Annotated in this window: 104 protein-coding genes and 4 tRNA genes (1 of these 108 running past the window's edge); 64 read left to right on the top strand and 44 right to left on the bottom strand. The window is 60.6% G+C overall.

Going from position 1 to position 113,471, the window contains the following annotated elements:
- The 6 genes from coaE to CQ015_RS05030 form a co-directional block, all read left to right on the top strand.
- On the top strand, positions 1–513 hold the 3' portion of the coding sequence (coaE, locus tag CQ015_RS05055; protein ID WP_105649596.1) for a dephospho-CoA kinase. 78 nt of this gene lie to the left of the window's left edge; the window shows 513 of its 591 coding nt (coding positions 79–591); the start codon falls outside the window, past its left edge; it ends in the stop codon at positions 511–513.
- Positions 513–770: a hypothetical protein gene (locus CQ015_RS05050; RefSeq protein ID WP_105552329.1), complete on the top strand. Its 258-nt coding sequence runs from the start codon at positions 513–515 to the stop codon at positions 768–770. Before coaE ends, CQ015_RS05050 begins: the two co-directional genes overlap by 1 nt.
- Before the next feature lie 62 nt (positions 771–832).
- Positions 833–2,914, top strand: coding sequence for an excinuclease ABC subunit UvrB (gene uvrB / locus CQ015_RS05045; protein WP_096285200.1), 2,082 nt, complete (start codon positions 833–835; stop codon positions 2,912–2,914).
- Between the two features lie 292 nt (positions 2,915–3,206).
- Positions 3,207–4,262 (top strand): TerC family protein, encoded by a 1,056-nt coding sequence (locus CQ015_RS05040; protein WP_258133463.1) that lies wholly within the window; start codon positions 3,207–3,209, stop codon positions 4,260–4,262.
- A gap of 135 nt (positions 4,263–4,397) precedes the next feature.
- Positions 4,398–4,850: a MarR family winged helix-turn-helix transcriptional regulator gene (locus CQ015_RS05035; protein ID WP_105649532.1), complete on the top strand. Its 453-nt coding sequence runs from the start codon at positions 4,398–4,400 to the stop codon at positions 4,848–4,850.
- Positions 4,851–4,900: 50 nt separating this feature from the next.
- Positions 4,901–6,178: an MFS transporter gene (locus CQ015_RS05030; protein ID WP_105649531.1), complete on the top strand. Its 1,278-nt coding sequence runs from the start codon at positions 4,901–4,903 to the stop codon at positions 6,176–6,178.
- Between the two features lie 74 nt (positions 6,179–6,252).
- Here the strand turns inward: CQ015_RS05030 and CQ015_RS05025 are convergent, their stop codons facing one another.
- From CQ015_RS05025 to CQ015_RS05015, 3 genes are all read right to left on the bottom strand, one after another.
- The gene (locus tag CQ015_RS05025; RefSeq protein ID WP_105649530.1) at positions 6,253–6,924 is read right to left on the bottom strand and encodes a hypothetical protein; all 672 of its coding nucleotides are present in this window, start codon (positions 6,922–6,924) and stop codon (positions 6,253–6,255) included.
- Between the two features lie 194 nt (positions 6,925–7,118).
- The gene (locus tag CQ015_RS05020; protein WP_105649529.1) at positions 7,119–8,405 is read right to left on the bottom strand and encodes an alpha/beta fold hydrolase; all 1,287 of its coding nucleotides are present in this window, start codon (positions 8,403–8,405) and stop codon (positions 7,119–7,121) included.
- Positions 8,402–8,878, bottom strand: coding sequence for a GNAT family N-acetyltransferase (locus CQ015_RS05015; protein WP_105649528.1), 477 nt, complete (start codon positions 8,876–8,878; stop codon positions 8,402–8,404). Before CQ015_RS05015 ends, CQ015_RS05020 begins: the two co-directional genes overlap by 4 nt.
- A 62-nt stretch (positions 8,879–8,940) precedes the next feature.
- Between CQ015_RS05015 and CQ015_RS05010 the strand changes: the two genes are divergently transcribed.
- Complete coding sequence (locus CQ015_RS05010) at positions 8,941–9,693, top strand: metal-dependent hydrolase (protein ID WP_105649527.1); 753 nt, start codon at positions 8,941–8,943, stop codon at positions 9,691–9,693.
- Here CQ015_RS05010 and CQ015_RS05005 read toward each other — a convergent pair.
- Positions 9,690–10,262, bottom strand: coding sequence for a dihydrofolate reductase family protein (locus CQ015_RS05005; protein WP_105568926.1), 573 nt, complete (start codon positions 10,260–10,262; stop codon positions 9,690–9,692). The two genes, CQ015_RS05010 and CQ015_RS05005, sit on opposite strands and share 4 nt — an antisense overlap.
- Positions 10,263–10,412: 150 nt before the next feature.
- Between CQ015_RS05005 and CQ015_RS05000 the strand changes: the two genes are divergently transcribed.
- Positions 10,413–11,417 (top strand): NAD-dependent epimerase/dehydratase family protein, encoded by a 1,005-nt coding sequence (locus tag CQ015_RS05000; RefSeq protein WP_181150357.1) that lies wholly within the window; start codon positions 10,413–10,415, stop codon positions 11,415–11,417.
- A 60-nt stretch (positions 11,418–11,477) separates the two neighbouring features.
- Here CQ015_RS05000 and CQ015_RS04995 read toward each other — a convergent pair whose 3' ends face one another.
- Together CQ015_RS04995 and CQ015_RS04990 are read right to left on the bottom strand one after the other, a co-directional pair.
- Complete coding sequence (locus tag CQ015_RS04995; RefSeq protein ID WP_105552320.1) at positions 11,478–11,681, bottom strand: hypothetical protein; 204 nt, start codon at positions 11,679–11,681, stop codon at positions 11,478–11,480.
- Positions 11,682–11,926: 245 nt separating this feature from the next.
- Positions 11,927–14,455 (bottom strand): RNA helicase, encoded by a 2,529-nt coding sequence (locus CQ015_RS04990; RefSeq protein ID WP_105568928.1) that lies wholly within the window; start codon positions 14,453–14,455, stop codon positions 11,927–11,929.
- 77 nt (positions 14,456–14,532) lie between these two features.
- On the opposite strand from CQ015_RS04990, the gene CQ015_RS04985 reads away from it, so the two are divergent.
- Both CQ015_RS04985 and CQ015_RS04980 read left to right on the top strand, forming a co-directional pair.
- Positions 14,533–15,324, top strand: coding sequence for a methyltransferase domain-containing protein (locus CQ015_RS04985; RefSeq protein WP_105568929.1), 792 nt, complete (start codon positions 14,533–14,535; stop codon positions 15,322–15,324).
- Positions 15,325–15,364: 40 nt separating this feature from the next.
- A complete protein-coding gene (locus tag CQ015_RS04980; protein WP_105569258.1) occupies positions 15,365–15,844 on the top strand; it encodes a GNAT family N-acetyltransferase in 480 nt (159 codons plus the stop codon).
- A 28-nt stretch (positions 15,845–15,872) separates the two neighbouring features.
- Here CQ015_RS04980 and CQ015_RS04975 read toward each other — a convergent pair whose 3' ends face one another.
- Positions 15,873–16,526 (bottom strand): MBL fold metallo-hydrolase, encoded by a 654-nt coding sequence (locus CQ015_RS04975; RefSeq protein WP_105568930.1) that lies wholly within the window; start codon positions 16,524–16,526, stop codon positions 15,873–15,875.
- An 82-nt stretch (positions 16,527–16,608) separates the two neighbouring features.
- Here CQ015_RS04975 and CQ015_RS04970 point away from each other — a divergent pair, with 82 nt between their 5' ends.
- Complete coding sequence (locus CQ015_RS04970) at positions 16,609–16,986, top strand: GntR family transcriptional regulator (protein WP_105568931.1); 378 nt, start codon at positions 16,609–16,611, stop codon at positions 16,984–16,986.
- A gap of 166 nt (positions 16,987–17,152) precedes the next feature.
- On the opposite strand, the gene CQ015_RS04965 is transcribed toward CQ015_RS04970, so the two are convergent.
- Entirely contained in the window at positions 17,153–17,983 is an 831-nt protein-coding gene (locus tag CQ015_RS04965) for an SDR family NAD(P)-dependent oxidoreductase (RefSeq protein WP_105568932.1), read from the bottom strand.
- 397 nt (positions 17,984–18,380) lie between these two features.
- On the opposite strand from CQ015_RS04965, the gene uvrA reads away from it, so the two are divergent.
- The 12 genes from uvrA to secG all read left to right on the top strand — a co-directional run bounded on the left by uvrA (position 18,381) and on the right by secG (position 31,837).
- A complete protein-coding gene (gene uvrA / locus CQ015_RS04960) occupies positions 18,381–21,251 on the top strand; it encodes an excinuclease ABC subunit UvrA (protein WP_105552314.1) in 2,871 nt (956 codons plus the stop codon).
- A 97-nt stretch (positions 21,252–21,348) separates the two neighbouring features.
- A complete protein-coding gene (locus tag CQ015_RS04955; protein ID WP_258137845.1) occupies positions 21,349–22,047 on the top strand; it encodes an HAD hydrolase-like protein in 699 nt (232 codons plus the stop codon).
- Positions 22,047–22,718: a 1-acyl-sn-glycerol-3-phosphate acyltransferase gene (locus CQ015_RS04950; protein WP_105552313.1), complete on the top strand. Its 672-nt coding sequence runs from the start codon at positions 22,047–22,049 to the stop codon at positions 22,716–22,718. The genes CQ015_RS04955 and CQ015_RS04950 overlap by 1 nt, the downstream gene beginning before the upstream one ends.
- Positions 22,719–22,720: 2 nt before the next feature.
- Positions 22,721–24,658 (top strand): excinuclease ABC subunit UvrC, encoded by a 1,938-nt coding sequence (gene uvrC, locus CQ015_RS04945; RefSeq protein WP_105649526.1) that lies wholly within the window; start codon positions 22,721–22,723, stop codon positions 24,656–24,658.
- 9 nt (positions 24,659–24,667) lie between these two features.
- Entirely contained in the window at positions 24,668–25,561 is an 894-nt protein-coding gene (gene rapZ, locus CQ015_RS04940) for an RNase adapter RapZ (RefSeq protein WP_096285160.1), read from the top strand.
- Positions 25,562–25,567: 6 nt separating this feature from the next.
- Entirely contained in the window at positions 25,568–26,593 is a 1,026-nt protein-coding gene (gene yvcK / locus CQ015_RS04935) for a uridine diphosphate-N-acetylglucosamine-binding protein YvcK (protein WP_105552311.1), read from the top strand.
- Positions 26,594–26,620: 27 nt separating this feature from the next.
- Positions 26,621–27,601, top strand: a complete 981-nt coding sequence (gene whiA, locus CQ015_RS04930) for a DNA-binding protein WhiA (protein ID WP_105552310.1) — start codon at positions 26,621–26,623, stop codon at positions 27,599–27,601.
- A gap of 62 nt (positions 27,602–27,663) precedes the next feature.
- Entirely contained in the window at positions 27,664–28,293 is a 630-nt protein-coding gene (locus tag CQ015_RS04925) for a superoxide dismutase (RefSeq protein ID WP_105552309.1), read from the top strand.
- A gap of 199 nt (positions 28,294–28,492) precedes the next feature.
- Complete coding sequence (gene gap / locus CQ015_RS04920; protein ID WP_096285152.1) at positions 28,493–29,500, top strand: type I glyceraldehyde-3-phosphate dehydrogenase; 1,008 nt, start codon at positions 28,493–28,495, stop codon at positions 29,498–29,500.
- A 16-nt stretch (positions 29,501–29,516) separates the two neighbouring features.
- Positions 29,517–30,743: a phosphoglycerate kinase gene (locus tag CQ015_RS04915; RefSeq protein WP_105649525.1), complete on the top strand. Its 1,227-nt coding sequence runs from the start codon at positions 29,517–29,519 to the stop codon at positions 30,741–30,743.
- Between the two features lie 4 nt (positions 30,744–30,747).
- A complete protein-coding gene (gene tpiA / locus CQ015_RS04910) occupies positions 30,748–31,563 on the top strand; it encodes a triose-phosphate isomerase (protein ID WP_105552307.1) in 816 nt (271 codons plus the stop codon).
- Between the two features lie 22 nt (positions 31,564–31,585).
- Positions 31,586–31,837, top strand: a complete 252-nt coding sequence (gene secG, locus CQ015_RS04905; RefSeq protein ID WP_096285146.1) for a preprotein translocase subunit SecG — start codon at positions 31,586–31,588, stop codon at positions 31,835–31,837.
- Between the two features lie 72 nt (positions 31,838–31,909).
- Here secG and CQ015_RS04900 read toward each other — a convergent pair whose 3' ends face one another.
- The 9 genes from CQ015_RS04900 to tkt all read right to left on the bottom strand — a co-directional run bounded on the left by CQ015_RS04900 (position 31,910) and on the right by tkt (position 43,228).
- Positions 31,910–32,605 carry a TrkA family potassium uptake protein gene (locus tag CQ015_RS04900; protein WP_219843897.1) on the bottom strand — a complete coding sequence of 232 codons (696 nt, stop codon included), beginning with the start codon at positions 32,603–32,605 and terminating at the stop codon, positions 31,910–31,912.
- Complete coding sequence (locus CQ015_RS04895) at positions 32,598–33,965, bottom strand: TrkH family potassium uptake protein (RefSeq protein WP_105552306.1); 1,368 nt, start codon at positions 33,963–33,965, stop codon at positions 32,598–32,600. Before CQ015_RS04895 ends, CQ015_RS04900 begins: the two co-directional genes overlap by 8 nt.
- Positions 33,966–34,177: 212 nt before the next feature.
- A complete protein-coding gene (locus tag CQ015_RS04890; RefSeq protein ID WP_105649524.1) occupies positions 34,178–35,158 on the bottom strand; it encodes an FAD-dependent oxidoreductase in 981 nt (326 codons plus the stop codon).
- Positions 35,159–35,231: 73 nt separating this feature from the next.
- Positions 35,232–35,972 carry a 6-phosphogluconolactonase gene (gene pgl / locus CQ015_RS04885; protein WP_105649523.1) on the bottom strand — a complete coding sequence of 247 codons (741 nt, stop codon included), beginning with the start codon at positions 35,970–35,972 and terminating at the stop codon, positions 35,232–35,234.
- Positions 35,962–36,903, bottom strand: coding sequence for a glucose-6-phosphate dehydrogenase assembly protein OpcA (locus tag CQ015_RS04880; RefSeq protein ID WP_105552303.1), 942 nt, complete (start codon positions 36,901–36,903; stop codon positions 35,962–35,964). Before CQ015_RS04880 ends, pgl begins: the two co-directional genes overlap by 11 nt.
- Positions 36,900–38,420, bottom strand: a complete 1,521-nt coding sequence (zwf, locus tag CQ015_RS04875) for a glucose-6-phosphate dehydrogenase (protein ID WP_105552302.1) — start codon at positions 38,418–38,420, stop codon at positions 36,900–36,902. Before zwf ends, CQ015_RS04880 begins: the two co-directional genes overlap by 4 nt.
- A gap of 9 nt (positions 38,421–38,429) precedes the next feature.
- Positions 38,430–40,004, bottom strand: a complete 1,575-nt coding sequence (locus CQ015_RS04870) for a glucose-6-phosphate isomerase (protein ID WP_105649522.1) — start codon at positions 40,002–40,004, stop codon at positions 38,430–38,432.
- Entirely contained in the window at positions 40,005–41,108 is a 1,104-nt protein-coding gene (gene tal / locus CQ015_RS04865) for a transaldolase (RefSeq protein ID WP_105568936.1), read from the bottom strand. It abuts the gene before it with no gap.
- Positions 41,109–41,125: 17 nt separating this feature from the next.
- Positions 41,126–43,228 carry a transketolase gene (gene tkt, locus CQ015_RS04860; protein ID WP_105649521.1) on the bottom strand — a complete coding sequence of 701 codons (2,103 nt, stop codon included), beginning with the start codon at positions 43,226–43,228 and terminating at the stop codon, positions 41,126–41,128.
- A gap of 700 nt (positions 43,229–43,928) precedes the next feature.
- On the opposite strand from tkt, the gene CQ015_RS04855 reads away from it, so the two are divergent.
- Positions 43,929–44,906, top strand: coding sequence for a heme o synthase (locus CQ015_RS04855; protein ID WP_105649520.1), 978 nt, complete (start codon positions 43,929–43,931; stop codon positions 44,904–44,906).
- Positions 44,907–45,291: 385 nt separating this feature from the next.
- On the opposite strand, the gene CQ015_RS04850 is transcribed toward CQ015_RS04855, so the two are convergent.
- From CQ015_RS04850 to CQ015_RS04840, 3 genes are read right to left on the bottom strand one after another with little or no spacing between them, the layout of a single operon-like run.
- Entirely contained in the window at positions 45,292–46,299 is a 1,008-nt protein-coding gene (locus tag CQ015_RS04850; protein WP_105649519.1) for a heme A synthase, read from the bottom strand.
- Between the two features lie 27 nt (positions 46,300–46,326).
- Entirely contained in the window at positions 46,327–47,088 is a 762-nt protein-coding gene (locus CQ015_RS04845) for an ABC transporter permease (RefSeq protein ID WP_105568939.1), read from the bottom strand.
- A complete protein-coding gene (locus CQ015_RS04840) occupies positions 47,085–48,041 on the bottom strand; it encodes an ABC transporter ATP-binding protein (RefSeq protein WP_105568940.1) in 957 nt (318 codons plus the stop codon). The genes CQ015_RS04845 and CQ015_RS04840 overlap by 4 nt, the downstream gene beginning before the upstream one ends.
- Positions 48,042–48,229: 188 nt before the next feature.
- On the opposite strand from CQ015_RS04840, the gene CQ015_RS04835 reads away from it, so the two are divergent.
- From CQ015_RS04835 to CQ015_RS04815, 5 genes are read left to right on the top strand one after another with little or no spacing between them, the layout of a single operon-like run.
- A complete protein-coding gene (locus CQ015_RS04835) occupies positions 48,230–49,015 on the top strand; it encodes a metalloregulator ArsR/SmtB family transcription factor (protein WP_105552295.1) in 786 nt (261 codons plus the stop codon).
- Positions 49,012–50,472, top strand: coding sequence for a Fe-S cluster assembly protein SufB (gene sufB, locus CQ015_RS04830; protein ID WP_105552294.1), 1,461 nt, complete (start codon positions 49,012–49,014; stop codon positions 50,470–50,472). The genes CQ015_RS04835 and sufB overlap by 4 nt, the downstream gene beginning before the upstream one ends.
- 2 nt (positions 50,473–50,474) lie before the next feature.
- Entirely contained in the window at positions 50,475–51,755 is a 1,281-nt protein-coding gene (sufD, locus tag CQ015_RS04825; protein WP_105649518.1) for a Fe-S cluster assembly protein SufD, read from the top strand.
- Between the two features lie 47 nt (positions 51,756–51,802).
- Positions 51,803–52,561, top strand: a complete 759-nt coding sequence (gene sufC / locus CQ015_RS04820; RefSeq protein WP_096285114.1) for a Fe-S cluster assembly ATPase SufC — start codon at positions 51,803–51,805, stop codon at positions 52,559–52,561.
- Positions 52,562–52,574: 13 nt separating this feature from the next.
- Complete coding sequence (locus CQ015_RS04815) at positions 52,575–52,919, top strand: metal-sulfur cluster assembly factor (RefSeq protein ID WP_096285112.1); 345 nt, start codon at positions 52,575–52,577, stop codon at positions 52,917–52,919.
- A 111-nt stretch (positions 52,920–53,030) separates the two neighbouring features.
- Here CQ015_RS04815 and CQ015_RS04810 read toward each other — a convergent pair whose 3' ends face one another.
- From CQ015_RS04810 to CQ015_RS04785, 6 genes are all read right to left on the bottom strand, one after another.
- Entirely contained in the window at positions 53,031–54,203 is a 1,173-nt protein-coding gene (locus CQ015_RS04810) for a thiolase family protein (RefSeq protein ID WP_219844290.1), read from the bottom strand.
- On the bottom strand, positions 54,200–55,669 hold the full coding sequence (locus tag CQ015_RS04805; RefSeq protein WP_105649516.1) for a class I adenylate-forming enzyme family protein: 1,470 nt from the start codon (positions 55,667–55,669) through the stop codon (positions 54,200–54,202). The genes CQ015_RS04810 and CQ015_RS04805 overlap by 4 nt, the downstream gene beginning before the upstream one ends.
- Before the next feature lie 4 nt (positions 55,670–55,673).
- Complete coding sequence (locus tag CQ015_RS04800; RefSeq protein WP_096285106.1) at positions 55,674–56,249, bottom strand: biotin transporter BioY; 576 nt, start codon at positions 56,247–56,249, stop codon at positions 55,674–55,676.
- A gap of 43 nt (positions 56,250–56,292) precedes the next feature.
- Positions 56,293–56,898, bottom strand: coding sequence for an energy-coupling factor transporter transmembrane protein EcfT (locus CQ015_RS04795; RefSeq protein ID WP_096285104.1), 606 nt, complete (start codon positions 56,896–56,898; stop codon positions 56,293–56,295).
- Complete coding sequence (locus tag CQ015_RS04790) at positions 56,895–57,584, bottom strand: energy-coupling factor ABC transporter ATP-binding protein (protein WP_105552290.1); 690 nt, start codon at positions 57,582–57,584, stop codon at positions 56,895–56,897. The genes CQ015_RS04795 and CQ015_RS04790 overlap by 4 nt, the downstream gene beginning before the upstream one ends.
- A 148-nt stretch (positions 57,585–57,732) precedes the next feature.
- On the bottom strand, positions 57,733–58,461 hold the full coding sequence (locus CQ015_RS04785) for a LysE family translocator (RefSeq protein WP_105649515.1): 729 nt from the start codon (positions 58,459–58,461) through the stop codon (positions 57,733–57,735).
- A gap of 154 nt (positions 58,462–58,615) precedes the next feature.
- Here CQ015_RS04785 and CQ015_RS04780 point away from each other — a divergent pair, with 154 nt between their 5' ends.
- Positions 58,616–59,062 carry an Lrp/AsnC family transcriptional regulator gene (locus tag CQ015_RS04780; RefSeq protein WP_105552288.1) on the top strand — a complete coding sequence of 149 codons (447 nt, stop codon included), beginning with the start codon at positions 58,616–58,618 and terminating at the stop codon, positions 59,060–59,062.
- On the opposite strand, the gene CQ015_RS04775 is transcribed toward CQ015_RS04780, so the two are convergent.
- On the bottom strand, positions 59,059–60,102 hold the full coding sequence (locus CQ015_RS04775) for an MFS transporter (protein WP_181148237.1): 1,044 nt from the start codon (positions 60,100–60,102) through the stop codon (positions 59,059–59,061). The two genes, CQ015_RS04780 and CQ015_RS04775, sit on opposite strands and share 4 nt — an antisense overlap.
- 46 nt (positions 60,103–60,148) lie before the next feature.
- Between CQ015_RS04775 and CQ015_RS18900 the strand changes: the two genes are divergently transcribed.
- Complete coding sequence (locus CQ015_RS18900) at positions 60,149–60,307, top strand: hypothetical protein (protein ID WP_181148238.1); 159 nt, start codon at positions 60,149–60,151, stop codon at positions 60,305–60,307.
- Positions 60,308–60,848: 541 nt separating this feature from the next.
- Here the strand turns inward: CQ015_RS18900 and CQ015_RS04770 are convergent.
- A tRNA-Arg gene (locus CQ015_RS04770) sits at positions 60,849–60,925 on the bottom strand.
- Positions 60,926–61,164: 239 nt separating this feature from the next.
- Here CQ015_RS04770 and CQ015_RS04765 point away from each other — a divergent pair.
- The 3 genes from CQ015_RS04765 to ettA all read left to right on the top strand — a co-directional run bounded on the left by CQ015_RS04765 (position 61,165) and on the right by ettA (position 64,286).
- Entirely contained in the window at positions 61,165–61,971 is an 807-nt protein-coding gene (locus CQ015_RS04765) for a CPBP family intramembrane glutamic endopeptidase (protein ID WP_219844289.1), read from the top strand.
- Positions 61,972–62,016: 45 nt separating this feature from the next.
- Positions 62,017–62,490, top strand: coding sequence for a single-stranded DNA-binding protein (locus CQ015_RS04760; protein ID WP_105552285.1), 474 nt, complete (start codon positions 62,017–62,019; stop codon positions 62,488–62,490).
- Positions 62,491–62,603: 113 nt separating this feature from the next.
- On the top strand, positions 62,604–64,286 hold the full coding sequence (ettA, locus tag CQ015_RS04755; protein WP_096285090.1) for an energy-dependent translational throttle protein EttA: 1,683 nt from the start codon (positions 62,604–62,606) through the stop codon (positions 64,284–64,286).
- Positions 64,287–64,372: 86 nt separating this feature from the next.
- Here the strand turns inward: ettA and CQ015_RS04750 are convergent, their stop codons facing one another.
- A complete protein-coding gene (locus tag CQ015_RS04750) occupies positions 64,373–64,879 on the bottom strand; it encodes a flavin reductase family protein (RefSeq protein ID WP_258133839.1) in 507 nt (168 codons plus the stop codon).
- Positions 64,880–65,034: 155 nt separating this feature from the next.
- On the opposite strand from CQ015_RS04750, the gene soxR reads away from it, so the two are divergent.
- Complete coding sequence (gene soxR, locus CQ015_RS04745; protein ID WP_105552284.1) at positions 65,035–65,511, top strand: redox-sensitive transcriptional activator SoxR; 477 nt, start codon at positions 65,035–65,037, stop codon at positions 65,509–65,511.
- Between the two features lie 175 nt (positions 65,512–65,686).
- On the opposite strand, the gene CQ015_RS04740 is transcribed toward soxR, so the two are convergent.
- The gene (locus tag CQ015_RS04740; RefSeq protein WP_258133461.1) at positions 65,687–66,583 is read right to left on the bottom strand and encodes an acyl-CoA thioesterase II; all 897 of its coding nucleotides are present in this window, start codon (positions 66,581–66,583) and stop codon (positions 65,687–65,689) included.
- A 155-nt stretch (positions 66,584–66,738) separates the two neighbouring features.
- Here CQ015_RS04740 and CQ015_RS04735 point away from each other — a divergent pair, with 155 nt between their 5' ends.
- Positions 66,739–67,398 (top strand): hypothetical protein, encoded by a 660-nt coding sequence (locus tag CQ015_RS04735; RefSeq protein WP_105552282.1) that lies wholly within the window; start codon positions 66,739–66,741, stop codon positions 67,396–67,398.
- A gap of 48 nt (positions 67,399–67,446) precedes the next feature.
- On the opposite strand, the gene CQ015_RS04730 is transcribed toward CQ015_RS04735, so the two are convergent.
- From CQ015_RS04730 to pepN, 3 genes are all read right to left on the bottom strand, one after another.
- On the bottom strand, positions 67,447–67,947 hold the full coding sequence (locus CQ015_RS04730; RefSeq protein WP_105552281.1) for a globin: 501 nt from the start codon (positions 67,945–67,947) through the stop codon (positions 67,447–67,449).
- Between the two features lie 16 nt (positions 67,948–67,963).
- Positions 67,964–68,431 (bottom strand): OsmC family protein, encoded by a 468-nt coding sequence (locus CQ015_RS04725; protein ID WP_105552280.1) that lies wholly within the window; start codon positions 68,429–68,431, stop codon positions 67,964–67,966.
- 125 nt (positions 68,432–68,556) lie between these two features.
- A complete protein-coding gene (gene pepN / locus CQ015_RS04720) occupies positions 68,557–71,103 on the bottom strand; it encodes an aminopeptidase N (RefSeq protein ID WP_105552279.1) in 2,547 nt (848 codons plus the stop codon).
- Between the two features lie 266 nt (positions 71,104–71,369).
- Here pepN and CQ015_RS04715 point away from each other — a divergent pair, with 266 nt between their 5' ends.
- The 3 genes from CQ015_RS04715 to CQ015_RS04705 all read left to right on the top strand — a co-directional run bounded on the left by CQ015_RS04715 (position 71,370) and on the right by CQ015_RS04705 (position 73,076).
- A complete protein-coding gene (locus CQ015_RS04715; RefSeq protein ID WP_105552278.1) occupies positions 71,370–71,843 on the top strand; it encodes a ribose-5-phosphate isomerase in 474 nt (157 codons plus the stop codon).
- Positions 71,844–71,845: 2 nt separating this feature from the next.
- A complete protein-coding gene (locus CQ015_RS04710) occupies positions 71,846–72,814 on the top strand; it encodes an Fpg/Nei family DNA glycosylase (RefSeq protein ID WP_105552277.1) in 969 nt (322 codons plus the stop codon).
- Between the two features lie 188 nt (positions 72,815–73,002).
- Positions 73,003–73,076, top strand: a tRNA-Gly gene (locus CQ015_RS04705).
- 54 nt (positions 73,077–73,130) lie between these two features.
- Here CQ015_RS04705 and CQ015_RS04700 read toward each other — a convergent pair.
- The gene (locus tag CQ015_RS04700) at positions 73,131–73,568 is read right to left on the bottom strand and encodes a VOC family protein (protein ID WP_105552276.1); all 438 of its coding nucleotides are present in this window, start codon (positions 73,566–73,568) and stop codon (positions 73,131–73,133) included.
- Positions 73,569–73,940: 372 nt separating this feature from the next.
- On the opposite strand from CQ015_RS04700, the gene CQ015_RS04695 reads away from it, so the two are divergent.
- From CQ015_RS04695 to CQ015_RS04660, 8 genes are all read left to right on the top strand, one after another.
- A tRNA-Pro gene (locus tag CQ015_RS04695) sits at positions 73,941–74,015 on the top strand.
- A gap of 157 nt (positions 74,016–74,172) precedes the next feature.
- Positions 74,173–74,247, top strand: a tRNA-Pro gene (locus CQ015_RS04690).
- Between the two features lie 87 nt (positions 74,248–74,334).
- Entirely contained in the window at positions 74,335–75,669 is a 1,335-nt protein-coding gene (tig, locus tag CQ015_RS04685; protein WP_105552275.1) for a trigger factor, read from the top strand.
- A 246-nt stretch (positions 75,670–75,915) separates the two neighbouring features.
- The gene (locus tag CQ015_RS04680) at positions 75,916–76,515 is read left to right on the top strand and encodes an ATP-dependent Clp protease proteolytic subunit (RefSeq protein ID WP_096285303.1); all 600 of its coding nucleotides are present in this window, start codon (positions 75,916–75,918) and stop codon (positions 76,513–76,515) included.
- A gap of 51 nt (positions 76,516–76,566) precedes the next feature.
- Positions 76,567–77,226, top strand: a complete 660-nt coding sequence (locus CQ015_RS04675; protein WP_096285072.1) for an ATP-dependent Clp protease proteolytic subunit — start codon at positions 76,567–76,569, stop codon at positions 77,224–77,226.
- Positions 77,227–77,393: 167 nt separating this feature from the next.
- Positions 77,394–78,686, top strand: a complete 1,293-nt coding sequence (gene clpX, locus CQ015_RS04670; protein ID WP_105552274.1) for an ATP-dependent Clp protease ATP-binding subunit ClpX — start codon at positions 77,394–77,396, stop codon at positions 78,684–78,686.
- A 41-nt stretch (positions 78,687–78,727) separates the two neighbouring features.
- Positions 78,728–79,336 (top strand): DsbA family protein, encoded by a 609-nt coding sequence (locus CQ015_RS04665; RefSeq protein ID WP_105552273.1) that lies wholly within the window; start codon positions 78,728–78,730, stop codon positions 79,334–79,336.
- Between the two features lie 589 nt (positions 79,337–79,925).
- Positions 79,926–80,918: a serine protease gene (locus tag CQ015_RS04660; protein ID WP_105552272.1), complete on the top strand. Its 993-nt coding sequence runs from the start codon at positions 79,926–79,928 to the stop codon at positions 80,916–80,918.
- Between the two features lie 342 nt (positions 80,919–81,260).
- Here CQ015_RS04660 and CQ015_RS04650 read toward each other — a convergent pair whose 3' ends face one another.
- The gene (locus tag CQ015_RS04650; RefSeq protein ID WP_105552270.1) at positions 81,261–81,749 is read right to left on the bottom strand and encodes a DUF4870 domain-containing protein; all 489 of its coding nucleotides are present in this window, start codon (positions 81,747–81,749) and stop codon (positions 81,261–81,263) included.
- Between the two features lie 202 nt (positions 81,750–81,951).
- Positions 81,952–84,570 (bottom strand): valine--tRNA ligase, encoded by a 2,619-nt coding sequence (gene valS, locus CQ015_RS04645; RefSeq protein ID WP_105552501.1) that lies wholly within the window; start codon positions 84,568–84,570, stop codon positions 81,952–81,954.
- Between the two features lie 248 nt (positions 84,571–84,818).
- Here valS and CQ015_RS04640 point away from each other — a divergent pair, with 248 nt between their 5' ends.
- From CQ015_RS04640 to CQ015_RS04590, 11 genes are all read left to right on the top strand, one after another.
- Positions 84,819–85,583 (top strand): SDR family oxidoreductase, encoded by a 765-nt coding sequence (locus CQ015_RS04640; protein WP_105552269.1) that lies wholly within the window; start codon positions 84,819–84,821, stop codon positions 85,581–85,583.
- 10 nt (positions 85,584–85,593) lie between these two features.
- Positions 85,594–86,286 (top strand): sirohydrochlorin chelatase, encoded by a 693-nt coding sequence (locus CQ015_RS04635; RefSeq protein WP_105552268.1) that lies wholly within the window; start codon positions 85,594–85,596, stop codon positions 86,284–86,286.
- A gap of 100 nt (positions 86,287–86,386) precedes the next feature.
- On the top strand, positions 86,387–88,087 hold the full coding sequence (locus tag CQ015_RS04630; RefSeq protein ID WP_105649594.1) for a nitrite/sulfite reductase: 1,701 nt from the start codon (positions 86,387–86,389) through the stop codon (positions 88,085–88,087).
- Positions 88,084–88,794 carry a phosphoadenylyl-sulfate reductase gene (locus CQ015_RS04625; protein WP_105649514.1) on the top strand — a complete coding sequence of 237 codons (711 nt, stop codon included), beginning with the start codon at positions 88,084–88,086 and terminating at the stop codon, positions 88,792–88,794. The genes CQ015_RS04630 and CQ015_RS04625 overlap by 4 nt, the downstream gene beginning before the upstream one ends.
- Positions 88,795–88,810: 16 nt before the next feature.
- A complete protein-coding gene (gene cysD / locus CQ015_RS04620; RefSeq protein WP_105552266.1) occupies positions 88,811–89,734 on the top strand; it encodes a sulfate adenylyltransferase subunit CysD in 924 nt (307 codons plus the stop codon).
- Between the two features lies 1 nt (position 89,735).
- Complete coding sequence (locus CQ015_RS04615) at positions 89,736–91,031, top strand: sulfate adenylyltransferase subunit 1 (protein WP_105552265.1); 1,296 nt, start codon at positions 89,736–89,738, stop codon at positions 91,029–91,031.
- The gene (locus tag CQ015_RS04610) at positions 91,018–92,097 is read left to right on the top strand and encodes an ABC transporter substrate-binding protein (protein ID WP_105649513.1); all 1,080 of its coding nucleotides are present in this window, start codon (positions 91,018–91,020) and stop codon (positions 92,095–92,097) included. Before CQ015_RS04615 ends, CQ015_RS04610 begins: the two co-directional genes overlap by 14 nt.
- Positions 92,097–92,837 (top strand): ABC transporter ATP-binding protein, encoded by a 741-nt coding sequence (locus CQ015_RS04605; RefSeq protein WP_105568956.1) that lies wholly within the window; start codon positions 92,097–92,099, stop codon positions 92,835–92,837. Before CQ015_RS04610 ends, CQ015_RS04605 begins: the two co-directional genes overlap by 1 nt.
- Positions 92,812–93,669: an ABC transporter permease gene (locus CQ015_RS04600; RefSeq protein WP_105649512.1), complete on the top strand. Its 858-nt coding sequence runs from the start codon at positions 92,812–92,814 to the stop codon at positions 93,667–93,669. The genes CQ015_RS04605 and CQ015_RS04600 overlap by 26 nt, the downstream gene beginning before the upstream one ends.
- Positions 93,662–94,441 carry a uroporphyrinogen-III C-methyltransferase gene (gene cobA, locus CQ015_RS04595; RefSeq protein ID WP_105649511.1) on the top strand — a complete coding sequence of 260 codons (780 nt, stop codon included), beginning with the start codon at positions 93,662–93,664 and terminating at the stop codon, positions 94,439–94,441. Before CQ015_RS04600 ends, cobA begins: the two co-directional genes overlap by 8 nt.
- Before the next feature lie 18 nt (positions 94,442–94,459).
- Complete coding sequence (locus CQ015_RS04590) at positions 94,460–95,914, top strand: FAD-dependent oxidoreductase (protein WP_105649510.1); 1,455 nt, start codon at positions 94,460–94,462, stop codon at positions 95,912–95,914.
- Between the two features lie 214 nt (positions 95,915–96,128).
- Here CQ015_RS04590 and CQ015_RS04585 read toward each other — a convergent pair whose 3' ends face one another.
- From CQ015_RS04585 to CQ015_RS04570, 4 genes are all read right to left on the bottom strand, one after another.
- Positions 96,129–96,575, bottom strand: coding sequence for a DUF2871 domain-containing protein (locus CQ015_RS04585; protein ID WP_105649509.1), 447 nt, complete (start codon positions 96,573–96,575; stop codon positions 96,129–96,131).
- Positions 96,568–98,673, bottom strand: coding sequence for an MMPL family transporter (locus tag CQ015_RS04580; protein WP_181150355.1), 2,106 nt, complete (start codon positions 98,671–98,673; stop codon positions 96,568–96,570). The genes CQ015_RS04585 and CQ015_RS04580 overlap by 8 nt, the downstream gene beginning before the upstream one ends.
- A gap of 96 nt (positions 98,674–98,769) precedes the next feature.
- Entirely contained in the window at positions 98,770–99,387 is a 618-nt protein-coding gene (locus tag CQ015_RS04575) for a response regulator transcription factor (RefSeq protein WP_219844288.1), read from the bottom strand.
- On the bottom strand, positions 99,384–100,664 hold the full coding sequence (locus tag CQ015_RS04570; RefSeq protein ID WP_105649506.1) for a sensor histidine kinase: 1,281 nt from the start codon (positions 100,662–100,664) through the stop codon (positions 99,384–99,386). Before CQ015_RS04570 ends, CQ015_RS04575 begins: the two co-directional genes overlap by 4 nt.
- A gap of 231 nt (positions 100,665–100,895) precedes the next feature.
- Between CQ015_RS04570 and CQ015_RS04565 the strand changes: the two genes are divergently transcribed.
- Positions 100,896–102,098, top strand: a complete 1,203-nt coding sequence (locus CQ015_RS04565) for a glycerophosphodiester phosphodiesterase family protein (RefSeq protein WP_105649505.1) — start codon at positions 100,896–100,898, stop codon at positions 102,096–102,098.
- A 63-nt stretch (positions 102,099–102,161) separates the two neighbouring features.
- Here the strand turns inward: CQ015_RS04565 and CQ015_RS04560 are convergent, their stop codons facing one another.
- Both CQ015_RS04560 and helR read right to left on the bottom strand, forming a co-directional pair.
- Positions 102,162–103,406: an exonuclease domain-containing protein gene (locus tag CQ015_RS04560; protein ID WP_105649504.1), complete on the bottom strand. Its 1,245-nt coding sequence runs from the start codon at positions 103,404–103,406 to the stop codon at positions 102,162–102,164.
- A 92-nt stretch (positions 103,407–103,498) separates the two neighbouring features.
- A complete protein-coding gene (gene helR / locus CQ015_RS04555; protein ID WP_181150354.1) occupies positions 103,499–105,658 on the bottom strand; it encodes an RNA polymerase recycling motor ATPase HelR in 2,160 nt (719 codons plus the stop codon).
- 336 nt (positions 105,659–105,994) lie between these two features.
- Here helR and CQ015_RS04545 point away from each other — a divergent pair, with 336 nt between their 5' ends.
- The 5 genes from CQ015_RS04545 (at position 105,995) to ndk (ending at position 112,132) form a co-directional block, all read left to right on the top strand.
- Entirely contained in the window at positions 105,995–106,381 is a 387-nt protein-coding gene (locus CQ015_RS04545) for a hypothetical protein (RefSeq protein ID WP_105649501.1), read from the top strand.
- Positions 106,382–106,652: 271 nt separating this feature from the next.
- Positions 106,653–109,892, top strand: a complete 3,240-nt coding sequence (gene ileS, locus CQ015_RS04540; RefSeq protein ID WP_105649500.1) for an isoleucine--tRNA ligase — start codon at positions 106,653–106,655, stop codon at positions 109,890–109,892.
- Positions 109,889–111,244, top strand: coding sequence for a folylpolyglutamate synthase/dihydrofolate synthase family protein (locus tag CQ015_RS04535; RefSeq protein ID WP_105552250.1), 1,356 nt, complete (start codon positions 109,889–109,891; stop codon positions 111,242–111,244). Before ileS ends, CQ015_RS04535 begins: the two co-directional genes overlap by 4 nt.
- Positions 111,244–111,678: a DUF4233 domain-containing protein gene (locus CQ015_RS04530; protein ID WP_105649499.1), complete on the top strand. Its 435-nt coding sequence runs from the start codon at positions 111,244–111,246 to the stop codon at positions 111,676–111,678. Before CQ015_RS04535 ends, CQ015_RS04530 begins: the two co-directional genes overlap by 1 nt.
- Before the next feature lie 37 nt (positions 111,679–111,715).
- Positions 111,716–112,132, top strand: coding sequence for a nucleoside-diphosphate kinase (gene ndk / locus CQ015_RS04525; RefSeq protein ID WP_105552248.1), 417 nt, complete (start codon positions 111,716–111,718; stop codon positions 112,130–112,132).
- Positions 112,133–112,384: 252 nt separating this feature from the next.
- Here the strand turns inward: ndk and CQ015_RS04520 are convergent, their stop codons facing one another.
- Both CQ015_RS04520 and CQ015_RS04515 read right to left on the bottom strand, forming a co-directional pair.
- A complete protein-coding gene (locus tag CQ015_RS04520; protein WP_105649498.1) occupies positions 112,385–112,636 on the bottom strand; it encodes a type II toxin-antitoxin system Phd/YefM family antitoxin in 252 nt (83 codons plus the stop codon).
- A 406-nt stretch (positions 112,637–113,042) separates the two neighbouring features.
- The coding region (locus CQ015_RS04515; RefSeq protein WP_181150353.1) for a transposase at positions 113,043–113,471 on the bottom strand (429 nt) is incomplete at its 5' end.

Here is a 113,471-nt window from a genome sequence, read left to right as displayed (position 1 = left end):
GTGCTGATCGACGCGGACAAGCTCGCCCGGGAGGTTGTTGCGCCCGGAACGCCGGGCCTGGAGGCGATCCGGGCGGCCTTCGGGGAGGGCGTTTTCGCCGCCGACGGGTCGCTGGACCGTGCGGCGCTCGGTGCGCTGGTCTTCGGCGACGAGGCCCAGCGGCGCAAGCTCAACGCGATCGTGCACCCGCTGGTGCGCGCCCGGGCGCAGGAGCTGCGCGCGGCCGCGGGGCAGCAGGCGATCGTGGTGGAGGACATTCCGCTGCTCGCCGAATCCGGGCAGGCGCAGGATTTTGACACCGTCATCGTCGTGCAGGCCCCCCGCGCGGAGCGGATCCGCCGGATGATCGAGGACCGCGGGTGGACCCGGGCGGATGCCGAATCCCGGATGGCCGCCCAGGCCAGCGACGCGCAGCGTGCGCAGATCGCCGATCATCTGCTGCATAATGAGGGGACACTCGAAGAGCTCCGCGCCCGGGTGACCGAACTATTTGAGAAGGAACTGCGCCGCTGATGCTGAAAATTTCGAAGTGGACGATGCTGGCGAGCTTCGCGCTCGCGCTGGTGCTCTGGCTGGGCTTCGGGGGCCGGGCGGAATATGTTGCCTCCAATGGCCCCTACTCGCCGGTGGTGTATCTCTCCGGCTGGATCGCCCTGCTCGGGCTGATCGCCGCCACGGCGCTGACCGTCGGGTTCTTCGGCGCGCAGATCCGCCGGACCGCGGCGCGCAATGCGGTGCGCACCGGCACCCGGCTGGGCCGCGGCAGGTAATTTCGCGATCGGCATGCCCCCAAGCGTAGGCGAGTGTCGGTGCGCCTCGTTATGCTGGAGGCATGAGCCTTGCACAGCCGATCAAGCGCGTCGTCGCCCCCTTCGAAGTCGTCAGCGAATACACCCCCGCCGGAGATCAGCCCACCGCCATCGCGGAGCTGACCCAAAGGCTCAACGGCGGCGAGAAGGACATCGTGCTGCTCGGCGCCACCGGTACCGGCAAGTCGGCGACCACCGCCTGGCTGGTGGAGCAGGTGCAGCGCCCCACACTGGTGCTGGTGCAGAACAAGACGCTCGCCGCGCAGCTGGCCAACGAATTCCGCGAGCTGATGCCGAATAACGCGATCGAGTACTTCGTCTCCTACTACGACTACTACCAGCCCGAAGCCTATGTCGCGCAGACCGATACCTTCATCGAAAAGGATTCCTCGGTCAACGAGGAGGTCGAGCGGCTGCGCCACTCGGCGACCAACTCGCTGCTCACCCGCCGGGACGTGATCGTCGTCGCCACGGTGTCCTGCATCTACGGCTTGGGCACCCCAGAGGAGTACGTGGAGGGCATGGTCACGGTGCGCCGGGGCGAGGAGCTGAACCGCGACGCGATGCTGCGCCAGTTCGTGGCCATGCAGTACACCCGAAATGACATGGACTTCCACCGCGGCACCTTCCGGGTGCGCGGGGACACCGTGGAGATCATCCCGATGTACGAGGAGCAGGCGCTGCGCATCGAGTTCTTCGGCGACGAGGTGGAGGCGATCTACACGCTGCACCCGGTGACCGGGGAGGTCATCCGCGAGGAAACCGAAATGTATATCTTCCCGGCCAGCCACTATGTCGCCGGCGCCGAGCGCATGCACAAGGCGATCAAGACCATCGAGGACGAGCTGGCGGCGCGGCTGAAGGAGCTGGAGTCGCAGAATAAGCTCGTCGAGGCCCAGCGCTTGCGCATGCGCACCACCTATGACCTGGAAATGATGGAGCAGATGGGCTTCTGCAACGGCATCGAGAATTATTCGCGGCATATCGACGGCCGCGAGTCGGGCAGCGCCCCGCACTGCTTGATCGACTATTTCCCCGATGACTTCCTGCTGGTGATCGACGAGTCGCATGTGACGGTGCCGCAGATCGGCGCCATGTACGAGGGCGATATGTCGCGCAAGCGCAACCTGGTGGAGCATGGTTTCCGGCTCCCCTCGGCCATGGACAACCGGCCGCTGAAGTGGGATGAGTTCCTGGAGCGCGTCGGGCAGACCGTGTACCTTTCGGCGACCCCGGGCAAATACGAGCTGGGCAAGGCCGATGGCTTCGTGGAGCAGATCATTCGCCCCACCGGGCTGATCGACCCGGAGATCATCGTCAAGCCCACCAAGGGGCAGATCGATGACCTGCTCGACGAGATCCGCGTGCGCGTGGCGCGCAACGAGCGCGTGCTGGTGACCACGCTGACCAAGCGGATGGCCGAGGATCTGACCGACTACCTGACCGAGCACCAGATCCGCGTGCAGTACCTGCACTCGGATGTGGACACGATCCGCCGCGTGGAGCTGCTGCGCGAATTGCGCATGGGCTCCTTCGACGTGCTGGTGGGCATCAACCTGCTGCGTGAGGGGCTCGACCTTCCCGAGGTGTCGCTGGTGACGATCCTGGATGCGGACAAGCAGGGCTTTTTGCGTTCGGCGACCAGCCTGATCCAGACGATCGGCCGTGCCGCGCGCAACGTGTCCGGCCAGGTGATCATGTACGCGGACAAGGTCACCGACGCGATGGAGAAGGCCATCGAAGAAACCAACCGCCGCCGGGAGATCCAGCGGGCGCACAACGAGAAGCATGGGATCGATCCGACCCCGTTGCGCAAGAAGATCGCCGATATCACCGATCAGCTGGCCCGCGAGGATGCCGACACCCAGGAGCTGCTGAGCAACAACCGCTTGGCCAAGGACGCCAAGCGCAAGGCCGCGCCGATCCGCAAGGACGGGTTGGCCGCCGCGCCGGCGGAAGACCTGCTCGGGCAGATCGAGCAGATGACCGAGCAGATGCATGCGGCGGCCGCCGAGCTGCAGTTCGAGCTGGCCGCGCGCATCCGCGACGAGGTGGGGGAGCTGAAGAAGGAGCTACGCCAGATGAAGGACGCCGGCCACGCTTAACACAATGTTAATCGGCGCCGTCCGACGGCCCGCTGACTAGCGCGGATGCGGGCGCTGGGGGCGCCGGAAGGGCGGTCTGCCGGGGGTGGGGCGTGCCACTTGAGGCGCGCGCGAGACCGCCTGTAGGCTACAATTAAATCTCGTACGTAGGGGAGTATCCCAAATGCTGTGAACGTCAACACGCGGACCATTGAAGTTTCGCCGGGCGCAGCAGCCGAACACGAATTGATTTGTGACGGCGGAGAGACTTGCGAATCTTTGTCCTACCCTTACGACGAAAGGCTGCTCTTCTGTGGGCACTACAGGGTTAACTATCCAATTTGAAATCATTGCCTTGGTGGCGCTGTGCGTCATCCTGCTGCTTGATTTGTTGTACGTTGTGCGTCGACCGCACGAACCATCGATGAAGGAAGCCGGGCTCTTTGTCGGTTTCTACATCACCTTGGCGCTGATCTTCGGCGGCATTGTCTGGTGGCAGGCCGGCTCCCAGATCGGCCAGGAGTTCTACGCCGGCTGGATTACCGAGTACTCGTTGTCGATCGACAACCTGTTCGTCTTCATCATCATCATGACCCGCTTCGCGGTGCCGCGTAAGTACCAGCAAGAGGTGCTGATGTTCGGCATCATCATCGCGCTGGTACTGCGTGCGATCTTCATTATCGCCGGTGCTGCCATGATCGAACACTTCTCGTGGGTCTTCTACATCTTCGGCGCCTTCCTGCTCTGGACCGCTTGGCACCAGCTCAAGGACGACGATGAGGATGAGGGCAGCGAAAACGGCCTGGTCAAGAAGCTGACCAGCAAGATGCCATTCGCCAAGGAGTATGACGGCAACAAGCTGCGCACCGTGGTGGATGGCAAGAAGCTGTTCACCCCGATGGTCATGGTTTTCATTACCATCGGCATGACCGACCTGCTGTTCGCGGTCGATTCCATTCCGGCGATCTTCGGGCTGACCGATTCGGCGTTCATCGTGTTCACCGCGAACATCTTCGCGCTGATGGGCCTGCGCCAGCTGTACTTCCTGCTCGGTGGTTTGATGAACCGCTTGGTCTTCCTGAAGCACGCTTTGAGCTTCATTCTGGCCTTCATTGGCGTCAAGCTCGTACTGCACGCGCTGCACACCAATGAACTGCCGTTCGTCAACGGCGGCGAAGGATTTGCTTGGGCGCCGGAGATTCCGACTAGCATTTCGCTGATCGTCATCCTGGCCACCATCGTTATTGCCACGGTGATGTCGCTTTGGACCCCATTCGGTCGCAACGCGGCCGCCAAGGCCGAGGCTGCGGAGGCCGAAAAGGCTGAATCCCATGCTTCGATCGAACGCGATCAGGATTCGGGCAAGTAGTCCGCACCCGAACCGGTAAATTACCCGCCGTATTCCATCCTTTCGGATGGAATACGGCGGGTTTTTTCTGTTCCCTGGGTAACATAAATCAGCAAGTTACATAGGTAGCCTATGTAATTCTGCTATGTTGTAACTATGACAAGCGAAGAAGATCCCCTGGCTGGCCTCGCGGGAGGCCTGACGCTCTTTTCCGGCGCGATGTCCCGACTGCTCGGCCAGGCCGCTGGCGACGGTCGGTCGGTCACCGCATGGCGCGTGCTGTCCGTGCTCCACCGGCAGGGACCGCAACGCGTAGGGGACCTGGCCGTGCAGCAGCGCATCGCCCAACCGAGCATGACCGGGTTGGTGATGCGCCTGGAAAAGGACGGACTGGTGCAGCGTGCCGCCGATCCGCAAGACGGCCGCGCCTCGCTTGTCTCGGTGACCGAGCTCGGGGTACACGAGCTCACGGCGTATAAGCAACGGGCGATCAACGCGTTGACCGGCAGCATCGAAGCGATGACCGAGCCGGAGCGGGAAACGCTCAACCAGGCGCTGCCGCTGCTCGAGCGCATGGTGGCGGAGCTGACCGAAAACCTGGATCGCTAGCTCTGCGCCGCACCTGCCACAACAACTAGGAATACGCAGAAGCTGGCCTTATGACGAAAAATACTCAACCAAGCAACTCGCTGTTGCACCAACCAAAATCCGTGTGGGCGATCGCCTTCGCCTGCATGGTCTCGTTCATGGGAATCGGGCTGGTCGATCCGATTCTTCCGGCCATTAGCCGGGATCTGGAAGCCACTGCCTCGCAAACCATGCTGCTGTTCACCAGCTACCTGTTCATCACCGGGTTGGCGATGTTCTTCACCAGCTGGGTCTCCACGCTGATCGGCGTGAAGCAGACCCTGCTCGGGGGACTGGTGCTGATCGTGGCGTTCGCCGCGCTGGCCGGCGCCAGCGGCTCGATCAACCAGATCCTCGCCTACCGCGCCGGCTGGGGACTGGGCAACGCGCTGTTCATCTCCACGGCTTTGGCCGCCATCGTCGGCGCCGCCAGCGGCGGCAGCCGGCAGGCGATCGTGCTTTACGAAGCGGCGCTGGGCGTGGGCATGGCGGTCGGGCCGCTGCTGGGCGGGGTGCTCGGCAGCCTGTCCTGGCGCGGTCCGTTCTTCGGCACCGCAACGCTGATGGCGATCGGACTCATCGCGATCCTCGCGTTCCTCAGCCTGCCGGACAAGCCCGCGGGCCAGCTGAAGATCTCCCCGTGGGCAAGCTTTGCGGCCCTGCGGAACCCCGCCCTGCGCACCATGGCGATCACCGCGGTGCTGTACAACTTCGGGTTCTTCGTGCTGCTGGCCTATTCGCCCTACCCGCTGGAGGCCGCCGCCAAGACGCAGGGAATCGAATTTGGCGCCGCGGAACTTGGTTGGGTGTTCTTCGGCTGGGGACTGTCGCTGGCGATCACCTCGGTGCTTGTCGCCCCGTTGCTGACCCGGCGTTTCGGCCTGCGCCCCATCATGTTTGTCGCGCTGAGCCTGCTGGGACTGCTGCTCGCCTCGATGGCGGTGTTCCACACGCAGCTGCGCGCGCTCATCGCGCTGATCGTCGTCGCCGGGCTGGTGCTGGGCATCCTCAACACCGCGCTGACCGAGGCGGTGATGGAAGCCACCGAGCTGCCGCGCAACGTGGCAAGCTCCACCTACTCGGGAGTGCGTTTCCTGGGAGGGGCGATCGCCCCTGCGGTGGCCGGGCCGATCGCCGCGGCCATGGGGGCCGGCGCGCCCTACTGGCTCGGTGCCGCGGCCGTGTTCGCCTCGATCCTGGTGCTGGGACTGCTCGGTGGGCATCTGTCCCACCTCGGTGCCGGCGCGCACACGGGGCCCGAGGACATAGCCGCCGCCGATACGGTGGCTCCCACCGGTTCGACCCGCTAGCCGGGCTTAAAACGATGCTGGGGCCTGACTTACCACTTAAGGTAACTCAGGCCCCAGCCGTGTTAAGTTGATGCTTAGTTCGTCGGAGTGAGGATGATGCGCAGTGGCGCGAGCAGCGCCTCTTCCTCGGCCGGCAGTCCGAAGGTTTCCGCCAACATCACGATGAACGCTCCGCCCATGGTGGGGTGCAGCATGTGGTGGTTGGTGTAGATCAACGGGATTTCATCTTCGTCCTCTTCGGGGTCAACCTCGTAGGCCTCGGTATCGATGGGACGTGCCAGAACCAAATGGTCGCCGTTCTCCACGAACAACAGCTCGTAGCGGTAGCCATCCTCGTAGAGCAGCACGCTGTTCGGCTTGTCCGAGGGACCGAAGTACTCGGGGTGCTCGGCTACGAAGGGCAGTTCGGAAACTTCCTGCCAATTCTGCGCCAGGGTCACGAAGTCGGTGAGCCGTTCGGCGAAGTCCTCGGCGGTGAGCGGGAACTCCGGGTCGAAGGTATATACCGGCTCGAAATCCGCGTCCGAATCATCCAATGCGGAGGTCGTGGCGAAAATTGCTTCACCGTGCAGAACCAGGGCGAAGTCAATCTCGGACTCGACGAACTTGTAGACCAACGCGTCCTCTTCGGCGCGATCGATCGTCATGTTGTATGGCAGGTGTGCGGCTGCGATGATGCCGTCAAATTCTTCGACCTTCGAGACCAGATCGTCTGGAACATCGACACCATTAGTACTGTTTCCCATAGTGTTCCTTTCGACCTTTACATCGGGCTAGTTGCCCTTGAGCGAAAACCTAGCACGCGCGGTGTGCGCGAACTGCATCCGCCACACCAATTGCGCCAAGGCCCGCCAAAGCAACGGCGCCAAGCAACTTCGAGGTTGGTTGGCGCCTTTGCTTGTGTGCCAGTCTAGCCACCGCGGAGCACCGGCGATAGTGCTCAGTCGCTGGCCGCGGCGGCTTCCGGATCTTCGCCGTTGGTCATCGCCAGCAGCCGACGGAAGATGGCCGGACCGTCATCGCCGATTCCGTCGTGGTGGAAGTCCTCGGTTACCCAGGGTTGCAGCCCCTTGACTTGGGAAGCGGTGCGCAACGACAGCTCGCGGTCAACATAGACGTCATCGTGGTAGACGGCGGCAGCGACCGGGACGGTGTTGCGCGCCAGCACATCGAGGTCGTAGAGCGGGCCGAAATGTTCGTGCTCGGCTAAAATCCGCGCCACCTCTTCGAGCGGGCGCAGCGCGGGATCTTCGGTGAAATGCCAGCGGTAGACCATCTCACCGGTGAGCAGCGGGGTGTCCGCCTGCTCGGCGAAGTCCGGATACTCCTCCAGCACCTGTTCCGCGGCCCAATGGGTCGCCGAGCCTTGGGCGTAGATGGTTTCGTGCATCAGCGCGTAGAGCGGATTGGTGGCGAAGGAGGCCTGGGCGTACAGGGCCGACAGGAAGGCATCCGAGAGCCGGGGTCCTCCCGGAGTCGGTGCGAAGGCCTCCTCGAAGACGTGGTGCAGCAGGTGTACGCGGGTGTTGCCGCCTAGGAACATGCCGAGCATTTGCACTAGCTGCACGGTGACCTTGCGCCCGTCGGGCAGCAGCTCGTCGTCATTGTGCCGCAGGTGCTCGTAGATCTTGTGCAGGGTCTCGAAGTCTTGCGGGTACCAGGAGAAGTATTCGCGGTTGCGTTCGGCCATGCGCTGGTAGGTGGCCCGGTACACGGTCTGCGCATCGGCATCCAGGGAGGCGAGCCCGCCGGTGACCAGGCTGCGTTCGAGGGATTCGGGGAACATCGACAGGTAGGTCAGCGTGCAGAACCCGCCGTAGCTCTGCCCGAAGGTGCTCCACTTCTCGATGCCCAGCTGCTCACGCAGCGCCTCGGCGTCGCGCACGATCGAGTCGGCGCGGAAGTGCGTGAGGTAGCGCGCTTGGGCGGCCGCGTCGCCCCGCAAGCCCAGCGTCTGGTGGGTCGCCGGGGTGGACAGGCCGGTGCCGCGCTGATCGAGCAGCAGCACCCGGAAGTGCTTGGTCGCTTCGGACAGCCAGCCGGACAGGGAGCCGGGGCGCGGGGCCTTCCCGCCCGGGCCGCCCTGCAGGAACAGCAACCATGGCTTGCCCGCATCGGTGCTGATTTCGCGGGCGAAGACGGTGATCTTCTCGCCGCCTGCGGTCCCATGCACCAGCGGGACTTCGACGCGGTGCTCGGTGACGTCCATGCCGCGGTAGTGAATCATCGGGCCATCTCCTCTAGTGCGGGGCCGTCCAGGCGGCGAGTGCTCCAACCGTCCATGGTGGAGGAATGAATCGAATCGTAGAAGGCGATCGCCGGGGCATTCCAGTCAAGGACCGCCCACTCCAACCGGCGGTAGCCGCGCGCCACGCAGATCTGCGCCAAGGTTCTGAGCAGCGCAGTGCCGGTGCCTTTGCCGCGCTCGCTTTCCTGCACGTACAGATCCTCCAGGTGGATGCCGTGGCGCCCTTCCCAGGTGGAGTAGGTCGGGAACCACATCGCGATTCCGACAAGCAGCCCGGACTCGTCCTCGGCGACGTGGGTGAAGACCTTCGGATCCTCGCCGAAGAGGTGTTCTTCCAAGTCCGCGACCGTGTTCTTCACGGCGTCTGGTTCTTTTTCATACACCGCCAGCTCGTGGATCAAGTCGAGGATTCGCGGGCAGTCCGCAAGGCGCGCTTCTCTGATTCGTGACATGTGCTTAAGCTTACCGCCGTCGTGCGGCTATAACGTCGGTGACCAGTCCTAAGGTGGAATCCATGATGGGTGGACACCACGCCATGAGCGGCGCAGCCGCATGGCTAGCAATAACAACTCCGGTGACCGTTGGATCCGTGAACCTGGGATTCGGCGCATTGCACATGGAGCGGTGGGAAACCCTCGCCGGGGCGATCGTCTGCGCAGGGGCGGCCCTGCTGCCCGACGCCGACCATCACAACGCCACGATCGCCCGTTCCCTGCCGCCGATTTCCAATATCCTCGCGCGGATCATCGGGAAGGTCGCCGGCGGCCACCGCAACGGGACGCACTCGATCCTGGGCATCTTGTTCTTCATTTTTGTGGCCTGGCTGGCCGACTCGTGGTCGATGGAAGTGTCCCAGCTCGGGGTGGTGTATCCCGGCGCAGCGCTCTTTGCGATCCTGCTGATTTCCTTCGCGGTGAAAAGCGTGAAATTCATGCCGCCCTTGCTGTGCTGGGTGATTGCCCTGGCCGCCGGGGCGTTTGTCGGCATGAACGCTCCGCTCGAACGGGCCTGGTTCCCGCTGGCGGTCACCGCCGGGGTGATCGTGCACATTCTGGGGGATATGCTCACCATCGGCGGGTGCAACTTGCTGTGGCCGATCAAGATCGGTGCCCCGCGGTGGTTCCGCAGAATACCGGTCATCGGGGACTGCTGGAAAGCTAACGGGCGGGTCGCCTTGCCGGTCCTCGCCGAAACCGGTTCGAAGGCCGAATGGATCCTTGCCAGCCTGATGACATCCTATGTGGCCATTGCGATCATCTTGGCTTAGCGCGTGCGCTCGTACTCGATGATGCTCACTCCGGAATCAAAGGTCCGAGTGCGCACCGGGACAAAGGGCAACGCGGCGTAGCCGGCGGCGCCGAACAGCGCGATTCCCGAGCCGAAGACCAGCGGGTGGCGTTTGAGGATGAGCGTGTCGATTTCCTCGCTGAGCGCTCCGGCCAATTGCCCGCCGCCGCAAAGGTAGATATCCAGCCCGGCATCCTGTTTCAATTCGCGTACCTTGCCCACCGGGTCGCCGGTGAGTTCAATGTGCTCCGGGACCGTGCGCGCGGAACGCGAGACCACAATCTGCCGAAGATGGGTGTAGGGGCTGTCGAGGCCGCCGTAGATTTCGGGATTGTAGGTATTCCAGCCCATCAGCACGGTGTCGAATTTTGTACCCGGAGCGCTGGTTCCAAGGGCCTGGTGAATATGTGCGGGTACCGCGTCGGCGTATTCGCCAAGGATCGGTTGCATGTGGTCTCCCTCGGTGGGAAACGCCGCAAAACCGCCATCGGGCGCCGCGATATAACCGTCCAGGCTCACCGCCACATAGTAAACAAGCTTTCGACCCATCGCGCACACCCTTCTGCGAACCGGTTCTCGGCCCGGTAATTTTCACATGCTAACACGCACGGAATACGGCCGCTAGGGAACCGGGCCTGGGCGGTGTGCCCAGAGTGAAAGCCCTTTGTTGCGGCCTCTGCCACTGCTGTACTTGGGAGCATGAAACTTCTTGTGCTTGGCGGAACGATGTTCCTATCGCAGTACGTTGCCCAATTCGCGTCGGATGCCGGGCACCGGGTCACTTGCGCGGCCCGCGGGGAAAGCGGGGTGGCTCCGCAGGGCTGCGAGTTCATTTATTGGGACCGGAACGAGCCGGCGCCAGTCGAACTCACCGCCGAGCAATTCGACTCAGTTATTGATGTCTCGCGAACCCCGGCGCACGTACGCCGGGCAACGCAAGAGCTCCGCGCCGATCATTGGGTCTTCGTGTCCACCATCTCCGTGTATGCCGATCTGTCGCACCCCGGCGGAACACCAGCCGACACCAAACTATTCGAACCGCTGGAAAGCGACGGCGGGCGATCAACGGCCGAATCCTATGGGGCGATGAAGGTTGCCTGCGAGCAACTCATTGTTGAACTTCACGCGCCGGCCGCGATCATCCGGCCGGGACTGCTCATCGGGCCCAAAGATCCCACCGGCAGGTTCAGTTATTGGCCGGAGCATGCGGCGCGCAGCCTAGCGGACGGCTTGGAACTATTGGTGCCGCTTGCCGCCGAAGACCCGGTGCAGGTGCTGGACGCGCGCGATCTGGCAACCTGGCTCATCGAGCTCGCCGAGAATAAATCCACCGGAACCTTTGACGCGGTGGGCCCGGCAACTTCGCGCCGCGAATTCATCGCGCAGATCTTCGAGGCGCTGGAAGGCGAGCCAAGGGTGCACTGGGCCGATGCTGCGTCGCTGCACGAGCAGGGCGTGGTGCCATGGAGCGGGGAACGCTCGCTTCCGCTGTGGCTTCCGGATCCGGCGGTGGCCGGCATGCTTGATCGCGATCATCGTCCGGCTCGGCAAGCGGGGCTGCGCACCCGGTCCTTAGCGCGGACTAGTCTTGACACGCTTCAATGGCTCAACGGAACAGACCGCGCACGGACCGGTCTGAGCCGTGAAGAGGAGGTAGGCGTCCTGGAAAATTTGGCCGCCGCCGCGCGCGGAACCAGCCGCTAGGCCACGCGCCGTAGCGAACCGCGTATTTTAATTATTCCCCGGACGGGGCGGTTCGCCGGTTTAGGGCTGAGGCAACCCTTGCGCCTGGGACCGTGGTTTCCAGCTCTGGTACAGCAACCACGTACCCGCAACGGTCAATGCCACCTGCAGCAGCGTGGCCAGCAGACCTTCGGCGGTGAACAGCACCGCGTGATTGCTAATGAGACTCAGCCATGCGAGGAACATGACGAAACTGCCGATCTTGCGCAGCCTGATTGGATTCATGGGACAAACAATACCGTCGAATCCACGCAAAAGGTTAGCCGTGACAGGTTAATTTCCGCCGAATTTTTTTCGGCTGCGTTTGACCGTGGGCAAGTACCCGCTAGAGCTATCTGATAGCCGGCCGGACTAGGAGATATGGAAAAACCTTGCTGCTATAAAAGTGGCGGTTCTCATGCACCTGCATCAGGTACATGACAACCGCCACTAGGTGAGCGAAAGGCAAGGCAATCGACTGCCGCGAAGAACTAGTCCATCCGACCGACCGCGGTGACCGTGACTACCGGGGCGCCGAGTTCATCGGAGTCGTCCAAGGAGATGGTGGCGTTGATTCCCCAGTCATGGTGCTCTTCCGGATCGGCGAAGATCTGGCGGACCTCCCAGATCCGGTTCGGCTTCTCGGTGACCACAAATAGGTTCGAGCCGCGGCCGTTCGGGCCGTCATCGATGTCCTCGTGTTCCTCGAAGTAGTCATCCATGGCCTCGGCCCATGCATCGGCAGCAAAACCGCTATGCCCATCGAGTTCGCCCAAGGCCTGATCTTGTTCATCGGCGAAGAGCTTGACCCGGCGGAACATCTCGTTGCGAACCATCACGCGGAAGGCACGCATATTCGTGGTGAGCCTCTCCGGGGCGGGGGGAGTGATCTCGGTTTCTTCATGCAGCTCGCCGCGCGAGAGCTCCTCCCATTCGTCGAGCAGCGAAGAGTCAATCTGGCGGATCAATTCGCCCAGCCATTCGATGAGGTCTTCGAGGTCTTCGCGCAGCGAATCCTGCGGGACGGTCTGGCGCAGGGCCTTGTACGCGTCGGTGAGGTAGCGCAGCAGCACACCTTCGGAGCGAGCCAGCTGGTAGTACTGGACGAAGTCCGAGAAGCCCATGGCGCGTTCGTACATGTCGCGCACGACGGACTTGGGCTGAAGCTCGAAGTCCGCCAACCAGGGGGCACCGGAACGGTACTGCTCGAAGGCCGCCTCGAGCTTCTCCGCCAGCGGCTGCGGGTAGGTGACCTCATCCAGGGCCGCCATGCGCGCGTCGTAGTCCAGGCCTTCGGCCTTCATCGCGGCAATTGCCTCGCCGCGGGCCTTCTTCTCCTGGCCCGAAAGCACCTGGCGCGGCTTCTCCAAGGTCGCCTCGATCACCGAGACGACATCCAACGCGTAGCTGGGGGATTCTGGTTCGAAGAGTTCCAGGGCCGCCAGGGCAAATGGCGACAGCGGCTGGTTCAGCGCGAAGTTCTGCTGCAGGTGCACGGTCAGCTCGTAGTAGTTGCCGTATTCATCGGGTTCCGCGCGCCGCACCACCACGCCGGTGGCGATCAGCTCGCGCAGAATGCCCAGGGCGCGCAGCTTCAGCTTGCGCTGTGAGGCGGGGGTCTCATGGTTCTCGGTGAGCAGGCGCATGGCCGCCTCGAAGGCATTGTCCTCGCGTTCGAGCAGGTTCAGCAGCATCGAGTGGGAGACCTGGAAGGAGGACTTCAGCGTCTCCGGATCGGCATGCACGATCTTGTCGTAGGTCTTCTCGCCCCAGGTGACGAAGTTCTGCGGCGGCTTCTTCTTCGGGATCTGCTTGAGCTTTGAGGAGCCCTCACCGTGCTTCTTCAGGGCCTTTTCCATGGCCTTGTGGTTCTCGATCGCATGCTCGGGAGCCTGGACCAGCACGGTGCCGGCGGTGTCGAAGCCGGCGCGCCCGGCGCGGCCGGCAATCTGATGGAACTCGCGGGCGTTGAGGGTGCGGGTACGGGTGCCGTCGAACTTGGACAGCGCGGTGATCAGCACCGTGCGGATGGGCACGTTGATGCCCACGCCCAGGGTGTCGGTACCGCAGATGACCTTCAGCAGCCCGGCCTGGGCCAGCTGCTCGACCAGCCGGCGGTACTTGGGCAGCATGCCGGCGTGGTGCACGCCGATGCCGTGGCGCACCAGCCGGTTCAGCGTCTTGCCGAACCCTGCCGCGAAGCGGAATCCGGCCACCAGCTCGGCGATGCGGTCCTTTTCCTCGCGGGTGCACACGTTGACGCTCATCAAGCCGGTGGCGCGATCGATCGCGTCCAGCTGGGAGAAGTGCACGATGTAGATCGGGACCTGCTGGGTTTTGATCAGTTCCTCGACGGCTTCCTGAACCGGTTCCATCGAGTAGTAGAAGTGCAGCGGGATGGGACGCTCGGAGTGCGCCACCGTCACGGTGGTTTTTCCGGTGCGGTCTTCAAGTTCCTTCTCGAAACGGCTCACGTCGCCCAGGGTGGCGCTCATCAGCAGGAACTGCGACTGCGGCAGCTCGATGAGCGGCAATTGCCAGGCCCAGCCGCGCTGTGGATCTGCATAGAAGTGGAACTCGTCCATGATGACCACCCCGGCATCCGCGCGCGAGCCTTCGCGCAGGGCGATGTTTGCCAATATCTCGGCGGTGCAGCAGATGATCGGCGCGTCGGCATTCACCGAGGAGTCGCCGGTGACCATGCCGACGTTTTCGGCCCCGAAGATCTTGCACAGGTCGAAGAACTTCTCCGAGACCAGGGCCTTGATCGGGGCGGTATAGAAGCTGATCTGGTCGCGGGACATCGCGTAGAAGTGCGCGGCAATGGCGACCAGCGACTTGCCCGAGCCGGTGGGCGTCGCCAAAATGACGTTGCTTCCGGCGGCCAAGGCCATCGAAGCCTCGTCCTGGGCGGGGTATAGGTCGATGCCGCGGGTGGTTACCCAGCGGCCAAAGGACTCGTAAATCTCGTCGTCGGAAACGTTCTTCGCATCTGCAGGCAGGTAATCGGTGAGCAACATGATGCTCTAAGCCTATCCGTTGAGAACTGTGACCGGAGGCTAGCTGAACGCTGAGCCGTGGTACTAGGCTCGGAAATATGAAGTGGAACCCGAATAAATACGCTGAATTCGCGAATTACCGCGGACGACCCTACGAAGACCTGCTGGGTCAGCTAGGCGAAATCACCCCTAGGCAGATCGTTGACCTGGGCTGCGGGCCGGGAGACAAGACGAGCCTGCTGGCCGAAACCTGGCCGCAGGCGCAGGTGACCGGATTGGATTCCTCGCCGGAGATGATCGCCCAAGCCAACGGCGCGGTGCGGCTGCCGAATCTGGGCTTCGACCTGCTCGATGCACGCCACTGGCACCCGGGACCCGAGATCGACCTGCTCTTTTCCAACGCCATGCTGCAGTGGCTCCCCGAACACCGCGAACTGCTCAAAAACTGGTTGGGTGATTTGAAGGCCGGCGCCTACGTCGCAATCCAGATGCCGGGAAACTTCGGCGCTGCCTCCCATGCGGTGATGCGTCAGGTGGCCGACGGGGCGAAGTGGGCGGGCAGGCTCGGTGGCGTCCTGCGGCACGAAGACGTGGTGGGTGAACCACAAGAGTACCAGCGGCTATTGCTCGAGGCAGGGTTCCAGGCAAATGTGTGGGAGACGACGTACCACCAGGTGATGGTGGGGGAGAGCCCGATCCTTGACTGGGTGCGAGGCACCGCTTTGCTGCCCATCAAGGCCACATTGCCCGAGGACGAATACCTGGATTTCGAAGCGGACTATTCCGCTGCCGTCGCCGAGCATTACCCGTCGTTCACGGCACCGGACGGTGCCAAGCTGACGAACTTTCCCTTCCGGCGCATCTTTATGGTGGCACGCAAGCAGGGCTGAATCACTGGTGCCGGCGCTGGACATGGAGGACAATGGCCACATGGAAAAGCGGCGCACCTACGTAGCCAAGGCGGAACACTGCGCGCAGCTGGCAAAGCTGCAGGCTGACTTCAATGCGGAGTTCGGTTCTCCCTGCCCCACGGAGCAGATACTAGCCAGGCGGTTGCGGGGTATGCTCGCTGGCCCACACTGTTATGCGGTGCTCGCCGGTCCTGCATCTGAGCCGTCGGGCCACGCCATCGTGACCCTGCGGCCAACCATCTATTCGGACGGGCCGCTCGCGGTGCTTGATGAGCTGTATGTGCGCCCTCCACTGCGAGGCCAAGGCGTCGGCGGCGCCATCCTTGATCATGTCCTGCGCCAGCTGGCCGAGCGCGGGGGCAGCGAAATGCACATCAACGTGGATGAAGACGATGCGCAGGCTCGTCGCTTTTACGAGGACCGCGGGTTTGTGAACCACGAACCGGGCAGTGAATGGCGGATGCTGCTCTACCTGCAAGAATTGCCCACCGGGCCGTAACCTGATGGGCAATGCTGCAAATGATGGATTACCAGCCGCGCTGTCGCCATGCACCGAGGTGCGGGCGCTCGGTGCCCACGGTGGTGGAGCCACCGTGACCAGGCAGGACGACGGTATCATCCGGGAACTTTTCGAAGATACGTTCGGATACGTCGTTGAGCAACGACTCGAAGCGCTCCGGGTCCTCCCAGGTATTGCCTACACCCCCGGGGAAAAGGCTGTCTCCGCTGAAGATGACCTGCTGTCCCGAGGAGTCCTGCAATGCATATGCGATCGAGCCCGCGGTGTGCCCGCGAAGGTGGATGGCCTCAAGTTCCACCTTGCCAACGGAAACTCGATCACCATGGGTCAGCCCGTGGCTGATCTTCACGCCCGACTCCTTGGCGATACCGTTGATATCTTCGGCGCCTGCATACGTGGGAACGGCGAAGCGTTCGACGACCTCGGCCAGGGCCCGCACGTGGTCCCAATGCTCATGGGTCGTGGCGATGCCAACGACCTCTGGTTCGGGGCCATCCTTGGCGGCGCTTGCCACGAGTTCTAGAATCGCGGGAGTTTCGTCGGCCGCATCGATCAGTAGCTGTTTGCCACTGGCCCTTTCGGTGACCAAGTAAACGTTGTTGTTCATTTCCGAGACGCTCACCGAACGAATCGTGACGTCGGCTAATAGAAGTTCACTCATGGTTATTACCTTACGATGGCGATTGGACTGAACACGATAGGCTCAGTGAATCAACCGAAGTATTGCACCGAATGGAGCGCCAATGGCCAACCTGGATTTCATCCGTATCGACTCGAAATCGGCTGTAGCACCGTATCAGCAGGTACGTGAGCAAATCCTTGCAAGTATTGCCGGTGGTGATTTGGCACCCGGAACCAAGCTTCCCTCGGTGCGGGCGCTCGCCGGTGACCTGGATCTTGCGGTGAACACGGTGGCGAAGGTCTATAAGGAGCTGGAAGCCCAAGGCGCGGTCGTGACCCGCGGGCGACACGGAACCATCGTGCAAGCAGCCGAGGATCGTGCCCAGCAAGAAGTCGGCGACGCCGCAGCCGATCTGGCACGCGTAGCCCAGACCTGGTCGGTAGATGAAGAAACCGCGGTTAAGTATTTGCGCGCCGCGTTCAGCTCGCTGCCGCGTTAATCAGTGGCCTTCGGGCCGTGGGGCACCGGGCTGTGCGAGGCGAGCTAACCCGAAACGCGATTTGAGTGTCCCTAAAGGTCGGTTCATGCAGCTTGGGCCCAAACCGCACTGCACCAGAACCAGCGGCAGATTCTGCGGCACGCTCAGGTAACTCGGGGAAATCCTGTCAGTTAGCGGTTCGGAGCAGTGAAGCCGATTTCTTCCAGAGCTGTTCTGCGAACTTCGGGTTGTGCATTTCGGCACTTACCCTTGTCGCTATCCTGCGGGATTCATAGTAGGAACCCGGCAGGAAAGACGTTCCAGGAGTCCCTTCCGCGAGCCAAACAAGCTGATCTGACCCTTTTTCGGGAGTGACGGTAAAAAGACGTTTGAGCGGGCCGTGGTAAATGCGCCGCATGAAATGTGTGGTTTCGCTGGCGAAGCTGCTGGCGACGATACCCGGATGGAAAGCAACGGCGGTGATGCCTCGTGGTCCGAACCGGTGCTGCAATTCCTGAGTGAAGAGGATATTAGCGAGTTTCGCGTTGCCATAGGCTTTCTGCGGGGCGTAGCCCTCGGTATTCTGCAGGTCTTCGATATCCAGCCGCCCGAAGATCCGGGCGGCCTTGCTGGCTGTCTGGATAATCGTTGCCTTGCCGGCAAGCAGCGCTGGCATGAGCAAGCTGGTGAGCAGGAACGGAGCAAGGTGGTTGACCTGGAAAGTAATTTCATGCCCATCAACGGTCTGGGTTCGCTCACCCATGATGCCGCCTGCATTATTCGCGAGCACGTTGATTACGGGGTACGCCTCCAGCAGATCATCTGCCAGCTTTCTAACTTGGGTCAGCTCAGCGAAGTCCGCAACATAATAAGGAACAGACAGCTCTGTCGCGATGCTTTTGGTTTTGCTCTCCGAGCGCCCCACGATGACGACGCGATGGCCACGGCCAACCAGCGTGCGCGCGGCGGCCGCACCGATGCCGTCGCTGCCGCCGGTGATGATAATGGTTTTGCTCATGGTGAATTCATTTCCTCAATGCCGGCGCGGGAGCTCAGCCTCCCATTCTCGGAGCGAACTGGTAAGTCATCCTAGCGGACGCCGGTGGCAGTATTTAGTTGAAGGCCAAGGGTTCCGGGGCCGGGTTGGAGTACCACGCCGGGAGGCGCCGGCCACATGGCTCGTCGGGAAACTTTTGTGGGGAACATGCGAAGAAAATGCGCCCTGCCGGCGCTGTCGCCTACTTGTCGGCTAGTCATCGTGTTCTGCCTGTGCGATCCGATTGAGCCTCGAAACGGCCGCCGACCAGCAAATCTTCAGGGCTGGAAATGCCCGGGATATCGCCCTGCGCGAAAGTAACGCGCATTTGTGCCAAGCACCACGTTTATTCGAAGTAGTTTTCGATTAGTATTACTTCGTGGCTATTACTGCAGAAAGCAAAAAACTGGATTTGTCCCGTCTGATCGTCAAGGGTGCGCGCGAGCACAACCTGAAGAACGTAGACGTGGATCTTCCGCGCGACGCGATGATCGTCTTTACCGGCTTGTCCGGATCGGGCAAGTCATCGCTGGCCTTCGACACGATTTTCGCCGAGGGGCAGCGCCGCTATGTCGAATCCCTGTCCGCCTATGCGCGCATGTTCCTGGGCCAGGTCGACAAGCCGGATGTGGACTTCATCGAAGGGCTTTCCCCGGCCGTGTCGATCGACCAGAAGTCCACGAGCCGCAACCCGCGGTCCACCGTGGGCACCATCACCGAGGTGTATGACTACATGCGCCTGCTCTGGGCCCGCGTAGGACGCCCGCACTGCCCCGAATGCGGGGAACCCATTTCGAAGCAGTCGCCGCAGCAGATCGTCGACCAGCTGCTGGAGATGCCGGAGAAGACCCGCTTCCAGGTGCTTGCCCCGGTGGTGCGCGCCCGTAAGGGCGAGTTCGTGGACCTGTTCGCCGAACTCTCCTCCAAGGGATTCTCCCGTGCCCGGGTCGACGGCAAGACCATTCAGCTGACCGAGCCGCCCAAGCTGGCCAAGCAGGTCAAGCACACCATCGAGGTGGTCGTTGACCGCCTCGCCATTAACGACACGGTGCACCAGCGGCTGACCGACTCGGTGGAAACCGCACTGAACCTGGCCGAGGGCCGCGTGCTGGTGGACTTCGTGGATCTGGAAGAGGACGACCCGAAGCGCGTCCGCGCGTTCTCCGAGAACCTCGCCTGCCCGAACGAGCACCCGCTGGCCATCGATGAGATCGAACCCCGAACCTTCTCCTTCAATAACCCCTTCGGCGCCTGTTCGGCCTGCAGCGGCATCGGCACCAAGCTCGAAGTCGATGAGCACCTGATCGTCCCGGATGCCGAGGTCAAACTGGCCGACGGGGCCATCGCGCCGTGGTCCTTGGGCAAGGCGACCACCGAATACTGGAACCGGTTGATCGAGGGGCTCGGCAAGGAGCTGGGCTTCAGCATGGACACCGCCTGGAAGGACCTGCCGGCACCGGCGCGCCAGGCGATCCTGAACGGCAAGGACCACAAGGTCGTGGTGCAGTACAAGAACCGTTTCGGCCGGGAGCGCAAGTACTCCACCGGGTTCGAAGGCGTCATCTCCTACGTGCACCGCAAGCATGAGGAAACCGAATCGGATCACGCGCGCGATCGCTACGAGCAGTACATGCGCCAGATTCCGTGCCCTACCTGCGGCGGCGCCCGGCTGAACCCGGCCTCGCTGTCGGTGCTGATCGGCGGCAAGTCGATCGCGGCGGTGGCGGCCATGGATTTGCGCGCGGCGGCCGAATTCCTCACCACCTTGGAGCTGAGCGACCGCGAGGCGCAGATCGCCACCCAGGTGCTGAAGGAAATTGGCGCGCGCATGAAGTTCCTGCTGGACGTGGGCCTGGAATACCTGACCCTGGAACGCGCCGCGGGCACCCTGTCCGGTGGCGAGGCGCAGCGCATCCGCCTGGCCACGCAGATCGGTTCCGGCCTGGTCGGCGTGCTCTACGTGCTGGACGAGCCCTCCATCGGCCTGCATCAGCGCGACAACCGCCGGCTGATCGAAACCCTGCTGCATCTGCGTTCGCTGGGCAATACGCTGATCGTCGTCGAACACGATGAGGACACCATCGCCGAGGCGGATTGGATCGTGGATATCGGTCCGGGTGCCGGGGAGCACGGCGGCGAGGTAGTCCATTCCGGCTCGCTGGAGGGGCTGAAGGAGAACACCCGCTCGCTGACCGGCGACTACCTCTCCGGACGCAAGCAGATCGAGCTGCCGAAAAAGCGCCGCAAGGCCGACAAGAAGCGCATGCTCAAGCTGGTGGGCGCGAAGGAAAACAACCTGCGGGACGTCACCGTGGAGTTCCCGCTGGGCGTGCTGACCGCGATTACCGGTGTCTCGGGTTCGGGCAAGTCGACGCTGGTCAACGACATCCTGTACAAGGTGCTGGCCAATAAGCTCAACGGCGCCAAGCAGGTTCCCGGACGCCACACCCGGGTGCTGGGCCTGGAGCACCTGGACAAGGTCGTGCACGTGGACCAGTCGCCCATCGGGCGCACCCCGCGGTCGAACCCTGCCACCTACACCGGGGTCTTCGACAACATCCGCAAGCTCTTTGCAGAGACCAATGAGGCGAAGCTGCGCGGCTACCAGCCGGGCCGATTCTCCTTCAACGTCAAGGGCGGGCGCTGCGAGTCCTGCTCGGGTGACGGCACGCTGAAGATCGAAATGAACTTCCTGCCGGATGTCTACGTGCCGTGCGAGGTCTGCCAGGGCCAGCGCTACAACCGCGAAACCCTGCAGGTGCTCTACAAGGGCAAGAACATCTCGGACGTGCTGAATATGCCGATCTCCGAGGGCGCCGAGTTCTTCGCCGCGTTCACCCCGATCGCCCGCCACCTGAAGACCCTGGTCGATGTGGGACTGGGCTATGTGCGCCTGGGGCAGCCGGCCACCACGCTTTCCGGCGGCGAGGCGCAGCGTGTGAAGCTCGCCGCGGAATTGCAGAAGCGTTCAAACGGCCGCTCCATCTACGTGCTCGACGAACCGACCACCGGTCTGCACTTCGAAGACATCCGTAAGCTGCTGCTGGTTCTGCAAGGACTGGTGGACAAGGGAAACACCGTGTTGACCATCGAGCACAACTTGGACGTCATCAAGTCGGCCGACTGGGTGATCGATCTGGGGCCGGAAGGCGGCTCGGGCGGCGGAACGATTTTGGCCACCGGAAGCCCGGAATCCGTGGCGAAGGTCGACGAATCGCACACCGGAAAGTACCTGGCCGAAATTCTCTAAAACCTCAAATCCCGAGCGAGGCGGACCCGCTGAATATGCGTTTTCAGTTATGGATTCCTAACGTGAGTCCGCTTCATGGGATGATGTCTAAGTGAATATGTCGGTAACAAGCGTGCTCTTTGATCTGGACGGGACTCTCGTGGACCCCGCAGGTTCCATTACTTCCGGAATTCGTCATGCCCTCGTGGCGCATGATGTCGCCGATCCCGGAGAGGAAGCCGTCGAGGCGTTGGTGGGTCCACCGCTGCAAATCGGTCTGCGCACCCTGGACGGTGTCACCGACGAGAATATCGATCAGATCATCGCCGCATACCGTGCCAGGTACGCGGCGGTGGGCATGGCCGCCTCGCGGGTTTACCCGGGACTGCGCGAACTGTTGGCTGCGCTCCGCGCGGCCGGAATCTACGTGGCAGTGACGACGGCCAAGCCGGAGCCCATTGCACGGGACCTGATCGCCAAGCAGGGGCTGGATTCCTCGCTGGACGCCATCTTCGGCAACGCCTCGGAGCACGGATCCTTGGGTTCGAGCAAGACGCATATCGTCCGGGCCGCGCTCCAGGCGGGCGAGCTGGATCCGGCACGCACCGTGGTCGTCGGCGATCGCTACTACGACCTGGATGCGGCGCGTGAAAACTCGGTGGCATCGATTGGTGTCAGCTGGGGTTTTGCGCTTCCCAACGAGTTGGACGCGGCAGACCACCTGGCCGATAGCGTGCCTGAGCTCGCCGTCCTATTGCTGGGTGAAGAACGTGCTGCGGCGCTCAACGGACAGCCGATGCAGGAGGGCCTGAACTAATGAGCCTCTACACCATGACCCGCTCCTCGATCCGCGGCATGCTGCACACCCTGTGCCGTCCGGAGATTACCGGGGTCCACAACGTTCCCAAGGAAGGCGGCTTCATCGTCGCCTCCAACCACTTGTCGTTCCTCGACTCGATTATCGTGCAGGCGTTGACCCCACGCGATGTCGCGTTCTTCGCCAAGGCCGAATACTTCACCACCCCCGGCCTCAAAGGCAAAGCCATGAAGACCTTTTTCGAATCCGTAGGGTCCATCCCGGTGCAGCGCGGTGAGCAGGCGGCCTCCGTGGCGGCCCTGGACTCGCTGGTGGAGATCATCGAAAACGGAAGCGGCATCGGAATCTACCCGGAGGGCACCCGGTCACGCGACGGCAAGCTCTACCGTGGCCGGACCGGAGTGGGCTGGCTGGCCCTGACCACGGGTGTCCCGGTGATCCCGGTGGGACTGATCGGCACCGAGAAGCTGCAGCCGGCCGACACCAAGGGCATTCGCCCGACGAAGTTCTCCATTCACTACGGGGAGCCGCTGTACTTTGACCAGCTGGGCCGCAAGCATCCGCTGCCCGAACGCCGCCGCGCGACGGACCGGATCGTTGACGCGATCGCCGAGCTGAGCGGTCAGGAACGTGTGGACTCGTACAACCAGTTGCCACCGGACGCGAAGTAGCCATGGCAGATCCAGCCAGCTACCGTCCGAAATCATCGGATATCCCCACTAAACCGGGTGTCTACCGCTTCCGCGACGAGCACGGCCGGGTCATCTATGTGGGCAAGGCCCGTGTCCTGCGCAATCGTTTGGCCTCATATTTCATCAACCCGGAACGCCTGACCGCTAAAACCCGCACGATGGTGTTCACCGCGGCCAGCGTCGAATGGACAACCGTCGGATCCGAGCTGGAGGCGCTTCAGCTCGAGTACACCTGGATCAAGGAATACACCCCGAGATTCAATATTGTCTTCCGCGACGATAAGACCTACCCGTACCTGGCCATCACGATGGACGAACAATTCCCGCGCGCCCTGGTCATGCGCGGGGACAAGCGCAAGGGCGTGAAGTATTTCGGCCCGTTTTATCCGGCCAAGGCGATCCGCGAAACTCTCGATACGCTTTTGCGCGTCTTCCCGGTACGCACCTGTGCGCCCGGGGTCTTCAAGCGTGCCGAAGCCTCGGGCCGCCCGTGCTTGCTGGGGTATATCGATAAATGCTCCGCGCCCTGCATCGGTCGGATCTCTCCAGAAGACCACCGAGCCCTGGCCGATGACCTGTGTACCTTCATGGGTGGCGAAGCAGGGAAGTTCACCCGCGAGCTGACCGCGCAGATGCAGGCTGCCGTCGCCAATCTTGAATACGAACAAGCAGCCCGCTACCGTGACGACATCGCCGCCCTGAACAGGGTTTTCGAGCGCAATGCGGTGGTGCTTGCCGAGAGCACCGAAGCGGATATCTTCGGCATTCATGCCGATGAGCTTGAAGCCGCGGTGCAGGTCTTCCACGTGCGCGACGGCCGTATCCGCTCGCAACGCGGATGGGTGGTCGAAAAGGTCGCCGACCTGACGGACGCCGAATTCGTCGAACAGCTGCTCACCCAGGTTTATGCCGATCATGCCGACCGGATCCCGCGTGAAGTTCTGGTGCCCACCTTGCCCGATGACATTGAAGATGTCACCACCTGGCTGACCGAACTGCGTGGCTCGAAGGTTTCCCTGCGCGTTGCGCAGCGTGGTGACAAGGCGGCGCTGGCCTCAACCGTGGTGGAGAACGCCGAGCAGGCGCTGCGCCTGCACAAGTCCAAACGTGCCGGTGATATTTCGACCCGTTCGGCCGCGATGCAGGAACTGCAAGAAGCGCTCGGTGCCGAAACCGCCCTGTTGCGCATCGAATGTTACGACGCGTCGCATACGCAGGGGACCAACGTCGTCGCCTCGATGGTGGTTTTCGAGGACGGGCTGCCCAAGAAGAGCGAATACCGAAAATTCTCGATTACCGGTGATGCCGCGCGTGATGACACGGCGAGCATGTACGACGTGATCCACCGACGCTTTAGCCGGTACCTGAAGGAAAAAATCGACCCGGACACTTTCAGCACCGGCGAGGTTGAGCCCGGAACCAGCGAAGTGAAGAAATTTGCTTACCCGCCGTCCTTGGTGATCGTCGACGGTGGCCCGCCGCAGGTGGCCGCGGCTCAAAAAGCCCTCGATGACTTGGGGATTGATGATATTCCCGTCGTTGGCTTGGCGAAGCGGCTCGAAGAGCTTTGGCTGCCGGAGGACCCATTCCCGGTGATCTTGCCGCGTGCTTCGGCGGCGTTGTACCTGGTGCAGCGCCTGCGCGATGAGGCACACCGCTTTGCCATTACCTTCCACCGCGCCAAGCGTTCGAAGTCGATGATTTCCTCGGATTTGGATGCCGTTCCGGGCTTAGGCAAATCGAAACAGGAAGCGCTCCGTAAGCACTTTGGATCGATGAAAAAGATCCGGGCCGCGTCCTTGGAGCAGCTCATGGAGGTCTCTGGAGTCGGGGAAAAGCTTGCGACTTCCATCAAAGAATCCTTGGAAGATACTTCACGTGCGGGTGTGAACATGACTACCGGTGAAATTCTCGACTAGCCTTGAGGTATGACCACCGAGTATGAAGCTGTAAAACCTCCGGAATCCGAACTCGTGATCGTCACCGGCATGTCAGGCGCCGGTCGAACCACGGTGGCCCACGCACTCGAAGACCTTGGCTGGTATGTGGTGGAGAACCTGCCGCCATCCATGCTGGGTATGCTCACCGAGCTGATGAGCCGTTCCCAAGGAACCATTCCACGATTGGCAGTGGTCATGGATGTGCGCTCCAAAGATCTCTTTCCAGAGATTCGTGAATCTCTGGCGCTGCTCACCAGCGGCGGGGTGAAGTACCGCCTGGTCTACTTGGACGCCAGCGATGAGGTCCTGGTCCGGCGCTTCGAACAGGGTCGCCGTCCGCACCCGTTGCAGGGCGACGGGCGGATCGTCGACGGCATCAAGCGAGAGCGGGACGTGACTGGACCGTTGCGTGAAGCCGCTGAACTCATTCTGGACTCCTCATCCATGTCGGTGCATGACCTGGCGCGTTCGGCGAATGAGCTATTTGCCGAATCGGGTCCGATCATTTTGCGGATCAACGTTATGAGCTTCGGGTTCAAATACGGCCTGCCCACCGACGCCAACTACGTGGCCGACGTGCGCTTCATTCCGAACCCGCACTGGGTTCCGGAATTGCGTCCGCAAACCGGCAAGGACAAGGAAGTCTCGGACTACGTCCTGCGTCAGCCGGGGACCAATGAATTTATCGAAAACTACCTTAAGGCACTGGAGCCAGTGTTCGAGGGGTATCGGCGAGAGAATAAGCACTACGCGACGATTGCCGTTGGCTGCACCGGCGGCAAGCACCGCTCCGTGGCAACGACCATTGAATTGGGGCGCCGACTGGCGCAGCTGCCCAATGTGCGAGTGAATATCACGCACCGTGATTTAGGCCGGGAGTAGTCTTCGATGGCATTCGCAACGGGACCAATCCCGATTCAGGGTCTTACCCGGCCCGATGATATGCGCAACCCCTCGGTGGTTGCGTTGGGTGGTGGGCATGGCCTGTCTGCCTCGCTTTCGGCGCTCCGCCGGCTCACCACGGAACTGACCGCCGTGGTGACCGTGGCCGATGACGGTGGAAGTTCCGGAAGGCTGCGCGGTTCCTTCGATGTGCTTCCCCCGGGGGACCTGCGCATGGCGCTGGCCGCCTTATGTGACGATAATGACTGGGGCCGCACCTGGCGCGATGTCATGCAGCACCGGTTCCAATCGGATGAGCATCCAGAAGAGCCGCTGAACGGCCATGCGGTGGGCAACCTGCTGATTCTCGCGCTCTGGGAATTGCTTGATAGCCCGGTAGCTGGACTGCGCTGGGCCGGCGCGTTGCTGGGCGCACGTGGCCAGGTGCTGCCCATGAGCACCGTTCCGCTGTCGATCCATGGTGAAGTTCTTGAAGCGGACGAAGTCACCGATACCCTGATCAAGCGTCGCATAGATGGCCAGGCGCAGTTGGCCGCGGCGGGTGGCGGGGGACTGGTCTCCAAGGTGTATTTGGAACCTGACGGAGCTCCGGCCTGCCCCGAGGCGTTGGACGCGATCGAATTGGCCGACTGGATCATTCTGGGTCCAGGGTCGTGGTACACCTCGGTGCTTCCGCACTTGTTGCTGCCCGATATGCGTCAAGCCATCGCAGATACCACGGCGAAAAAACTGTTGACCATGAATCTATCCGTCGATACTGCCGAGACCTCCGGAATGGATGCCGCCGCGCATCTAGAGGTTTTGGGACGTTACGCCCCGAACGTTCAATTCGACGCGATTATCGCTGATGAATCGCGGGTTCGTAACAAGGAGAGATTTGAGCTGGCAGCGCAAAAACTCGGGGCACGTGTCTTCTTTAGTAGAGTAGGTGTATCTGACGGTCGTGCCGAGCACGACCCGTTGCGCTTAGCGGCGGCCTATCATGAGGTGTTTACCGCAATAGGATCCTAATCGGATCTATGTAAGGGAGTTTGATTCATGGCATTGACGGCTTCCGTCAAAGACGAGCTGTCGCGGGTTGAGATTCGCAAGCCATCGGTGCGCAAAGCCGAGGTTTCGACCATGCTCCGCTTCAGCGGCGGACTGCATATTGTCTCCGGGCGAATAGTAATCGAGGCTGAGGTTGACTTAGCTGCGACCGCTCGCAGGCTCAAGGTCGCCATTGGCGAGCTCTACGGACACGACGCGGAGATTGTCATGGTCTCCGGTTCCGGCATCCGTAAGGGCAGCCGATACATCGTGCGCGTCGCTAAGGACGGCGAAGTTTTGGCACGCCAAACCGGGCTTCTCGACCAACGTGGACGGCCGGTACGTGGTCTGCCCTCGGTCATCGTCAACGGTTCCACGGCCGACGCCGAAGCGGTGTGGCGTGGCGCGTTCTTGTCCCACGGTTCACTAACCGAACCGGGACGAAGTTCGGCACTTGAAATTACCTGCCCCGGCCCAGAGGCCGCACTCGCCCTGGTCGGTGCGGCTCGACGCCTGGACCTGACCGTCAAGGCGCGTGAGGTACGCGGGGTGGACCGAGTGGTGATTCGCGATGGCGATGCCATCGCCCAACTCCTGACACGCATGGGCGCACACGACGCACTGATGGTGTGGGAAGAACGCCGGATGCGCAAAGAAGTCCGCGCCACCGCAAATCGGCTAGCGAACTTCGACGATGCGAACCTGCGCCGCAGCGCGCAAGCTGCTGTGGCTGCCGGTGCACGCGTGGAGCGCGCACTGGAGATTCTTGGCGACGAGGTGCCTGAGCACCTGCGTTACGCCGGGGTGCTTCGCCTGGAGCACAAGCAAGCGTCGCTGGATGAATTGGGCCGCATGGCCGAACCTCCAATGACCAAGGACGCGATTGCCGGCCGGATCCGCAGGCTCTTAGCCATGGCGGATAAAAAAGCTGGTGATCTGGGAATACCTGGTACTGAGTCCAGTGTTCCAGTAGATGAACTGGAACAGTAAAAAGTGTCCCCGCGGCAGACCTTCCGCGGAGATTCAACCAATTGAGAAGATTGAGGAGAATCATGGCTGTCTATTCACTGCCAGAACTGCAGTATGACTACGCTGCACTGGAGCCGAACATCTCGGCTCGCATCATGGAGCTGCACCACTCGAAGCACCACGCAACCTACGTTGCAGGCGCTAACTCGGCGTTGGAGCAGCTGGCAGAAGCCCGCGAAAAGGGCGAATTCGGCAACATCCCGAAGCTTTCGAAGGACCTGGCGTTCCACTTGGGTGGACACACCAACCACTCGATCTTCTGGAACAACCTCTCACCAGAGGGTGGCGACAAGCCAGTAGGCGAGTTGGCAGCGGCCATCGACGAGTTCTTCGGCTCCTTCGACGGATTCCGCGGTCACTTCACCGCTTCGGCCATGAGCCTGCAGGGCTCGGGCTGGGCAATTCTGGCCTACGAGCCGCTAGGTGGCCAGCTGGTCATCGAGCAGCTGTACGATCAGCAGGGCAACGTCCCAGTGGGAACCATCCCGCTGCTGATGCTGGACATGTGGGAGCACGCCTTCTACCTGGACTACGTCAACGTCAAGGCTGACTACGTCAAGGCCTTCTGGAACATCGTGAACTGGGCCGACGTCCAGGCTCGCTTCGAAGCCGCTCGCACTGGCGCTGCTTCGCTGGTGGTTCCAGGTAAGTAATTATTGCCGAATTAACCTTCTGGTAATTCAGCTCACATTCTCCGCGAATTTCGCGTAGGATGTATCAGGTGTGTTGCAGACCTCGTGTTTCACGAGGTCTGCAACTCACGACACAACGGAGTGTCCTCTTAGATAAGCAGGCCACTTCCGTGAAAAGCACGGCAGTGGCGCAATCATCCCATTTAGAGGAGATAGCCACATGACTACTCGTGTTGGAATCAATGGTTTCGGTCGTATCGGACGCAACTTCCTGCGTGCCACTCTGGCGCACAAGGCAGACATCGAAATCGTTGCAGTCAACGACCTCGGTTCCATCGATGCACTGGCTCACCTGGTGAAGTTCGATAGCGTTCTGGGCCCAGTCGGCGAAGCGGTATCCGTAGATGGCGACACCATCGTCGTCGGAGAGCGCCGCATCAAGGTGCTCTCGGAGCGCGACCCGGCAAACCTGCCATGGGGCGAATTGAACGTCGACGTTGTCATCGAATCGACCGGATTCTTCACCAAGGCTGCCGACGCTGGCAAGCACATCACCGCCGGTGCAAAGAAGGTCATCATCTCGGCTCCGGCCAGCGATGAAGACATCACCATCGTGATGGGCGCCAACCACGACAAGTACGATCCAGCCACGCACAACATCATCTCGAACGCATCGTGCACCACTAACTGCCTGGCCCCAATGGCCAAGGTTCTGAACGATGAATTCGGCATTGTCGACGGCCTGATGACCACCATCCACGCATACACCGCCGACCAGCGCCTGCAGGATGCACCGCACAGCGACCCGCGCCGTGCCCGCGCCGCAGCGCTGAACCTGATCCCGACCTCCACCGGTGCCGCTAAGGCCATCGGCGTGGTGCTTCCGGAATTGAAGGGCAAGCTTAACGGTTACGCAATGCGCGTACCGGTACCAACCGGCTCGGCCACCGACCTGACCGTCAACCTGGCTCGCACCGCAACCGTTGAAGAAATCAACGCCGCCTTCGAAAAGGCTGCCACCGAAGGCAAGCTGGCCGACTACCTCGAGTACTCGACCGATCCGCTGGTTTCCTCCGACATTGTGACGAACAAGCACTCCGCCATTTTCGACTCCGGCCTGACCTCCGTGATTGGCAACACCGTCAAGGTTGTGGCTTGGTACGACAACGAGTGGGGCTACTCCTCGCGACTTGTTGACCTTGTTGAATTCGTGGGATCAAGCCTCTAGTCGATAACCTAGAGACATGTCTTCTCACACTCTCGACGAATTACTCGCTGACGGTGTCCGCGGGCGGTACGTTTTGGTCCGAAGCGACCTGAACGTACCGCTCGACGGGGCGACCGTAACCGATGACGGACGCGTGCGCGCGTCCCTTCCGGTCATCACCAAACTGACCGAGGCTGGCGCCAAGGTCATCGTGATGGCACACCTGGGTCGCCCTAAGGGCCAGGTCGATTCGAAGTACTCCATCGAGCCTGCCGCTCGCCGCTTGAACGAACTTGCAGACTTCGATGTCACCGTGGCAACGGACGTAGTAGGAGCTTCGGCTCGCGAATCCGCCGCCGCGTTGGCCGAGGGTGCGGTGCTGGTCCTCGAGAACGTGCGCTTCGACGCCCGCGAGACCTCCAAGGCCGACGCCGAGCGTGAAGAATTCGCCACGGCGCTGGCCGCACTGACCGGTGACAACGGCGCCTACGTCAACGATGCCTTCGGTGCGGTGCACCGCAAGCATGCCTCGGTATTCGACATCTCAGCCTTGCTGCCAAGCTACCAGGGCGACCTGGTGGCAACCGAGGTCAAGGTCCTCAAGACCCTGACCGAAGCGCCAAAGCGTCCCTACGTGGTCGTACTGGGCGGGTCGAAGGTTTCGGACAAGCTCGCGGTCATCGACAACCTGCTAGGCAAGGCCGATCAGCTGCTGATCGGTGGCGGCATGGCATTCACCTTCCTCAAGGCCCAGGGATACGCCATCGGCGGCTCGCTGCTTGAAGAAGACCAGATCTCGGTCTGCCAGGAATACCTGGCCCGCGCCGAAAAGCTCGGTTGCGACATCATCGTTCCATCGGACGTCGTCGTTGCCAGCAAGTTCGGGGCAGACGCCGAGCACGAGGTGCTTGCCGCCGACAAGATCGAAGAAGCCAGCTTCGGATCGAACGGACTCGGCCTCGATATCGGACCGAAGTCCGCCGAACTGTTCGCAAGCTACATCACGAGCGCAAACACCGTGTTCTGGAATGGCCCAATGGGCGTCTTCGAGATCCCGGCCTTCGCCGAGGGCACCCGCACGGTGGCCCAGGCATTGGCAGGTTCCGAGGCGTTTAGCGTCGTAGGCGGTGGCGACTCAGCCGCCGCGGTACGTGCCCTGGGCTTCTCGGAGGACGACTTCGGCCACATCTCCACCGGTGGCGGAGCGTCGCTCGAATACCTTGAAGGCAAGACCCTGCCGGGTGTTGCCGCTTTGGAAGGCTAAATTTATGACGATGTCGAATAACGGCGCCTACGTGCGCCAGCCGCTGATTGCGGGCAACTGGAAGATGAACATGGACCACGTCCAGGGCATCACCCTGGTGCAGAAGCTCGCGTGGACGCTGAAGGATGCGCAGCACGATTACGACCGTGCCGAGGTTGCGGTGTTCCCACCGTTCACCGACATCCGCGGTGTGCAGACCCTGACCCTGGGCGACAAGCTGGACGTCGTCTACGGGGCACAGGACCTGTCCGCACAGGACTCGGGAGCCTATACCGGGGAGATCTCCGGCCAGTTCCTGAATAAGCTTGGCTGCAGCTACGTGCTGGTCGGCCACTCGGAGCGCCGCGAGTACCACAACGAGTCCAACGCCGTGATTGCCGCGAAGCTTGCCGCCGCGTACCGCCACGAGCTGACCCCGGTGCTTTGCGTCGGCGAAGGCCTTGAGGTACGCCAGGCGAACGAGCATGTTGCTTACACGCTGAACCAGCTTGCCGAGTCCCTGGAAGGCGTCACCGCCGAACAGGCCGAAACGCTGGTCATCGCCTATGAGCCGGTGTGGGCTATCGGAACCGGCGAGGTGGCGGGCCCGGCCGATGCGCAGGAGCTGTGCGCCGCGATTCGCGGAGCATTGGTCGAGCGCTTCGGCGAGGAGATTGCGCAGAAGGCGCGCCTGCTCTATGGCGGAAGCGTCAAGGCCGCAAATGCCGCGCAGATCATGCGTGAACGCGATGTTGATGGCCTGCTGGTCGGCGGTGCTAGTTTGGATGCCGAAGAGTTTGCTAATATTGTTAGGTTCGAGCACCATCTCGTCACCGACTGAATCTAATTAAGGAACCGTCGACTTGGATATCATCAAGATCATTCTGCAGGTACTGCTGGGTATCACCAGTGTCCTGCTCACCCTATTGATCCTTCTCCATAAGGGTCGAGGCGGCGGTATGTCCGACATGTTCGGTGGCGGCATGACCAGCTCGATGGGTTCGTCCGGTGTTGCCGAGCGCAACCTGAATCGCATCACCATTGTTCTTGGTCTGGTCTGGGGCGCGGTCATTATCGGCCTAGCCCTGGTCATGCGCTTCAGCATCGAGTCATAGCAGACAACTAGGAAAGGGGACCCACGACAGTGGGTCCCCTTTCCTAGTTAAGCCTGGATTCGCTTTTGCCGCCTAGCGCAGCTGGCCGAAGCGATCGGTGTCCGCGGTGGATCCAAGCACCAGCACGCGGTCCCCTTCGACCAGCACCGTGTCCGCATCGGTATTCTGCCAAACGCCGGACGCATTGGCTTTCGCGGCGATGGTGACCCGGTACTTCTTCCGGACCCCCATCTCGCTCAACCGCATCCCATGCAGGCTAGCCGGTGCGGTCATCTTCACCAGGGCGTAGCCCGGGTCGACCTCCACGTAATCCATGATCGAGCCGCGCACCAGATGCGCTACGCGCCGGCCCATATCCTTTTCGGGGTAGACAATGTGGTGCACCCCAAGTTGTTCGAGGATCAGCCCGTGCCGGTCATCCTGAGCCTTCGCCCAAATCAATGGAATGTTCATGCTGACCAGCAGCGAGCAGCACAGGATGGAGGACTGCAGATGGCTGCCTACGGCGACCACTACGCGGTCAAAGTCGTGAATTGAAAGCTGCTCGAGCACCTCGCGGCGTGCGGCGTCCGCCCGCACCACCTGGGTCAGCTCACCGTTCAACGCCTGGACATTATCCTCGTTCAAGTCGATGCCCAGCACATGGGTGCCCGATTTCATCAATTCCATGGCGAGCGAAGCGCCAAAGCGCCCCAAGCCAATCACCGCGACCGAGTCCGCGGCGGCAATGTTCTTCGAATCTGAGCGGAAATTCAGTAGCTTACCCAATTGCGGGCCTTTCTTTTGGGAGTTCGTAGAGGGCCTTGCGGTCGCGCAAGGCGAGGGCCGAGCCGAGCGAGAGCACTCCGACGCGCCCTAAGTACATGAGCGCGATCAGAATGGTTTTGCCGGCATCGGGCAGGTCGGGGGTGATGCCGGTGGACAGGCCAACGGTGGCGAAGGCCGAGGTCGCCTCGAAGAGGCAACGATCCAGCGAATACGGCGTCAGCAGCAACAATCCCATGGTGCCCGAGAAGACCGCGGCGGTGCCCAAGAGCGTGACCGTCAGCGCTTGGCGATGAATGGACCGCGAAAGCCGTTTGCCCAGCACATTGACGGCCGTTTCGCCGCGCAGCTCGGTGAGGATGATAAATAGCAGCACCGCCGCGGTGGTGACCTTGATGCCACCGGCGGTGCCGGCCGGGCCGGCGCCGATGAACATGAGTACATCCATGCCGAGCCACGAGGCCGGGTGCATGGCACCGATATCGATGGAGTTGAACCCGGCGGTACGAGTTTGCACCGAGTGGAAAAAGCCGGCAAGCACGCGTGCCGCCGGGTCCAAGGTGCCAAGGGTTTCCGGATTGTTCCACTCCATGGCGGTGATGAACACCGTACCGCCGAGCAACAGCAGGGCGGTCATGAGCAGCACGAGTCGGGTGTTCATGCTCCATTTGAGCGTGTTGCGTCCGTAGCGGCGCAGCTGAACGAGTACCGGGAAGCCGAGTCCGCCGAGGATGATCGCGAAGCTGACCGGCAAGCTGATCCAGGGGTCGTCCACGAAACCCATGAGGCTGTCCGAGTAGAGCGCGAATCCTGCGTTGTTGAACGCGGACACCGCATGGAACACCGCGTGCCACAGGGCCGAGGGGGCATCGTAGTCGTAGCCCAACCAGAAGCGCAGGGCCAGTGGCACCGCGGTGATGGCTTCGAGGAACAGGGAGAAGAGCAGAATGGTTTTCGTGGCTGTGCGGACGTCCTGTCCGCTCAGGGCCTTGCTTTCGCGCTGGGAGGACTGCCGGGTGAGCAGCCCGATCTTGCCCATGAGCAGCATGCTCAGCAGGGAGGCGACAAGCATGATGCCCAACCCGCCGAGCTGGATGAGCGCCAAGATGATGATCTTGCCGAAGAGCGTGTAGTGGGTTGCGGTGTCCACCACGGTCAGGCCCGTGACGCAGACCGCCGAGGTGGCGGTGAAGAGCGCGTCGATCAGTGGGGTGAATTTTCCATCGGTGTGTGCCCACGGTGTGGCGAGCAGCAAGCCACCGATCAGGATAGCGCCCAGAAACCCCAGGGCGACGAGTTGCGCTGGCCGGGCCAGGGAATTGTGGCGAGGGCTCACTTGGAGTCCGGACTTCTTTGCGAGCATGATTTCACATTGGTCGTAGTGACGCCGTGCGGAAGCGCGAGCGCGTGTAGCGAATGAAATACTACGCCTGTCTTCAAGGTATTAATCCGTGATATGCATCTCATCGAATCGGGCCGCCCGGTGCGTCGACGATTGGGATTAAAGCGTTGATCCCCGAAGTCAAACCGCATAATCGGGATTTGCCTTCGAGGATCTTCGGGGAACGCGAGCGGCTAGTGGCTTTCGCCGACCAGCTCGACGACGCGCTGCGCGGTGCCCCACGACAGGGTGACTCCCGCGCCGCCATGGCCGTAGGCGGCGATGACCGGAATCCGGTGTCCCGCAACGCGTTCGAGGCGGATGGCATCGCGCGCCGGGCGAAGTCCCACCTTGTGCTCCAGGACCTCCAGCCCTTCGAGTTCTGGCACCAGCTCGGTGGCGCGGCGCAGAATTGCCGCCGCGGTCTCCGGCTCGACGTCGCGGTTCCAATCATTGACCGTGTCGGTGCCGCCGACAATGATGTCCTCGCGCCGGGGAATGATGTAGCTGACCCCGCCGGGGTAGTCGTCGTCGCACAGCCAGTCGGTGAGCTTTTTCGTGTTGGCCAGGCGTACCACCTGGCCGCGGATCGGGTAGACGGACTCATCATCGCCCAATAGCTGTCCGCCGCGCAGCCCGCCGGCGATGACCGCAAGATCTGCGCTGCCATTAAGCTCGGTTAGTTCCTTGACCGTAGCGTGGATGAAAACCACCCCGAGCGCTTCGACCTCAGTGCGCAGCCACGATAGGTAGGTGGTCATGGTGATGATCGGGAGGCGCGCGTAGACTCCGGGGTGGGCACCTTCGGGCAGCTCTGCCTTTGGCGCTTCGATTGTCTTCGCAACGATTCTGGTCCAGGAGCGGTCGGCCCCGGGCAGGTGATCCACGTTTAGACCCGAACGCAGGTCCACTCCGGTTTCGGGGATGGACGCCAGTTCTTCGAACCGCGCCAGCGAGCGTGCCAGCAGCAGATCCGCGGCGGGGGAGTTCTCCGAGTGGTAGGGGAACCAGATGGCGGCGGCCACGGCGGAGACGGTCTGCCACGGTTCTTGATCCGAGATGACGGTGACGCGGTGGCCGGCGCGGGCCAGCTCGTGGGCGGTGGACAGCCCGATCACTCCGGCGCCGATCACCGTGATGCGCTGAGCCTCTGCCGGCTGTTGCTGCGCGGTCATGTCTAGGGTCCTTTCAAATCACCAAGACCGGTGCCGCCCATTGCTTTGGGGCGGCACCGGTCTGCGGTGATGCTTAGAGCAGCGTCGCGGCGCTGCGGTCGATCAGCCAGCGGGTAGCCTCGGTGCCTTGCACGGCGCTTGCCGGCACCTTGGCCTCGTTGACCTCGTGCTGTGCGGCGGCCAAGGCTGGCGCCTTCTCCGCGCCGGAGACCAGCAACCAGACCTCGCGGGCCGTGTTGATGGTGCTCATGGTCAGCGACACCCGGTGCGGTGGCGGCTTGGGGGAGTCGTGCACCGCGATCGCCCCGAGCTCGGTGGAGCGCGTGTGGTCCGGGAACAGCGAGGCCACGTGCGAATCCGGGCCCATGCCGAGCATCAGCACGTCGAAGACCGGGTTCGCCGCGCCGTCGCCGGCCTCCTCGGCGAGCAGCCGCGTGTAGGCGGCAGCCGCGTCCTCGGCGCTGGCGTAGGCGTCGCTGTCACCCATCGCGTGGACGGTGCCACGGTCAAGGCCCAGCTCGTCCAGGGCGGCGAACAGCGGTTCGGCCTGCACCGCGTTGCGCTCGGTGCTGCCGGCGGCGACGAAGCGCTCATCTCCCCACCAGAAGTGCACCTGGGACCAATTCACCGAAGCCTTCGCCGGGTTCTGCGCCACGGCAACCAGCGCCGCGATGCCCAGCGTGCCGCCGGTAACCACCACATGGGCGACCCCGCGGGCGGCGATCGCATCGGCGATGGAGGTGATCAGCCGGGCTGCGACCCCGTGCGCGGTGGCGGCGGTGTCTTCATGGATGACAATCTGTCTAGCGATCACTGGGAATGATGCTCCTTAGGTTGGTCAGGTTCAGCCCGCGGGTGATGACCTCGCCGAAGACATCGTCCGCGTCCAGGCGGCGCATCTCCTCGGCCAGGCATTCGGCCACCGAGCGGCGCGGCAGCGAGATGCGCTGCGGCGCGCTGCCGGGCAGGTAGAGGTGGGCCACGGCTCCGGAGGGACGGGAAAGCTCCACGTCGCCATCCTCACGAGCCAGACGCACGCTGGAGAGCCCGCCGGTGGACTTATCCGCCGCGATGGTCACCGGGACGTCCAGGCGCATGGTCAGCCAGGCCGCCAGCAGCGAGGTGGACGGAGAGTTCTCCGAACCCTTCACGGTGATGCCGCTCAAGCCCTCGGTACCGATCAAATCGATAATGCTCGCCAGCTGGGCGCGCCAGAGGGTGATGCGGGTCCACGCCAGGTCGGTGTCCCCGGCGCGGTAGGTGCTCGCGCGCTGGAAGAGCGCCTCGGTAGGATCCTTGGTCTCGTTCGAGTCGGTGATCCGCCGGTGCGCCAGCTTGCCCAGCGCGGTGTTGTACGGGTCGGCCGGGACCCCGTGCGGCCACCAGGCCACGATCGGCGCGTCGGGCAGCAGCAGCGCGGAGATCAGCGCCTCGTCGGCGGCCATATCCGGGCCATGCGTGCGCATCACGATGACCTCGGAGGCGCCGGCGTCACCGCCGACGCGGATCTGCACGTCGAGCCGGTTCTCGCCCTTCTCCGAGCCGCGCACCACCACGATGATGCGGCAGGGGTGTTCGCGGCTGGCCAGGTTGGCCGCCTCGATGGCGTTCTCCGCGAACCCCTCGCGGGTGATGACCACCAGGGTCAGCACCCGGGACAGGGCCACCACCCCGTGGGTGCGGCGCGAGGAGAGCAGCTTCTTGGCCACCTTCGAGGTGGTCGTGTTGGGAAGATCGATCATCATGGGCGTCGCCACGTCCTTCCGTCTTTGGCCATCAGCTCATCGCCGCTGGCCGGGCCCCAGGAGCCGGGCAGGTAGGGGTCTGGCTGTTCGGGCTGTGCGGCCCAGTAATCCTCGAACGGGTCGAGGATGCGCCAGGACTGTTCGACCTCTTCGTGGCGCGGGAACAACGGCGGTTCGCCGAGCAGCACGTCGAGGATCAGGCGTTCGTAGGCCTCCGGGGAGGACTCGGTGAACGCGTTGCCGTAGCCGAAGTCCATGGTCACGTCGCGGATCTCCATCTGGGTGCCGGGCACCTTGGAGGAGAAGCGGATGGTCGCGCCCTCATCGGGCTGCACGCGGATCACGAAGGCGTTCTGCCCGAACTCGTCATCCGCGTGGTCGGTGAACAGCAGGTTCGGTGCGCGCTTGAAGACCACCGCGATCTCGGTGACGCGGCGGCCCAGGCGCTTGCCGGCGCGCAGGTAGAAGGGCACCCCGTCCCAGCGGCGGGTGTTGATGTTCAGCCGCACCGCCGCGTAGGTTTCGGTTTTGGACTTCGGGTTGAAGCCCTCCTCGTCGAGGAAGCCGACCACCTCTTCGCCGCCCTGCCACCCGGAGGTGTACTGTCCGCGGGCGCTGGCGGCCCCCAGATCCTCGGGCAGCTGCACCGCGGTGAGCACCTTTTCCTTCTCGGCGCGCAGGTGATCTGCGTCGAAGGAGATGGGTTCTTCCATGGCGGTCAGCGCGAGGAGCTGCAGCAGGTGGTTCTGGATGACGTCGCGGGCCGCGCCCACCCCGTCGTAGTAGCTGGCGCGCCCGCCGATGCCGATATCCTCGGCCATGGTGATCTGCACGTGGTCCACGTACTTGTTGTTCCACAATGGCTCGAACATCTGGTTGCCGAAACGCAGCGCCAGCAGGTTCTGCACGGTTTCCTTGCCCAGATAGTGGTCGATGCGGAAGACCGCGTCCGGCGGGAAGACCGACTCGACGATCTCGTTGAGCTCGCGGGCGCTTTCCAGGTCGTGGCCGAAGGGCTTCTCGATGACCACACGCTCCCAGCCGGGATTCTCGTCCTTGGCGAGCTTGTGCTCGGAGAGCTTCTGGCAGACCACGTCGAACCAGCTCGGCGGGATGGACAGGTAGAAGGCGTGGTTGCGTCCGGTGGAGCGCGAATCGGCCAGCTCGTCCAGGGTGGCGGAGAGCTGCTGATAGGCGTTGTCGTCGTCGAAGGCCCCGGAGATGAAACGCATTCCGGAGGCCAGCTGGTCGAACACCGTCTCGTTGAACGGGGTGCGCGCGCTGGCCAGGATCCATTCGCGGGCCTGGTTGGCGAAGTCCTCGGCGGACCAGTCGCGGCGGCCGAAGCCGACGATAGCGAAGTTCGGGGGTAGCAGGCCGCGGTTGGCCAGGTCATAGACCGCGGGCATCAGTTTTTTGCGGGCCAGGTCGCCGGTGATTCCGAAGAACACCAGCGCGCCCGGACCGGCGATGCGGTTAAGCCGCCGGTCGCGGGCGTCGCGAAGTGGATTGCTCATATTGTGTTGTTAGCTCGCAGCCTCAAGCAGCGCCGCGATACCCGCGGCGCGATCGGTTAGATTCACGCGCAGCACCGGACGGCCGTGTTCGGCGTCCGCGAGCACCGCGCCGTCGCCGGTAGCCTGGGCGGTGATCAAACCGCCGAAGCTGTAGGCGCGGCCCGGGATCTCCAGGTCCTGCTCGTGGTTCGCGGTGACCTGCAGGAAGACCCCCTGGCGGGGGCCGCCCTTGTGGTACTGGCCGGTGGAGTGCAAGAAGCGTGGTCCCCAGCCGAAGGTCACCGGGCGTCCGGTGCGTTCGGCCAGCAGGTCGCGCAGCGCCTCCAGCTCCTTGTCGCCGTGGCGGTTCAGGTAGGCGTGGATGGACAGGTAGCCATCCTCGCCCAGCTGTGCGGTCAGCGCATCGAGCGCGCCGGCCAGGTCCGCGGCCTGCGTGCCGAACAGCTCGACGCTGCCGTCCACCGCATCCGGGGATCCGGCGGCCGGCGCGTCGAGCAGCGAGCGCGCGGCAATCTTGGCGGCCTCGACATCCGGCTGGTCAAACGGGTTGATGCCCAACAGGTAGCCGGCCACGGCGGTTGCGTACTCGAAGATCATGAACGAGGTGCCCAGCGGTGCACTGAGGTGGATCGCGGTGGCCTCCTCATCGATTTCCGCGGGCAGCTGCTCGTGCAGGTAGAGCGGCAGCACGTCGGCGGCCACCTGCTCCAGCTCGGGCGCGTCCGCGTGGGCCACCACGGGGAGCACTCCCTTGCCGAGCTTGCCGGTGGATTCGGCGATGAGCTGTTCGGCCCAGTCCCCGAAGCCCGGCAGGGCGTCGCCGATTTCCGCGATAACCAGCTTGTCGCGGCCGGCGGTAACCAGCGCGGCGCCTAGGTGCAAGGCAATGTTGTCTTCGTCGTCGCCGCTGAGCAGGTCCGAGATCAACCCGGCCTCTTCGATCAGCGCTTCGATATCGGCCCCGGCAAGTCCCGAAGGCACCAGCCCGAAGGCGGTCAGCGCCGAGTAGCGCCCGCCCACATTCGGGTCGGCGTTGAAGACCGCGCGCACGCCTTCCGGATTGTCCATCGGCGAACCCGGATCGGTGACGAGCACCAGTCGGGTAGCCGGATCGATGCCGGCGGCCTCGAAGGCCGCGGTGAAGGCGCGTCGCTGCGAATCGGTTTCCACGGTGGACCCCGATTTGGAGGCGACGACCACGACGGTGCACTCCAGCTCGGTGTTCACGATCTCGGAAACCATCTGCGGGTCGGTGGTATCGCAGATGACCAGGTCGACCTCGTCATGCGCGGTGATCACCTCGGGTGCCAGCGAGGAGCCGCCCATGCCGCACAGGGCGATCCGGGTCAGGCCCTCGGCCAGCAGCTGCTCGCGCAGCTCAAGGATCTGCGGAAGCAGCTTCGCGGCGGCTTCGAAGGGCTGAGCCCAGCCCAGGCGCATGGCGGACTCGGCTTCGGCCTCGGCGCCCCACACGGTGGGGTCCTGGCCGGCGATGCGGCTGCCGATCTTGGCCTCGATGAGCTGCGGAAGCAGCCGGTCGACCGAGGCGAGGGCCGCGCCGGAAGTAACTAAGCCCAACTCCATCTACTTGGCCTCTTTCAAAGCCACAGACATGTCCTCGAGCAGTTCGTTCCAGGCGACGTCGAACTTCTGAACGCCTTCGACCTCGAGCAGCGACACAACCTCGTTGTAGTCCACGCCCTGGGCCGCCAGCGCGTCGAGCACGCCGTTGGCCTGGGCGTAGCTGCCGGAAACCACGTTTCCGCGGATCTCCGCCTCCGCGGCGGTAGCCTCCAGGGTCTTTTCCGGCATGGTATTCACGGTCTGCGGTGCCACCAGTTCGGTGACGTACAGGGTGGATGGGTAGGCAGGATCCTTCACGCCGGTCGAAGCCCACAGCGGACGCTGCACATTGGCCCCGGAGGCTGCCAGCGCTTCGTAGCGTGCCGAGGCGAAGGTCTCCTCGAAGACCTGGTAGGCCAGGCGGGCGTTGGCCACACCGGCCTGGCCGCGCAGGGCCAGTGCCGCCTCGGTGTCGATGGCGTTCAGGCGCTTGTCGATTTCCGAGTCCACGCGGGAAACGAAGAAGGAGGCGACCGAGTGGATCTTGGACAGGTCCAAGCCCTTGGCCTTGGCCTTCTCCAAGCCGATCAGATACGCGTTGATGACCTCGCGGTAGCGTTCCAGCGAGAAGATCAGGGTGACGTTGACGCTGATGCCCGCCGCGATGGTTTCGGTGATGGCCTCCAGGCCGGCCAGCGTGGCGGGGATCTTGATGAGCACGTTTTCGCGGGCTACACGTTCGTGCAGGGCCTTGGCCTGGACGATGGTCTGCGCGGTGTCGTGGGCCAGACGCGGGTCGACCTCGATGGACACCCGGCCGTCGAAGCCGTTGCTGGAGTCGTAGATCGGGCGGAACAGGTCGCAGGCGGCGGCAACGTCGTCGCTGGTGATCTCGGTGATCGCGTCTTCGACCGACTTGTGGCGCTGCTCGGCGATGGCCTCGCCGTAGACCGCTGCGTTGGTCAGTGCCGCGGCGAAGATCGACGGGTTGGTGGTCACGCCGACGACGTTCTGCTCTTCGATGAGCTTGGCCAGCGAACCGCTGGTCAAACGCTCGCGGGAAAGGTCGTCCAGCCAGATCGAAACGCCGGCGTCGGACAGGGCCTGGGTATTTGGGTTACTCATAATGTGTGCCAGTTCCTTTACTTAACAACTTTTTCGGCGGCTGCGACAACTGCATCGGTGGTGATCCCGAATTCGCTGTAGAGCTTCTTGTAGTCTGCGGATGCACCGAAGTGATCCAGGGAGATGATTTCGCCCGCGGCGCCGACCAGCTCGCGCCAGCCCTGGGCTACGCCGGCTTCCACCGAAACGCGGGCGGTGATGGCCGCCGGGAGCACCTCTTCGCGGTAGGCGGCGTCCTGCTTGGCGAACCATTCGAAGCTCGGCAGCGAGACGACGCGGGCGGCGATGTTCTTCGCGGCCAGTGCCTCGCGGGCCTCGACGGCCAGCTCGACCTCGGAGCCGGTGGCCAGCAAGATGACATCCGGGGTGGTCTCGGCGCCCTCGCGGACTGCCTCGGCCAGGATGTAGCCACCCTTCAGGGTGCCTTCGGCGCCGCGGAAGCCTGGTGCCGAACGGTCATAGATCGGCAGGTTCTGCCGGGAGAGCACGATACCCGATGGGGTGTCGGTCAGTTCCAGCATGCCGCGCCATGCGTAGGCGACCTCGTTGGCGTCTGCCGGGCGGACGACGTCGAAGTTCGGGATGATGCGCAAGGAGGCGAGCTGCTCCACCGGCTGGTGGGTCGGGCCGTCCTCGCCCAGGCCGATCGAGTCGTGGGTCCAGACGAAGATCGATGGGATGCCCATCAAGGCGGCCAGGCGGATGGCCGGACGCTGGTAGTCCGAGAAGATCAGGAAGGTTCCGGAGAACGCGCGGGTCGGGGAGGAGAGCACGATGCCGTTCACGATCGACGCGGCGGCGTGCTCGCGGATGCCGAAGTGCAGGACGCGGCCGTAAGGGCTGGCATCCCAGGAATCGGTGGAGCGGCGCTCGGGTGCGAAGGACTTCGCGGTGGCGATGGTGGTGTTGTTCGAACCGGCGAGGTCCGCGGAGCCGCCCCACAGTTCGGGCAGCTCATCGGCGATCGCGTTGATGACCTTGCCCGAAGCGGCGCGCGTAGCCATGGTGGAACCCGGTTCGAAGGTCGGGATCTTTTCGGTCCAGCCCTCCGGCAGTTCCCCTGCCTGCAGGCGCTCAAGCAGCGCTGCCTCTTCGGGGTTGGCGCGCTTCCACGCCTCGAACGTCTCGTTCCATGACTCGTGCAGCGCTGCGCCGCGGGTCACTACCTCGCGGGCGTGAGCGAGTACTTCCTCATCGATGTGGAAGGACTGCTCCGGGTCGAAGCCCAGAACATTCTTCAGCCCTGCGACTTCTTCGCCGCCGAGCTTCGAACCGTGGATGCCGCCGGTGTTCTGCTTGGTTGGCGAAGGCCAGCCGATGATGGTGCGCAGCGCGATCATCGAGGGACGGGAGGTCTCGGCCTTGGCGGCGCGGATTGCGGCGTCCAGGGCGTGCATGTCTTCGACGTATTCGCCGGTGACGGTCCAGTCCACGCGCTGGGTGTGCCAGCCGTAGGAGTCGTAGCGGCCCAGCACGTCTTCGGTGAACGCAATGTCGGTGTCGTTCTCGATGGAGATCTTGTTGTCATCGTAAATGACGACGAGGTTGCCCAGTTCCTGGTGGCCGGCTAGCGAGGAGGCCTCGGAGGTGACGCCCTCCTGCAGGTCGCCATCGGAGGCGATGACGTACACGGTGTGGTCAAACGGGCTGGTGCCGGCTTCTGCCGCCGGATCCAGCAGGCCGCGCATGCGGCGCTGGGAGTAAGCGAAGCCAACGGCCGAGGCCAGGCCCTGGCCCAAGGGGCCGGTGGTGATCTCCACGCCGGCGGTGTGGCCGTATTCCGGGTGGCCCGGAGTCTTCGCACCCCAGGTGCGCAGCGCTTCGATGTCTTCCATCTCCAGGCCGTAGCCCGAGAGGAAGAGCTGCAGGTAGAGGGTCAGCGAGGTGTGACCGGGGGAGAGCACAAAGCGGTCGCGACCGATCCAGTTCGGATCCTTCGGGTCGTGGCGCAGGTGCTTCTGGAAGATCAGGTACGCAGCCGGAGCCAAGCTCATGGCGGTACCGGGATGGCCGTTGCCAACTTTTTCTACTGCGTCGGCTGCCAAGACACGAGTGGTGTCGATGGCCTTACGATCCAACTCGGTAAGTGAGAACTCTTCTACTAAGGATTCAATCGCCACTGCGGCGTTCCTTCCATTCAGGCTTGGACGGGGTTTATCCCGCTGACACGCAATACGCCGTCGACCCTGCTACCCGTAGTCGAGCTTTTTGGGGTATCAGGTGGCGACGGCGCGATTAGTGTCCACTGTATCGCGAATCGCTCTATGACTGTATGGGTTGAACAAACATGACACGCACATTTTGCATCAATCTTTGACCCATCGAACATTGCCGAGAGCACAACCGGAGGGCGAGCCTCCCGCGGCCCGGGCTGCGGCAATGACCGGGCGAGCTGAATTAGGGACCTTCTGCTGCGCTCCGGCGCGGCGCGAATGCCGCGCCGTGGCCGGGCGGGGGCCGTGGGGAAATGGTTATCGCGCCGAGCGCACTGGACATCCAGGCGAGGTTGCGTTTGAAGCTTGGGAAAACCTTTGGTCAACAACGTTATATTCTTGTTTGTCTTAGAATTACAAACTTTGGAGCTTGTTTTTTCGGGACGGGATGGCGGTGCCGCCGCGCGGCGCGGGTGCCGGCTGGCGGAGGTCGTCCAGCATTGCGAAGCGTGCGCGGCTGCTCCTGGATGATGTCGGAGGGGGTAAAGATGACCGGAATCACGGAGTTGGCCTTGAATACTTACATCAAGCAACTACCGTCTGAGTTCTATTCGTCGTAGAATAAGTGGTGTCTGTCTTGTACCCGTGTAGAACTGAGTGCGTTTAATTGAAGACTCTTAGCGTCGCCGGATCGTTAGTACCGCGCTCATCGCGCCAACCTGACGAAAATGCTGGGGATTTTGCCAAGCGCAAGGCCCGTGCCTATCTGGCGCTCACCAAGCCTCGCGTCGTAGAGCTGCTCCTGGTGAGCACCTTGCCGACAATGATCTTCGCAGAGCGCGGTTTCCCTGCCGTCTGGTTGATGGTTGCTACCATTCTTGGCGGTGCCATGGCCGCCGGCGCGGCAAGCGCATTCAACTGCTACCTCGATCGCGACATGGATAAGTTGATGAAGCGCACCAAGGGGCGGCCTTTGGTTACCGGTGACGTCACCCCGCGCGAGGCCCTGATCTTCTCTTGGGTCTTGGCGATCGCATCGCTCGTAGTCTTCTGGTTCGGCACCAATCCGCTGGCCACGGCCCTGGGACTTGCCGCGATCCTTCTCTACGTAGTTCTCTACACGATGATCCTCAAGCGCCGCACCTCGCAGAACATCGTCTGGGGCGGCATTGCCGGTTGCATGCCGGTCCTTATCGCCTGGGCGGCGGTCACCGAGACCGTGGAATGGCCAGCGATCATCCTATTCCTGGTGATTTTCCTTTGGACCCCGCCGCACTACTGGCCACTGTCCATGAAGTATGCAGATGATTACAACGCCGCCTCGGTGCCGATGCTTGGAGCGATAGCCAACGCCCGCCGTGTTTCGGTGCAGGTAGTTCTCTATGCCTGGGCCACGGTGGTCTGCTCCCTGTTGCTGCTGCCCATGGGATATGCGGGCATCGTCTACACCGCGATTGCCGGCGGGGCAGGCGCATGGTTCGTCTACGAGTCACATGTGCTCTACCGCGAAGCTCAGCGCGATCACAGCCCTGCCGAGATGAATCGCAAGGCCATGAAGGTCTTCCATATTTCGATCACTTACCTATCGATCGTGTTCCTGGCGCTGGCTATTGACCCGTTCGTCGGCAGCCCGCTGTTTGGCTAAGTAATACTCTGAAATCCCCGCTTCCATTGAGTTGGAGGCGGGGATTTTTGTCTCTGCGGACCCGATCCGTATGTCGTCGATGCTGCTTCCGGAAATGCTTGGCAGCGGTGGAGCTTCGACGGAGGTATCCCACCGCTCGTGCCCCTGCTATCGCTCTAGCATCCCGTCACTTGGCCGTGGCGGAGGCCATCGTGCTCATTTACGCAGTGACCCACTATTGGTCGCGGGATTCGACGGGGGACTGCTTCTTGCCTTCGGATGCTACGGGCTGCTGCGTTAGGGGCTGTTGGAAAGTTTGCTTCGCAGAGCATGCGCTAGCGAATGAGGGTAGAGAAAAGGCTGGAAACCAGGTGGTTTCCAGCCTTTTGCCATACTGCCTGCGAAGTTAGTGCTGCTCGACGCGGTCGCTCTTCGGCAGCCTGGCCGCACGATCCCAGAGGTTCGTGGAGGCGACCATCAGCAGGCTCGCACCGAGCATATGCAGAAGGACCAAGCCGATGGGGAGCCCGGTGAAATGCTGGATGTAACCGAGGGCCGCCTGCAGGGCAATGACGAGGACTAACCACCAGCTGGCCGCACGGAGCTTGGCGTTGCCTCCGGTGCGGTAGGCCAGCACCAGGACGATCACCGTGGCAAGGACGAGCAAGTACACCGGGGCCGTGTGCATGCGCGTGACCAGCAGGGGATCGAAGAGGTGCCGGGGAGCGGTGGCGTCGCCGGCGTGCGGGCCGGTTCCGGTCACGATCGTCCCCATGATGACGGCAAGCATCGACAGGACCCAAGCGGCCGTCGCGAATTGCCCAATGGTCTTCGTCGTTGGCGGGGTGATGTCATGCTTCAGCTCGCGGCGGGTTCGGTTGACCAAGATCGTCGCCAGGCAAACCAGCGTGCCCGAAAGTATGAAGTGCAGAGAAACAACCCAGGGGTTCAGATCCGTCCAGACGGTAATGCCGCCGATCACGCCTTGAGCCGGAATGCCCGCCAGCAGCACCACTGCGAGCTTGAAGATCGAAGGGTGGCTCTTGCGCATATTCCAGATTGAAATTAAGAAAGCCACGGCAATTGCAAGCAGGACGAAGGTCAGCAGGCGGTTCCCGAACTCGATCAGCCCGTGGTAGCCCATTTCTGGAACCGGGGTCATCGACCCCGGGACGCAGTTGGGCCAGTGCGAGCAGCCGAGGCCGGACTTGGTCAATCGCACCGCACCACCGGTGACGATGATCCCAATCTGCGAAACCAAGGAGGCAATTGCCAGGCCGTGGACGATGCGGGTGACCTTCGGCGGCATAGTGCCTAGCCATGCGACGGCGGCAGCGACAATGATTCCGAAGAGGTCACCGATCTTGGCGAGCAACTTGGAAGCCCAGCTTCGTTTAGCTAGGTCTGAAGACATGGAAATCTCCCCTTCATGGTGTTCTGGTTAGTTCCACTTGAATAGTTTGATGGCGGCAAATGAACCAGCGGCGGCCCAAAGCACCAAGAAGATTACGCTTGCGATGCTGAACCGGCCTTCAATGAGCGCCGAGCGCATGGCGTCGCCGAGTGCGGCAGAGGGCAAGGCGTCCAGGGTCGGCTGGATCCAATGCGGCGCCATGCTCAGCGGGAAGAGCACCCCGCCCACGCCGGCGAGCAGGATCCACGCCAAATTCGTGATTGCCAAGGTGGCTTCGGGGCGAACGGTGCCCGCAATCAACAGCCCCAGGGCGGTGAAGGCGGCTGCTCCGAGAAGCAAGAATAAAATTGCCGGAAGGATTCCAAACAGGTTTGGCTCCCATCCGAGCAGCAAGGCCACAAGGGTGATGAGGACTACCTGGATGGCCAGCACGGTGAGCACCGCGATGACCTTTCCGAAAATCAGGCCGGTCTTTCCCAGGGGAGTCGTGGAGAACATCCGCAGCACGCCATAGCGGCGGTCGAAGCCCGTTCCAATGCCCTGGCCCGTGAAGGCTGTAGAGATCACGCACAAGGCCAGCACGCCCGGGACGGCGGCATCAATGCTGCGCGGGGCAACGCCTTCGAGCAAGTCGGTAAAGGTCAGCCCGAACAAGGCGATGATAGGCAGCACCACCGCGAGCACTAGTTGCTCGCCATTGCTGAGCATCATGATCGTTTCGTATTTGCCCTGGAGCGCGATGCGCTTGGGGGTGGAAACCGCGTTGGATTTGGCAATAGTCTGGCTCATGCGGGTTCCTCCTTTTGCGCGAATTCCAGAAAAACATCTTCGAGGCTACGTGCCTGCAGATTCATATGCTTAGGCAGGATTCCCTCGCGTGCCCACCAGCTGGTGAGCCAGTGCAGATGCTCCGCGGTGCTCACCCCGGTCAAGTGGTACTCGCCGGGAGTGGTTTCGCTCAAGTGCAGGCCTGCGGGGGGTTGCGGGAGCGTGAGGCCAGGTGCCGCGCCAAAACCCACGGGGCGGGTCTCATGCTCGGCGGCGGCCAGCGTCGTCAATTCTGCGACGGTGCCCTGCGCAACGGTGCGGCCCTTGTCGATGATGTACACGTAATCACTCAGGCGTTGCGCGTCATCCATCAGATGGGTGGTGAGCACGATCGCCTTGCCGGCGTCGCGCTGTTCGCTGATCAGATCGAAAACTACTTGACGCGACTGTGGGTCCAGACCCGCGCTTGGCTCGTCCAAGAACAAGACTTCGGGGTCCCCGGCCAGCGCCAGGGCCAAAGCGACGCGTTGCTTTTGGCCGCCTGAAAGCCTGCGGATGGTGCGGCTGCCAAAGGATTCGAGATCTAAACGCACTATCAGCGCATCGATATCTATTGGGTTCTTGTACATGGCCGCGACATGGCGCAGCAACGGAACCGGGCGCATCGAGGGAGGCAGCCCGCCGTCCTGCAGCATTACGCCGACACGCGAGCGGAGGGCCGGATTGTCCCCGTAGGGATCTTGGCCGAGCAATTGCACCGTTCCGCCTACAGGGCGCATAAGCCCCTGGGCGCAGGCGAGGGTCGTTGACTTGCCGGCGCCATTGGAGCCGAGAAGCGTGGTGACCTGCCCGGGGAAAGCTTTGAGGGAGACGGAATCCAGGACCCTGAGCATGCGATTATTCAGCGCAGGAACCGGTCCCAGATCCTTGCTCAGCTCATTGATGATGAGGCTGGGAGTAACTGAAGACACCACAGCATTCTACGTCATGTCGAAGTCAAGGGCTCTGAGTCCTTTGTCACGAAGGCTCGAGTTCGTTTTGCGTGCGGAGGATGATGGTTGTAGCGGAAGAGAAAATCCGCGAGATTTCCAAGGTGACAAGCTCTACCTTAGTAAGTCCTTCCTTACTAGACGTAGGCTAAAAATATAGGCATGCTTGTGTTGTGTATTCATCTAATTCAGACACAGCTAGTACCACAACTGGCACTACGGTTGACGCGGTTGGGGATACTGAGGAGCGCACGCGAGACCGAGTTCTGAACGCAGTCCTTGAAGATGGACCGGTCAGTGCAGCCGAGCTTGGCACCAAGCTCGGGTTCACGCCCGCGGCGGTTCGGCGTCACCTCGATGCCTTGTCCAAATCCGGACTGGTAGAGGTGAAGCTGGTAGCCAACCAGAAGTCGGGCGCAGGCCGTCCGTCCCGTCGGTACGTACTTTCGCACCGGGGACAGACAAAACTGGGCAATGACTACCTGGATATCGCCACCCAGGCACTTAAGGTGTTGGGGGATGCGGCGGGAGAAGATGCGATTCGCAAATTCGCCCAGGACCGTTTCGCGACGATGGAAAGCCGCTATGCGAAAGCGTTAGACGGTGTTGAAGGGTTGGAGGAGCGAGCAGCGAAGCTAAGCGAATTACTTAGCTCCGATGGTTTCGTTGGCTACACCCGCAAGGTTGAAGCGAAGGTTTCAACAGCACTAATGCGCAGCGTTCAGCTGTGCCAGGGGCATTGCCCCATACAAGATTTGGCACGCGAGTTTCCGGTGTTTTGCGACATGGAAACTGAAATGTTTGCCCGGCTGGTCGGTGTCGACGTGAGAAGGCTGTCGACGCTAGCCGGCGGCGGACATGTGTGCACGACCCACATCCCTGTGGGTCGCGGAAAGGCGCCAATACGCGCTGAGAAGAGAACTCGAATCAAGTTCACGAAGCAGGAGAGGCCGCGATGACGGATCAGATTGCACAGGAGTCTGCCGACCCAGGTGTAATTTCCGATATTCTGGAGAAGAACCCCGAACTCCACGGAATCGGTAATTACGAATACGGCTGGTCAGACAAGAACGACGCGGGTGCGAATGCACGTCGCGGCGTTGATGCCGATGTTGTAGCTAACATTTCCAACCTCAAGTCAGAACCTGAGTGGATGTTGGAGCTGCGCCAGAAAGGCTTGAAGTACTTCGACCGCAAGCCGATGCCTACCTGGGGTCCAGACCTCTCGGGCATCGACTTCGACAACATCAAGTACTTCGTTCGCTCGACCGAAAAGCAGGCCACCACGTGGGAAGACCTGCCCGAAGACATCAAGAACACCTACGACAAGCTAGGCATTCCAGAGGCTGAAAAGCAGCGTCTGGTTTCCGGCGTAGCTGCTCAGTACGAGTCCGAGGTTGTTTACCACCAGCTGCGTGAAGACCTCGAAGCCCAGGGCGTCATCTTCCTCGACACGGATACCGCGTTGAAGGAACACGAAGACATCTTCAAGGAATACTTCGGCTCGGTCATCCCAGCAGGCGATAACAAGTTCGCTTCGTTGAACACCGCGACCTGGTCCGGTGGCTCCTTCGTCTACGTCCCCAAGGGCGTACACGTGGAGATCCCGCTGCAGGCCTACTTCCGTATCAACACGGAAAACATGGGTCAGTTCGAGCGCACCTTGATCATCGCCGACGAGGACTCCTACGTCCACTACATCGAGGGCTGCACCGCCCCGATCTACCAGTCGGACTCGCTGCACTCGGCGGTCGTGGAAATCATCGTGAAGAAGGGCGCCCGCGTCCGCTACACGACGATCCAGAACTGGTCGAACAACGTGTACAACCTGGTGACCAAGCGTGCCGTCTGCGAAGAGGGCGCCACCATGGAGTGGGTCGATGGCAACATCGGCTCCAAGGTCACCATGAAGTACCCGGCTGTCTACTTGGTTGGCGAGCACGCCAAGGGCGAGACCCTGTCCATCGCCTTCGCCGGCGAAGGCCAGCACCAGGACACCGGTTCGAAGATGGTTCACATCGCTCCGAACACATCCAGCACCATTGTCGCCAAGTCGGTGGCCCGTAACGGTGGCCGCTCCGCTTACCGCGGTCTGGTCCAGGTTCGCGAGGGTGCCAAGGGCACCAAGAACTCGGTCGTGTGTGACGCGCTGCTGGTTGACCAGATTTCGCGTTCGGACACCTACCCATACATCGACGTCCGCGAGGATGACGTGACCATGGGCCACGAGGCAACGGTTTCCCGTGTTTCCGAAGAACAGCTGTTCTACCTGCAGTCCCGCGGCCTGGCCGAGGACGAAGCAATGGCGATGATCGTGCGTGGCTTCGTTGAGCCAATCGCCCGTGAACTTCCAATGGAATACGCGCTGGAACTGAACCGCCTTATTGAACTCCAGATGGAAGGATCGGTCGGCTAAGAATGTCCGAGACCACTACTCAGATTCCCGATGAGAAGGCGCGCATTGGCGCCCCCTCCATCCCGGGCTTCACAGAAGAGGGCGAAAACCTTTCGCCATTGAACGACAGCGCCACCTCCCCACTTGCCGGCGACTCGGCCAAGAGCCACAGCCACGGCGGCGGCGAAGGTGTGACGGATTCTTCACGTGCCGGTCGTTTGACCAGCTTCAACGTCGAAGATTTCCCCAAGTTGACCGGACGCGAAGAAGACTGGCGCTTCACCCCGCTCAAGCGCATCGGTGGCCTGCACACCGCTGAACTGACCGGCAAGGCACCGAAGGTTGAACTGACCGGTTCCGACAACGTCTCGCTGCGCACCGTCGCGGCAGACGACGCGATCCGCGGCAACGCCTTCACCCCTGATGACCGCGTGTCGGCCAACAGTTGGAAGTACTCCAACGGCGCACAGGTGCTCACCATCCCGGCTAACGCCGAAGATGTGAAGAGCGTCCTGCGCATCACCGGTGAGTCGCTGGATCCAGCGGCTCAGCACCTGATCATCGTGGCGGAAGAGAACTCCGAAGCCATGGTCGTTATCGACCACGTAGGCTCGGCAGTGCTGGCGCAGAATATCGAATTCGATGTTCGCCAGGGCGCTCGTCTGCGCGTTGTCTCGCTGCAGGCTTGGGAATCGGATGCAATCCACGCTTCCTCGCAGCAGGCCTCGGTGGCCAAGGACGCAACCTTCAAGCACATCGTGGTCACCTTCGGTGGCGACCTGGTGCGCGTGAACCCTTCGGCTCGTTTTGCCGGAGAGCACGCCGAGATCGAGCTCTACGGCCTGTACTTCGCCGACGCCGCTCAGCACTTGGAGCACCGCCTGTTCGTCGACCACGCGGTACCGAACTGCAAGTCGAACGTGCTGTACAAGGGTGCCTTGCAGGGTAAGAACGCGCACACCGTCTGGGTTGGCGACGTGCTGATCCGGAAGGCTGCCGTGGGAACCGATTCCTACGAGGCGAACCGCAACCTGGTGCTCACCGGCGGCACCCGTGCCGACTCGGTGCCTAACCTGGAAATCGAGACCGGCCTGATCGACGGTGCCGGACACGCTTCCACCACCGGACGCTTCGACGACGAGCACCTGTTCTACCTGATGGCTCGCGGTATCGATGAGAAGACCGCACGCCGCTTGGTGGTTCGTGGCTTCCTGAACGAAATCGTCCAGCAGATCGGTGATGAGCAGCTCCAGGAGCGCCTGACCGACACCATCGAAGAAGAATTGGCAACCACTACCCTCTAGGTAGTGCCGGTTCTACCAGCCTTTTAGATATAGAAACGGAACGACGTATGTCTACTCTGGAAATCAAAGACCTGCACGTCTCGATCGACACCGAGCAGGGTGAGAAGGAAATTCTCAAGGGTGTTTCGCTGACCATCAACACCAACGAAACCCACGCAATCATGGGCCCCAACGGCTCGGGCAAGTCCACCTTGGCCTCGACCATCGCCGGCCACCCACGTTACAAGGTCACCTCGGGTTCGATTACCCTTGATGGCGTCGACGTGCTGGAGATGAGCGTTGACGAACGCGCCAAGGCCGGCCTGTTCCTGGCCATGCAGTACCCAGTCGAGGTCCCCGGCGTGACCATGACCAACTTCTTGCGTACCGCCAAGACCGCAATCGACGGCGAAGCTCCGAAGCTGCGTACCTGGACCAAGGACGTCAAGGAAGCCATGGCGAAGCTGAAGATCGATGCGGACTTCGCTGGCCGTAACGTCAACGAAGGCTTCTCCGGCGGCGAGAAGAAGCGCGTCGAAATCCTGCAGATGGAACTGTTCAAGCCTAAGTTCGCCATCTTGGACGAGACCGACTCGGGCCTCGACGTTGACGCGTTGAAGACCGTGTCCGAGGGCGTCAACCGCGCTCAGGATGATAACCAGATGGGCACCTTGCTGATCACCCACTACACTCGCATCCTGCGCTACATCAAGCCAGACCACGTGCACGTGTTTGTTGACGGTCGCATCGCTGAGCAGGGTGGCCCGGAACTTGCAGATCGTTTGGAAGACGAAGGCTACGACCGCTTCCTCAACGTCAAGGCCTAGTAAGGTAAATTCCATGAGTGAATCAACCGAACAGAGCACGGGAGCCGCTACGACTCCGTTGGAAGACGTAGAGGAGGCGCTCAAAGACGTCATTGACCCGGAACTCGGTGTTAATATCGTCGACTTGGGCCTGCTTTACGGTCTGAAGTACGCGGAAGACGGCGCACTTATTCTCGACATGACCCTGACCACCGCGGCTTGCCCGCTCACCGATATTATCGAGGAGCAGGTCGCCCAAGCGATGGAAAGCGTTGTCGACGAGCATCGTTTGAATTGGGTCTGGATGCCGCCTTGGGGTCCGGAACGCATTACCGACGATGGTCGCGACCAGATGCGAGCCCTTGGGTTCAACATCTAAGTTGTAGAGCCAAAAGGCACCTTTCGAATCTTTCAAGATTCGAAAGGTGCCTTTTCTTAATCCGCTTGTTGAATCTGCGCTGGTTGTAGCCCCGTCCCTGGCCCGATGGTTTTAGTCGGGCTGTGTGTACACCGATTCAAAAGCCATCGCCGTACCGGTGCCACCGGCGGCGGCCATGAGGGCCAGACAGAGTTCATCGCCGCGTGCGGTGGCCCGTGCCTGCCAAAAGAGCCGGGTGGCCAGCAAAGCCCCGCTGGCACCGTAGGGGTGTCCCAAGGCAAGCGCGCCGCCATCACGGTTAACCGTTGAGACGCCAATTCCTAGCTCTGCAAGGCAAGCCAAGGCCTGGACGGCGAACGCCTCATTGAACTCGATGAGTTCCGCCTTGCCTAGCCGGTCGACGCCGAGCAGCTGCGCAAGCTTTTGATACGCGGGCACCGCTGCCATGCCAAGGATTTGTGGGTCGCAGGCCCCGGTGCCAGTTCCTAGATATCTCAGGGCAAACCGTGCGTCAAGTCGTGCATAATGCTCTGCATCGACAACCAACACCGCTGCGGCCCCATCATTTATAGGGCATGAATTGCCTGCCGTCACGGTACCGCCGGGAACGAACGCGGGACGCAAGGAGGCTAGTTTCTTGGCCGACAATCCCTCGCGTGGGCAGGTATCGGATTGGACCACTCCCGAAGGAGTGCCAATCGGCACGATTTCCTGGTTGAAGCGTCCGGCTTGCTGCGCTTGCACCGCGCGTTGGTGACTGCGTAGGGCAAACTCGTCCTGGGCGGTGCGGGAGATCTGGAACTGTGCGGCGATGTTCTCCGCGGCCACACCCATTTCCGGGTCGACTTGCGGGTGTGGGGTAAAACGGGCGCGCGAATAGATCCGTGGCGGAGAAGCGGGATCCCCATTCTTCTCCATTCGCCAAGGTGCGGTGGATACCGATTCGACACCACCAGCGATCACCGCCCGTGCCTCGCCGCAGCGCACCATTCTGGCTGCCGCTGCGATTGCCTCCAACGCGCTCGCGCATTGGGCATCGAGGGTAGTCGCCGGCACGGAGTCAGGCAGCCGAGAAACCTGCGTTGCGACGCGCGCAATGTTTCCGCCGGGTCCTGCCGCGTTTCCCGCGAAGACGTGGTCCACGTCTGCAGGGGAGATTCCAGTGTCCTCCAACAAGGCGTCAAAGACCTTGCCCAGTAGTTGGTCGGCTCCGAGACGAGCGAATTCCTTATTTGAGCGCACCACTGGCGTGCGCCTGGCGGCTATGATCAAGGCTTCATTCATCGCAAGCGCAGCTTTCTCAGTCCGGATGTTGTTGGTGCTGGAAGAGTTTGAATATCGCATTTGCCGCTGGCGGTCAGTGGCCAAGAAGGCAAAAACACTACGTCGTGGGGAATTTTATAAACGGGCAGAATCTCGCGGAGTACCTGCAAGACCGAAGATGGATCGGGCAGTGGCTGGTGAAGAGCAAGTTGCACATAGGCGGTCAGCACCGTCTTGCCGTGGGCCAGGCGGTGCGCCAGAACGAGCGACTGCCTCAAGCCTGCCGCTTCGAGCGCTCTGGTGATCTCCGCAGGATAGACGTTGTTTCCATTGATGTTCATCATCTCGCCGCCGCGGCCAAGGATTTGAATACGTTGACCGGGTAGCAAGCGGGCAATATCTCCGATTCCGGTCGCTTCCTCGCAGCGTTCTAGCTGGCCCGAGCCCTGCGGGTCATAACCGATGGCGTTGAAGGCACTTCGAATCATGAGCCGACCTGTCCCGTCGGTGCCATTCTGTGCATGCAAATGTGCCCGGACTCCGTCGAAGAGCGTCCCCATGAAAGGGCTCTCCTCGGCTTCTTCAAGGCTGCGCTGGCGGTAGGCAATCAGGCTGTGCTCGCTGCTGCCGAAGTATTCGATGCAATTTACGTCTTTCGAGAGCTGTAGGATCTGCTGGGCCAGATCCAGGCTCAGGGCTTCGCCGCCGGTGACCACGTGACGCAGCCCGGAGAGCCGCTGGAGTGGAATCTGCTGGAGCAGCAACCGCACGAGCGAAGGAACTGCAACCAGTCGGTTACAGCTGGTTGACTGCAATAGTCGCCGAACGTGCCCGGCCTGCCAACGTCCCGGTGCCACTAGGGTGCCGCCGAGCGCGACCGATTCAACCAGCGCATATAGGCCGAGGCCATGAGCGAGCGGACCGGGAACAAGCGTTGTGGAATCTTCGCTGGCCCCGAGAATCCCCGCGCACCGGCTGATGGACTGCTCCCATGAATGGCGGGTGCGAACAACTGCCTTCGGGCTGCCGGTGGATCCGGATGTGAAGATGAGCAAAAGCTCGGAGTCGGAGCCGGCCTGTGTGGCCAGGTCCGCAAGCGCATGGCTGGGATCCGATACCGTGCGCACGCCTAGAGCCGTGTGGCCAAGCTCTGTCACCGACGCTTCACCGGGCTGATCCGTTAGGACCTTCGGAGACCCGAATTGCGTGAGCGTGGTCTTCAGCTTTTCGGCAGGCCAGGTCGGATCGAGAATCATGGCGCTCACCCCGGCGAGCACGCAGGCATGGAATCCTATGGCCAATGCGACTGGATCCGAGCAGTAGAGTCCTACGCGACGGCCAATGCGTGGATCCCGCTGCAATGCCTGAGCCAAATCGTGGCTCGAGGCGTACAGGGTTGCGTAATCGATTACCTGGGAAATGCTGATTACGGCCGGGTGATCTGGACGAGTGAGCGCGTGATGCTGCAGCTGGCTGGCGAGATTCATGGATCTAGCGCATGAGTCCCCGGTAGCTGCGGTGAACGGTGACGGCCACGAGCGTGGCGACCACTGCCTTGATCAGATCCCCGGGGATGAACGCCAGGGAACCGAGCGCAGAGGTGCCAAGGTCAAGGCCGGTCACCACGGAAGTCCAGGGAATTCCGAAGAGGTAGATGATGCCTATTCCACCCAACAGTATGGAAAGCAGTCCGGTCACGATGCGCGTGCCCTGGCTTTTCTGGCGAAGCACCCAGTACTTGAACAATACGCCAATGACCAAGGAGCCAAAGATCCAGCCGAGCAGGTAGCCGCCGGTTGGGCCGAGTAGGACCGCGAGTCCGCCGCGGCCGCCTGCTAGGAGCGGTAATCCTGCCAGGGCAAGGACAACCACAACCAGGCTGGAGAGCATGCCTCTGATGGGGCCGAGCAGCGCGCCTGCCAGCATGACGCCTAAGGTCTGCAAGGTGATGGGCACCGGAACGATGCCAATCACGATTGGGGGAACAAGTCCCATGGCTGCGATCATCGCAGCAAAAATAGCTACGTAGACGGTATTTCGGGTTTGCGAAGAAGTGGCAGTTGCCATAGTTGGGTCCTAACGAATGATGCTGCGAGAGCTGATGGCGAGGTTATTTGAGTTTGTCGGCAGAGTCGTACCCACGAGCTTCCAGTGCTTCGGCGGTGTCGTCGGCAATTCGCAGTGAGCGAATCACCAGCGGGACCGCCACAGCCAAAGGATTGTTGGCCAGCCCGCGCGCATGCTGTGCCTCGCGTACTTCTAGATAAACTCGCTTGAGCTCTGGAATGAAGCGAATGGCTAGAGATAGCCCCAAGGAAATTTGGGCCGGGTTAGCGCCCACATAACGCAGGGGAGAGGCCACCTGCTGAAAGAGTTCCAGCATGGCGTCGAAGGTTGTGGTCAGGCTGACGGCGTAGGCGAACATGCACATGGTGAGCAATCGAAGCACGGACACCCAAGCGTTTTCCCAGTTGGTCTGCATGCCCAGCGAAATAAAGACAAAGCTGAGGATCAGCAACAAGGTGATCAAGGCGGTGCGCAATTGCTGAAATTTCACTCGCGCGCTGAACAGCAGCAGGAGGCTGCCAATGAGCAGCACGACAAGCGCTTGCCAACTTGGGATCAGGTACAACCCGATGCTGATAGCCAAGAGCGCGCCAAACTTTAGTCCGGCAGGAAGCTTTGCCAGGTAGGAGGTATTGTGTGCCGCGATCATACGTGGCTCCACTGACGGTAGTGAGCGATGGCGTCCGCTGGAAGGCCGTCAAATGCAATGGTTCCGTCGGTGACGACCAGAACGCGATCGAAATCTTCTAGCAGTTCCAGATCGTGTGTGATCACGATCGCGCGCTGTGGAAGCTGCGCAATTTCGCGTTGGAAGCGTAGCCGGTTGCGCAGATCGAGCATGGTCGTTGGCTCGTCGAAGACGATCGTGCGTGGCTGCATTGCGATGACGGCGGCCAGCGCGACCATCTGCTGCTCGCCCCCTGAAAGGGTATGGCTTTCCCGGTCCGCCAGATGCTTGATGTTCAACTCGTCTAGCGTTTGCTCGACCCGGACCTTGCGGTCGGCCTTTGACAGCCCTAGGTTCTTCAGGCCGAACGCAATGTCATCGGCCACCAGCGGCATGATGATTTGGTTTGCCGGGTTTTGGAAGACGAAACCTACATCGCGGCGTATCTGTTTTGCATGCTTGGAGGTATTCATTTCGCCTACGCGCACCGTGCCATAGGTGGGAACAACGAGAGCATTGAGCAATCGCGACAGGGTGCTTTTCCCTGCGCCGTTGGCGCCGATGATTCCGATGCGACGTTCGTTGAGCGTCAGATTGATATCAGCTAGGACGGTGCGGTCCTCGAAGCTGACGGTGACCTGCTCAAGTTGGATCTCTGGTAGTTCCACAATGCTCCATCGCGACGTACTTGTTCGCCCAGTAAAACACCAGTGGCTAGTTGGCGGTAGGGCTGCGTTCTTCGTGGCCGATTCAACCACTGAGAAAAGAGCATACTTGATCACTGTTCAATTGTCTTGATCGGTGTTCAAGAAATATTTAGAAGCCGAGGAACTGTTCGTAGATAAGAACTAGTGAGAGTCCGATCATGATGATTCCTGAAGATGCGGTCACTATGCGTGCGGCTAGTGGACGTGAGCGTAATAAAAGACGCGAGGCGAAGGCAATCGAGAAATACACAAGGACTGACACGGCGAAGTGCGTGAGTCCAAGCGCTCCGGTCTGCAGCGATAGCGGCCAGGTGGCAGAGCGGTCAATGAATTGGGGAATGAGCGCAAGGTAAAGTAGCAAAGCCTTCGGGTTGGTGCCGCTGGTGAGAAGGCCCTTGAAAAACGCGCCGCGCCATGGGCCGCCAGGTTTCAGCAGCGGACGGGTTTTGGCAAGCACGGCGGTAGCCGCGAAGGGAAGCTCCGCGGGATCGCTTGAAGAATTCACCGGAGTCATGGACTCGGAAGATGCAGGCGATGAGGTGCCATAAAATTTCGCCGACCTCCAGCTCGCGAGGGTGACGACGCCAAGCCATAAAAGGTAAAGGGAACCGGCCATGGTGAGCCATAGCAAGAGTTGCGGCGAGCTGGCCACAAGTGCCGCTACGCCGCAGACCAGTAGCGCGGTATGAAACAGATATCCGGTGAGTAGCCCCCAAACTGCTGCGCAATATCCCTTGGGCCCAATGGCCGAAGAAATGATATACGCCCAATCGGCACCCGGAGTGCAGGCGAGCGTTATGGAGACAAGGAGGAATCCGGTTAGTTGAGCGATATCCAAGGTGTCTCCTCATGGTTCCAGCAGTACTAGTGCAAGCGTAGGAAATATTCATCAAAAAGTGTTTGCCGATTTTGCTTGAAACTGGGAAACATAAGCACGATTTTTACGATCATTGTGGAATTGGCGCAAAAATATTGCGTAGTATGCTGGTGCTATGGATAAATTGGATCGTGCGATTATCGCCGAGCTGCAATTGGACGGCCGGATGAGTGCAACCGCCTTGGCGAACAAGGTGGGACTGTCGGTTGCGCCATGCCACCGCCGCATTCGAGAACTCGAACGCACGGGGGTGATCGCCGGATATCAAGCCGTTGTCGCCCCTGAGCGCGTAGGGCTGGCCTTCGAGGCGTTGGTGTTCGTGACGCTGAAAGATCGCACCCAGCTCAAGGCCTTTGAGGCGGCTGTAGAAAAGGATGAACTCATCGTCGAAGCGCAGCGCCTGTTTGGCGAACCGGATTTCCTGCTTCGCGTGTACGCCAAAGACCTGACGCACTATCAGCACCTATACGATGACGTGCTAGTCGAACTGCCTGGAGTGGAAAAGCTAAATAGCACGATCGTGATGCGAAATATCAAAGAGCGGGCGATCCTGCCGGTCTAGTGGTTGACTTCAACCGCGTTGCCAGATTGCGCTGCGCGAGGTGTGATGAGCAGCGAAATCACCAGAATACCCGCAATGATCCATAGCGCCTGCGGCAAGCCAGTGGCATCTGCAACGAAACCGATAACCGGAGGTCCGCTGAGCATCGCGCCATAACCGAAGGCGCTGATCACGCTCACTGCTCTTGGGCCGAGGTGATCGCTACGTGAGGCAGCGATCGACATGCCAACAGGGAAGCCAAGGGCGCTTCCAAGACCCCAGAGCACGGCGCCCGCTCCTAGGGTTGCCGTATCTTCGCCCAGGATAAATAGCACGATCCCAATGAGGCCGATCATTCCCATGATCATCAGCGAGCACTTGGTGCCAATGCGGTCCACGATCGGCCCACCGGCAAACCTGCCTATCGTCATGGCTCCGGCGAACAGGGTGAACATCAAGGCCCCGCTTGGGTGGTCCAAACCATGGCCGTCAACCGAGGCCACCGCCAGCCAGTCATTGGCTGCCCCTTCGGCGAAGCTCAAGCCAGCAACCATTAGCCCGAGCAAGAGCAGCAAGCCCCGGTGGGAGCGCGCTCCGGACGTCTGCAGCTGGGACTTGTCTCGCGGACGGGAATAGTTGTAGTTCCAATCCCTGAATCCAGTCTGTGCTATGAGTGCCAAGGAAATAATCATCACGGCGACCAAAATAAAGTGCCACGCGGTGGTGATGCCCAAGCTGAGGGTGGCCGTCGCGATTCCTGCACCAAGCAATGAGCCGAGGCTGAAGTAGCCGTGCAGCGAAGGCATGATGCTCTTGCCAAGTTTTCGTTCGACCTTGGCCCCATTGACATTCATCGTGATGTCAAGGGAGCCAAAAACCAGCCCATTGGTGAAAAGCACGACGAAGGCTAAGGCCTCGCTGTGCAGTATCGACACGGACAGTCCTAGCCCGACAAGTATTAGGGCAAGAATTATCGGCAACACCAGTAGCAAGTTCTTGGCCGAGACTCTTCGGCTCAGCGCCGGCGCAAACGTGATGCCGGTCAGAGTTCCAGCGGTCATGCAAAAGAGGAAAGCCCCGAGCCGAGAGCCAGAAAAATCAAAGATCATGGCGAAGATCGAAAGTCGGCCCGCCCAGGAGGCGAAGGATAAACCAGCAATCAAAAAGATCAGGTTAACGCTTAAGCGTTCGCCGAATATCGGCTTTGCTCGAGCGGGGGCGATGAGCGCCATTTACCGGTTCCTCCTGATTTGTACAGCACCTTGAGTTTATCCCAGTTTCAAAAAAGTTGAAACTAAAATCTATGCGATCCCGAGTACTGCTAGCGCACTTTTAGGGGGCTCCTATGAAACTCTAAGTATCGGTTACTTTTCGGCTGGGCGTTCCGCTAGCCGGGGTTCTTTCTAGGCCGCTGAGCATGAGGATTTCTATCGACAATAAGGCGATTGGCGAAGTGCCGCGAAGGCACCACGCAAGCGATGCGGCGTGGGGCCAGGGGTGAAGCGAGGAGTTTTCGAATCAAATTGCTGTGGGATTGCTAGTGGCGATCCACGAGCAGGAATGCAATCCCGGCGGGCAAACGCAATAGCTCAGAGGCGTCATGAAGAGATCGCGAACCTGGCGGGCTGTTGCAGGCTTGAACCCTTGCCCGAGGAATACTTCTTTTGGTGATACGCAAATCCGAAGAGGGGCCATGGGGTGGGGGCTCAAAACAAAAACTATGGTCAAAACCCGCTAAGGTCTCTTTCTCGTTTCAAAAAGAAAAACCGCCGCTCATTTGTATTACCAAGTGAGCGGCGGTTTAATTTGGTACCCCCGGCCGGATTCGAACCGGCGACCTAGAGATTAGAAGGCTCTTGCTCTATCCAGCTGAGCTACGGAGGCGTAACCGAAAATTAGTTTAGCCCATTGACAAGCAAGATCTCTAACCGGAGGCGCTAGTGTTGTAGGAGGAGCGCTTTGTTAGCTGTTGAGTAGGGGATCTTTGTATGCAGCGATGGAGAATTGGCGGACTGAAAAGTATCGCCTGTTATACGGCCATAAGTTTTGGGCTCGCGTGGCTCGTAGCTTTGCCATTGTGGCAAGGCGCGGGCCTTCACCATCCGCAGTTCATGTGGATTGCCATGGGTATGATGCTGACGCCCACTATCGCTGCCCTGTGCATGAGCTTGCTTCAACGTCGCGGAAAACAGTTTTTGCAGGAATCCGGGCTGCTTCCGCTTGGTAAGCCCACGCGATTTCTGCTCGCAGTGCTGCTTGCCTACCTATTGCCGATCGTCCTAATAATTCAGGCGCCAATCATTGGCACATGGCTGGGGGTCTTCCCCGGAGACTTGAACCAGTTTATGGTCTTGAACTTCGTGGCGGGGACCGACGGGCCCGGCAAATATTTGCTTGGCCAGGCAGGAATCATCCTCGTTGCCGGACTAATGAACCTCATTCCTGCCCTGGGCGAAGAGATCGGTTGGCGCGGGTGGCTATGGCCAAAGCTTCAACCACTGGGGCAGCTGCCCGCAATCTTGATTTCAGGTGTTATTTGGGGTCTCTGGCATGCTCCATTGATCCTATTGGGATACAACTATCCGTTCGCCAAGGGCGCGTGGGGCCTTGCCGCGATGTGCGGAATGTGCATCTTTGTGGGGGCAGTTTTTGCGTGGCTGCGCACATTCAGTGGCTCCGTCTGGCCTGCCGCATTTGCTCATGGCGTCTTCAACGCCAGCGTGGGTTTGGTATCGCTGTTCATGGTTATGGGGTCAATGCTTGATTCGACCAAGGCCTCAATCCTGGGCTGGTCGGGTTGGATCTTTCCCGGGGCGGTGATTTTGGTGATGGTGCTATTCGGAGCCTTTCGGGCTAGGCCCGATCCAAGTTATCCACAGAATGAGCCGAGGAGTACCGGATCTAATCGGCCTGGGCTCAGCATGGACTGAAGCCCCGGGGCCGCTCCCGGGGCAGGACCAAAGGAGAAGAACGTCATGAGTGATCTTGTGACCATCCGTGCAGTAGTTGGAACAGAGCCACAATTGAGCATTACCCCACAGGGGCTAGCGGTGCTCAAATTTCGTGCGGTGACTCATGAACGCAAAAAGGACCCTGAAACCGGACAATGGGTTGACGCCGGAACCAATTGGTTCTCAGTGAGTGCTTTCCGAGGGCTGGCCGAGAATGGGATGGAGTCGTTGGAGCAGGGCGACCACATTGTCGTGATCGGCAAGCTCCAAATACGCCAGTTCGAACGGGCGGATGGATCGCGCGGAACGAGCGCTGATATTGAGGCCTTCTCGTTCGGCCATGACCTGAAGTTCGGGACCTCGCACTTCACTAAAGTGCGAAACGCCTCGGGCGACATTGAACGTTCGTCCCATCCCCAGCAAGCCGAATCGCGCCACCAGTCCGTGAACGAAAACACCGGTGGCTCGTGGCCTGAGAGGGACACCGACGCAGCGTAATTCCTCCGCATTCAGTGGTGTCACGGGAAAACGTGTGAAACCGGGCACCACTGGAGCAAAATAGTGGTGTGTGGATTCGGATTTGCACCCACTGAGGCACTAGCCTTAAGGGCATGGCGGAATTTATTTACACGATGACCAAGGCTCGCAAGGCCGTTGGTGACAAAGTCATCCTTGACGATGTCAGCATGTCGTTCTACCCGGGCGCCAAAATTGGTGTCGTGGGCCCTAACGGTGCTGGTAAGTCAACGATCCTGAAGATTATGGCGGGAATCGATACCCCGTCCAATGGTGAGGCACGTCTTTCACCTGGTTACTCTGTGGGCATCTTGCTGCAGGAACCACCCCTCAACGAAGAAAAGACCGTCTTGGGCAACGTCCAGGAAGGCGTCGGCGAGATCTATGAAAAGATCACCCGATTCAATGAAATCTCAGAAGAGATGGCTCAGGAAGGTGCCGATTTCGACACCTTGCTAGAAGAGATGGGCAAGCTCCAGGAGGCTATCGACGCCGCCGACGCTTGGGACATCGACAACCAGCTCGAACAGGCAATGGATGCCCTGCGTTGCCCACCGGGCGACGAAATGGTCACGCACCTCTCCGGTGGTGAGCGTCGACGCGTCGCGCTATGCAAATTGCTGCTGCAGAAACCAGACCTGTTGCTCCTCGATGAGCCCACTAACCACTTGGACGCCGAGTCAGTATTGTGGCTCGAACAGCACCTGGCAGCCTACCCGGGCGCGGTTTTGGCCGTAACCCACGACCGTTACTTCCTGGATCACGTCGCCGAGTGGATCTGTGAAGTTGACCGCGGTCGTCTGCACCCATACGAGGGCAACTACTCCACTTACCTGGAGAAGAAGCGCGAGCGTATGGAGGTGCAGGGCAAAAAGGATCAGAAGCTTGCTAAGCGCCTGGCTGAAGAGCTCGATTGGGTTCGCTCCAACGCCAAGGGCCGCCAGACGAAGTCGAAGGCTCGTCTGGCCCGCTATGAAGAAATGGCCGCGGAGGCCGAGCGTACCCGCAAGCTTGACTTCGAAGAGATCCAGATTCCACCTGGTCCACGTTTGGGTCAGGTCGTCATCGAAGCCCAGGATCTGAACAAGGGCTTCGGAGAACGTGTGCTAATCGACGGACTGTCCTTCTCGCTTCCTCGAAATGGCATCGTCGGCGTGATCGGTCCTAACGGTGTTGGTAAATCGACTCTGTTCAAGACCATTGTTGGCATGGAAGAACTTGACGGGGGCACGCTGAAGATCGGCGATACGGTCAAGATTTCCTATGTTGACCAGAACCGCGAAAACATTGATCCGACAAAGTCCCTTTGGGAAGTTGTTTCGGAAGGCCTGGATTACATTCAGGTTGGTCAGGTTGAGATGCCTTCGCGTGCTTATGTTTCGGCATTCGGCTTCAAGGGCCCAGACCAGCAGAAGAAGGCCGGTGTCCTCTCCGGTGGTGAGCGTAACCGTCTGAACCTTGCATTGACCCTGAAGCAGGGTGGCAACCTCTTGCTGCTCGATGAGCCTACAAACGACCTTGACGTTGAAACTCTCTCGTCCCTGGAAAATGCTCTTCTCGAGTTCCCAGGTTGCGCAGTGGTCGTCTCGCACGACCGTTGGTTCCTGGACCGAGTCGCTACCCACATCCTGTCTTACGAGGGTACGGAAGAAAACCCATCGAACTGGTACTGGTTCGAAGGAAACTTCCAGTCTTACGAAGACAACAAGGTTGAACGGTTGGGGGCCGATGCAGCTAAGCCGCATCGTGTGACTCACCGTCGCCTGACTCGCGACTAAGTCTGAGTCGAAGCCAAAGGCCACCACGAATTATTTTCGTGGTGGCCTTTGGGCTATCTAAGTAAGGTTGCCGATGCAATCCTAGATTATTTACACGGCACCGATGCATCGAGCAATGAGGGCAGCTTCAGGTATCCGCGGTTCTGGTACATCAGGTGCTGAACTGGCTCTCCCGTGATGACTTCAAGGATCTCTGCCGCAATCAACCGCGAACCTCCGACGCTAATCGAGGAGTGAATCTGTGCGCGCATGGACACCGGGGCCTTGTGGAAGTGCGGCTCGCCGGTTGGCAGGTAGGACCAACCCTGATCGGGCGTGAAGCGAGGAGCGCCTGGGCGGGCGAAATTGTCGGCAAGCTCCGAATGGTCCTCGCCCAGCATGTGAATCATGAATGAGCTTGCGGAAAGCACCGCACCTGCGGCTCCGGATTCTTTGGTGAGTGAAAAAGAAACCGCTACGGGCTCGATGGACAACGATGCCAGGCTGGAGATTGTTAGACCGTAGGGAATGCCAGCAACCGATGCGGTGATCAAGGCTACGCCCGCGGGGTGGGCGCGAAACGCATCGCGGAAATCAGCCGACAAGTTCTGCATAGGTGAGTAGTCCTTCGCTTGCTGAATCTTTGCGATCCATGGTTCCTATTCGAAAAGTTTCTGTGTGGCTAGACACTAACTACCCTTAGCGTAGAACCTCAAGTAAGCTTGAGGTCAAACTGCTGGTCAGTGATGATGGGCACAGGGGAGTGAACATGATCGAAAATGCAGTACCCGGACAGCAGCTTCTCGGGATTGGCCACGTGAGCGAACGCACCGGCGTGGCAAAATCAGCGCTGCACTACTATGAAGAAATCGGATTGATCTGTTCGACTAGAACCTCCGGTAATCAGCGGCGCTACCCACGCCATATGCTTCGACGCATTTCGCTGATTACGGTCGGCAGCAAGCTCGGCATTCCGTTGGCGGACATCCGTCACGCTCTTGACCCGGTGCCAATGGATAAAATTCCTTCCGAAAAGGACTGGCAACGCGCATCCAACGAATGGAAGCGGGTCCTCGAACGCCGCAGGCGCGCAATCGAAGAACTAGAAGACAGGCTCATGGGCTGCATCGGCTGCGGGTGCCTTTCGATGCAAGCATGCTTGCTGCTGAATCCAGAGGACGCGCTGGCCCAAGAAGGATCCGGTGCCCGAAGGCTGGAAACCGGCGAAGCCGAAAAAGATATCTAGTCAATAAGTTCCAGAGTTGGGCCGAGCTCAACAACATCGCGACGACTTCGGTCCGTTCCGGCCCGGATTGTGGGGTGTCTGACTTCCCTCGCCAAGGAGCGGGCAACTTAAAACCTGTCCAGCGTTGCGTGCTGCCCCATGGAATACCGTTTGGGATTCGAGCGTGAGCCGGAGCCTATTCGTCTTCCGCTAAGAATTCTGGGAGTCTCACCATGCCCTCTTGAGCTACGGTTGCGACCAGTTCGCCGGCAGCATTGAAGACCTGCCCGGTGCCGAGTCCCCGAGCCGAAGAAGCGCTCGGTGATCGCAGGACGTAGAGCAGCCATTCGTCGGCTCGGAATTCGCGATGCCACCACATGGCATGATCCAGGCTGGCGATACTCAGGCCACGATGAATCCAGCTGACGCCATGGCCTCGGAGCACCGGTTCAAGCAGCATGTAGTCGCTGGCGTAGGCCAGAGCGGCGCGGTGCAACATCGGATCATCGGGCATCGGGGCGGTGGTGCGCATCCATACCGCTGCCATGGGCTCGTGCTGGTCATAGCCTGGAAGATAAACCGGTTCGGTGATGTGGCGCATGTCGAACGGCCTCTCGTAGGCCCATTCGCGAGCAACCGGGTGGTCGAACTTCCCGATGATTTCCGCCGTTGTGCGCAATGTTTCCGGGGCCGGTACTTCAAATGGCACCGGATCGTGATGATCCAGGCCGGATGCAGGTTCCTGGAAAGAAGCAATCATGGACAGGATGGGCACGCCGTTTTGATAGGCATGTACTCGTCTCGCCGAGAATGAGCGGCCGTCGCGCAGCCGCTGGACACCGAAGGTGATGTTCTGCGATGCATCACCTGGACGTAGGAAGTAGCCATGCATTGAATGAATTGCCCGTCCCGCGGGAACGGTGCGCGATCCAGCCACCACGGATTGGGCCAAGACCTGGCCACCGAAGACTCGGGTTCGAGACTGCTTGGGCGTATGACCGATGAAGATATCTTCATCCGTACGCGCCCGGTCTTCTCCGTCTAGATCCAAGAGATCTAGCAGGATCTGAGTAGTGCCTAGTTCCTCTGTCACGATAATGACTCCTTGACGTGCTTTCGATGACTTTGAAAACTCTATCGTGAGAAGTGTCAAGAATCTCGCGACAGCACCGCAGGACAGTGCCGGCATGTGACGAAAATGCTTGCGTGCACCGGATGATTAGGATCAAGTCATGAGACGATTGCACTATGGTCAGTGACGCACTTGTTTTTGAAGATTCCAATTCAGTCAGCGATTTAGCCAACCTGCTGAGCAGGGCAAAGGCAATTGAAGATGACGGAGCCTTGCTGACCGCACGAGGCACTGCCCTTGCGGTTTATGTTCCGGTTCTAGTCCCGGCAGAGCTAGGCCAGGGCGATTACACCATTCTTGGTATGCGTGTGCATCGGTTGGCCGTGGAGGGCGCGGTAAATGCATGCTATTCCTTCTCCGCAATTCAGGATCGCCTGGCGCGAATGGGCGAAGCTTCCACCGAATTCGTGTTACCGCCAGTGGAAGAGAATCCCAGGTGGGCGGCTATTACCGTGCCAATGGCTGGGTGGGAAGATGCTGGGAGCGTTCCTGATGACGTGCTATCCGCAGCCACGCAGACAGGTATCGACGCGGTGGCCCAAGCCTTGCCTGCCAATCCGGGGAAACCTGTCGTAGCGCAAATCCGCCAGCGGATTTGGTCTTCCGAGTTGGAGAACACCGAGCCTCGTCTGCCGCTTGGCGCCGCCTTCGCGATGCATGCCTTGGGATTCCTGACCCCGGGCGGCGAAAGCCGTGTACTGCGTCAGGGGAACTGGATTCGAGTCAGCAACGGACTGGGACATGTGCTGCTGCGCCGTTCGGCCCTGCTTGCTTAAAAGTGAAATCCGCGCCGGCAGCACCGGCGCGGATTGCCACTAGGGAATCTAACTTGATGCGTTGAGCAAGGAATGCGCCGCGCGATCAAAATATTCTCGCAGCGTCTCGGCATGGAGCATTGGTAGCTCCAGCTGATCGATAGCCTTGTTCATATGCCCGAGCCAAACATCTCGATTATGCGGGTTGACGAGGTAAGGCATGTGGCGCATGCGTAGGCGTGGATGCCCGCGGTGCTCCGAGTAGGATGTCGGGCCGCCCCAGTACTGCTCGAGGAACAGCTGTAAACGAATTTGCGCCGGGTAGAGATCCTTCTCCGGATACATTTCCCGGAACTGCGCATCTTCTGCAACGGAGGTATAGAAGTTTTTGCTCAGCTGCGCAAAAACTACGCGGCCGCCTACCTCCTCGTAGAAGGTTCCGGCGTAGTCGGACGGATCCACCGGTGCCTGAGCCAATTGCAGGAATTCTTCACTTGACGGACCGGTAACCACCGGATTGGTCATGGGATCCCGTTTCACGGTGTGGGGCAGTGGGTTCAAATCGCTCATGGGTACTTTCCTGAAATTATGCGGCAACTGGTTCATGGAGAACCGGAAAATTCACGGATCTAGCGATGAAACATACCTTATTGGCTTGCTGGTGGAGAGAATCCGCGAGTTCTCGTTGGGACTCATCGGCTAACTGAACCTGCGGGCGGAGAATCACTTCGGTAAATTCGCCACTGTTATCTCGGTTCAACTTCAAGCTACCGGAAGCCTGATCCTGATAGCTGGTGACAACTACTCCGTGGGTTACGGCTACATGGAGATAGGAGAGCATATGGCATTGGCTCAAGGCCGCCAATAAGAGCTGTTCGGGGTTCCAGCGATCGGGACTGCCATGAAAAGTCGGATCGGCCGTGCCCGCGATGTCGGGTAGCCCGGCCGCGCGGATGAGGTGCTCACGGCCGTAGTCACGATAGCTGGTGGTGCCAGCTCCGCGATTACCCGTCCACTCTATCTCTACCTGATAGCTGTGCTGCGAGAGGTCCATGCTGCTATTCTCCCACCCTTTAAAATGCTTGTGGTGTGCCGTGTGGCACAATGACTGGTTTCCGTACCTACTAGGTACCATAACCCCATCGAGCCATGCCGCACACCACTGGGGCACACTAAAAGTTAAGCTCCGGCGTCCGTGGCCCGCGCGGCCAGCGCCCGAACCACATCTGCTTTGCATTCAACCAGCAGCCGGCGCATGGCCGGATGCTTTTCACCTAGCGTCGACAAGAACGCATCGGTGCGTTCGATGGTCTGCGGAGAGACCATCGAGGTGGGGTAGAAGCCGAGCACGATCTGCTTCGCCATTTCATGGGAAAAATTCTCCCACGCATTGACCAGCAGATTAAAGTAATCCTCGGTGTAGCTTTCGAGCAGCGAGTTGTCATGGGCAATATTGAATCCGGATATCACCGCTCCTTGCTGATCATTGGATAGTGTCGCCGAAGTGGCTGCGGCAAAGGCCTCGGCCTTCGCCTCGGCTGTTGGACGAGCTGCCCGGGCAGTGAACCAGTTTGCCTTGCCCTTGGCGGTGTCGTCGCTTGCGAGCATCGCGTCGAGAGCTTCCCCGTCCAGGCGAGACCCTGCAGACAACGCGATCGCCAAGGACCAGCGCAGATCGGTGTCGAGGGTAAGACCCTGCAACAGCACCGTGCCGTTGAGCAAGCCGGCCACCTGGTCGAGCTGGGCCGCGGTGCGTGAACGATGCGCAAACGCCTTGGCGAACTGAAGCTGGGCATCGGAACCGGCTTCGGCCCGCTGCGCCAATTCCCACAGGCGATCGGCGGCTTGCACCGAAATTTCCTTGGCTTTGTCGCCAGCTACGTAGTAATCCATCGCAGTATTCAACTGGCGCAACAGCACCATGATTACCGAGGAATCAATTTCGTGCCCGATATTGTTGAGCAGCAGTTGCACGTAGGCGCTGGCCGGGGTCTCAGCATCGCGCACGGCATCCCAAGCTGCGCTCCACACCAAGGTGCGTGGCAGCGACTCGGTGAAGTCCTTCAGGTGCTCAATTGCGGTAGCCAGCGAGAGCTCATCCAGACGGATCTTGGTGTAGGTCAGGTCATCGTCGTTAAGCAAGACCAGATCGGGGCGCTGCATTCCTACAAGCGCTGGAACCTCGGTGGCCGGGCCAGCAACATCGAGCTCCTCACGGTGTACGCGCACGAGCTTGCCCTGCTCATCTAGGGTGTAGAAACCCACCGCCAGCCGGTGCTTGCGCAATGTTGGGAACTGCTCGATGGCCGACTGGTTAATGGTGAAGCCGGTGATGCGTCCGGACTCATCGGTGGAGATGTCCGCCTTCAAAGTATTCACGCCGGCGGTCTCCAGCCAGGATGTGCCCCAATCGTTCAAATTACGCCCGCTAGCCGACTCAAGCTCGGTCAGCAGGTCAGGTAGCTCGGTGTTGGACCATGCATGCTTTTTGAAATACTCGCGTACACCGGCCATGAACTCTTCTTGGCCAACGAAGGCCACCAGCTGGCGTAGCACCGAAGCGCCCTTGGCGTAGGTGATGCCGTCGAAGTTGACTTCCACATCTTCCAAATCGTTGATCTCGGCAACGATCGGATGGGTGCTCGGAAGCTGGTCCTGGCGGTAGGCCCAGTTCTTTTCCATGATGTTGAAGGTGGTCCAAGAGCTGGTGAACTCGGTATTCTGTGCCGCGGCAAGGGTCGACATGAACTCCGCGAAGGATTCATTGAGCCAGAGGTCATTCCACCACTTCATGGTGACCAAGTCGCCGAACCACATATGAGCCAGTTCGTGCAGGATGGTGATCGCTCGGCGTTCCACCATGGCGTGGGTCGGACGGGAGCGGAAGATGTATTCTTCGAGAAAGGTCACGGCTCCAGCGTTCTCCATGGCCCCCGCATTGAATTCCGGTACGAACAGCTGATCGTACTTTTCAAACGGGTATGCCACTCCGAAGTTCTTTTCATAGAACTCGAATCCCTGACGAGTGATGGTGACGATATCTTCGGTATCCAAATACTGCATCATCGAGGCGCGGGCAAAGACTCCAAGCTCAATGGTGCGGCCATCGGCCGAGACCAACGAGTCCCGTGCAACCTCGTAGGGTCCAGCGATTAGCGCGGTGATGTAGCAAGAGATGCGTTGAGTGGCAGGGAAATCCCAACGTGAGTCCTGGCCATCGACCACTGGCTGGGGAGTTGGCGCGTTTGAAACTACGTTCCACTTCGTCGGGGCCTTCACCGAAAACTGGAAGGAAGCCTTAAGATCCGGCTGTTCGAATACGGCGAACATGCGGCGGCAGTCGGCGACCTCAAACTGGGAGTAGAGGTATACCTCCTGGTCGACTGGGTCTACGAATCGGTGCAGTCCCTCGCCGGTATTCATATAGCGCGCATCGGCATCGATCACCAGCACGTTCTGTGCCGCGAGTTCTGGAAGCTGGATCCGTACCCCGTCGGCGACGACCGTTGGGTCCAGCTCGGTGCCGTTGAGGTTCACCGAGCGGACGGTGTCGGTGATCGCGTCGATGAAGCTGCTTGCTCCCGGGGTCGCGGTGAAACGGACAGTGGTGCGAGACGTGAATACGCGGTCGCCCTGGGTTAGATCCAGACTCACCTCGTAGCTGTCGACATTGATCAGGTTCGCGCGTTCGGTTGCTTCGGCGCGCGTGAGGTTCATTCCGGGCATTGGGCTCTCCGTCTTGAGGCGATGAAGTGACATCGCCGCAGTTTCTGAAACGAATATTGAATAACTTCCTCCATTGTGTCACTGGCAACGGGGGAGCACGCAAGTCCTTGACCGCAAAATTTTTATGACTGGCAAAATAGTGCGTGCTCACATGAGGTGTCACAGACACTGCGAAACATCGCAGAGTTAGATTCTATGTCCGGTGGGTCGCTAAGCTTGAGGGAGCATTAAACCGGCTTTCCTCCCAACGAATGAGGCAATAAAACATGCGCGTGCATATCGCCACTGACCACGCAGGTCTGGAACTGAGCGACTTCTTGGTCAAGCACCTCACGGACCGAGGGTACGAAATGGTCAATCACGGGCCGAAAGCCTATGACCCCGAAGATGATTACCCAGCTTTCTGCATTAACGCGGCTCAAGCTGTCATCGCGGATCAGCGCGCGGGCCTAGACGCCTTGGGTATCGTCCTCGGTGGGTCGGGCAATGGGGAACAGATCGCTGCGAACAAGGTCGAAGGCGTGCGCGCAGCGCTAGCGTGGAACCTTGATACCGCGAAGCTTGCTCGCGAGCACAATGATGCAAATGTCATCGCGGTTGGCGGACGCCAGCACTCGGTGGTGGAAGCCGCTGAATTAATCGAAGCATTCCTGGCTGAACCTTTTAGCGACGCCGAACGTCATGTGCGCCGCATCGGTAAGATCGCCTCGTATGAAACAACCGGCGAGGTTATCGACTAACTGTGCCTGAAGGACATTCCCTGCATCGCCTGTCCCGCCAATTCGACGATGTCTTTGGCGGACAGGCGGTTCAGGTTACTTCGCCCCAAGGGCGCTTTGCTTCAGATGCCGCTCGCATTGACGGCCACGAGCTAGAGCACGCCTTCGCCAAGGGGAAGCAACTGTTTTGCCGCTTCTCAAACGACCTATATCTGCGGGTGCATTTAGGCCTCTATGGGGCTTTCGATTTTGGCGGCGACAGCCTATTCGCTGGAGCTTCGTCCATCGGTGCTCCACGACGCATAGGCGAGCGTGAAGCCCGCATGCAGGAGACTGCGTCATACTCCGGACCTCCTGCTCCAATCGGCGCGGTCCGTGCTCGCATCGTGTCCAAGCACGGCTGGGCGGATCTGCGTGGCCCCACCGCATGCGAAGTTTTGGACATCGATCAGGTGCAACGGCAGCTAGCCAAGCTTGGACCAGATCCTCTGGCGGGGGCATCGGCCCGTTTTCAAGCTTCCAAGGGGCAGGTGGAACCAGGTGGAGACCAGCGATACTTGGATGCAGGGCTCAGGGAATTTCGAGTGAATCTCGCGCGCACCAGCACTCCCATCGGCGTAGCGTTGATGAATCAGAACGTGATCAGCGGTGTTGGGAATATTTATCGCGCCGAGGCGCTATTCCGCAATCGTGTTTCCCCAACCCTTCCGGCCAACCAACTTTCCGGGCGAACCGCCAACAAATTGTGGTGGGATATTGTCGCCATCATGGAGGACGGGGTCCGCGATGGAAAGATCATTACTACTCGTGAAGAAGATCGCGAACCTGAAGGCGTGCTCTGGCCGGACAACGCCTACTACGTTTATCAGCGTCAGGGGATGGGCTGTCGCAAGTGCGCGGGGAGCATACGACTCGAAGAAGTAGCTGGTCGGAAACTGTACTGGTGTCCGCGGTGCCAGAAGTTGCCGCGCAGCAAGGACGTTTCACGCTAAGCATCTGGATGCTTGGGTGCGGATTAACTCAGGAGATTCTGGCCCCTCGGCGTGTTTATCACCTTGCCGGGCTCCACGTGGTGCTATAGAGGATGTGTCCAAGTCGGAACCCAAATCAGCCGATTTGCATGGACCTAGATTTATGGTCTAGACTAAATTCTGTTCGCGGCGATGAAGTCACGAAATGTGGGGATGTAGCTTAGTGGTAAAGCCTTAGTCTTCCAAACTAATGATGCGGGTTCGATTCCCGTCATCCCCTCCAAATAAAAAGGTCCCGCTGATGCGGGGCCTTTTTGCGTCGATGCTCGAGCGATGCCTACACCACGCAGAATTCATTTCCTTCGGGATCTGCAAGAACCACATGATCCAGTTCACCATTAATGCAGTGCCGCGCCAGTTCGCTAGCCCCCAGGCGCATAAGTAGCCCAACCTTCTCTTCGATCCGTTGCCGGCGCAAGTGTGCGGGCTGATTCCGCCCCAAGCCAACTTTCAGATCTAGATGAATCCGGTTCTTTGCGATCTTCCCTTCTGGGACCTTTAGCATCGAAATTTGCGGACCTTCGCCTGTAGGGTCGCAAATCGCGGCCCCGTCATCCCACTCGTCCTCTGGAACATCGCAAGCGATAAGCCAGTCGGTCCAAGAGGTGAACCCCGATGGCGGGGGAGCGTCCGCATAATCAAGCGCCGCTTTCCAGAATTTTGCTTGCTCCACCGGTGAGTTGCAGTCAAAGGTCAGTGCCCAAGTAGTTGCCATAGGGCGATCGTAGTCCCGATCGCTTGACTGCGCGGAGTCTATGGACGGTCACGTCTGGTGCGGTGCGGTTCGGCGGCTTCAGCCATCGTGGAACTTGCTGGATGATTTGAGTGCAAAAACGATGAAAAACGTTCAAATTTCCTGTTACTCACCTCACCTTTTTCGCTGATTTACGCTAAAAAGAGACGTCAAGGCGGTAAATTCCGCGTAAATTCGCTGAAGTTGTTGATAATTGCCAGCAGGATGCCGATTTTGCATTTAGCGCGAACCCGTGTAAATTTATTTCTTGTGATCACGCAGGGATAACAAAAACCCAGCAGCGATTCACAAGATGTTGACTCAGGTGAAAAGGGATTTTCACTAGGAGTTCAACGGGGTATAGCTCAGCTTGGCTAGAGCGCGCGCTTTGGGAGCGTGAGGTCGCAGGTTCGAATCCTGTTACCCCGACTCATGAAATAAAAAAACTTCGGTTTATATCTCATGAAATCGAGAACTAAATATAATTTAGCTCTGGTGATCACCGGAAACTGTGAAAGGTTAGCGGTATGCATCACAAACGATTAGTGGATAAAGGATAACTCAGGTTAGACTAATCACTGCTAATCGGGGTGTAGCTCAGCTTGGCTAGAGCGCGCGCTTTGGGAGCGTGAGGTCGCAGGTTCGAATCCTGTCACCCCGACTCTGTCGAATAACCCCGCAACGCCACCATGTTGCGGGGTTTTTTGCAGATCAGACCTAATTCTTAGACACTCAGGAGTACAACGCTGTGAAGAGCGCCGTCGAAAACGTCAACCCGACTCGGGTGAAACTGAACGTTGAGGTTCCTTATGAGGAACTGAAGCCCCGCGTCGATGAGGCGTACAAGACCATCGCTCAGCAGATTCAGGTTCCAGGCTTCCGCAAGGGCAAGGTTCCAACTCGCATGATCGATCAGCGCGTTGGTCGCGGTTACGTCATTGAAACCGCTGTGAACGAGGGGCTGAACGACTTCTATCAGAAGGCCATGGTCGAGCACGAGCTGACCCCGCTGTCCCGCCCAGAGGTTGACATCACCGAGCTGCCTTCCATCGAGAAGGAAGGCGAAGGCCAGCTGGTCTTCAGCTTCGAAGTTGATATCCGCCCGAAGGTTGAACTGCCTGACTACAAGGGCATCGAGGTCTCCGTCGAGGCAAAGGAAGTTGCCGACGAAGATATCGAGAAGGCCCTAGACGACCTGCGCGGTCGCTTCGGCACCCTGAAGGATGTTGAGGCACCAGCAGCTGCAGATTCCTTCGTCACCCTCGACCTGACCGCTTCGGTTGAGGGCGAAGAGGTCGACGCTGCACAGGGTCTGTCCTACCAGGTGGGCTCGGGCAATATGCTTGAAGGCATGGACGAGGCTGTTACCGGCCTGTCCGCTGGCGAAGACGCAACCTTCGAGACCACCCTTGCCGGTGGCGAGCACGCAGGAAAGACCGCAACCGTCAACGTTGTCGTCTCCGCCGTGAAGTCGCGCGAACTGCCAGAAGCGAATGACGACTTCGCTCAGCTTGCTTCCGAATACGACACCATCGCTGAATTGCGCGACTCGCTGTCCAAGGATGCTGCTGAGGGCAAGATTGTTGAGCAGGGTGTTGAGGCGCGCGAACTCGTCTTGGACAAGTTGGTCGAACTGATCGAGGTCCCTGTGCCTGCATCGGTGATCGAAGAGCAGATCGAGCAGCACTTCAACGCACCTGACGCTGAAGCTGACCACGACACCGAGGAGCACCGCGCAGAGGTTCGCGAGAACACCGAGCGTGCTTTCAAGAACGAAATCATCCTTGACGCCGTCGCAGACGCCGAGGAAGTTGGCGTTGAGCAGTCCGAGCTGATCGACTACATCGTGCAGACCGCAGGTCAGTACGGCATGGAGCCGAACCAGTTCGCGCAGATGCTGGACGGCGCCGGCCAGGTCCCAATGCTGATGGGCGAGGTTCGCCGTCGCAAGGCACTTGCCAAGGTGCTGGAATTCGCAACCGTCACCGACTCGAACGGTGCCGCTGTGGATCTCACTTCCTTCGTGAAGCCAGCTGGCGAAGAAGAAGCTGTAGCGGTCGAGGAGACCACCGAGGCCAAGTAGTCCCCGGCATATAGATGGCCGCCTGCCAGCTTGGAAACAAGCTGGCAGGCGGCCATTTTTTGTTCGCTCTCGGTGTACTCATGCGCCGTGAGCGAAAACGGGGCATGAAACGCCCCAAGGCCGGGTTGAAGTCAGTAATCTCAAAGTAACCAGTTGCAGCTTTGAGATTCGAAATAGAGTTTCAAAATCTGATCTACACGTTTGGAAGAGGTAGAGAACATGTCAAATGATTCGCGCACTCCCACCATGGCCACCGTTGACCCGGCCGGCCGTGAGGATTACATCTACAACCGCCTGCTCAAGGAGCGCATCATCTGGCTGGGCTCCGAGGTCCGCGACGACAATGCGAACGCTATTTGCTCGCAGCTGCTGTTGCTTTCGGCGGAAGATCCTGAGAAGGACATCTACCTTTACATCAACTCTCCAGGTGGCTCCATCACCGCGGGCATGGCTATCTACGACACCATGCAGTACATTCCCAACGATGTCGTCACCGTTGCAACCGGCCTGGCTGCTTCGATGGGCCAGTTCCTGTTGTCCTCGGGCACTCCGGGCAAACGCTACGCTACGCCGAACGCCCGCATCCTGATGCACCAGCCTTCCGGCGGCATCGGTGGTACCGCCTCGGATATTAAGATCCAGGCCGAGCTGATCATGCACATGAAGAAGGTCATGAGCGACCTGACTGCCGAGCAGACCGGTCAGAGCGTTGAGCAGATCCTTATCGATAACCAGCGCGATAAGTGGTTCACCGCTGAAGAGGGCCTGAAGTACGGCTTCTACGATCAGATCGCCATGCATGCCGGCACAGTCACCGGTGGTGGCGGCGTCGATACCGCCAAGTAGTCGGTCTTACTCATCCGCCTGAATCCCAAAGATTTGTCCTAGGAGAAAACCATGAACTTCAATCCGGAAGCCATCAGCGGCCAGACGCCGTCGGCCCGCTACATCCTGCCGCAGTTCGAAGAGCGCACCCCATACGGGTTCAAGCGTCAGGATCCATACGCCAAGCTGTTCGAAGATCGCATTATCTTCCTCGGCGCCCAGGTCGACGACGCGTCGGCCGATGACGTGATGGCACAGCTGCTGGTGCTCGAATCCATGGATCCGGAGCGCGATGTCACCTTGTACATCAACTCACCGGGTGGCTCGTTCACCGCGATGACCGCGATCTATGACACGATCCAGTTCATTCGCCCAGAAGTGCAGACCGTTTGCCTCGGCCAAGCAGCCTCAGCAGCAGCTGTGTTGCTGGCCGCCGGCACCCCGGGCAAGCGTCTGGCGCTGCCAAACGCCCGCGTGCTGATCCACCAGCCATCGATGGGCGGGGGCGAACGCGGTACCGCAACGGACCTGCAGATCCAGGCCGAAGAGGTAATGCGCATGCGCGCGTGGTTGGAAGAGACCATTGCCGGGCATTCGGGCCAGTCCGTGGAGAAGGTTCGCGACGATGTGGAGCGCGATCTATTCATGACCGCTGCCGACGCCAAGGAATATGGCATCGTTGACGAAGTGCTTACCCCACGCAAGGTAAACCGCGCTCAGCTCGGTAACTAGGCCTTACGCGGAATAATCATTGAATATTGGCGGTTTACCTTGTAGGTGCGTTCTCCACAAGAGGAGGACACCACGCAGGTAGACCGCCATATTCAGCTAATTTTGGGGTTATCTGACCTAGAATTGGGATAGTCCACGGCAACTCAAGCAAACAGGAGATCGGTGCGATGGGACGAATGGGCGAAGGCTCGGATCTGTTGAAGTGTTCTTTCTGCGGAAAGAGCCAAAAGCAGGTTAAGAAGCTAATTGCAGGCCACGGAGTCTACATCTGTACCGAATGCATCGAACTGTGCAATGAAATCATTGCAGAGGAGTTTGCTGAAGAACAGGTCTCCGAAGATTTCTCGCTGCCAAAACCGCTTGAGATCTTCAATTCCCTAGAGGAGTACGTGATCGGCCAGGAGAACGCGAAGCGTGCTCTGTCCGTAGCCGTGTACAACCACTACAAACGAATTCATGGCACCCAGGAGCAAGGTCCGGTCGCTGCCATAAACAGTGACAACCCACTGGACGATGTTGAGGTTTCAAAATCCAACATCATGTTGATAGGTCCCACCGGTTGCGGTAAGACCTATCTGGCGCAGTCGCTGGCCAAAAAACTCAACGTCCCGTTCGCCGTTGCAGACGCGACCAGCTTGACCGAGGCAGGTTACGTTGGTGAAGACGTTGAAAACATTCTGCTCAAGCTAATCCAAGCCGCAGACTTCGATGTGAAGAAGGCCGAGACAGGCATTATCTACATCGACGAAATCGATAAGATCTCGCGCAAGAGCGAGAATCCGTCGATTACCCGCGATGTCTCGGGTGAAGGCGTCCAGCAGGCATTGCTGAAAATTCTCGAAGGTACCGTTGCCGCAGTCCCGCCACAGGGGGGACGCAAGCATCCGCATCAAGACTTCTTGCAGTTGGACACGACAAACATCTTGTTCATCGTAGCTGGCGCTTTTGCGGGGCTCGAAGAGATTATTTCTTCACGCGCGGGACGTAAGGGAATCGGCTTCGGCGCGCCCTTGACCGCGCTGAAATCTGAAACCCCGTCGTATTCCGATGTTCGTCCTGAAGATCTGCTGAAATTCGGTTTGATACCCGAATTCGTCGGACGACTGCCAGTGATCACCACGGTCGAACACCTTGATCGCGAATCCCTGGTTCGGGTCCTGACTGAGCCGAAGAACGCTTTGGTCAAGCAATACCAAAAAATGTTCCGCATGGATGGTGTGGAGCTGAGCTTCGAACCGCAGGCATTGGATGCGGTCGCGGAGCTGGCCATCGAACGTGAAACTGGTGCTCGCGGGCTTCGGGCCATTTTGGAAGAGAGCCTTGGCGGGATCATGTTTGAACTGCCAAGCCTCGAAGAAATTGCGGAAGTGGTTGTCACCCGTGGCACGGTAATGAACCGTGAAGCACCGCTACTTCTTTCACACGATGTCGCTGCCAAGCGAAACAAGAAGTCCGCGTAGTTTAAAATCCCGTTGAGTTATCGGTAGAAAGTTGAGGGTTCATGCCCAAGCGCACTCAAGTTGATTTCTGGTTTGACCCGATTTGCCCCTTTGCATGGGCCACTAGCCGCTGGATCAAGGAAGTTGAAAAGGTCCGCGACATCGACGTGAGCTGGAATGTCATGAGCTTGTCGGTGCTCAACGAAGGGCGGGAACTTCCGGAAGACTACCGCGCGTCCATGGATATCTCTTGGGGTCCGGTCCGAGTCGTGATCAAGGCGGCCCAAGACCATGGTGATGAAGTGATCGACAAGCTCTATACGGCCATGGGCGAACTTTTCCATCACGAAAAGGTTTCAGATCGCGATGAGGTGATCGCCCGAGCTCTTGCGAAGGTAGGTTTGCCTGCCGAACTCGCAACTGCGGCGAATACCGATGAAAATGATGCTGCACTTCGTGCAAGCCACGAGGTAGGCATTTCCAAGGTTGGCCAAGATGTAGGAACACCAATCATCGCCGTGGATGGTGTCGCGTTCTTTGGGCCGGTTATCACCCGGATCCCAACCGGAGAAGACGCCGGCAAGATGTTTGACGCTGCAGCGCAACTTGCTTCGTTCCCCTACTTCTTCGAGATGAAGCGCAGTCGGACCGAAAGCCCAATCTTCGAATAGTCCGGGATTGCTTAAAAGAGCAAAGGGTCCAGCCAAGAAGTTCTTGGCTGGGCCCTTTGCGCTTGGCATGGGGCAAACGATACTTTCGGCTCCCGATCAACAATGAGCAGTTAGTTCGCGACGCATCATAAGTAACCTCTTGGATCTCTGGGGAGCGCTCTCACTGACTAGTCGTGAGTTAATGCTTGCATCCTTGCTAATTGTTCCGAAAAAATTTATATGAATTTTCTATGCAGGTAATGTGAAGTGCCTCACGGTTCTTTCACAAATTATTCCAGCTCCTACACGGAGTGGCTGGTTCCGTCGACCGGCGTGTGAGATCGGAGCTTCTCGGAGATTACTGGGCAGTAGCGAATGCAACCCGAAAGCAAAGGGTGCACGCGGGTTTTCGGTGCCATGAAAGTTTCCGGCAGAAGTTATTAGTAGGAAAAAATCCGTTTCAGACTTTTTGACGGTTGCGACAATGAACTCTCAAATATCTTGTTGGAAACCCCTAGGTAATGCCTGAAAGATGTGTTTGACTAACTCCCACAGGTGCTTCGGCACATGCTTTCGATGGCGGCCCCCATCCGCCAGATAGGGAGAAATCGTGCAAGATAGATACGAAGATCGTGGTCCAAAGAAGGGCAAAAACAAGGGCAGAGCATTCGCCGCGCTTTTGCTGGCCGGCGGACTCATCGGTGGAAGTGCATCGATGGCTATGGCTGCCCCCACAGCCCCCACGGACAAGATCGAGTCGACAAGCATTACCTTGTCGCAGGCGGAAAATGCAATGAGTTATTGGACTTCTGAGCGCATGGAAAACGCCAAGTCCGCTGACAGCCTCGCCCACGGTAAATCAACTTCAAACGCCCCGCTGAAGGCGGGAAAATCAAAGAAGATTGCCGGCCAGGAAGCGATGAAGCGCAACGAGAACGCCAACAAGCCGAAAAGAGGATCTGCGGTCACTCCGGTGTCCCACATTGGTAAGGTGTTCTTCACCCTCGGCGGATCTGACTATGTTTGCTCGGGCAACTCGGTTGTCTCGGCCAACGAATCGACCGTGTCCACAGCCGGACACTGTGCCAATGAAGGACCGGGCGCGTTCGCAACTCGATGGGTGTTTGTTCCCGCCTATGAAAATGGCAACGCACCCTATGGATCCTTTGCGGCTACCGAACTGGTCACCCCAACGCAGTGGAGCAACGGCGGCGACATTAGCTACGACACCGCCTTCGCGGTGGTCACCGACAACAGCGGGGTAAGCCTCGCAGATCAGGTTGGAGCTTCGGGTGTCGCGTTCAACCAGGCGCGCGGATTGAACTACACAGCTTTCGGATACCCTGCCGCGACTCCGTTCAACGGTGAAACTTTGCAGTCCTGCAGCGGAACTGCCACAGCTGATCCCTACGGACAGTCGCAGTCTCAGGGTATTCCCTGCGACATGACGGGCGGTTCCTCCGGCGGCCCATGGTTCCTCGGCGGTTCCGATGGATACCAGAACTCCGTCAACAGCTTCGGCTACAGTGGAGTGCGCAACACGATGTTCGGCCCCTACTGGGGATCGGTCGTTGAGCAGGCATATAACGCAGCTCAGAACTAGCAAGACGTGATTTGGGCGGAATGTCAGCGACGACATTCCGCCCAAACCCGTTTAGGAGCAGGGGATGCAAGCAGAGGATGACGCTGCTGGCGAATGCGCCAGCGGAAAGAGCAGTAGGCAAAAGTTGGATCAAACGGTCAGCGAACAGCTTTCATATTTTAACGATACGCGGAAGCAGGATGCTAAGCCGATGCAGGTAGTAATACCAAGCCCAACCGGGCAAAGCAAGGATGAGGACGGCGGCTGACCCTGCCGCTGGGCATTCTGGTTAACGCATACTGCTCTCGAACCGACAGGTTCGAGAGCAGTATGCTAGGTATCGCTCGCAACGCGGCTATTTGGCTAGCTCACGAACGTGAAATTGAATGGATACCTGTAAGAACGACCTGCCTGATATTCGTTTGGAGCATTAACTGCGGCCACGATGGCCACCACGAAGCAGATGAGGCCGCCGAGCAGACCGATGACCCAACCGACCACGGGCAGGAGCGCCAATAAAGCGATGATCGCGCGGATGATGCTGAAGTTCAGGGTATCTCGATGGAAGTCTCGCACTATCGGGTTGGTGCGTTCCTTATCGATGATGAAGAAGATCAGCGCTGGAATAATTCCGAAGAATGCAGATAGCCAGCCGTTGAGCTGGATCCGTTGGAGGTTCTCATCCGGGCTTTGCCCCTGGTAGCTCTGTTGCGGGTCATTCACCCGCCCCGGATATGGTCCAGCCGGTTCTGAACTGGAAGGGGGCGTCGTTGATTCGCCAGACGAGGGAGTCGAGCGATTGCCCTCGCGGAGCGGATCGGAGTCATTTGGGTCTTCCGGTGTGGTAGTCATACGAGCCTCTCTAGAGAGTAGCTTGAATATGTAGTATGAGCGTACCCCTCGACTCTAAGCCATGAATAAATAATATCAAGGCGTCGAGAACCAACAATTGACTTCGGCATCGTCTTCGAAGACCGATTCAAGGAACGGTTGAGAAATGAGGAAGGCCGTCGAGAGATTCTCGACGACCTTCCTCACAGACTGTTTTCGAAGACTAGGCTTCTTCTGCGGGTGCCAATTCCACGTTCACTACGCTCAGCTCGCCTTCGGCCTCAACCAAAGTCAGTTCGCGTGCGTTGCCAGCCGACTTGAGGTCGGCGAAGCCGGCTCGCAGCTGTTCAACCTGAGCCGCTGGTGCATGGATCTCACCGGAAAGGACCTCGGTGCGCTGCTTGACCTTCGCGTCCGACTTGGCCTTACGGATGCCAGAAAGTGCCATGCCGACGGTTGGGAGAACCGTTGCGTCGGCACCTTCGGTAGCGGCAGCCAGGTGAGTGGAACTAGGCCACTGCGACAGGTGCACGGAACCGGTGCGCCACCAGCCCCAAACCTCCTCGGTAGCGAACGGCAGGAATGGTGCGAACAAACGCAGCACCGAATCCAAGGTCGTAGCAAGAGTCGCCAGCACGCTAGCCTGCTCCGCTGCACCATGACCGCCGTAGGCGCGGTCCTTGACCAATTCGACGTAATCGTCGGTGAATGACCAGAAGAAGGACTCGGTGATGTCCAGGGCGCGGGCATAGTCGTAGTTCTCGAAGGCACGCTGTGCGTCCTGGATGACCGTGGACAGACGCAGAAGCAGCGAGCGGTCCAGGCCGTTGGCCACCACCGATGCGTCGTCGGTGAGCACATTGGTCTCGGTGGCGCCCAGGTTCAAGACGAACTTCGAGGCGTTGAGAATCTTGATCGCTAGGCGGCGACCGATCTTCATCTGGTTGATCTCGTAGGCGGTGTCCGCGCCCAGCTTGGCGCTGGCTGCCCAGTAGCGCACGGCGTCAGAACCGAACTTCTCCAGAACCTCGTTCGGAACCACAACGTTGCCCTTGGACTTGGACATCTTCTTGCGATCCGGATCCAGGATCCATCCGGAGATGGCCGCATGCTTCCATGGGACATCATTGTGCAGCGCATCTGCGCGCACGGCGGTGGAGAACAGCCAGGTGCGGATGATGTCGTGGCCCTGCGGGCGCAGATCAAAGGGGTAGACCTTGGAGAAGAACTGGTCGTCGCGTCCCCAGCGGCCCGCGATCTGTGGAGTCAGCGAGCTGGTAGCCCAGGTATCGAGCACATCTGCGTCACCGATGAAACCGCCGGCCACCCCGCGCTGGTCCTCGGTGAAACCTGCTGGAGCGTCGGCAGCCGGGTCAACCGGAAGCTGCGCGATCTCCGGCAAGATCGGCGCATCGTAATCCGGTTCGCCATGTTCGTCGACCTTGTACCAAACAGGTACCGGCACGCCGAAGAAGCGCTGGCGGGAAACCAACCAGTCGCCGTTCAGCCCCGAGACCCAGTTCTCGTAGCGCGAGCGCATGAACGAAGGATGGAAATCGATCTGCTCGCCGCGCGCGATCATCTGGGTGCGACGCTCTTCGTCGCGCCCGCCATTGCGGATGTACCACTGGCGCGAGGTGACGATCTCCAGTGGCTTGTCGCCCTTTTCGAAGAAGTTCACCGGACGGGAGACCTTCTTCGGCTCGCCATCGAGCAGATCCGCCGCGGTGAGCATCTCGACGACGGTTTCCTTCGCGGAGAATACGGTCTTGGCCGCGATCTCAGCGTAGGCGGCCTGGCCGGCTTCGGTGCTGATCCACTCCGGGGTGTCAGCCAGGATGCGGCCGTCTCGGCCAATGATGGCACGGGTCGGAAGCTGCAGTTCGCGCCACCAGGTGACGTCGGTCAAGTCGCCGAAGGTGCAGACCATGGCGATACCCGAACCCTTGTCTGGCTGGGCCAGCGGGTGCGGGTAGACGGTAACCGGTACGCCGAAGATTGGCGAGGTGACGGTCTTGCCGAAGAGGTGCTTGTAGCGCTCGTCTTCGGGGTGGGCTACGAGACCTGCGCAGGCCGCGAGCAGCTCCGGGCGGGTGGTCTCGATGAAGACCTGCTCGCCGCCCTCGGCATTAAATGCGTAGCGGTAGTAGGCGCCGGGCATTTCGCGGTCTTCGAGTTCTGCCTGGGCCACCGCGGTGCGGAAAGTAACATCCCACAGGGTAGGCGCCTCTGCCATGTAGGCATCGCCCTCCGCCAGGTTTTCCAGGAAGGCGCGCTGCGATACGGCGCGGGAATTGTCATCGATGGTGCGGTAGGTCATGCGCCAGTCCACGGACAGGCCTAGGGTGCTGAACAGGTGCTCGAAGACCTTCTCGTCTTCGACCGCCAATTCTTCGCAGAGTTCAATGAAGTTCTTGCGGCTCACCACATCCCAGTCGCGCTGGTTCTTGGCCGGGGACTCCGGCGGGCGGTAGCCCTCGATGTACGGCTTGGTCGGATCGCAGCGAACGCCATAGTAGTTCTGCACGCGACGCTCGGTGGGCAGGCCGTTGTCATCCCAGCCCAGCGGGTAGAACACGTTCTTGCCGCTCATGCGCTGGAAGCGAGCCAACACGTCGGTCTGCGTGTAGGAGAACATGTGTCCTACGTGCAGGGAACCCGAAGCGGTCGGTGGGGGAGTGTCGATGGAGTAAACGGCCTCGCGGGTCGTGTCCTCGTTGAAGTGATAGGTGCCCTCGGTGCGCCACCGGGACGAAAGACGTTCCTCCAAGCCTTCCAAAGCGGGCTTGTCAGGAACGGAAACCGTTGCGGGCGTGTCTGTGCCCAAGTTGTCTTCTGCCATGGCTCCATTCTTCCATGCTTTGCAAGGGAGCAAGGCATTGTGATTCATGGTCTCGGCCACTTGACCAGCAACGCTGTGCACGATGAGCTTGAAGCGCCAGCGCCAATGACGCACCCGTCCCACGAGAATTTGGCTATGACTGGCTCATGCCAGGCAGGGCCGCCGAAGATCACGAAACATGGAAAGGCTTCGCGTAAGACACATTCATCCCCGCACGCCCCGGAGCTGCGAAGTTCTAAGGTTGGGATATGACTACAACGCAAAATACTGAAAACTCCCGCTCGGCCCTCGTCACCGGCGCGTCCAGCGGCATCGGACAGGCAACGGTGCGCGCGCTTCGCGCACAAGGCTGGAAGGTCTTCGCCGTGGCCCGCCGTGCCGAGCGGCTCAACGCCCTCGCCGCAGAGTGCGGCGCGATTGCCTTGGCCGCCGACGTGAGCGTGCAGTCCGAGGTGGACGCACTGGTACTGAGCCTTGCCGAACAAGGCGGTGCGGACACGCTGGTAAATTGCGCAGGCGGCGCTCGCGGCAGCGACTACTGGGCCGAGGCCAAAGACGAAGACTGGGAATTCATGTGGCAGTCGAACGTCATGGGCACCATGCGGCTGACCCGAGCACTGCTGCCGTCGCTGCGGACCACCGGCGGCACAATCCTGAATGTCACCTCCACCGCGGCCTTGGCAAGCTACGAAGGCGGCAGCGGATACAACGCCGCCAAGGCGGCGCAGCGCGCCATGAGCCAGGCGCTGCGCCTGGAGGAAGTCGAAAACGGGATTCGCGTCATCGAGATCCTTCCGGGTCTGGTGCAGACCGAAGAGTTCGCATTACGCCGGCTGGGAAGCAAGGAAGCCGCGGAGAACGTCTACGCCGGGGTCGCCGAACCACTGACCGCCGAAGACGTAGCCGAGGTGATCCGCTACGCAGTCAGCGCGCCGGCGCATGTGAACCTCGACGAAATCGTGATCCGTCCGCAGGCCCAGGCCGCCAACCACAAGCTGATCCGCAAGGGCTAGGACACCGAATATGGGACGAATACACGTACTCGCCGCCTCGCACGGCACCGATAATGAACGCGGCCAGCAGCTGATCCACGAGCTGCGCGCACAGCTCGAAGAGCTGGCACGCGACGCCGGGCTCACCGAGCTGGTGTGGCATGAAGCCTATGTAGATGTCCAGCATCCGCGGCTTCCCGAAGTGCTCGACTCGCTGCCCGCAGATGAACCGGCAGTGGTCTTGCCGCTGCTGGTAGCCGACGGCGTGCATACGACATATGACATCGCCGGCGCGGTAGCAGCAAGAGCCAACAGCACCGCGGCCGCCCCGCTTGGCTCCTTGCCGGATCTTGCCCAAGTCTTGGCGCAACGCGCGCAAGCTCATCTTGATTCACACCCCAGCGTTGTTCTAGCCGCTGCCGGAACCAGGCTTGAAAAAGGCCAGCAACAGGTCCGGAAGCTGGCAGAACGGCTCTCGGACGAACTTGGACGGGAAGTGCAGGTCGCTTACTGCGCGGGCGCCAAGCCGCTGATCCAGGATCTGCTCTCCACCGAAATCCAGCCACCGGTGCTCGTGCTGAGCGCGCTGCTCGCCGATGGTCTATTCCAAACCCGGCTCGCTAGCACGGGTGCCTCGGTGATTACAAGCCCGCTGTTGCCGGACGTCATGATCGCTAAATGTTTCTTCGTAAGACTCCAAGAGGCGCTCAAAGCGGCCGGTTAGCTTTCCTTAGATGACGAAGTGCATCGTGATTGAGTAAAGCGCGTTCATGTGACTACTCGTGGTTGCCAGCCCCCAGGGGCTGGTTTCTACGCTGGCTTACATGACGCAATCAACCGCACCCGTTCGCCCCAAGCGGGCAGCTAAACCTCAAGGCCAATGGAAGGTCGACGGCCACGAGCCGCTGAACCATAACGAGGAACTCAAAGCCGCCGACGACGGCCTGAACGTACGCGAACGTATCGAACAGATCTACGCGCTCAAAGGCTTCGACTCGATAGATCCAGATGACCTGCACGGCCGCTTTCGTTGGTGGGGCCTATACACCCAACGCGCCCAGGGCATTCCCGGCGGGAAGACCGCCACCCTCGAGCCGCACGAACTTGAAGACAAGTACTTCATGCTTCGCGTGCGCATCGACGGCGGGGCGCTGAGCACCGAGCAGCTGCGTGTCATTGCCGGGATCTCCACCGAATTCGCCCGTGACACGGCCGACTTTACCGACCGGCAGAATATTCAGCTGCACTGGGTCGACGTGGTCGATGTGCCCGAAATTTGGCGCCGGCTCGAAGCCGTGGGCCTGAACACCACCGAAGCCTGCGGAGACGTCCCGCGCGTCATCCTGGGCTCACCGGTGGCGGGCATCGCCAAGAATGAGATCATCGACCCCACCCCGGTGATCCAAGAGATCGCCCGACGCTATGTGGGCAACCCGGAATTCTCCAACCTGCCGCGCAAGTACAAGACCGCCATTACCGGTCACCCGAATCAGGATGTTGTCCACGAAATCAACGACTTCGCGCTGATCGGCGTCGTGCACCCGGAACTCGGTGCCGGATATGACCTCTGGGTGGGCGGCGGATTATCTGCCAACCCGCGCCTCGGCGAACGGCTCGGCACCTTCGTCAGCGAAGCGAAGGCGGCCGAAGTATGGGAGGGCGTCACCTCCATCTTCCGCGACTACGGTTTCCGCCGCCTGCGCAACCGGGCCCGCTTGAAGTTCCTGCTCGCCGAATGGGGAACCGAGAAGTTCCGCCAGATCCTCCAAGACGAATACCTCGGCTATGAGCTTCCAGATGGCCCGCCAGCGGCCAAACCGGAAGAATCAGGTGACCACTCCGGGGTCCATGAGCAAAAGGACGGCCGGTTCTATATCGGTCTCACCCCACCGGTGGGCCGGGTCTCGGGAAGCATCCTGAACAAGCTCGCAGACCTCGTCGAAGCAGCCGGATCCACCAGGCTGCGCACCACCCCGCACCAAAAGGTGATCGCCCTGGATATTCCCGCAGATCAGGTGGATGCCTTCACCGCCGCGGTGCAGGAACTGGGGCTGGATCCCTTCCCCGGGCTGATCAAGCGCTCGGCAATCGCCTGCACCGGCATCGAATTCTGCAAGCTGGCCATCGTCGACACCAAGGACACCACCATCAACGCGGTCAAAAAAATCGAATCAAGGCTAGCGGACCACGAGGGAAAGCTTCCCAAGGCGCTGTCCCTGCATGTCAACGGTTGCCCAAACTCCTGCGCCCGCATCCAGACCGCAGACATCGGGCTGAAGGGACAGCTGATTACCAACGCCGAAGGTGAACAGGTCTCCGGATTCCAGGTGCACCTCGGCGGAACGCTAGCCGGCTTCGAGAACGGCGAGGCAGGACTGGGCCGCACCGTGCGCGGGCTGAAGGTCGCCGCCGATGAGCTGCCCGAATATGTGGAACGCGTCGTCAAAAGCTATTCAACCCACGCCGAAGAGAACGAGTCATTCGCCGCCTGGGCACACCGCGCGGAGGAGGAAAAACTGGTATGAGCACCGTACAGCGCAGCGAAGCAGAGCTCCGGCAGATTGCCGCCTTAGGGGCCGAAGAACTCGGCTGGGACGCAACCGCCGGGCAGGTCATCAAATTCGCCGCCAGGCATTTTGAACTACGTGAGGTTGCGGTCGCCTGTTCCATGGCCGATGCGGTACTCCCGCACCTGGTCTCCGAAACGATTCCGGAGGTGGACGTGCTGTTCCTGGAAACCGGGTACCACTTCGCCGAAACCATTGCGACCCGGGACGAGGTCGCCCGAGCCCTGCCGGTACGCATCATCGACGTCCTGCCCGAGCTCACGGTGGCCGAGCAAGACGCCAAATTCGGCAAGGAGCTATTCGCCCGCGATGCAGCGTCCTGCTGCCAGATGCGAAAAATGGATCCGCTGAAGAAGGCACTGAAGGGCTATGGGGCTTGGTTCACCGGGGTGCGCCGCGACGAGGCACCCACCAGGGTGAACACCCCGCTGGTGGCCTTCGACGAAGCCCACGGGTTGGTGAAGTTCAACCCGCTGGCCGCCTGGACCTTCGATGAACTCATCGGCTACGCCACGGAGCACTCGGTTCCGGTGAATATGCTGCTCGCCCACGGGTATCCATCCATTGGCTGCCAACCATGCACCCGGCCGGTGGCCGAAGGCGAAGACCCCCGCGCAGGTCGCTGGGCGGGGCTGGCGAAAACCGAATGCGGCATACACATCTAGTCGAGGAGAGAAGCAAATGACCATTACAGCCAATGCGCCCACCCAAGCGCGGCGCAGCGTCCTTGACGCCTTAGAAGCCGAATCAATTCACATCATCCGCGAGGTGCTTGCCGAATTCGAGAATCCCGGATTGCTGTTCTCCGGAGGAAAAGACTCGGTCGTCGTACTGCACCTGCTGGCCAAGGCCGTATTCCCCGCCCGAGTGCCGATCCCGGTAGTTCATATCGACACCGGCCACAACTTCGGTGAGGTACTCAAATTCCGTGACCAGGTGGTGGCCCGCTACGGACTGAACCTGGTCGTCGGCTCGGTGCAGGACTATATCGACCGCGGTGAATTGACCGAGCTGGCCGATGGCACACGCAACCGGTTGCAGACCCGGGTCCTGCTGGACACCATCGAGGCCAACCGCTTCGACGTCGTCTTCGGCGGGGCCCGCCGCGACGAAGACAAGGCCCGCGCCAAGGAACGGATCTTGTCCCTCCGCGATGAATTCGGGGTGTGGGATCCGCGCAACCAGCGCCCGGAAATCTGGAGCTTGTACAACGGACGGCACGCCCCCGGGGGACATGTGCGCGCATTCCCGATCTCCAACTGGACCGAACGCGACATCTGGGCCTATATCGAGCAAGAACAAATCGAGCTCCCACCCATCTACTTCGCCCATAAGCGCCAGGTCTTCGAACGCGACGGCATGTGGCGGGCGGTCACCTCCGTCTCGCAGCCGGCCAAGGGAGAGATCGTGAGCATCCGGCAGGTGCGCTACCGCACCGTGGGAGACGCAAGCTGCACCGGCGCGGTGCTCTCCGCGGCGGATACGGTGCCCAAGGTACTGGATGAACTAGCACTGGCAACCTTGACCGAACGCGGCGCCACCCGTGCAGATGACCGAATTTCCGCTGCGGGAATGGAAGACCGCAAGACCGAAGGGTACTTCTAAAATGACCACCACACTGCTCCGCATCGCCACCGCAGGCTCGGTAGACGACGGAAAGTCAACGCTCGTGGGCCGGCTGCTGCATGACGCCAAAGCCATCCTCGCCGACTCCCTGGACGACATCGCCCGGACCAGCGCCGAACGCGGCTTCGGGGGAGAGACCCCGGCCTTGGACCTGGCGCTGGTCACCGACGGGCTGCGTGCCGAACGGGAACAGGGCATCACCATCGACGTGGCCTACCGGTACTTCTCCACCCAGAACCGCTCCTTCATCCTGGCCGACTGCCCGGGCCACGTGCAGTACACGCGCAATACCGTCACCGGGGCATCCACCGCGGATGCGGCGATCGTGCTGGTCGACGCGCGGCACGGAGTCCTGGAGCAAACCCGCCGCCACCTCGGGGTGCTTGCCTTGCTGCGGGTGCCGCAGCTGGTGGTGGCCGTGAACAAGATGGATCTGGTCGGCTGGGACGAACAACGCTTCAGCGATATCGAAACCGACATTCTGCAGATCGCGGCCGGCCTTGGAATCACGCAGAGCGCGGTCATCCCGGTCTCGGCACTGAACGGCGACAACATCGTCGACGCTTCGTCGCTCAGCGACTGGTATGCCGGCCCCACCCTGCTCGGGCTCCTCGAAAGTCTCGAACCGGGCAGCGGCCAGGGCGCCGGCCGGCTCGATGTCCAGTACGTCATCCGCCCGCAGGGGGCGCTTGCCGCCGGACTGGACGCCGAGGAATACCGCGACTTCCGCGGTTACGCCGGCACCCTGGTCGACGGGGGACTATCGGTCGGCGATTCGGTAGCCATCCTGTCCAACGGCCAGCCGGCCAGCAGCCGGATCAAGGCCATCCGGACCCCGGCCGGCATGGTGGAAACCGCGCTCGCCGGAGCCGCGGTGGTCGTGCAGCTGAGCGAAGAGATCGATATTGCCCGCGGCGACACGATCATCGCGGGGGAGCTCGATGCCGCGGTGCGCGAGATCGAAGCCAATATTTGCGTGCTGGCTCCGGCGAAGCTCACCGCCGGACAGCAGCTGCTCATCAAGCACGGCACGAAGGTGGCCAAGGCGAAGATCCAAAGCCTGGATCACGTGATCAACGTGGCCGACTTCTCGCGCAGCGCGGCCACCGAGCTGAATCTGAACGACCTGGCTCGCGTGACGGTGCGCAGTTCGGCGGCCTTGGCCGTCTCCGAGTACCAAGACTCACGCACCGCCGGTTCATTCCTGCTGATCGATCCGAGCAGCGGGCAGACCTTGGCAGCGGGAATTATCGAGGCCCAGAATGCAGCCGCCTGAGCACCAATCCTCCGAACGCCAACGCTTCACCTCGCTGGTCGAGCAGCCCAATCACCGGGCGCGTTTTGCCGGGGTTGTGCTCGTTGGAGTGCTGGCGGCATTGGCGCTGACCACGACCGTCGTTCCGCCGCCGAGCACGGAACGAAGTGCCGCGGCCGGCCCAAGCCCGGCAGCGGAGTTGCGCCTGGGGTACTTTGCCAATGTCACCCATGCCCCGGCGCTCATCGCAGATCAGCGCGGCATCTTGGAATCGGCGCTGGAGACGGATTCCACGGCCTTGGAGACGCAAATCTTCAATGCCGGTCCGGCCGCCATCGAAGCGCTTAATAGCGGGGCGCTGGACGCAGCCTATCTGGGGCCGGCTCCTGCGCTGAATAGCTACCTCTCCAGTGGTGGATCCTCGTTGCAGGTCGTCGCCGGGGCAACGAATGGGGGAGCGAGCCTGGTGGTTTCCGAAGATATTGCTTCGGTTGAACAGCTGGCCGGTACCGAGCTTGCCACGCCGCAGTTCGGCGGGACCCAGGATGTGGCCTTGCGGAACTATCTGCAAGAACGCGGGATCCAAGACTCCGTGACCGTGACACCAAGCTCGAATGGCACGGTTCCACAGTTGTTCGCTCGCGAGGCCATCGATGGAGCGTGGCTTCCGGAACCGCATGCCTCGCTGCTTGTCGAGCAATACGGCGCCCACCGGCTGGTGGACGAAGCGACGCTGTGGCCCGATGGCAAGTTCCCCACGACCGTATTAGTGGTCAACCAAGACTTCTTGGAAGAACACCCGCAAACGGTCAAGGAACTTGTTGCCGCCAACGCCGAAGCAATCAGCTGGTTGAACACGGCCGAAACCGCCGAACGCTTGGCCGCGGTGCAGGAGGCCTTGACCGGGATCAACGGGAGCAGCCTGCCGGATACGGTCATCGGTGCGGCGCTTGGCGAGGTCGGCTTCGATGAGAATCCGTTGGAAAGTACCTTCCCGACGCTGATGGAACATCTCGAATCCGTAGGCTTGGGCGATTCTGGAGATCTTTCCAAGATCGTAAACGACCAATGGATCGGGACAGACTGATGGGTGTGGAACTCCACGAAGTTTCGCTGAGCTACGAAGGCTCGGATCTGGTGATAGAGAATCTCAGCGCACAGATCGAAGACGGTGAATTCATTGCCATTCTCGGGGCCTCGGGCTGCGGTAAATCTTCGCTGCTGAACCTGATTGCCGGACTGCTCCAGCCCACCTCCGGGTGGCTCGAAGTCCCCAAAGACGGCGCCGCCTTCATGTTCCAAGATGCAAATCTACTCCCGTGGCTCAGCGCAGCGGAGAACATTTCTCTGGCGTTGAAACTTGGGGGATACCCGGCCGAGCAACGTGACGTGCGAGTTGCGGAACTGCTCCGACTGGTGCAGTTGGGGCAAGCCGGAAAGAAAAAGCCGCATGAACTCTCCGGAGGCATGCGGCAGCGCGTGGCGCTGGCCCGTGCCCTCGCCCAGGACCGTCAGGTGCTGTTGATGGACGAACCGTTCGCCGCATTGGATGCGATCACCCGAGACATGCTGCATGAAGAATTGCGGAATCTCTGGCAACAGACGGGTAAGACGATCATCTTCGTCACCCACAATGTGCGCGAAGCGATTCGGCTCTCCGGCCGGATCCTGGTGCTTTCTTCCCATCCGGGGCGAATCCTGGAGACCCGGCGTATCTCCACCCAGTTAAGAAACGACCCCGCCCAGTCGGCCGCCCTCGCCGACGAGCTCACAACAATCCTCAGGAAGGAGCAGCGAAAGCATGAGCACTTTGACTCAGCGAGCTAGCCGGCCTGCGGCCAACGCCGCACGCCAGGGCAGGGCGAAGAAAACATTGGATGCGTTCATCGCGCCAATCATCACGGTGGTTGTGCTCATTAGCCTGTGGCAGATAGCTTCGTGGGCTGTTCCGATCCGCGAAGACCTCTTCCCAGGTCCCGGAGCCGTTGCCGCGAAGCTGCCTGAAGTGTTGGCCAACGGATCGCTGGCTGCTGCCGTAGGCACCTCACTGTTTCGAGCCTTGACGGGATTTCTGCTCGCGGTGGTCATCGCGACTCCGATTGCCTTGCTGCTGGCGCATCAGCCACTGGCCCGCCAGGGCATCGGGCCGCTGATTTCGGCGATGCAGGTGCTTCCATCTATTGCCTGGGTTCCGGCGGCCATCATTCTCTTCGGGTTGAGCAATGCGACCATCTACACGGTTCTCTTGCTGGGCGCGGTTCCCTCGATTATTAATGGGTTGCTCTCCGGAATCGACCTGATCCCGCGGCAGTACCGGGCGCTGTCCACGGTGCTCGGCGCAAATAAACGCCAGCATATCTGGCATGTCGAACTGCCTGCCGCCTTGCCAGGATATGTTGCCGGGCTCCGGCAAGGGTGGGCTTTCGCCTGGCGGTCATTGATGGCCGCGGAACTCATCGCAGTGGGCGGATCGCTGGCACTCGGAGTGGGCTCGTTGCTGCAACGAGGTCGCGACCTGGCGGACCTCCCCTTGGTGATGTTGATCATATTGGTGATCTTGCTCGTCGGCGTACTCATCGAACTTTTATGCTTTGCCCCCTTGGAGCGCAAGCTCTTGCGCGACCGGGGAATGAATCGAACTGGAGGAAATAATGGCTAAGGGAAAAATAACCCTGATTGGTGGCGGCCCGGGGGATCCCGAGCTGATCACCGTGGCCGGATATAAGGCCCTTTTGGCAGCGGATGTGGTGCTCGCCGATCGGCTTGGTCCCACCGCACTGTTGGCGGACCTTGCCGAGGACGTCCAAGTTATTGATGTCGGGAAAGCCCCTGGTTGCCACGTCAAAACCCAGGATGAAATCAACGAGCTACTAGTCAAGTACGCTTCCGAAGGGCTTGACGTGGTTCGCTTGAAGGGCGGCGACCCGTTTGTTCTGGGCCGCGGAGGTGAAGAAATGCTATTCGCCGCGGAGCATGGAATTTCGACTCGTGTCATTCCGGGAATCACCAGTTCCATTTCGGTGCCTGCCGCGGCGGGAATTCCGGTGACGCATCGGGGCGTGGCTGCCGGGTTCACGGTGATCAGCGGCCATGACGATCTCACCGACGTCCCGCTGCGCGCCGATCACACGCTAGTAGTGCTGATGGGGGTGTCTAATCTGCCACAAATCGTTGAGACTTTGCTTACCCGTGGCTTAGCGTCAAGTACGCCAATTGGGATAGTTGAGCGAGGTTACTCACAGACGCAGCGGACAACTATCGGTACGCTAGAAGAGATTGTAGTGCGCGCCCGCAAGGCCGCCGTGGCGAATCCGGCCGTCATCGTGATCGGTGACGTTGTTCGTCTGGCACCTGAAGCTTCAACCCAGTTGGTTGGACTTCAGCCGCTGGACACCGTCGACGCCGCAGCGTCGGCCTCATTCGCTGACTAAGAAAGTAGATGTTGTTTGATGAGTGAAATTCACGTACCTGGACATTTGACCTCCCGCGCCCTGCGCGTTGCCATAGTCGGTGCCGGTCCTGCAGGCATCTACGCAGCAGACCTGCTCAATAAGAGCCAGCCTGTGTCCTCCGGCGAGTTGTCCCTCAAGGTGGACCTCTTCGACGAGCTTCCAACCCCGTTCGGCCTGATTCGCTACGGCGTATCCCCGGACCACCCGCGCATTAAGGGCATCATCACCGCCCTGCACAAGGTGCTGAATAATGACTGGATCAACTTCTACGGAAACGTTGGCCTGGGTCGCGACATCAGCCTGGAAGAACTCCACGAACGCTATGACGCGGTCATCATTTCAACCGGCGCCCAGAAGGACGCAGACCTGAACATCCCAGGTGTTGAACTTGCTGGTTCCCATGGTGGCGCGGACTTCGTGTCCTGGTACGACGCACACCCGGATGCCGATAAGAACTGGGACCTGTCGGCCAAGGAAGTTGCCGTGATCGGCAACGGCAACGTCGCGTTGGACGTGGCCCGTATCCTCTCCAAGCATGCGGACCAGCTGCTGGAAACCGAAATCCCGGCACATATTTTCGAACAGCTCAATGACTCGGCAGTCACCGACGTGCACGTCTTCGGTCGCCGTGGCCCGGCACAGGTGAAGTTCACCCCCTTGGAATTGCGCGAACTGTCGCACTCCAAGGACGTTGATATCGTCCTGTACGAAGAGGACTTCGACTTTGACGAAGGTTCGGAAGAAGCGATCCGAACCAGCAACCAGACCAAGACCATGGTGGCCACCCTGACCAATTGGTTGATCGAACAGGAGGAGCGCGAGGAAGCCAGCAGCGCTTCACGCCGCCTGCACCTGCACTTCTTGCAGTCTCCGGTTGAAGTCCTCGGCGAAGATGGCAAGGTCGTCGGCCTGAAGCTTGAGCGCAATGAACTCGACGGAACCGGCAACGTCAAGGGCACCGGCGAATTCGTCGAATACCCGGTCCAGGCCGTTTACCGTGCGGTGGGCTACTTCGGCTCTGCCGTGGATGGCATCGAATACGATGGCAAGCGCGGCGTGCTGCCAAACGTCGAAGGCCGTGTGCTGGACGCTAGCGGCACCCACATCGACGGCTTGTACGCGACCGGCTGGATCAAGCGTGGACCAATTGGCTTGATCGGCCACACCAAGGGCGATGCCCTGGAGACCATCAACCACCTGTTGTCGGACCTGGGCAGCCTTCCGGTCCCAACCTCCGATCAGAGTGCAGCCGAACTCCTGGAATCCCGTGGCGTGGACTACGCAGACTGGGAGGGCTGGATGAACCTGGACGAACAGGAAAAGGCTCTGGGCGCTGCCGCAGGCACCCTCGAAACTCGCTTCGGTGAAATCACCCGCGACCGCATCAAGGTCGTCGAGCGCAACGACATGCTGGAGTTTGCTCGAGCAAAAAAATTAGCTAAGAGCCTGTAATAACCAGACAGGTTCAGGAATAACTGGCACTCGATGATCTTTTGATCATCGAGTGCCATTTTCCTTTAACAAGTGGTGACCTTCGCTGCGCAGATTCCGGAAGGGTTGGGAGGAGTGCTTTCCAGACTTCGTGGTGGTTATTAAGGCATTTGTCACGAATCAGGGGAGGGACAATTGTCCCTCCCCTGAGCTCCAGTCCTTGCACAGACTTCCTTTAGGCTGCGATCTTTTCGACCGGCTCAACCCTGGCGCCTGCCGGAACGCTGCGGCGAAGCAAGACGAACAGCAAGATCATTCCTGCGGTCAGGGCCATGTGTCCAAGCCCGGCGATGCCGGAGATCATCTTGGATGATTCAAGGCCCAGCACGGTGAGCATGCCGTGGGTGACCTGCATTCCTGCGGTCAGGATTACTCCGGCGTTGTAGGTGCCAAGGAACCAGGCATACAGCTTGCGGTGGGCACTGAGGTTGAAGGCCTTCTCCAACAGCAGGACCAGCAAGGTGACGATGAATCCAAGGACCAGCAAGTGGGTGTGAACCACCGACAGCTGCGTCCAGCCGCCTTCGGGGAATTCATTGATCTTGGTGAATTCGCGGTAGAAGAGTCCGGAAGCAACTCCTACGAGCATGTAGGCAAAGGCGATGTTGATGAGCTTACGCATGGGTTTCACTTTCAATGAGTTCGACATTCGAAGAATTTTCGGGGGTAATGCTGGTGCCGCGGTATCCGAAGACCGGCGACTTGGCACGGCCCAGCAAGATGAATAGCGCCGGCAGGAGCAAGGTTCGCACCACGAAGGTGTCCAACAGAACCCCGAGGCCAACGATGAGGCCAAGCTGGCCAAGAACCATCAGCGGCAGGCTGGACAGTGCGGCGAAAACGCCGGCCAAGACCACGCCGGCACTGGTGATCACGGCGCCGGTCCGGCTCGTTGCGTTGACGATCGCTTCATCCAGTGGCAGCCGGGCCGCATCTTGCTTGACGCGTTGGGTCAGGAAGATCGTGTAGTCAACACCCAGCGCGACCAGGAAGACGAAGGCCAGCAGCGGCACCTGGACATCCAAGGCGGCCGTGTCGAAGACCATGGAACCGAGCAAGGAACCCAAGCCAACCGCGGCCGCAGCACTGAGCAAGTTAGTCAGCGACAACACCAGCGCCGTGCGGAATTTGCCGGTAACTACCCAGAGCATCGCCAGGCATACAAGCACGATCAGCGGCGCGATGACCGCGAAGTCACGCAGGTGGCTTTGGTGCGCGTCATAGGCTTCGGCAATGGATCCACCGACCAACGCCTCGGCGCCGGAAACCTGATTCAATGCATTGCGCAGCGACTGGACCAGTTCAAAGCTCTCGGGAGAGCCGGATTCGCTGTTGCCGATAACCATCACGCGTTCAAGCCCGGAGTCCGGTAGCGCAGGCAGCAGGTTGGCGCGCTCCACGCCTGGCACCTTTCCGGCTACCGCGGCGACCGCTTCTCCGGTACCAGGTTCTGCCAGGATCGTAAGCGGGGCGGTTTCACCGATCGGGAAGTGCTCGGCGAGCCGTTCGGTGGCGGAAGAGGATTCGGTGGCGCTCCGGAACTGCTCGGTCTGGCGTAGCCCCACGTTGGTTGCCCCGAGCGCCGAAGCGAGGACCACCAAGATGAGGACCAGCGCCGACAGGTTCACTACCGGACGCTTGATGACCGCGGCGGCAGCCTTGCCCCATAGGGAGCGCTTTGCCGCAGCCTGATCCGGTCGGGGGATCAAAGGCCAAAACACCTTGCGGCCGCATAGCGCCAGCAGCGGGGTGAGCACGAACAGGTTGAACGCGGCCGCGATCAGCAGCCCGGCGGCGCAGGCAATTCCCAGTCCGCGCGTGTCGTCCATAACCGCCAGTGCCAACGATGCCAGGGCGAAAACCACGGTCAGGTTCGAGGAGACAATCGCTTCGAAGCTATTGCGCCAAGCGCTCGCGAGCGCGGCACGGTGATCGGCGTGCTGATGCAGTTCATCGCGGTAGCGCGAAATCAGCAGCAGCGCATAGTTGGTGCCGGCGCCGAAGACCAAGACGCTCAGTACACCGGAGTCGAAGTGCAGATTCAATGGCTGGCTAAGTGCGTTGGCGATGAGGCTCGCGCTGCGGTCGGCCAAGGCCACCACGATCAGTGGAATCAGCCAGAGGATCGGGGAGCGGTAGGTCAGGATCAGCAACACCGCAACGATGCCGATGGTTACCGCAAGTAGCGTGAAGTCGGCTCCGGCAAAGGTGGCCGACAGGTCGAGCCCGAACGCTGGCGCGCCGGAGACCTCAATCAAGAATCCCGAATGATTGTGTGCGCTGATCTGTTCACGCAACTCGGTAACGAGCTGCCGGTCGGCGTCGGTTCCCGCGCTGTCCCAGGAAGCCGTGAGCAAGGAGAGCCGGCCGTCTTCGCTGGGCAGTGGCTTGGAGATCTCCACGGGAAGCGCGGTGCTCAGCTTGCCCGAGATTGCTTCAAGGCCCTTGAGGTCGTTGCTGCTGAGCCTGTGCTGATCGCCATGGCCTGCGACGAGCAATGCGGATTCCTTTCCGGAGTCGGGAATCTCTTCCAGAAGCTTTTCGACCTGGGCCGAATCGGAACCGCTGACCAGCGTGCTGGTGCTGCGTTCGGCGGCCGGCGCGGAGCTTAGCAAACCGAAAACTGCGAGGATGACAGCGAGCGCCCCGAGCAACCACAGGCGCGCACCGCGCCTTGAGGTGAGCGAGTTCGCTAGCGAAGTGAGGACTGGATGTTTCATACTTCTAGTCAATGCCAAATATGGGTTTGGCGAATCGTGGAAGCGTTCGAACTGCATGTCAACCGTTCGGTTGATACCGCAGGAGTTTGCTGGTTGCTAAATTAGTCCGTGATTGCGTGCGGCCTGCACCGCTGCGGTGCGGGTAGGGGCCTGAAGCTTGTCGAAAATATGCACCAAATGGGTCTTCACCGTCGCCTCGGAAACGAAGAGCGTACGCGCAATTTCGCGGTTGCTCGAACCGGTGGCCAGATGCTTGAGCACTTCTGTTTCTCTGCTGGTCAAGGTAATTTTTGGTTTGCGCAGACCGGCAACGACGCGTTGAGCCATCTGGGGAGCCAGTACCGTGTATCCGGCAGCCGCTTGGCGTACCGAGTCGATGATGGTTTGCGCGGCGACGTCCTTGAGCAGATACCCCGCGGCTCCGGCTTCGATGCACTGCAGGATCTCGGCATCTTTGTCGAAGGTGGTCAAGATGAGGACCTGTGGCGGATTTGGCAGCGCACGCAAGGCAGCGGTTGTCGCGACGCCGTTCATTCCCTCACCCAGTCGGAGGTCGCACAACACGACGTCCACCGGATTTTTGGTGGCCAAGCCGACCGCTTCTTCTCCACTGCCTGCCTCGCAACGTACGGTAATTTCGTCGTAGTTCGCGAATAGCGCGCGCAGCCCGGTGCGCACGATCGGATGGTCGTCAACCAGCATCAGATTAATCAATTGCCCGCCTCTGGGTTCTTCAATGGGACATAAGCCGACAGTGCGGTACCTTCGCCCAAGGTGCTTTCAATATCTAGCCCGCCACCTAATTCGCGTAGCCGTTGGCGCATGGCGGGCAATCCGAATCCTCCGGATTCGAGGTTCTTGCCGAGGGTAGATTGCCAGTTGCTCAGGTTGAATCCAATGCCATCATCAACGATATCGAGTCTGATGGCGTCTCCCGTGTCGACTAGCGAAACGACGGTTTTAGCGGCTTTCGCATGCCGGCGTACGTTGGCGAGCGCGGACTGAGCGGTGCGCAGCAGCGCCACCTGTATGCCCGGATCCAACACGGGGAGTTCGGCATCTACGCGCAGTTCGCTGGATACCGAGCTGTCCTTTTCGAAATCTACCAGCATGCGTCGCAAGGCCCCGGCCAGGGCTTGCGAATCTAGTTCGCTGGGCGACATCGCGGTAATGATTCTACGCAGGTCGGTGAGTCCTTGACCGGAGAGCGCCTCGATCCGGTCCAGGGCCTGGAAAGCTTGCGGGGCTTGTTGGGAATCCAGGGCCGCCTTGGCATGAAGGCCTATGGAAGACAGCTGCTGGGCTATGGTGTCGTGGATTTCTCGTGCTACGCGGGTGCGTTCGGCTAGGGCGCCGGCCTCATGCTGGGAGCGGGCCAGCTCTTCTTGGAGGTCTGCCATTTCCTGATGGGCGCGCAGCAGTGAGGAGACCAGTTCATTGCGCTCGGCGATGTCGCTTTCCAGTTGCAGGTAACCGCGCGAGATGCCCCAGGCGAAGGTTCCGCCGACTAGCGGGCCGACAATTCCAGAAGCCGTGGTTTCTCCCTGATGGAGGAACGGGGCTACGACCGTCACCACGTAGACCGCAGCGGACCACAGCACAGATAGCCCCAGGGCTAGCTGGTGTCCGATGAGCAGCCAGAGACTGAACGCCAGCCACATGAATTCCGGTGAGGCCACCATGCCTAAAGCCCAGATGGCCAACAAGACCGCCAACCAGTATCCAGGAAGTTTGGTGCTTCCCTTGGATCTCAACACGACAAATCCGAAAAGATACCACAGGCCGAATAGCGTGGCCGCTGCGACGGCTAGCCAGGTGCCGGAGGTTGGACTGGAGATGGCTCGCAGCAGTGCGACGAGCAGGAGCACCGCGGTGATCAGGTGTTGGCCCCAACGCAGTGCGCGCACAGAGAGTGCGCGTTGCTTGGAAATCCTTTCCGAAGACTTCCCCCAGCCCCATGCCGAAGTTACGGTGCCGTCAGCGGTGTCCATGGTAGCCCCACCGTCCCGACAACTTCTGCCTTGCACAAGAATTCATGTCTTTGACTCTATCTAAACGGAGAGCCACGTGGCTCTACGGCACGATTTTGATCTCGCGGACACCAGCGCTCAATTCGGGCTCCACCAGTTCTTTAGTTCCGATTCATGTCGCGTTTGGCAGGGCGTAGTTTCGATCAGGGATCGTGGCAGAAGTCCCGTTGAGAAAATAAGGAGATATCTGAGATGAAACTACGTTCCCTCGCAGCAGGCGCGTTGGCCGCCTGCTTAGCCACAACTGCACTGAGCCCCGCAATGGCAGCGCCCAAGGGTGATCAGGACGAGACCATCTTGATCGGTCACCGTGGCGCCGCTGGGGTGGCCCCGGAAAACACGCTCGCAGCGATAGACGCCGGCAGCCGTTCAGGTGCCCAATTCGTTGAGATCGATATCCAGCTCTCCGCCGACGGGGTCCCGTTCATCTTCCACGACAATACCCCCGCCCGCACCACCAATGTGGCCGAGGTCTTCCCCGGCCGCGAAGATGACCCAATCACCTCCTTCACCTGGGCTGAGCTGCAGCAGCTTGACGCAGGTTCATACTTCTCCGCGGAGTTCACCGGCGAAGGAATCCCTCACTTCGACGCGGTTGCAGATGCGCTGAACGGCGAAACCGGTGTGTTTATCGAGATCAAGTCGCCAGCTAATTCTCCTGGGGTCGAGCAAGTGGTCGCCGACTACCTGGCCACCGATCCGCAGTGGAGCGCATTGGAAGAATCCGGAAAGATCGAGGTGCTCAGCTTCGATGCGACGTCGAACAAGAAGTTCGCAGAAATCGCTCCAGAGGTTCCATTGCAGCAGCTGGTAGGAACCGTTCCAAGCGAATCCGAGTTGGCAGAAATTTCCGCTTTCGCCGATTCCTTCGGAACCAACTACCGCACCCTGGATAAAGCCGGCGCGCAGCGTGTGAAGGATGCGGGCCTGGGCTTGGGCGTGTATACGGTGAACTCTGCCGAAGCCGCGCAGGCTTCGTTGGATCTTGGCGTGGAACGCCTGACCGGTGATTTCCCCCGGGAGATTCAGCGTCATTTGAAGGGGCAGAAAATTTTCCCATCGAATAACGGTGTGGTCATTGGCGATTCGGTCAACGACGTTCCGGGCAATGATCTCCAGGCCGAGACCGGCGAGCATGTGGTGCTGAGCAACACCGGCAAGCGCACCATCGACGTCTCCGGCTACCTCGTTCGAGACGCTGGAAATAACCTGTTGCCGGTTGGTCAGGGGTACGTGCTGGAACCGGGCGACGAGCTGCGCGTGTACACCGGTCCGGGCACCAACGCGGAAGACGCCTACTATAACGGCGGCACCGCCAACGTGCTGAACAACGGCGGCGATTCGCTGGCCCTGTGGACCGCGGACGGAAAGCTGGCCGATACCTTCTCCAACTAGTTCCGGGAATGGCTGTTCCCCGGGCAGAGCATGAGGCATGCTCTGCCCGGGGAACAGCGCCGTTTAGTTGGTGAACACGTTGTCCCAGAGATACTGTTCGCCGACTACCGGAAGTCCATAGTCGCGTGCCTTGCGCGCCTTGCCGGATAGCGAATCCGGGTCGGCCGCCACCAGCATGCTGACTTTCTTTGTTACCGCGGCGTGTGGCTGGTAACCAGCTTGGGTTAGCAGGGATTCTATCTCCGCGCGCGGACGGCTCATATCGCCGGTCAACACAATGAGGCTCCCGGGTTCCAAGCGCTTTTGAACCACACCGGGGCTTTGCGCGGCGGCCTTGGAATCACCGCGGGCGGGAGTAAGCAATGCCTGCTCTAGCGTGGCTTGGCTGACGCCCAATAATTTGGCTACCTGTTGCAGATCCGAGCGTTCGGCACCGGTGAGTACCCCGTCATGCCACGCCGCGGTCACCAATGAATCGAAGTAATTCAGGTGAAGTTCCACCGCCCGAGCCCGATCGATCCCCAAGGAGCCTGCCAGGTCAACAAGTTGCGCTTGCTCATGGGCCGAGAGGTAGCGGTCGATCAACGCTTGATCCAGCACGGCAAGATAGTCGTCGAATTGCTCCGCGCCGGTCATTTCGGGCAGGCGCTGGACCAAGCGCTCTAAAAACTGCTCCGCCGAGGCGCTATCGCCGACGCTTCGTTTTGCCGGGGCGAGCAGAACTTCCGGGGCCTTCCTCCGCCATCGTGTGCTGGCGGCTTGCTCCAAGCGCTGGTCCCAGTCGGGCAGCGTTGGCTCTAGCTCCAGGTACCGTGAGAGCAATACCGCCGTTGCTTCGGCATCACCCGCGGCGCTGTGCGCCTGCTGCAAGGTAATGCCAAAGGAGTCGCAGCAGTCTTGCAGGGATCGTCCGGCTCCTTGCAGGAACTGGTGGGACATGCGCATGGTGCACAGTCCCCGGGGCAAGTAGAAGTCTGGAAGCGAGCGCCCTGCTCGGGCAAACTCTGCTTCGAGGAATCGCGCGTCGAAGGATAGGTTGTGGGCGACCGCCACGGTGCCAGAAAGCCGCCACTCCAACTCGTCTGCAATCTGCTCAAAGCTGGGAGCCTGCAGCACGTCGCGGGCCTGAATTCCATGGATGCTTTGCTTGCCAAGGTCCCGTCCGGGATTGACCAGTGTTTCCCAACGGTCAACGATCTGTCCTTGGCGATCCATGGTCAGCACAGCAATCTCGGCGATTCGATCGTGCGCACCGGGAAATAGCCCGGTGGTTTCGGTGTCTATTACCGCGAAAAGCCCGTGATCCATTTCCCGCCCCCATATTTTGTCTCCTGAATCCAAACTAGCCGGAGACATGGCGGCAATACTAGTGCAGGCTGTCCCGGCCAGCCACCGGCTCGCTAGCCCGGCTGGTCGGTGAGGATCACCAATTGGGCGGTGGCACGGGTCATCGCAATGTACCTGTGCACTGCTCCAGAAATTCCCGGGCCGAAATTCTCCGGGCGGTTGAGGACCACCAGGTCGAATTCAAGTCCCTTGGCTTGTTCTGGGTTCAACGCGCGGATCCGGTCCGTGTCGTTAAAGCCCGGGTCGCCAATGACTACGCCGACCCCGAGCGGGTGATTCTGCTGCCACCGCCGCACAAGGTCCTGTTGCTGATCAGGTCTGGCGTAAATGACCGCCGCACCATCGGTTCGGATCGAGGTGGGCACGTTTGCATCTGGCAGTTGCTCACGAATCACCGATTCGGCTGCGTCCATGATCTGTTCGGTGGTGCGGTAGTTCACGCTTAACGAGGCAACACGGCAACGGGAAATGCCCGCTTGCGCCAGACGCTGTTCCCATGTTTCGGTGAACCCGCCAGCGGCTTGGGCTCGGTCGCCGACGATCGTCAGGCTCCCTGATGGGCAGCGCCGCCGCACCATGGCCCACTGCGCTTCGGTGAGATCCTGCGCCTCGTCGATGATGATATGTGCGAACGGCCCAGCCAAGGCGTCCGGGGACGGTTCTGCTTCGGTGCGCTGGCGAATCAAGGTCTCTTGAAGGTCCGCATGGCGCAGCTGGGATGAGAGATCTTCCATATCGTCTGCGGCAGAAATTAAATCATCGATAACCTGGCCCATCAGGTCCCGTTCGGAGGCCAGCCGGGCCTCGTGTCGACGCGCCGCTGCCTCAAGGTCCGGATCGCCCACCAGGAAACGCGCGGCATCTAGTAACGGCCCGTCTTCGACGGTGAACAGGCTCGGATCCTTGCGGAGCAAGAGTTCGGATTGCTCATCGGTGAGCCACGGTGCGCTGTAGCGCAGCAGCGCCGGGATGGAGTACAGCGCGCTCAGCAGTTTTGCCGGATCCAATAGCGGCCAGTGCGCTTCGAAGGCTTGTGCCAACTGGACGTTCTGGGCCAGTTCCCTCCGGACTTGCTCCTCGGGTGCGCAGCCTTCGGGAAGCTGTTCGAGCAGGATTTCTTCGAGCGCCTCTCGAATCTGCAGCCGGGACTCGTTGTGGTTGTTGCCCGGCTCGACCGCCGCGAAGGCATTCTCCCAGTGCTGCACCGTCAACCGCAGATCGGCCCACCGGGTCTCGACGAGCAGATCTTGGGCTGGTGGCTGTTCGAATACGCTCACCGCCCGGCGCAGGGATGACAGCATGGTTCCCGAGTTCTTCAGCGTCGCTACCTCGCTGGAGGGTTCGGTTTGCGCCGCGCGAATTTCGGGAACCATTGCCTGCAAGGTGGAGACGAGCACGTCTTCCTCGCCGAGGTTTGGCAGAATATCTGCGACGTAGGCGGTGTAGGCATTGTGCGGGCCGAGTACGAGCACGCGACCGCCACGGCCTTGCAGCTGCGCGTCGGCATGCAATAGGTAGGCGGCGCGGTGCAGCGCAACGACAGTTTTCCCGGTTCCGGGGCCGCCGTCCACCACTAGCGCTCCATTGGCGGAGGCGCGGATGATGGCGTCCTGATCTGCCTGGATGGTTGAGAGCACATCCTGCATTTTTCCAATCCGGTTGGCACCGAGGGAGGCCAGGAATGCGGAATGTTCGTCCAAGGAGGGGCTCGCGGTGAGCTGCGCCAGGTCGAAGACCTCATCCCAGAAGTCGACAATGGCCCCTTGCCGCCAACGATAGCGCCGCCGGCTGGAGAGATTCATCGGATGAGCGTGCGTGGCGGCGAAGAATGGTTCGGCGGCCGGTGCCCGCCAGTCCACCAGCAATTGCGCGGAGTTTTCATCGGAGAGTCCGATTCTGCCCACGTAAGTGCGCCGTCCGGTGCTTGCCTCAACCATGAACCCCAAGCATGCCTCCGGTCCCAAGCGTTCGAGCGTGTGCAGCCTCCGGGCCAGCTGGTGCAAGTCAACATCTCGTTCGAGCGACTGCTGCAGGTTTCCGGCGCTGTCTTGACCGCGCGAGGCGATGCGCCGAGCCGCTTCCTGACGCTGCGCGTCCAGGCGCTGAGCGATGCGGCGAAGTTGATGCTGATCTTCGAAAATTTGCTCGATTATTTGCTGGTTCTCCGTATGCTCGGATAGGAGGAAATAGCCGTGAATCGGATCGGTGCGCATATTTCTTGCTCCCGTCTTTTGCTGCGAACGCGGTGGGGGACAAATACCTATTGTGAGCCTTGCAGGGGGCCTTGCGGCAAGGCCCCCTGCAAGCTATATTCTGAAAATGTAGGGACAATTGATTTTCCCTATTCACCGGGCATTGCGGCCCTGGCTCAACCTGATTTCGGCGCGGCGCCTTTTGTTTCACCGAACTGCCAGCTCGCCTTGCTCGCGAAGTTGGGGAAGCCGTATTTTGGGTCTTTGACCTATTGCTTGTTTCGCTAGTTCTTGAGGTTTATCGCAAAGTTTGATTAACTGGCAGTCATATCCAGATGCTAGGGACGGAAGCGGCCGATGACTCAAGTGCTGAACATTCGACGAAGCGCGGCGGGTACTTCCCTGATCATGTTCATTGCCGGGCAAGCAGGAACTCTGAGTTGGTCTTGGGCGATTGGCCTAGCCGGCGTCTTGGCGGTCATCGGCGTTCTGCGTCTGGCGGTTGAGCGCAAGGCGGGGCCGGATTTGCGGGGTATCGCGATGAAGCCGCGTCTGCTCATTTGCCTGGTGCTCATGACGCTCGCTGCGGCATTGCTTTCCGGGCTGGAGCCCTTGGTGCGGTTGCTGCTTGGCGCCGGTGCGGCAGTATTGCTCTACCGCATTGCGCTGCGCGATGGCGAAAAGCAGATCCAGCGGTACGTTGAAGACGTTGAGAGTGATCCAGCTTTCATCGCCGTGAATTGAGTTTTCAGCGCCTGCAAGACGCGCTAGACTGGAAGGCATACGACGTTGATCCGGATATCGCCGGGGAGTCCTTGGAAGAACCGTCGGGATGGCTCTGTTGCTCCCGAATTAGTAGAACCAAGCGGGACCAGCCCGTCATAGCTGATGAGAAGCGGTTCGCCACTTGTGTGCGCAAGCATCACGGTGGCGGATAAGCGGGGTGGTACCGCGGCCAAGTGCCGTCCTCGTAGGCAAGATTTTTCGCCCCTACGCTTGAAGGATGGCCATTTCGATGAGCTTCTACCCAAAGGTCACCACCGACCCGACCGGTTCAACCCCGGCTTCACCGCGTTTCCCAGAAATTGAGAAGCGCGTACTCGAATACTGGAAGAACGATGACACCTTCCAGGCCTCCATCGACCAGCGAGAGGGCGAAGAGTTCGTCTTCTACGACGGTCCGCCCTTCGCCAACGGCCTGCCGCACTACGGCCACCTGCTCACCGGCTACGTCAAGGACTTGGTAGCCCGCTACCAGACCCAGCGCGGCAAGCGCGTCGAACGCCGCTTCGGCTGGGATACCCACGGCCTGCCGGCCGAGCTGGAAGCCATGAAGCAGCTGGGCATGACCGACAAGCAGCAGATCGAATCCATGGGCATCGACAAGTTCAATGACGCCTGCCGTACCTCGGTGATGAAGTATGCCGACGAATGGCAGAACTACGTCACCCGCCAGGCGCGCTGGGTCGACTTCGAAAACGACTACAAGACGCTGAACGTCGAGTACATGGAATCGGTCATCTGGGCCTTCAAGCAGCTCAGCGACAAGGGGCTGACCTACCAGGGCTTCCGCGTCCTGCCGTACTGCTGGAAGGACGAGACCCCGCTGTCCAACCATGAGCTGCGCATGGATGACGACGTCTACAAGAACCGCCAGGACCAGACCGTCACCGTGGGCTTCACCGTTCTTGCCGGTGAAACCGAGGCATCCCAGGCGCTGGCCGGCGTGCAGGCCCTGGCCTGGACGACTACCCCGTGGACCCTGCCAACCAACGCGGCGCTGGCGGTCCACCCAAGCATCGAGTACGTGGTGGTTCCGGCAGGCGAGGCCGGAGTGAAGGCCTCCGCGGCAGCCGGGCCGTTCCTGCTGGCCCGCGACCTGCTCGGCTCCTACGCCAAGGAGCTTGGCTACAAGGATGTGAAGGAAGCGGCCGCCGCCATCACCGCCAGCTACCAGGGCTCCGAGCTTGCAGGCGTGCGCTACGCGCCACTGTGGGACACCTTCGCCGACGTGGAGAAGTACGAAACGCAGAACGCCTGGCAGATCGTCACCGCGGACTACGTCACCGTCGCCGACGGTACCGGCATCGTGCACCAGGCCCCGGCCTACGGCGAAGATGACCAGAAGGTCTGCGAAGAGCACGGCATCCCGGTGATCCTCTCGGTGGATGAGGGAGCGAAGTTCCTGCCGCTGTTCGCCGGCGGACCGCTGAACGACATCGCGGGCGTGCAGGTCTTCGAGGCCAACAAGACCATCACCAATGTGCTCAAGGAAGACGGCAAGCTAGTCAAGCAGGCCTCCTACGAGCACTCCTACCCGCACTGCTGGCGTTGCCGCACCCCGCTGATCTACCGTGCCGTCTCCTCGTGGTACGTGGAAGTCACCAAGATCAAGGACCGCATGGTCGAGCTCAACGAGCAGATCAACTGGATCCCGGGCAATGTCAAGCACGGCCAGTTCGGCAAGTGGCTGGAAAACGCCCGCGACTGGTCCATCTCGCGCAACCGCTACTGGGGTTCGCCGATCCCGGTCTGGGAATGCTCGGGAGCCGAATGCACGCACCGCGAGGTCTTCGGTTCGCTGGAAGAAATCAAGAACTTCTTCGGCCGCCTGCCGCTGAACCACGAGGGCCAGCCGGATCTGCACCGCCCATTCATCGACGAGCTGACCCGCGCCCACGAAGGCTGCGCCGAGTCCGGCACCCTCACCCGCGTCGAAGACGTGCTGGATGTCTGGTTCGACTCCGGGTCGATGCCTTACGCCCAGGCGCACTACCCCTTCGAAAACAGCGAATGGTTTGATTCCGGGCACCACCCGGCGGACTTCATCGTGGAGTACATCGGGCAGACCCGCGGCTGGTTCTACACCATGCACGTGCTGTCCACCGCGCTCTTCGACCGCCCCGCCTACACGAACGTGATCTCCCATGGCATCGTGCTCGGCTCGGACGGGCAGAAGATGAGCAAGTCGCTGCAGAACTACCCGAACGTCACCGAGGTCCTGGACCGCGACGGCGCCGACGCCATGCGCTGGTTCCTGATGTCCTCCCCGATCCTGCGCGGCGGCAACCTGGTTGTCACCGAACAGGGAATCCGCGACGGCGTGCGCCAGGTGCTGCTGCCCTTGTGGAACGTGTGGCACTTCTTCAACCTGTACACCAACTCCGCGAATAACGGGGCCGGCTACGAGGCGAAGCGCTCGCACAGCTCCACCGATCCGCTGGACCAGTACATGCTGGCCGCCACCGGGGCACTGGTCCGCGAAGTCACCGAGGCGCTGGACGGCTACGAGGTCTCGGAAGCCACCGAAGCGGTACGCCACTACATGGACACGCTGACCAACTGGTATGTGCGCCGGTCCCGCCAGCGTTTCTTCGAAGAAGACACCCAGGCCTTCGACACCCTGTACACGGCGCTCGAAACCCTGGTGAAGGTCGCCGCTTCGCTGCTGCCGCTGGCCAGCGAGGAGATCTACCGCGGGCTGACCGGGAAACGCTCGGTGCACCTGACCGATTGGCCAGAGGCCGCGGATTTCCCGGCAGATGCCCAATTGCTCGAAACCATGGAAACCACCCGCAAGATCTGCTCGGTGGGCTCCTCGCTGCGCAAGGCGAAGAACCTGCGCGTGCGCCTGCCGCTGGCGGAGTTGAAGGTGGTGCTCACCGACGCTGCCCGACTGGAAGGCACCTACGCTTCGATCATCAAGGACGAGCTGAACCTGAAGAGCGTCACGCTGATCGACGCCGAAGGCGTGGACACCGCCAGCTACGGCATCAGCCAGCAGCTGGTGGTCAACGCCCGCGCCGCCGGCCCGCGCCTGGGCAAGTCCGTGCAGCAGGCCATCAAGGGGGCCAAGTCCGGCGACTGGTCGGTGACCGACGGTGTGGTCACCGCCGGCGGCCTGGAGCTGGCCGAGGGCGAATACGCCCTGGACACCGTGGTGGATGAGGCAGCCGAAATCGCCGCCGCGGTCATCGACGGAGGCTTCCTGGTGCTCGATACCGAGGTCACCACCGAGCTGGCCGCCGAGGGCACCGCCCGGGATATGATCCGTGCGATCCAGTCCGCCCGTAAGGAAGCGGATCTGCAGGTCTCGGACCGTATCCGCACGGTCATCACCGCCTCCGCCGAGGTGGTGGCGGCGCTGGAATTGAACCGCGAACTGCTGAGCAGCGAAACCTTAACCGCCCAGCTGGACCTAGTTGCCAACGGGGCGCTAACCGAAGCGAAGATCGAAGTGGAGCCCACCGTATGAGCGATCTAGAACGCGTTTACGCGCAGCTACTGGCGCGCGCGCCGGAAAATAAGATTGAACCGCGCATGGAACCGATGTTCCGTGCCATGGAGATCCTCGGCGAACCGCAGAAGTCCTCCCCGGTCATCCACATCACCGGGACCAACGGGAAGACCTCCACCGCGCGGATGATCGAGTCCCTGCTGCAGGCCCACGATATCCGCACCGGCCGCTACTCCTCGCCGCACCTGGTGAAGGTCACCGAGCGGATCAGCATCGATGGGGAACCCGTTGCCGATGAGACTTTCGTCCGCGTCTGGGATGAGATTTCACCGTTCCTGGAACTGGTGGATGCCGAGTTGTCCGAGCGCGGCGAAAACCGGTTGACCTACTTCGAAGCGGTGACCATTCTGGCCTTCGCGATCTTCGCCGAGGTTCCGGTGGAAGTGGTGGTGCTGGAGGTGGGCCTCGGCGGAATCACCGACGCGACCAACGTGGCCGATGCCGAAGTCTCGGTGATCACCCCGATTTCCTTGGACCACACCGACCTGCTGGGCGATACCCCGGGGCTGATTGCCGAAGAGAAGATCGGGATCCTCAAGCCCGGCGGTTACCTGGTCTCCGCGGTCCAGCCGGTGGACGCGGCAGATGTGCTGCTCGCCAAGGTACGCGAGCTTGAAGTTCCCGTGGCTTTCGAATCGCTGGATTTCAAGCTCATCGAGCGCACCATGGGCGTTGGCGGCCAGGTATTGGCCATCGAGGGGCAGGCGGCTCGCTACGACGAGATTTACCTGCCGCTGTACGGCGCGCACCAGGCGCAGAACGCCGTCGTGGCGCTGGCAGCGGTCGAGGCCTTCCTCGGCGGCGGAGAACGTGAACTGAATATTGAGCTGGTCCGCAACGGATTCGCCGCAACTACCAGCCCGGGCCGTCTGGAACTGGTGCGCAGCGCGCCCAGCGTCCTGGTTGATGCGGGGCACAACACGGACGGCCTCAAAGCCAGCGCCGAAGCCATCAAGGAATCCTTCGGGTTCTCCCGACTGGTGCTCATGGTGGGGATCTTGCGCGAGAAGGACGCCGAAGCGATGCTCTACACCTTGCGTGAAGAGTACGGCGATCTGGTTGATGACCTATGCCTGACCCAGTCTTCCTCGCCGCGGGCCATTCCCGCGGGGGAACTGGCCACCCTGGCGGTTGATGCCGGCTGGCCCGAAGAAGACCTGCATGTCACCGAGAATCTTGAAGACGCCGTCGAATGGTGCGTGGGCCGTGCCGAGGCCGGGGATGACCTGGCCGGCGGCGTCCTGGTGACCGGTTCGATTACACTGGTGGGCGAAATCTCACTACTGCTCAAGGGAGGGCAGAACTCCTAATGGCCAAGCTAACTAGGGCGCAACGCGAATGGCGCCCGGGGATGAAGAAGAAGCAACGCTCCACCAAGGTGATGTTCGCTTCGACCGTATTGACCTGCGAGGCGTTTCTGGCAATCTTCGTCACCTTGGCCGCCTTCGGGCTCAAGCGTGCCGAACCTGCGCTGGTGCTCAGCCTCGGCGCCGCCGTGGCGGTACTGTGCATCATCACCTGCGCATTGCTCCGCAAACCGGCGGGATACCTGATCGGCTGGATCCTGCAGGTGGTCTTCTTCCTGTGCGGGTTCATCTTGGTGGACATGTTCTACCTGTCGATCTTCTTCGGACTGTGCTGGTGGTACGCGCTGAAGAAGGGTGGGGAAATCGACTTGGAGAATAAGCGTCGTGCGGCCGCCCAGCAAGAGTGGGACCGTGCCCATCCGAACGTAGAATCTTAAGCAGACCAAAAGTATCTAAGAACGAAGAGGTAGAAACATGACCGAACGTACTCTCATTCTCGTCAAGCCAGACGGTGTGAAGCGCGGCCTGACCGGCCAGATCCTTGCTCGCGTCGAAGCGAAGGGCTACGGCATCGCCGAGCTGAAGCAGCTGAACGCTTCGCGCGAGGTGCTCGCCGAACACTATGCCGAGCACGAAGGCAAGCCATTCTACGAGCCGCTGGTTGAGTTCATGCTCTCGGGCCCGATCGTCGCCATCGTTGCCGAAGGCCACGGCGTTATCCCAGGTTTCCGTTCGTTGGCGGGAACCACCGATCCAACTACCGCCGCACCGGGCACCATCCGCGGTGACTTCGGTCGCGATTGGGGCCTGAAGGTTCAGCAGAACCTGGTTCACGGTTCGGACTCCGTTGAGTCGGCGGAACGTGAGATCGGCATCTGGTTCGGTAAGTAGACCGGTCAAGTTCCTCTCGCCCGAGAGGCGAAAATCCCCGTGGCGGTCCGCTAGTTCAGTGGATCCCCACGGGGATTTTTTAGTTCCGGAAACCTTGGACAGCAAGTCGGCCGAGCAGCCTGAGGGCGCGAGGGGTTGCCGGTGCGGAGCATGGCGGACGTGGAGCCTATTCGCTGGAGGCGGCGGGATGCTATGTGTAGCTGATCAATAAGCCGCATCTCCGGGCAGCAGGCCCGAGTGCGTGGCAGGGCCCTAGAACCAGTCGTCGAGGGAGTTGTGGGCATGCGGCAGCAGGGCCGCGCTGGGGGAGGGTGAAGAGCCCCACAAGGTATCTGTTGCAGGACGCGGCGAAGACTGGCGGATCGAATCATAATCATCTTTGGAGATCATGACGACAGATTCTCTCGGGGACCTGGAAACTGAGACGACAGCATGCTCAGAGACTACGTTGTCGACAAGACTCGAGAAATTCTTTAGTGCTTCCTCATAGCTGAAGTTCAGCATGAGTACCTCCCAAATATCGCGGTGAGCGCCTGACGGCACTTCGAGTTTGAGTAGAAGTGTGTCCCGTACTAGCGCTTCGTGCTCCCTGCTGATCGAGCGACGGGGCAGTGGCAAGAATTCTCAAGATTTGCTCTTGCCACTTCAATACACATCTTTCACTTGAGTCACATTAAACACATCCGACTATGGAAGCGCAATGTTTCGGGTCATCATGTGTTGGCTCTAGCCCAGATTTTTCATGAGGTCTCTGACGGTCACCGAAATCCGATACCCAGGATTCCCGGCGGCCGTTACTGATTCTTCCCACGCCAAAGAGCGCCGAAACACCAGCGCTGGGTGCCAGGCTCCACCGACCTGGACTGAAATGATCTTTCAAAACCAAAGAAACAACAGGACAACCGCCAATTCAAGCAGCCAGCTCACCGCGCCGCCACCGCTGAAACAACACACCAATACCTTCCTGCAACTGGCAAAGCAACTGGCCTTCTGGTGCTCTCACCGGGATCAACAGCCGGCGTTGCCGCCCACCAGAGACGATTTTCCCAGCCATCGAAAACAGCCGGTACCGCCACCGCTTCAGATCCCACACCGAAGCCCCATGACCACCGGGCAGCGCAGCTAGCTGCAGCCATGCGACCAAGTTCAAGGCGAACATTGCCAGGTCAGCCCACGCCTGATTCGCGGTAAAAGACCAATACGGCAGCTTGCCCAACCCCGTGCTCTTGAGCGTTTTGATCCGATTTTCGCACCGGCCACGGGCACGATGCCGAGCATCAAGGAACGCCACGTTGAACCGCGGAGCATTGGTCAAGAACGCCGTCACCCGATTGCCATC

This window comes from Arthrobacter sp. MYb221 (assembly GCF_002979835.1).
Taxonomy (GTDB): Bacteria; Actinomycetota; Actinomycetes; order Actinomycetales; family Micrococcaceae; genus Glutamicibacter.
This window is presented reverse-complemented; position numbering and strand designations above follow the sequence as displayed.

Bases quoted from the DNA above. Each gene is read 5' to 3' on its own strand.
- CQ015_RS04955 (WP_258137845.1), top strand. From the start codon at position 21,349: ATGTCGGTAACAAGCGTGCTCTTTGATCTGGACGGGACTCTCGTGGAC.
- CQ015_RS04850 (WP_105649519.1), bottom strand. From the start codon at position 46,299: ATGTCTTCAGACCTAGCTAAACGAAGCTGGGCTTCCAAGTTGCTCGCC.
- CQ015_RS04985 (WP_105568929.1), top strand. From the start codon at position 14,533: ATGAAGTGGAACCCGAATAAATACGCTGAATTCGCGAATTACCGCGGA.
- CQ015_RS04615 (WP_105552265.1), top strand. From the start codon at position 89,736: ATGACCACCACACTGCTCCGCATCGCCACCGCAGGCTCGGTAGACGAC.
- pepN (WP_105552279.1), bottom strand. From the start codon at position 71,103: ATGCCCGGAATGAACCTCACGCGCGCCGAAGCAACCGAACGCGCGAAC.
- CQ015_RS04535 (WP_105552250.1), top strand. From the start codon at position 109,889: ATGAGCGATCTAGAACGCGTTTACGCGCAGCTACTGGCGCGCGCGCCG.
- tal (WP_105568936.1), bottom strand. From the start codon at position 41,108: ATGAGTAACCCAAATACCCAGGCCCTGTCCGACGCCGGCGTTTCGATC.
- CQ015_RS04800 (WP_096285106.1), bottom strand. From the start codon at position 56,249: ATGGCAACTGCCACTTCTTCGCAAACCCGAAATACCGTCTACGTAGCT.
- CQ015_RS04585 (WP_105649509.1), bottom strand. From the start codon at position 96,575: ATGCGTAAGCTCATCAACATCGCCTTTGCCTACATGCTCGTAGGAGTT.
- CQ015_RS04665 (WP_105552273.1), top strand. From the start codon at position 78,728: ATGCCCAAGCGCACTCAAGTTGATTTCTGGTTTGACCCGATTTGCCCC.
- CQ015_RS04780 (WP_105552288.1), top strand. From the start codon at position 58,616: ATGGATAAATTGGATCGTGCGATTATCGCCGAGCTGCAATTGGACGGC.
- CQ015_RS04675 (WP_096285072.1), top strand. From the start codon at position 76,567: ATGAACTTCAATCCGGAAGCCATCAGCGGCCAGACGCCGTCGGCCCGC.
- valS (WP_105552501.1), bottom strand. From the start codon at position 84,570: ATGGCAGAAGACAACTTGGGCACAGACACGCCCGCAACGGTTTCCGTT.
- ndk (WP_105552248.1), top strand. From the start codon at position 111,716: ATGACCGAACGTACTCTCATTCTCGTCAAGCCAGACGGTGTGAAGCGC.
- CQ015_RS04545 (WP_105649501.1), top strand. From the start codon at position 105,995: ATGACTCAAGTGCTGAACATTCGACGAAGCGCGGCGGGTACTTCCCTG.
- CQ015_RS04630 (WP_105649594.1), top strand. From the start codon at position 86,387: ATGACGCAATCAACCGCACCCGTTCGCCCCAAGCGGGCAGCTAAACCT.
- uvrB (WP_096285200.1), top strand. From the start codon at position 833: ATGAGCCTTGCACAGCCGATCAAGCGCGTCGTCGCCCCCTTCGAAGTC.
- sufB (WP_105552294.1), top strand. From the start codon at position 49,012: ATGACGGATCAGATTGCACAGGAGTCTGCCGACCCAGGTGTAATTTCC.
- rapZ (WP_096285160.1), top strand. From the start codon at position 24,668: ATGACCACCGAGTATGAAGCTGTAAAACCTCCGGAATCCGAACTCGTG.
- CQ015_RS04805 (WP_105649516.1), bottom strand. From the start codon at position 55,669: ATGAATCTCGCCAGCCAGCTGCAGCATCACGCGCTCACTCGTCCAGAT.
- CQ015_RS04715 (WP_105552278.1), top strand. From the start codon at position 71,370: ATGCGCGTGCATATCGCCACTGACCACGCAGGTCTGGAACTGAGCGAC.
- CQ015_RS04995 (WP_105552320.1), bottom strand. From the start codon at position 11,681: ATGAATCCAATCAGGCTGCGCAAGATCGGCAGTTTCGTCATGTTCCTC.
- CQ015_RS04750 (WP_258133839.1), bottom strand. From the start codon at position 64,879: ATGCAGAACTTGTCGGCTGATTTCCGCGATGCGTTTCGCGCCCACCCC.
- CQ015_RS04725 (WP_105552280.1), bottom strand. From the start codon at position 68,431: ATGGACCTCTCGCAGCACAGCTATCAGGTAGAGATAGAGTGGACGGGT.
- CQ015_RS04730 (WP_105552281.1), bottom strand. From the start codon at position 67,947: ATGAGCGATTTGAACCCACTGCCCCACACCGTGAAACGGGATCCCATG.
- CQ015_RS05005 (WP_105568926.1), bottom strand. From the start codon at position 10,262: ATGGGTCGAAAGCTTGTTTACTATGTGGCGGTGAGCCTGGACGGTTAT.
- CQ015_RS04845 (WP_105568939.1), bottom strand. From the start codon at position 47,088: ATGAGCCAGACTATTGCCAAATCCAACGCGGTTTCCACCCCCAAGCGC.
- CQ015_RS04640 (WP_105552269.1), top strand. From the start codon at position 84,819: ATGACTACAACGCAAAATACTGAAAACTCCCGCTCGGCCCTCGTCACC.
- CQ015_RS04735 (WP_105552282.1), top strand. From the start codon at position 66,739: ATGGTCAGTGACGCACTTGTTTTTGAAGATTCCAATTCAGTCAGCGAT.
- CQ015_RS05020 (WP_105649529.1), bottom strand. From the start codon at position 8,405: ATGATTCACTACCGCGGCATGGACGTCACCGAGCACCGCGTCGAAGTC.
- CQ015_RS04765 (WP_219844289.1), top strand. From the start codon at position 61,165: ATGGGTATGATGCTGACGCCCACTATCGCTGCCCTGTGCATGAGCTTG.
- CQ015_RS04970 (WP_105568931.1), top strand. From the start codon at position 16,609: ATGGCCAACCTGGATTTCATCCGTATCGACTCGAAATCGGCTGTAGCA.
- ettA (WP_096285090.1), top strand. From the start codon at position 62,604: ATGGCGGAATTTATTTACACGATGACCAAGGCTCGCAAGGCCGTTGGT.
- CQ015_RS04530 (WP_105649499.1), top strand. From the start codon at position 111,244: ATGGCCAAGCTAACTAGGGCGCAACGCGAATGGCGCCCGGGGATGAAG.
- CQ015_RS04565 (WP_105649505.1), top strand. From the start codon at position 100,896: ATGAAACTACGTTCCCTCGCAGCAGGCGCGTTGGCCGCCTGCTTAGCC.
- gap (WP_096285152.1), top strand. From the start codon at position 28,493: ATGACTACTCGTGTTGGAATCAATGGTTTCGGTCGTATCGGACGCAAC.
- clpX (WP_105552274.1), top strand. From the start codon at position 77,394: ATGGGACGAATGGGCGAAGGCTCGGATCTGTTGAAGTGTTCTTTCTGC.
- CQ015_RS04775 (WP_181148237.1), bottom strand. From the start codon at position 60,102: ATGACCGCTGGAACTCTGACCGGCATCACGTTTGCGCCGGCGCTGAGC.
- sufC (WP_096285114.1), top strand. From the start codon at position 51,803: ATGTCTACTCTGGAAATCAAAGACCTGCACGTCTCGATCGACACCGAG.
- CQ015_RS04600 (WP_105649512.1), top strand. From the start codon at position 92,812: ATGAGCACTTTGACTCAGCGAGCTAGCCGGCCTGCGGCCAACGCCGCA.
- yvcK (WP_105552311.1), top strand. From the start codon at position 25,568: ATGGCATTCGCAACGGGACCAATCCCGATTCAGGGTCTTACCCGGCCC.
- CQ015_RS04650 (WP_105552270.1), bottom strand. From the start codon at position 81,749: ATGACTACCACACCGGAAGACCCAAATGACTCCGATCCGCTCCGCGAG.
- CQ015_RS05050 (WP_105552329.1), top strand. From the start codon at position 513: ATGCTGAAAATTTCGAAGTGGACGATGCTGGCGAGCTTCGCGCTCGCG.
- CQ015_RS04895 (WP_105552306.1), bottom strand. From the start codon at position 33,965: ATGCTCGCAAAGAAGTCCGGACTCCAAGTGAGCCCTCGCCACAATTCC.
- CQ015_RS04975 (WP_105568930.1), bottom strand. From the start codon at position 16,526: ATGAGTGAACTTCTATTAGCCGACGTCACGATTCGTTCGGTGAGCGTC.
- zwf (WP_105552302.1), bottom strand. From the start codon at position 38,420: ATGAGCAATCCACTTCGCGACGCCCGCGACCGGCGGCTTAACCGCATC.
- tpiA (WP_105552307.1), top strand. From the start codon at position 30,748: ATGACGATGTCGAATAACGGCGCCTACGTGCGCCAGCCGCTGATTGCG.
- cobA (WP_105649511.1), top strand. From the start codon at position 93,662: ATGGCTAAGGGAAAAATAACCCTGATTGGTGGCGGCCCGGGGGATCCC.
- CQ015_RS04925 (WP_105552309.1), top strand. From the start codon at position 27,664: ATGGCTGTCTATTCACTGCCAGAACTGCAGTATGACTACGCTGCACTG.
- CQ015_RS04700 (WP_105552276.1), bottom strand. From the start codon at position 73,568: ATGGCAACTACTTGGGCACTGACCTTTGACTGCAACTCACCGGTGGAG.
- CQ015_RS04570 (WP_105649506.1), bottom strand. From the start codon at position 100,664: ATGGACACCGCTGACGGCACCGTAACTTCGGCATGGGGCTGGGGGAAG.
- CQ015_RS04980 (WP_105569258.1), top strand. From the start codon at position 15,365: ATGGAAAAGCGGCGCACCTACGTAGCCAAGGCGGAACACTGCGCGCAG.
- CQ015_RS04580 (WP_181150355.1), bottom strand. From the start codon at position 98,673: ATGAAACATCCAGTCCTCACTTCGCTAGCGAACTCGCTCACCTCAAGG.
- CQ015_RS04880 (WP_105552303.1), bottom strand. From the start codon at position 36,903: ATGATGATCGATCTTCCCAACACGACCACCTCGAAGGTGGCCAAGAAG.
- CQ015_RS04915 (WP_105649525.1), top strand. From the start codon at position 29,517: ATGTCTTCTCACACTCTCGACGAATTACTCGCTGACGGTGTCCGCGGG.
- CQ015_RS04520 (WP_105649498.1), bottom strand. From the start codon at position 112,636: ATGCTGAACTTCAGCTATGAGGAAGCACTAAAGAATTTCTCGAGTCTT.
- CQ015_RS05000 (WP_181150357.1), top strand. From the start codon at position 10,413: ATGAAACTTCTTGTGCTTGGCGGAACGATGTTCCTATCGCAGTACGTT.
- CQ015_RS05035 (WP_105649532.1), top strand. From the start codon at position 4,398: ATGACAAGCGAAGAAGATCCCCTGGCTGGCCTCGCGGGAGGCCTGACG.
- CQ015_RS04870 (WP_105649522.1), bottom strand. From the start codon at position 40,004: ATGGAGTTGGGCTTAGTTACTTCCGGCGCGGCCCTCGCCTCGGTCGAC.
- whiA (WP_105552310.1), top strand. From the start codon at position 26,621: ATGGCATTGACGGCTTCCGTCAAAGACGAGCTGTCGCGGGTTGAGATT.
- uvrC (WP_105649526.1), top strand. From the start codon at position 22,721: ATGGCAGATCCAGCCAGCTACCGTCCGAAATCATCGGATATCCCCACT.
- CQ015_RS04625 (WP_105649514.1), top strand. From the start codon at position 88,084: ATGAGCACCGTACAGCGCAGCGAAGCAGAGCTCCGGCAGATTGCCGCC.
- CQ015_RS04990 (WP_105568928.1), bottom strand. From the start codon at position 14,455: ATGTTGCTCACCGATTACCTGCCTGCAGATGCGAAGAACGTTTCCGAC.
- helR (WP_181150354.1), bottom strand. From the start codon at position 105,658: ATGCGCACCGATCCGATTCACGGCTATTTCCTCCTATCCGAGCATACG.
- CQ015_RS04760 (WP_105552285.1), top strand. From the start codon at position 62,017: ATGAGTGATCTTGTGACCATCCGTGCAGTAGTTGGAACAGAGCCACAA.
- CQ015_RS04890 (WP_105649524.1), bottom strand. From the start codon at position 35,158: ATGACCGCGCAGCAACAGCCGGCAGAGGCTCAGCGCATCACGGTGATC.
- CQ015_RS04605 (WP_105568956.1), top strand. From the start codon at position 92,097: ATGGGTGTGGAACTCCACGAAGTTTCGCTGAGCTACGAAGGCTCGGAT.
- soxR (WP_105552284.1), top strand. From the start codon at position 65,035: ATGATCGAAAATGCAGTACCCGGACAGCAGCTTCTCGGGATTGGCCAC.
- CQ015_RS18900 (WP_181148238.1), top strand. From the start codon at position 60,149: ATGGCGAAGATCGAAAGTCGGCCCGCCCAGGAGGCGAAGGATAAACCA.
- cysD (WP_105552266.1), top strand. From the start codon at position 88,811: ATGACCATTACAGCCAATGCGCCCACCCAAGCGCGGCGCAGCGTCCTT.
- CQ015_RS04635 (WP_105552268.1), top strand. From the start codon at position 85,594: ATGGGACGAATACACGTACTCGCCGCCTCGCACGGCACCGATAATGAA.
- CQ015_RS05015 (WP_105649528.1), bottom strand. From the start codon at position 8,878: ATGTCACGAATCAGAGAAGCGCGCCTTGCGGACTGCCCGCGAATCCTC.
- CQ015_RS04560 (WP_105649504.1), bottom strand. From the start codon at position 103,406: ATGGATCACGGGCTTTTCGCGGTAATAGACACCGAAACCACCGGGCTA.
- CQ015_RS04590 (WP_105649510.1), top strand. From the start codon at position 94,460: ATGAGTGAAATTCACGTACCTGGACATTTGACCTCCCGCGCCCTGCGC.
- CQ015_RS05025 (WP_105649530.1), bottom strand. From the start codon at position 6,924: ATGGGAAACAGTACTAATGGTGTCGATGTTCCAGACGATCTGGTCTCG.
- CQ015_RS04680 (WP_096285303.1), top strand. From the start codon at position 75,916: ATGGCCACCGTTGACCCGGCCGGCCGTGAGGATTACATCTACAACCGC.
- CQ015_RS04795 (WP_096285104.1), bottom strand. From the start codon at position 56,898: ATGATCGCGGCACACAATACCTCCTACCTGGCAAAGCTTCCTGCCGGA.
- CQ015_RS05030 (WP_105649531.1), top strand. From the start codon at position 4,901: ATGACGAAAAATACTCAACCAAGCAACTCGCTGTTGCACCAACCAAAA.
- sufD (WP_105649518.1), top strand. From the start codon at position 50,475: ATGTCCGAGACCACTACTCAGATTCCCGATGAGAAGGCGCGCATTGGC.
- CQ015_RS04810 (WP_219844290.1), bottom strand. From the start codon at position 54,203: ATGAATGAAGCCTTGATCATAGCCGCCAGGCGCACGCCAGTGGTGCGC.
- ileS (WP_105649500.1), top strand. From the start codon at position 106,653: ATGAGCTTCTACCCAAAGGTCACCACCGACCCGACCGGTTCAACCCCG.
- CQ015_RS04965 (WP_105568932.1), bottom strand. From the start codon at position 17,983: ATGAGCAAAACCATTATCATCACCGGCGGCAGCGACGGCATCGGTGCG.
- CQ015_RS04950 (WP_105552313.1), top strand. From the start codon at position 22,047: ATGAGCCTCTACACCATGACCCGCTCCTCGATCCGCGGCATGCTGCAC.
- CQ015_RS04610 (WP_105649513.1), top strand. From the start codon at position 91,018: ATGCAGCCGCCTGAGCACCAATCCTCCGAACGCCAACGCTTCACCTCG.
- CQ015_RS04815 (WP_096285112.1), top strand. From the start codon at position 52,575: ATGAGTGAATCAACCGAACAGAGCACGGGAGCCGCTACGACTCCGTTG.
- CQ015_RS05010 (WP_105649527.1), top strand. From the start codon at position 8,941: ATGATGGGTGGACACCACGCCATGAGCGGCGCAGCCGCATGGCTAGCA.